Here is a 97,161-nt window from a genome sequence, read left to right as displayed (position 1 = left end):
TGCGGCACTAGCTCAGTTGGTAGAGCGCAACCTTGCCAAGGTTGAGGTCACGAGTTCGAGCCTCGTGTGCCGCTCCAATTTCTCACCAAAAGAAATTGGCTTAAGTTTCAAGGGGAAAGTAACTAACTTGAAGCTTGTAACTTAAAACTAGTAACTTATTGTGCGGCACTAGCTCAGTTGGTAGAGCGCAACCTTGCCAAGGTTGAGGTCACGAGTTCGAGCCTCGTGTGCCGCTCCAATCTCTAAAAAATCCCAAAATACTTTCTTAAATAAAGCTGTTAAAACCAAACTTTGTCTATAGCTAGTTTTTAGATCTGACCTTGAATCGTCGCGACAATGCGTCTAGCACCACCATGGTCTCGGTGTTCACCTAAATAAATACCTTGCCATGTGCCTAGCATTAAGCGGCCTTGATTAATTGGTATGGTGAGTTCAGCACCTAATGTACTGCTTTTTATATGGGCTGGCATATCGTCATCACCTTCATAATCATGACGATAATAACTTTGTCGTTCTGGCACAAAGTGATTGAAGTGACTTTCCATATCCATTCGCACAGTCGGATCTGCATTTTCGTTAATGGTTAAGCTTGCAGAAGTGTGCTGAATGAAAAGGTGTAATAAACCGACTTTGTACTGTGTTATTTCGGGGAGTTGACGAAGTATTTCGTCATCAATAATGTGAAAGCCTCGCGAGCGAGGCTTTAATTGAATTGTTTTTTGCTGCCAACTCATAGTTTATCAAAGCTTACTTCGATATTGGCGTTACCGTCAGCTGACGTGAATGGAATTAACACCTTGGCACCTTCGCATTTGTGAGCAATTGTATGTCCTTTGCCAGACACTACAACTGGCGTTGCCATATCAAACTCATAGCCTTTTTCGCCAAGTAAGGTTTTAGCACCACCTGTCACCATGTTAGTGATTTCACCGACCATATCGGTAACTTCTTCATCGATAGTTTCTGGTCGTTCTCCGAGCATTCTTTCCATAATGGTTAATGCTAGGCTTTCATCAAATGAGATTGAAAGTGAGCCTTTTGTTTGTGGTCCAACCATACCTATTAAACCGGAAACATCACCACGGGCTACTTCATCTTTTTTTAAACTAGGTTTACCCGGTTTCAATTCTGTTTGAGCCATGGTGCTCAATACATTTAATAATGATGATAAAAATGGGTTGATGAACTCCACATTCATTATTTAATTTCCCTCAGGTTACGCAGCCAAGCTGCAATTATAACTTAAGTGTAGTGGCTGTTCTGAACAGTGCACTTAATCTTTGCAATTTTCACACTTTCCATGTGCTTCGATAGTTTGTCCAGAGACAATAAATCCACTTTCTGCGGCGAGATTATTCAGTTCGTGAGAAATCACTGTTGAATGTAACTCTTTAACAAAACCACAGCTGTCGCAAATTAATAGTTGTACAGGGTGAATATGATCGAAATGATGGCACAACATAAAAGAGTTAGTACTTTCGATTTTATGAATAAAGCCAAGTTCAGACAAAAAATCTAACGCGCGATAAATAGTGGCAGGTTTTGCACCAGACTCAGTTAATTTAAGTTGTTCTAATAAGTCATAAGCACCTACACCACCTTGCGCACTAGCTAAAAGGCGAAATACTTTTTCACGGATAGGCGTGAAACGTGCACCACGATTGTCGCAGACTTGTTTTGCTTTACTAACGAGTGATTCTATATTCATCTTCTCTTATCCTTACGCTACCGTGATATACTAACATACTGTATTGTAGTTGCAGTGTTTTTATTCGCTATCTCGTTTTCAAGGAAGTTTGTTAATGACTGAGTTGCTCGCCGCGTTCATTTTCTTTTTTGCTGTGATTGATCCAATCGGTACGGTGCCTGTCTTTATTGCTGTAACCCGTTGGGATGATGCCAAGTTTAAACGCAAAGTTGCACTTAAAGCGGTAGGAGTGTCGGCATTAGTTTTACTTTTCTTTGTTATTGCTGGGGAGTTGCTGTTAAACGCAATTAAAATTCCTTTATCGGCATTTCAGATTGCTGGCGGCATTGTTCTATTACTTTTTGCGCTGTCTATGATCTTTGGCGAGAGTAAGCCTGAAAGCGAAATTAAAAGTGTCCGTGATAGTACCGAAACGGCTATCTTTCCGCTGGCAATTCCATCTATTGCAAGCCCAGGGGCAATGCTCGGTGCAGTGTTGATGACACGCAATAATGAATACACATGGTTAGAGCAACTAGTTACCTCTGCGATAATGTTATCGGTGCTCATTATCGTCTTAGTGTTACTTTTATTGGCTACTCAAGTTCACAAATTAATTGGTGATAGTGGTGCCAGTATAATCAGCCGAGTGATGGGACTAATTTTATCTTCAGTGGCTGTGACAAACATTCTTGGCGGCATAGCTCACTACTTTGGTTTGAGTGTCGTTGGATAAGATGAATTAAAGTGCATTTTCAGTAATTTAAACTTTGAATATTTGTCTTCTTTTATCTAAGTTAAGAAGTAGGCAATAAAAATTTAAGGAATAGAGAATGCTACTCAAAAATGTTGTTTTATCAGTTTTTCTGATTTTTAGTTTAGGTGCTTGCATGGAGCCAACCTATGACAGTGGTAAGTTAAAAGTTATTGAAGTAACTGATCATGATTTTAAAATTAATGGTGAAAGCGCAGTAACAGTGATCATTGGTCATGCAAATGTTGCTGAGTACAGCTTTTCACTTCGTAAAAGTGATTTAAAGAAAGGTACACTTTTACAATCAGTGTCTGACAGCAACCCGAATGTTCGCGCTGATGGTACATTTTTTAGTGAATACTATGTGCAGTCAAAAGATCATGATACTCATGCATCAATTGAAATTGTTGAAATCGACCCTGTTGAAAAAGTAGCGCGTATTGCAGTGGGTGCCAAACTAGTTAACCTTAAGAACGAAGATTATAAAGAGTTAGAAATCACCATATTTGAACTTACAGGCAAAAACTTAGAACACCTCCTTAATGAAGTTAAAAGTTAATTTATCCACCATTTTGTAAGAAGTGAGTGTGTAGTCCACTTCTTTTATTCTTTTCTTCCCCATCTTTGATTATGTCATGTTGCGATTGAGCATTAGTGATATAATATCGAAAATTTTGTCAGGGCATGATGTATCTCTTAAAATTGCGTCATCGCTGTACTGAGCGTTAATCGTATTAGGTAATCAAGTTGCAAGTAAACGTATTGATCTTTAAAGGGGCCATGTTATGAGCACAACGACATTAAACCGCCGTTTTTCCGTGGCACCCATGTTAGATTGGACAGATCGTCACTGTCGAACTTTTCACCGTAAAATGACTAAGCATGCTGTGCTTTACACTGAAATGGTGACAACAGGGGCTATTTTATTTGGTAAAGGCGACTACCTTCATTTTAACCAGCATGAAGGGCCTGTGGCATTGCAGCTTGGTGGCTCAGATCCAGAAGCGTTGGCTAAGTGTGCAAAGTTAGCGGCAGAGCGTGGCTATGATGAGGTTAACCTTAATGTTGGTTGTCCTTCTGACCGTGTGAAAAATGGTCGTTTTGGTGCTTGTTTAATGGCAGAGCCGAAGCTGGTTGCTGACTGTGTTGCAGCAATGAAGGCCGAAGTGACTATTCCTGTTACAGTTAAAACGCGCATTGGCATTGATGAGCAAGACTCGTATGAGTTTTTATGTGCCTTAATTGAAGCAAGTCATGATGTTGGTTGTGATGACTTTATTATTCATGCCCGTAAAGCATGGTTAAATGGTTTAAGCCCAAAAGAAAATCGTGAGATCCCACCACTTGATTACCCGCGTGTTTATCAGCTGAAAAAAGATTATCCGCAACTTCACTTAAGTTTAAATGGTGGCGTGAAAACCATTGCTGATAGTGTGGCTCACCTTGAGTATGTTGATGGCATTATGATTGGTCGTGAAGCGTATAGTAATCCGTTTATTTTGTCTGAGGTTGATGAAAACATTTATGGTGATGAAGCCTTTACGCTTACTCGTCATCAGGTTGTTCGCTCTATGTATGACTATATCGAAGATGAAATGAGCAACGGTGCTAACTTTTGGCATATTGCTCGCCACATGTTGGGGATTTTCCAAGGCCAACCTGGCGCGCGTGGTTTCAGACGTCACCTTTCAGAAAAGGGTCATGGTAAAGCGGCTGATTTATCTGTTATGGATAAAGCCTTAAGTTTTGTCCCAGAAGCCTAATCATATCCCTCATTAAAAAAGCCACATTTTGTGGCTTTTTTTGATCCTAAAATTTGGTGAAAAAGTTAATTTTTTAGTCAAATTAGTTATTTTTCATTCAGTCACCAGTCAGTCTAATTCTTGATTTTTAAATCTCAACTTATTGTATTTAAATAGTTATTTTTATTTTTGTGGTAGTTGGCACAAGAATTGGAATCTCCTTGATGTATTAACCCAATAATCAACAGGAGAGTCACATGGGTGTTTTAAATCGCGTAAATGACATTATTCAGGCAAACCTTTCAGCTGCATTAGACAAAGCAGAAGATCCTGAAAAGCTACTGAACTTACTTGTGCAAGAAATGCAGGATGCATTGAGTGAGTGTCGTGCAACTGCAGCCACGTTTCTAACGCAAGAAAAGCAAATGAAGCGTGAAATTGCCGCTAAACAAGCAAGAGTAGCTGACTGGCAAGCGAAGGCAGAAAAAGCACTGAGTAAAGATCGTGACGATCTTGCCAAAGCTGCATTAGTTGAAAAACAGCGTTTAACTACAGAAATCGAAGCGCAACAAGCTGAAATGAATAAAGTGGCTGAGTCACTAGCAAAGCTCACTGAAGATTGTCAGCGTTTACAAAATAAGCTTGCAGATGCAAAAGCAAAGCAACTGACTTATATGCAAAAAGAGCGCGTTGTTACAGCACGTTTAAAAGTAAAAGAGCAGCTGCATAGCAGTAAAGTTGAAGATGCATTAGCGCGTTTTGACTACTTAGAGCAACGCGTTGAAAATATTGAATCGCAGGTTGAAGCGTATGAACTTACGCAAAGTGATGCGGCAAATTCAACAGCAGCACAAATTGCAGCGCTTGAGAAAAATGACGCGATTGATAAAGAACTTGCTGATTTAAAAGCAAGTATGAAGCAATCTGCTTAGGAGTTTAGTGATGAATACATATCATACATCAACACGTTGGTACCGAGATCTAAGTAACAAGAGGATCTCTGGTGTGTGTAGTGGCTTAGCTGCACGATTAGGCTTTCCGGTATGGTCTACACGTTTAGTCATGATCATACTACTTATTCAAATGCCGTTGTTAATAGGCTTGGGTTATTTAGTGGCTCATTGCACTTTACCAGTTAAAGGTTATTAGGAGTCTTTTATGAAAACGTTAGCTATCATCATCTTAGCAATGTTATTACTGTGCACAGATACAATTTCGTTTGTATCGTTTGATACATGGCAGTTGCCTTTGTCGATTGCAGATATGAGCTGGGCTGGGCTTGAAGTGCTTGGTGCTATCATCGCAGTAATTGCCGTTGTGGCTGGGGTTGCTTTATTTACTATTGGCTTAATTGGCGCAGGTGTTGTTGCTGTGATTGGCGTAGTGCTTGCGTTTTTATTTGGCTCAGTTGTAATTGCATGGCCGTTATTGTTAATCGCCGCGTTGTGTTGGCTGGTTGCCGATAACAAAAAATCAGTGGCTTAAGCTGTGAATAAACTGCCTTAATAGCCAAAGTATGCTAAATTTAGCGGGTAAGTAGATGTCTTAACAAGGATTAAAACATAATGAAGTTGTTACCCGCACTGTCTTTTTTTACTGCAAGTTTATTATTTAGTACGTTTACATCTGCCCATAGCGGTCATGAGCACAGCGAGGTTGCAGAAGTTACCGTGAGTGACGCCCAAGTTCGAGAATTCTTACCCGCTAGTAAAGCGACAGTTGCTTATCTTACTATTACCAATCCAAGCGATCACGCCACAGTGCTTACCAAAGCCGAACTGGATGGTTTAGGCCGCGTTGAAATTCATCAGCATACGCATGTTGATGGCATGATGAAAATGCAACAGGTTCTTTCACTGGAAATTAGCGCTCATAGTCAGGTGGAATTTAAACCTGGCGGTTATCATTTAATGGTTTTTGAACCAGAGGATGAACTAAAAGCAGGGCAAGAGCGTAAACTCACGCTATATTTTAAAAACGGCAACCGAGTTTTTGCTCAAGCTAAGGTTGTGTCTTTACAAGAAATGTCTGAACAGGCTGCAAATAAGAGTGAACAACACTCACACCACTAGGAGGTACCATGTCTGAGCATAAAGGAAAAATAGCCAGCGCATTACTTATCATTTTAATTATTTTCTATGCAATTGCGGTTTACTGGAGTAGTGAGCCAGATCGCATGGATGTTGTAAACAAGGCAAAACAAGAAGCCCAACAACGGGGTGAAAAGTTTGTCACCGGTTACACAACCACGTCAACACTCATTAATGTTGCAAGTACATTGTTAAACAAACCGGGTGGCTATTTATCAAATGATATTATGCCACCAAGTGTGATGATGGATAATATGCCGGCATGGGAATACGGGGCGCTTGAGATGACTCGAGACCTGGTATTGTCGATGCGTAAAGACTTTAGTCGTTCACAATCACAGTCGACCGAACATGAGGCTCTGAAAAAAGCGCAGCCGCAATTTAATATAAGTTCAGTAGCATGGGCATGGCCAAGTGCTGAGGCTGAATATCAAAAAGGCATTGATTTACTGATTGTATATCGAACTCAAATTGCGGATCAAAATGACCGCGATAGCCAGTTTTATGCCCGTGCAGATAATCTACGTGGTTGGTTAAAAGAAGCTGAAAAACGCCTAGGCAGTTTAAGCCAACGCTTAAGTGCCAGTGTCGGCCAAGAACGCTTAAACACAGATCTAGCCGGTGATACCGCAGCCCATCAAGCAACCTATACGCCTTTACAGAATCAGGTAAAAACATCATGGTGGCAAATTGATGATGTGTTTTATGAGTCTCGTGGTGCAACATGGGCGTTGCTGCATTTTTTACAGGCAGTTGAATATGATTTTGCCGATGTCTTAGAAAAGAAAAATGCGCGTGTTAGCCTGCAACAGATTATTCGTGAATTAGAGGCCACACAAGAAACCGTGTGGAGTCCAATGATATTAAATGGTAGTGGTTTTGGCTTTGTAGCCAATCATTCATTAGTAATGGCGAATTATATTTCTCGAGCCAATGCGGCTCTAATTGAACTTAGCGAACTTTTAGCGCAAGGATAAAATGATGAAAAAGTACTGTTTAGCGGCCGCTTTATCGATGGCCTGTTTAGCTCCGACAGCGCAAGCTGACACATTATTAGGTTTATATCTTGGTGTTGATGGCTGGCAATCTGATAACAGCGGTAGTTTTGCCCAAGACGGTAATCTACAAAGCTTCAAATTTGATGATGAGACGTTTACGAGCTACTACGCAGCACTAGAGCACCCAGTACCACTTGTACCAAATATTAAACTTAAGTACACAGAGCTTGAATTAAACGGTTCAACCATGCTTGATGAAAGCTTTAGCTTTGGCGATTCTAACTACGTGGTAGGTACAACCGTTGGTACGGTAAGTGATTTGTCACATGTTGATTATATTCTTTACTATGAGATTTTTGATAACGATTTAGTGTCTATCGATTTAGGTGTCAATGCTAAACAGTTTGATGGTGAGATTACGGTAACGGGTACATCGCAAAACGGTGGACCAAGCACTACTGAGCGTGTTGATTTTTCAGGCTTTGTACCATTAGTGTATGGCCGTGCTGAAGTTGGCTTACCATTAACTGGCTTGAGTGTTTTCTTTGAAGGTAGCTTACTGGCTATTGATGATAGTAAGGTTCAAGATTATCAAGCCGGTATTGCTTATGCGTTACTTGATAACCTTGCTATTGATATGGATATTAAAGCGGGCTATCGTTCAATGACGCTAGAGCTTGATGATATCGATGATATCTACACAGATATTGATGCTTCTGGGCCATTTGCAGGTATTCAAATTCACTTCTAAATAGATGGTGAATCTATTATTAGCTGGCAGGCTATTTTAAAGCATGCCAGCTAACGTCAAACTCATCTTCTAAGGATGTTGATAAAATATTTTTATAAGCTTTATTTATCGGTGTACTAATGAGTTTTTTAAGCTCATCACCAGTTTGAGTAAACTTATAGTAACTAAGCACCAAATCATTACTTTTAGCTTTTAATACAAGGCGCTGATTCATAAAACTAAGGGCTAACTCTTGACCCGCTTTTAAAACTGCTGATTCAATTTCTTTTCGATACAACAAGTTAATATCCATTAAAGTCAAAATGTCAGGAAAACTAACCGGGGTTTTGCCCAAGTTAAATGACACTTTGTTGCCTTTTCTTAACAAATCAAAAAGCGACGGCTTTTTGTAAAAGCCCAAGAGAATTAAGTGACTGTGGTCTTTTTCGTTAAATCCACACAGCGAGGTGCAGCGCTGTAATGCATCGGCTTCACGCTGAGTCATAAATTTAAGCGTTTGTAAGCTTTTGATTGAAAATGTACCTGGAGCAACAGTTTCACCTGCCAATATTTTTGCCCACAGTTTTTGCATTGCAGCATTTGCAGTATCTTCGCATAAGCTAATAAAGCGCTCTATCCAATCGAAATCTGGTCGTTGTTGACCAGTTACATCGGGGCAAAACGCCATCGCCATTGCCATAATGGTTTCGATATTTTCTTGGCGCTTTATTAATTGGATTTCTTGGCGTGTATGGGCTCTGTCGAGTAATGTTGCTTCAGCTTTTACTTGATAGGGTAGCTGTTGTTGTCCTTGCGGCGAGTATTGCTCATCGTTTGTTTGATTGATTTTTACAGACGATGTTTTATGGATAGGGTATCCAAGCTGGTTTTCGATTATGTTAGCAAGATTAATTCTCGCTTGAGCCGCTTTGACTGTCATCGGTAGCAATTGCCTTTTCTGTTGTTGCTAACTGCGCATAGGTTTTTATATTGTTCAAAGCCAACTTAACCGAGTTACTAAGTATATATTGGCTTAATAAAGCGAGGTAGCCGCCAATAATAGGAGTGTTGACTTCACCTTGTAATGTGCATCTAACCTCAACGCCATCAGCGGCATTTGAAAAACGTATCTCGCCTTTTGCAATGTGCTCTTGGTTAAACAAAATATTAAACATCATTGCATTTTTATTTAGTTGGGTAATGGTCATCTCGCCTTTGCCAAAGCGACTTTGCCAAAACTGATGAGCGCCAACGCCTTGGCTTGGCTCTGCAATTATAAATTCAATACTTGGGTCAACTGCTTGCCAAGGTTGCCACTCAGGCCATTGGTTAAAATCACTAACCAAGCCTGCGATTTCTTCGGCGCTTGCTGATATTCTTATCGACTTATCAACAGTGTATTGTTGAGAAAGCATTAAACCCACCACAAGCGCGATGAGTGTCATAACAAATAATGCTTTTAAACTCACAAAGAATAATTTAATAATCTCACCTCAGGCAATAGTTTTATATCTTTCATAACATTATACGTATCTTAGGCTATAATCTTTTTGATACGACTGTATATGTTATCACTAATGTACCACAGTCGAATAAGTGATAGAATTTTTATGCATCGTTGTAAAGTGGAGAGTCACCATCGATACAGTTTTACGGTGTTCACTTTAAGGAATTATTAATGACATCAGACAGTAATGACTTTTTATTTAACGACCAAGATGATGAGCAGCTTCTCGAAGAAACTGTATCTGATTTTTGGGATGTATTAATAGTCGATGATGATCCTGAAATACATTCTGTCACTAAGCTAGCTTTATCTGGGGTTGAGTTTTGGGATAAAGGCTTGCGATTCCATCATGCCTACTCTGGTGCAGAAGCGCTCGAATTACTTAAAAAAGACCATTCTATTTCCGTTATTTTACTTGATGTTGTGATGGAGTCAGATGATGCTGGCTTACAAGTTGTGAAGCAGGTCAGAGAATGCCTAAAAAATCATAATATTCGTATTATTCTTCGTACTGGTCAGCCAGGGTATGCCCCTGAAGAAAAAGTAATCCGCGAGTACGATATTAATGATTACAAAACTAAAACTGAGCTGACTCGTAGTAAATTGATTACTTCACTGGTAACAGCTATCCGTTCTTATGAACAAGTTTGCCAGCTCGAATTTCAAAGCCGCGCATTAAACAATATTCTACTCGCCTCGAAGGCTATTTTAGGCTTTACCGATATCAAAGCTTTTACCATGGCTGTATTAAAGCAGCTTTCGTTTATTTTAGATTGTGAGCCTCACGGCTTACTGTGTGGTTCGATTGAAGATGACGATCGGGTTTTTGTTTTGGGCGGTGGCGCTGAATACAATGATGTAATTGGTCAGCGAATTGAGCAGCTTGATAATGGTCGTATCATTTTACAAGTGAAAAACTGCCTAGCACAAGGTGAGCATCAACATACTGAGCTTGACAGTACCTATCTACTAAAAAGTAAAAATCGCCAAGCCGCGATTTACTTAGAAACTAATCAAACGCCAAGCCCGTCGCAGTTACAATTTGCCGAGATCTTTTTAACCAATGTAAGCGTTGGTCTTGATAATGTGCGCTTGTTTAACCGTTTATGTGATGCAGCGTATAAAGATATTTTAACAGGTCTTCCTAATCGTAATGATTTTATCAACAAAGTAGAGCGTTTTTATCAGCCCGGTAAAACAGACTATGTTTTTTTATTGATTGATGTTGCCCATTTCTCTGATATCAATAATGGTTTAGGACAAGAAATTGGTAATTTGCTATTAAATGCCATTGTTGAAAGACTGCAACAAGAGTATCCAGATGCCGAGCTACTTTCTCGAATAGGTGCTGATGTGTTTGGTTTGATATTACCAAAACAGCGTTATGACCTTGAGCAGTTACGCGAACATCTTAGTTTACCTTTTACTGCTGGCGAACATATTTTACCTATTAACTTTAAGATTGGCTTGTGCCTTCAAGGTGACTTTCAGAAAGCGGGTATTGAAACACTAAAATTGGCATATATAGCTTTGAACCAAGCTAAAAAGAATTCCTCTGAAATGGTCGTCACGTATACTCCAGAAATGGAAGAGCAGATGGCATGGCGCTTAGGGATTATAAGGCAGCTTCGTCAAGACTTTGAACAACGTAAACTTGAAGTGTGGTTCCAACCGCAACTAGATTTGAATACATTAGAGATCATCGGCTGTGAAGCATTGCTACGTTGGCCGTCAGGAAATGGCCAATATATTTCCCCGGCTATATTTGTTCCCTTGGCTGAAGATGCAGGTTTAATTGTTGAAATAGGGCAGTGGGTACTAGAACAAGCATGTTTACAACAAAAGCGTCTTGAACAGCTTGGCTTTAACATTAGTGTTGCTGTAAACGTTTCAGTGCCACAGTTTAAAGTGAAAGGTTATGCGCAGCAGGTTAAAGACACTCTAATAAAATATGAAGTTAAGCCACAGTTTATAGAGCTTGAAGTAACCGAAAGTGTGGTAATGGACGAGCTGAGCAATGTTATTACCACTCTTGAGGAGTTAAAAGCATTTGGCATTGAAATTGCGATTGATGACTTTGGTACAGGCTTCTCATCGTTGAGTTATTTGCAAAAACTGCCGTTAGATAGACTCAAAATCGACAGAGCATTTATAAAAGACCTACCAGGTAAGGGGTGTGAGGCTATCGCTGCGTTAATTATTTCTTTGGGTGCAAGATTAGGTCTAAAAACAATTGCAGAGGGTGTTGAAACACAAGCACAAGCCGATTATTTGCTTGAGCTTGGTTGTGATGAAGTACAAGGATTTATGTACGCTAAGCCTATGCCTGAGAACGAGTTAATCACATATTTACAAGCCAAACATTAATTAGCTTAGCTCTTGACCCTAGTTACTTGCAGCGCCCTTCAATGTGAAGGGCGTTTTGTTTTCTATAATAATCCATAAGAGTGGGGTATAATTCGCCCCTTTTGTTAGCAGAGTACACTTTATGAGCGCATTAAAAGCCGAGCGAGGCCTGTTTTCTTACCCTAAGTATTGGGCTGAATGCTATGGCACGGCGCCATTTTTACCAACCACCCGTGCAGAAATGGATGCATTAGGCTGGGATAGTTGCGATGTGATTATCGTCAGTGGCGATGCCTATGTTGATCACCCAAGTTTTGGTATGGCTGTAATTGGCCGAATGCTTGAGTCGCAGGGGTTTCGCGTTGGTATTATTGCTCAGCCTGATTGGAACTCAAAAGATGCTTTTATGGCGTTAGGTAAGCCTAACTTATTTTTTGGTGTGACTGCGGGCAATATGGACTCGATGATCAACCGCTATACTGCTGAAAAGCGTATGCGCCATGATGATGCATACACGCCGGGTAACATAGGTGGTAAACGTCCTGATCGTGCTGTGGTTGTGTATAGTCAACGCTGTCGTGAAGCTTATAAAGATGTGCCGTTAATTATTGGTGGTATTGAGGCGAGTTTACGTCGTATTGCGCACTATGATTACTGGCAAGAAAAAGTACGCCGAAGTGTTTTGTTTGATGCCAAAGCTGACATTTTAATTTACGGTAATGCCGAGCGTCCGCTTGTTGAAGTTGCGCACCGAATTGCTGGTGGTGAGTCGGTTGATACCATTCAAGATATTCGTGGTACTGCGGTTATTCGAAAAGAGCCTTTGCCGGGCTGGCGTGGCAGTGACTCTACGGCTATCGATAAAATCGGTAAGATTGATCCAATTCCAAACCCGTATGGTGCAGATGATGTCGGTTGTAGTAAGTCTGAGTTTAAACAAGCGGGTATTGATTTAAGCGTTGAGGCTGCCAAACCAATCACTATTCAGCCTGCGCGTCCTAAGCCATGGGAAAAGACCTACGTTAAGTTACCAGCGTATGAGCAAGTGAGTGTAAATAAACCGCTTTATGCCCATGCGTCGCGTATTTTGCACCAAGAAACAAACCCAGGTTGTGCACGTGCCTTGTTTCAACGCCATGGCGACCGTTCGATTTGGGTGAATCCGCCAGCATTTCCGCTTGAAACTGAAGAAATGGATGGCGTATTTGGTTTGCCATATCAGCGTATTCCGCACCCAAGCTATGGCGATGAAAAAATTCCTGCCTATGAAATGATTAAAACCTCGGTGAACATTATGCGAGGGTGCTTTGGTGGTTGTTCTTTCTGTTCGATTACAGAACATGAAGGACGCATTATTCAAAGCCGTTCAGAGCAATCAATTATTGATGAAATTGAGCAAATTCGTGACAAAGTACCGGGCTTCACAGGGGTAATTTCTGACTTAGGTGGCCCAACAGCGAATATGTATAAATTGCGCTGTAAGAGCAAAAAGGCCGAGAGCACGTGCCGACGTTTATCATGTGTTTATCCTGATATCTGTAAGCATATGGACACCGATCACACCCCAACGATTGAGCTTTATAAAAAAGCCCGTGATGTGAAAGGCGTGAAGAAAATCTTGATTGCGTCAGGCGTACGCTATGACTTAGCAGTGGAAGATCCACGCTATGTAAAAGAGCTGGTTACTCATCACGTAGGCGGCTACTTAAAAATTGCCCCTGAGCATACTGAGGATGGCCCATTATCTAAGATGATGAAGCCGGGTATGGGTGCTTACGATAAGTTTAAAGAGCTATTTGATAAATACTCAAAAGAAGCCGGTAAGAAACAGTATTTGATCCCGTATTTTATTTCTGCACATCCAGGAACGAAAGACGAAGACATGGTTAACATGGCGTTATGGTTAAAAGCAAATGACTTTAAGCTTGATCAGGTACAAAATTTTTACCCGTCGCCAATGGCCAATGCAACGACAATTTATCATACCGAGATGAACTCGTTACGTAATATTAAAAACAATACTGAACAAGTGCCTGTGCCAAAAGGGGCACGTCAGCGTCGTTTGCATAAAGCTATTTTACGCTATCATGATCCTGCCGGCTGGCCGATGATCCGCGAAGCTCTCAGAAAAATGGGCAAAGCGAATCTAATCGGGAAAGGGCCAAACTGTTTGGTGCCTGAAGAGAGTCGCAACGAAAAAGCGGCAAATAGTAAAGGTGGTAAAGGCCGTGCAGCACTTACACGTCACACTGGTTTTAGCCAATTCAAAAAGGCCAATACCAAACCTAGAGTAGGTAAAAATAAGCAGCGCGCAAAGTAAAGGATATAAATGGCCCTTAAAGGGCCGTTTTTATATTAGATCAATAACCAGGTTGCAGTGCCTAAAAAAGCAAAAATACCAACAATATCGGTGACGGTTGTCAGTACCACACTGCCGGCGAGGGCTGGGTCAATTTTCATTTTCTTAAGAATTAACGGAATACTCGCACCCGCGATACCAGCGGCAACAAGATTCATAAACATCGCAAACGCTAAGACCGCACCGAGCTTAAAGTCCCATTGCCATAGGGCAACCACACCAGCAATCAATATCGACCAAATAACGCCATTCAGTGCGCCTATCGCCAGTTCCTTAAGTAATAAGAAGCGTTGGTTTGTTTGGTTGATATGGCCAACCGCTATACCACGAATAACCAGTGTTAATGTTTGGCTACCTGCAACACCACCCATTGAAGGTACGATACCATTTAGTACCGCCAAAATAGGCAAGATTGCTAAGGTGTTTTCAAAAAAGCTTGCCACAATTGCTGCTAGCAATGCGGTTAATAAGTTAACTCCCAGCCAAATAGAGCGACGCTGCGAACTTTTGAGTACTGGCGCAAAGGTATCTTCTTCGTCGTCAAGACCAGCAAGGCTTAACATGCTATGTTCAGCATCTTCACGGATTACGTCAACGATATCATCGATGGTAATACGACCAAGCAAGTGAGCGTTATCATCAACAACAGGGGCTGAAATCCAGTTATGACGCTCGAACAATTGCGCTACATCACTTTCATCCATTGAGATTAGGATTGACTCACACTCTTCATCCATTAAATCACGAACAATTTTATCCGATGAGTTGGTCAGTAATGTGGTTAACGAAAGCGCGCCTAAAAAGCAGTTATGTTTATCAACAACGTATAAGTCATCTGTACCCTCTGGTAGTTCACCACGCAAGCGTAAATAGCGCAGGACTACATCTAAGGTAACATCTGGACGAATTGTTACCGTATCGCTGTTCATCAGGGCACCGGCTGAACGCTCTTGGTACGACAGTGCCTGAGTTGCCCTTTCTCTATCTTGCGAGTCCATTGCACTGACTACGTCTTGATAAACGGTGTCAGGAAGGCTACGAAGAACTTCACCTAAGTCATCGTCGTCCATGTCTTCGGTTGCAGCAGCAATGTGCTCAGGCTCCATCTGAGCAATAATACCTAAACGTACGTCTTCAGAGAGTTCTTCTAAAACATCACCACGCACATCTGGGTCTACCAACTGCCATAGCATGCGACGAATTTTATGGGGAGATGACTCTAATAATAAAGCGGTATCACACGGAGCTGTTTTAGCGAGCATGCCTCGCACCTGAACAAATTGTCCACTATTGAGTGACTTGGTCACTTGTTTAAGTTGTTGTAGTGGGTAGTCTTGTTCAAAGGCTTCTGGCATTGGCGTCCTTACAACTGAAAATAGATTAATAAAGATTCTGCAAATACAGCATAGTTGCTAAGTGGTGTATTTGCAGGATATCTTCACACTGCGATAAAATTATTAAGTGCTTTGTATTTTTAAGGTGTGAACGATATAAAAGTAGGATATTTAAAGAGAATTATAAATACCTGAACTAAGTTTAACTTAAACGGTTAAGCCTTAGCAAACGCTATTCTTGTTCATGAAAGCGTTGTGCAATTAATTCTCCAATTGCGTTCAGTGCAGCCTCTGCATCTGGGCCTTCACATACCACACGCACTTCTTTACCTTGGCTACTTTCAAGTAGCATTAAGGCTAAAACACTATCACCTTCAGCTTCTTTATCGTCTTGATAAAGCATAATTTTAGCATCAAATTGCAAAGCAAGTTGTGCTAAAACAGTGGCTGCTCGTGCGTGCAAGCCAAGCTTATTTTGAATTAAAAACGTGTCTTCTGCGTGCATCTGGCATCCAATTAAATATCTTGCTCGCGATGGCGGATTTTTACGTTTGCATGCGTTTTTGAAAAGCTATCACCAATGGTCTGCGCTAAATATACCGAGCGATGTTGCCCGCCAGTACAGCCAATTGCGATGGTAAGATAGCTGCGATTGTTACGCTCAAGGTGAGGCAACCATGTTTGCACAAATGTTTGAATTTGCCATGTAAATTTTTGCACTATGCTATGACTTGCAAGGTAATCTTTTACTGGTTGATCTAAGCCTGTGAGTGGCTTTAGGTCTGGCTCCCAGTGTGGATTTGGTAAAAAACGTGCATCAAATACGTAATCGGCTTCTTTTGGAATACCATGTTTAAAGCCAAACGACATAAAGGTGATAATCAGCTTTTTATCTTTTTTACCTAAGATCTTTTCACGAATTGATTCAGCTAACTGATGAACACTCAGGTCGGTGGTATCAATCATAAAATCAGCGCGCGTGATCAGTACATCCAGTAATACTCTTTCTTGCTTAATTGCTAAATCGAGTGGCAGCGAGTCAATCGATAGAGGATGTAAGCGTCGCGTTTCAGAAAAGCGTTTGATCAGAGTTTGGTCATCACTGTCTAAATAGAACAGTGTTGGGTTTGCGAAACCTGGCAGGTATTCAAGAATATCATTAAACTCTTGCTGCTCTTTCGGTAAGTTACGCACATCTATGCTGACTGCTATTTTGTCATAGTTGTCTGAAACGCTACGAACAAGCGAAGGTAATAAGTTGACTGGGATATTATCAACACAGTAGTAACCCAAGTCTTCAAGTACACGTAAAGCGACCGATTTACCTGAGCCTGAGCGACCGCTGATGATAATTAATTCCATTTATGCCTCTGCTGATATGACCTGAAACAGTTCGTGGTCTGTTTTAGCGCTACGTAACTGTTTACAAAACTCTTTATCTTTTAGTCTATCAGCAATTGTCGATAATGTCTTTAGGTGAAGTTGGCTGTCTCCATCTGGTACGATGAGTGCAACGAAAATATCCACAGGTCGGTTATCAATTGCGTCAAAATTGATTGGGGATTCACTCACTATGACAAATGCCTGTGGTTGCTCTGCACCACTCATGCGGCCATGTGGAATAGCAATGCCACGACCAATACCTGTACTGCCTAATTTTTCTCTATTGAGTAAGGCATCAAGGACGTCTTGTTGAGATAAATGAGGAAGCTGCTGGTGAGCCAGCTCGCTGATATATTCAAGGATTCTTTTTTTGCTATTAAAAAGGACCGCAGCTTTGCTGCAGTCCTGGTTAGTAAGTGAACTAAGTTTCATAATTTAGTGTCGAGCTAATTTCTCTTTGTGTTTAATGACTTGACGATCTAGTTTGTCGATTAGCGAGTCAATGGCTGCATACATATCTTGGTGTGCAGTTGAGGCAAAGAGCTCGCCTCCATTTACATGTAAAGTTGCTTCTGCTTTTTGGCTTAATTTTTCTACATCTAGAATGACATGTACATTATTAATGTGGTCAAAATGCCTTTCTAGTTTTGCAAACTTGCTGTTTACATAGTCTCTTAATGAATCAGTGATTTCTACATGACGACCAGTTAAATTTAGTTGCATAAGCATTTTCCTTCTATGTAAAACGTCTAAATCAAACTCTTACGCTGATTAGACGGAGGTATCGCTAGAGACTCTCGATATTTTGCAATTGTGCGTCTAGCTACTTTAATTCCTTGCTCAGCCAATATATCTGCAATTTTACTATCACTCAATGGTTTAGCTGAGTTTTCTGCAGCGATAAGCTTTTTGATCAAAGCGCGAATTGCTGTTGATGAACACTCACCACCGTTTTCTGTGCTGACATGGCTTGAGAAGAAATATTTCAACTCAAAAATCCCGCGAGGGGTGTGCATGTATTTTTGTGTTGTAACACGTGAAATTGTCGATTCATGCATTTCGACCATTTCTGCGACATCGTTCAGCACCATTGGTTTCATGGCTTCTGGGCCATGTTCAAAAAATGCTTGTTGTTGCTGTACGATACAATTGGTCACTTTTAAAAGTGTATCGTTACGGCTCTCTAAGCTTTTAATAAACCATTTAGCTTCTTGTAAATGAGAGCGAATAAACTGGCTATCGCTGCTCGATTTTACTGAGCGTGACATAGCTGCATATTGGCTATTCACTCTAATTTTTGGCATACAATCTGGGTTTAGTTCAACGACCCAACGACCTTTAACTTTTTTAACCGATACATCGGGTATAACGTACTCAGACTCTTCGCGAACTATGCTGTCTGCTGGCTTAGGGTTTAAGCTGTGGATCAGCGTCATTACTTCTTTTAGTTCGCTTTCTTTAAGCTTAGTCTTTTTCATCAAAGTGCGATAGTCGCGACTTGCTAATAATTCAATATGCTCAGATAAAACCATTTTAGTTTCAGCTAAATACGGCGTACTCGCATCGAATTGGCGAAGCTGGATACATAAGCACTCTTGTAAGCTACGGGCACCAATCCCTACTGGATCAAACAACTGTATTCTCTTTAAGACCGCTTCGACTTCATCTAGTTCGATTTCTTCTTCATCATTATTTTGATTAAAACTTTCGACTATGTCTTCGCAGCTAACAGTTAAAATACCTGAGTCATCAATTGCCTCTACGATGGCGACAGCGATCGCTTCGTCAGTTGGGCTAAATGGTGTGAGTTGTAATTGCCACATAAGGTATTCATGGAGGGTTTCAGTCGATGCACCTTGATAAATTGACTCATCTTCTGGCATTGGACCTGATGATGTTGATGGGGCAGCACTCATGTACTCATCCCATGTCACATCCATGGCTAAATCGTCACTTACGGTGTCTTTGTTAAGGGCATCGCTGCTTTCTTGTTCGTACTCACTCGGCGCTTCTTCGGCCGATGCACTTAGCTGAGTATCATCAGATTCAGCTTTTTGCTCGTTCTTACCAATGTTTTCATCGTTGTAATCTGCTTCTTCCACTTCAAGCAGAGGGTTACTATCAAGTGCTTCTTGAATTTCTTGCTGGAGATCCAATGTACTAAGCTGCAGCAAGCGAATTGCTTGTTGCAGTTGTGGAGTCATTGTAAGTTGCTGGCCCATGCGCAGCTGTAATGATTGCCTCATGTATCCCTAACAATCCTTTTATGTGTTATCGACACCTGTGCAGTCACAGGTAAATTTATATCGATTTATTGTCATTGTTATTTAGTTTAGCAGATGCGCTAGATGGTGGCTTATTGGTTATAGCCTGAATTGCTCACCTAGATACACATCGCGTACGGTTTGGTCAGCTAAAACATGCTCAGGTGTTCCTGATGCAATTAGCTCCCCATGAGAAACAATGTAGGCTTTTTCACAAACATCAAGGGTTTCTCTAACATTATGGTCAGTGATTAATACACCAATACCACGATTTTTTAAGTGTTCAATAATTTTCTTTATATCTAACACTGAAATAGGATCAACACCAGCAAAAGGCTCATCTAACAAGATAAATTTAGGGTTTGCTGCTAATGCCCGAGCAATTTCTACGCGACGACGCTCGCCCCCAGATAAGGCCATGCCTTGACTATCACGAATATGCTGAATACTAAATTCATCAAGTAAGTTGTTGAGTGTTTCTTCTCGGCCTTGTTTATTTAAATCTTTACGCGTTTCTAAAATAGCCATTAGGTTTTGATAAACCGTTAACTTTCTAAAAATAGATGACTCTTGTGGTAGGTAACCAATCCCTAAACGTGCTCGGCTATGCATTGGCAAAAGTGTAATATCGTTATCATCAATGCTGATCTTGCCTTTATCGCTAGGTACTAAGCCAACAATCATATAGAAAGTGGTGGTTTTGCCTGCGCCATTTGGGCCAAGCAAACCAACGATACTGCCCGCTTCAACTTCAAGACCCACATTTTTGACAACTTGGCGGCCTTTATAGCTTTTTGCTAAAAGCTCTGCTTTTAATGTGCTCATGGTTGGCCTTTATCGTCTTGTTTGTTGTCTACAGGCACTAAGATTGTGTGTACACGGTCTGTTGAGTTTTCATCTTTTTCTGCGCTAATTAGTTGTTGTGCCATATCATAGGTAATGCTTTTCGCTGTTACTTTTTGGCCTGCTTGAGTCACTTCGGCTTCGCCATTTAAAGTTAAGAAGCGCTTGGCTACGTCGTAGCGAACTTCTTCTGCACTGGCGCTCATTACCGTGCCATCTGCTTGCTTTTCTTCAAAATAAGCAGGCTTACCTGTGGCGATAATTAACTCAACAGTACCTTCTGTATCACCACCATGGGCTTCAAGGCGTTCGGCTGTGATCCGGCGGTTACCATGTATAATTTCGACATTGCCTTCAAATATACCAACGCCATCTTTTAGCTTACCAGTTTGGCGATCTGAGCTTATGCTAATTTGTGCGCCTGTCTGCTCGGCAGCTACGCCTGAAAAGGCAATCAATAAGCTTGGGATCAGGAGTAATTTCTTCAGTTTATTGGTCATAGTATATGGTTCGTGTATGGTTAGTTAACTCTACAATCTCGGTTTTTAAATTAGCTTTTAGGCCTTTACCGGTAATTTTTAAATTTGGTCCTGTTAGCGTCACAGGTTGCTTCGAAAACATGGTCATTTGTTCTATATCAACGTTAATGTTTTCAGCTTTAATATCTTCGATCATGCCATTATGGGTTAAGTTTTTAGCAACAACATCGCCTTCAAAAATAAGCTGATCGTTTTCATATAAGGTGGCTTCTTTAGCTTTTACTTGCCAAATTTGCTGGTCGCCATAAAGTGTAAAAATAGGTTGCTCAAAAAAGGTAAACCCAAGTTGCTGATACAGCTCCATTTTTGCAGCAGCCACTTTATGGCTAATCTTGCCTTGCTCATCATAAGCGGTTTGCTTTAGTGCAACGGCCGTATAATCGGGAGTTGCAATAATCTCGTCTTCACTATTTATTGTGTTTGTTGTTTGGTTAAAGTACGGATACCACAACCACACCATGCAACAAACAAAAACAATACTCAGTAAAATACGGGCTATATTCATGTGCTGGTTCCATCGCTAGTTAACGGCTTACCGTTTTCTAACATCAGTAAATCTGTTAATTCACGTACAGCGCCAAAGCCACCCGGTAGCATGGTCGTATAGTGAGCCAGTTTTTTTATCAATGGGTGCGCATCATTGACTGCTACCGCAAAGCCTACTTTTTCCATTACAGGCAAATCAGGGCCATCGTCACCAATGTACGCTATTTGCTCATCTTCTAGGCCAAGTTTATCTTTTAACTCTTGGTATGCAATCAGCTTTGTTTCTTGGCCTTGATAAATATGCTGTACGGTTAGGCTAGTCATTCGCTGCTGAACTATTTGTGAATGGCGCCCGGTAATAACGGCAACTTCAAAGCCACTATTAATGAGTGCTTTGATGCCAAAGCCATCTTTGGTATTAAATGCTTTAAGCTCTTCGCCCTGATTTCCAAGATAAATTCTGCCATCAGAAAAAACGCCATCAATATCACATATTAGTAACTTAACTTTTTGAGCACGCTGACTTACATCAGGACTAAGGGGCTGGTATAGCTCGGCGAATGTCATTACTTACAGAACTCCTGCTTTTAATAGGTCTTGCATATTAAGCGCGCCAATCGGTGTGTTATTTTTATCGATTACAATCAAGCCGTTGATACGTTTGCGTTCCATAATATTTAACGCCTCAGCAGCCAGCATCTCTGCACTGGCTGTAGTACATGAGCGCGTCATGACCTGGCTAATGGCGGTACTATGAATATCAATACGTTGCTCTAAAATACGACGTAAATCACCATCCGTAAATAAGCCGCAGAGTTTTTGGTCTTCCGCGACCACGGCTGTCATACCTAACCCCTTCGCAGACATTTCAATAAGCGCATCTTTAATGCTTTGCGACTCGTGCACTATTGGTGTTGCATCACCACTGTGCATTACATCGTTTAATGTAAGCAACAAGCGTTTACCTAGGCTACCTCCGGGATGAGATAATGCAAAGTCATCGGCTGTAAAGCCACGTGTTTCGAGTAAAGCAACAGCCATTGCATCACCCATAACCAAGGTTGCTGTAGTGCTTGCCGTTGGCGCAAGACCCAGTGGGCATGCTTCTTGGCTAACTTTAATGCAAACATGCACATTAGAGAGCTTTGCCATTGTTGAGTCAGGGTTACCTGTTAGCGAAATCATTTTTGCGCCAATTCGTTTAATAACAGGAATAATGCTTAACACTTCACTGGTTTCACCCGAATTCGAAATGCACATTACTACATCATCTCGAGTGATCATCCCTAGGTCGCCATGGCTTGCTTCGCCAGGATGAACGAAAAATGCCGGTGTACCAGTGCTTGCTAATGTGGCAGCTATTTTATTGCCAATGTGGCCAGACTTACCCATGCCTATAACGATGATACGGCCTGTGCATTGGTACATTAGCTGACAAGCTTGCTCGAAATGTTCATCGATGTACTGATCTATTTCGTGTAAAGCTTGCGCTTCAATTTCAAGAACGCGCTTACCTTGCGCAATAAAATTTAGCTGGGTCATTGATTATCCTATTTGGCTAAAAATATAGCCTTGATATGCAATAAATGCGACTAACAAAAAGCCACCTTCTACTCTATTGATGCGGCGAGCACCTTTAAAGTTCAATGACATGGCAATCAGCACTAAAGTAGCTGCAATCATGATAAGGGCATCGCGGTTCGCTGCAGATGGGTCGATAATCGATGGGTTGATGATCCCAGCCAGTGGTAAAACAGCGAGTAGGTTGAAAATGTTCGAGCCTACAATATTACCCAATGCTAAATCATCTTCGTTTTTCAATACCCCAGCAATACATGCAGCCAGTTCAGGTAGACTGGTACCAATAGCGATAATTGTTAAACCAATTACAAGGTCTGAAAGGCCAAAGTATTTAGCAATATCAACGGCTGATTCGACTAAAAAATGTGAGCTGATAGGTAAAAGTATCATACCGATAACAAGCCATAGGATAGCTGATTTAGTACTGACATTATCGGGAACATCTTCACATGCCTCGCTCACGAAAGGGTCATCGTCTTGATTTTTAGCGCGTAAAGAAACAATCACTAAGCCTGCGATGAAGACAACAAAGGCAAGAGCTAATGCGATACCTTCGGCAAACGAAAAGTAGTTATCTGAAAACACGTACCATGCCGCAATTGAGACAAGCAGTACTAAAGGCATTTCTCGTTTTAAGGTCATTGACGAGACAGAAAGAGGGCGAAGTAGTGCTGTTACACCCAGTACAAGTAAGATATTGGTGATATTTGAGCCAACAGCATTACCCACTGCTGTATCAGTTTTACCGGCAAGCGCGGCAGAAGCAGATACCATCATTTCAGGGGCTGAAGAACCCATAGCAACAACCGTTAAACCTATGATTAGGGTCGGGATCCCCATATTTTTTGCGAGTGCAGCCGCACCATAAACAAACCGATCGGCACTCCAAACAAGTGCTGCAAAACCAATAATTAAAATGACAAAAGAAGTCACCATTGTGATACGCCAACATTACTGAAACAGATGGCTGCAAATAGTAACAAAAGCGAGCAGGAAAGTATAAGTAAAAGAATAGGCTGGCAGGCACAAAGCGCGGTTTTTTAGGAATGAGATTTCAGGTGTGGTTAAGGAGCAACTGCGTAGAGTTTAATTTGGCGAATAGAAAATATTACAAAATTTTACGAATTGTTTTTTCCATCTTGACTAAAAAAACTTTAAAATGGCAAAACGAGTGAAAAACGTTATGGAGAGCGACTTGTCGCAATCAATAGTAGAAATCAAGGATGTAACCTTTTCACGGGGCGATAGAATCATATATAAAAATATGAGTTTTAACATTCCGAAAGGCAAGATCACCGCTATCATGGGACCGAGCGGCATAGGTAAAACCACCATGTTACGCTTGATAGGTGGTCAACTTAAGCCTGATTCTGGTGATATTTTGTTCGAAGGCAATAGTATTCCTAGCATGTCTCGCAAGGAGCTTTACGCTGCCCGCACTAAAATGAGTATGCTTTTTCAAAGTGGTGCTTTATTCACTGATATGTCTGTGTTTGACAATATCGCTTTCCCCTTACGCGAACACACTCAACTTAGTGAAGATTTAATTCGGCTTGTAGTCCTTATGAAGTTACAAGCTGTAGGTCTTCGTGGTGCACAAGATTTAATGCCGTCTGAATTATCAGGTGGTATGGCACGCCGTGCAGCTTTGGCTCGCTCGATAGCCCTTGACCCCGAACTGATTATGTATGATGAGCCTTTTGCCGGCCAAGACCCTATTTCGATGGGGGTACTTGTTAAGCTGATCAAATCACTGAATGAGGTGTTAGGTTTATCGTCGCTTATTGTAACGCACGATGTAACCGAAGTGCTTAGTATTGCAGATCACGTGATCATTATTGCTGATCAAGGTGTGATTGGTGAAGGCTCACCTGAGCAAATGCAAAATCATCAATCAGAGCTTGTTCAGCAGTTCTTAAAAGGATTATCGGATGGTCCTGTACCATTCCATTATCCTGCTCCTGCTTATGATGATGAATTATTGGGAGTACCGAATGCTTGATCTGTTTCAAAAGCTAGGTCACAAAACGTTAGGCCGTTTTGCTGCGCTTGGTCGCTCTACGCAAATGTTGTTTGGCGCATTAGTAAATATGCCAAACTTCAAAAAAGGTACGCCGTTACTGATCCGTCAGTTGTATATGGTCGGCTCACAATCGCTTTTAATCATTATGGTGTCGGGCCTGTTTATCGGCATGGTGCTCGCTTTACAAGGCTATACCGTATTAGTCGGTTATGGTGCTGAAGATAGCTTAGGGCCATTGGTGGCACTAAGTTTGTTACGCGAATTAGGGCCTGTGGTCACGGCGTTATTATTTGCTGGTCGCGCGGGCAGTGCACTAACAGCTGAAATCGGCTTGATGAAAGCCACTGAGCAATTATCTAGCTTAGAGATGATGGCAATTGACCCACTTAAACGCATTATTGCCCCGCGCTTTTGGGCTGGCTTTATTAGTATGCCATTGCTTGCATTAATATTTTCTGCTGTTGCTATTATCGGCGCTCACTTAGTTGGCGTTGATTGGCTTGGTGTTGATTCAGGTAGTTTTTGGTCAATCATGCAAGCGCAAGTGTCGTTTCAGCAAGATATTGTCAATGGCATGATTAAAAGCTTTGTATTTGCCTTGATTGTAACGTGGATTGCGCTTTACAAAGGGTATGACTGTATCCCTACTTCTGAAGGGATAAGTAAAGCGACAACAGAAACCGTTGTACACTCATCACTGGCAGTTTTAGGTTTTGACTTTATTTTAACAGCGGTAATGTTTACCAGCTAATTAGGGTATAAAGATGAATTCACGGAAATTAGAAATTTTAGTTGGCTTTTTTGTAGCCCTAGGTATTGCGGCTTTTGCATTGCTTGCATTCAAAGTAGCAAATGCCGGCATTAGTGGTAGCGGTGAAACGTACCAACTAAATGCCAAGTTTGAAAACATTGGTTCGTTAAAAGCCCGCGCGCCAATTAAGGTCGGCGGAGTTGTTGTGGGGCGTGTTGAGTCAATTTCAATTGATCCAAAAGAGTTTGTGCCAGTGGTTAACATGGCGATTGACGCAAACTATTTGTGTAAGTTTTCAGATACAACCTCTATCTCTATTTTAACATCAGGTATTTTAGGGGAGCAGTACTTGGGTATTAACCCGGTTATTGCTGCCGATTCTGCAGAGCAACGCTGCATGGGTGAAAAAGTGACAGCCGCTCAAGATGATGCTGCTTTAGATGATTTGTTTGGTGTTGAAAGTAAAGCGCTTGCTGATGGTGATTACATCACCGATACCAAGTCAGCATTAGTATTAGAAGAGCTGATAGGTCAGTTCTTGTTCAACCAAGGAAGTGAATAATGATGTTTAAAAAATTTCTAATCGCTTTAAGCGTGGTGTTTACGGTAGGTGTACACGCTGCAGAGCCTGAGGTCGATTTAAAAGACCCATACAAAATGGTGCGCAAAGTATCAGATAATACCTTTGCACGTATTACTAAAGATCAGCCTTTAATCGCCAAAGATAAAGAGTATCTACGAGTGATCGTAGAAGAAGAGTTAATGCCTTACATTGACTACAAGTACGCTGCACTTCGTGTGTTAGGTAACCATGTATCAAAAGTACGTGCAATCGAAGATAAAGAAGAAAAGGCAAAAGCAATCAAAGATTTGCAACACTTCATTGATGTGTTTCAAAAATACCTAATTGCTACATACGCTGGTGTGTTTACGCAGTATACAAACCAAAGTGTTGAGTTTGGCCCAGCCCAGCCTTTTAAAGGTCAAGATGTGGTACTAGTCAAAACGAAAATTGTGGAACCAGGTAAGCCTGATATTAAAATTGACTTTAAAGTGCGTGAAGACCGAGATGGTGATTGGCGTGCATACGACATGATTGCCGAGGGTATAAGCCTGCTTGACGCTAAACAAAGTGAATTACAAGGCATTTTGCGTCAACAAGGTATCGAACACGTGAGTGACTTACTTGAGCAAAAGAGCCAACTACCAGTGCAGTTTAGAGGTGAAGGTGGCGATGAGTAACGTTGATATTACTCAACTCGAGGATAATCAGTTTCGGGTCAGTGGTGAACTGACCCGAAACTCTATCGCCAATGAACGCCTTCTGAACACCAAGTCACAATCTACACACAAAACGTGGTATTTTGACCTTTCTGGTGTATCTAGGGTTGACACGGCGGGCTTAGCTTGGTTAATTCACTCTTTCGCAGAATTAAAGCAGCAAGGTATTCGCCTTGAATTGCAAAATATTCCTGAGCAACTGCAAAACTTGATGCAGTTGGGACAGGTCACAACCTTATTTGAGTGAGATTTATGGAAACAAGCCAAGTCGAAACGTTATTACGCGACGAATTAAAGCTAGACGAAGTGATTGTTAAAGCAAACGGTAGCCACTACGAAGTGATTGCTGTTGGTGAGTGTTTTGACGGTTTAACGCGCGTTAAGAAACAACAATTGGTCTATGCTCCGTTAATGTCAACAATCTCAGACGGTACAATCCACGCTGTATCAATCAAAGCGTTCACGCCGACTGAATGGAAACGCGAACAAAAATTTATTTTACCTCAATAGTTTCAGGGCCTCCTCATGGATCAATTTGTTATTCAAGGTGGCACCTCGCTGGCAGGTGAAGTCACTATTTCTGGCGCTAAAAACGCCGCACTTCCTATTTTGTTTGCAGCACTGCTTGGGCAAGGTAAAAGTACCTTTAGTAACGTACCTCGCTTACGTGATATCGGCACCACCGAAGCTTTACTTAAAACGCTTGGTGCAACGGTAGAATGGCAGCAAGATACGCTGATCATCGATGGCGCGACGGTTGATAAAACTTTAGCTCCGTATGAGCTGGTAAAACAAATGCGTGCCTCTGTGCTTGCTCTGGGGCCTTTAGTGGCACGTTTCGGTGAAGCAAAAGTTTCACTGCCTGGTGGTTGTGCCATTGGTGCCCGCCCGGTTGATATTCATATTCAAGGACTTGAGCGCATGGGCGCAGTGATCAAGGTTGAAAATGGTTATATCAATGCCAAAGTTGATGGTCGTTTAAAAGGCGCCGAAATCTTCATGGAAATGGTGAGTGTTGGCGCAACAGAAAACTTACTCATGGCCGCAACGCTGGCTGATGGTAAAACAGTTCTTGAAAACGCTGCACGCGAACCTGAGATCACTGATCTTGCGAATTGCTTAATTGCGATGGGCGCTAAAATCAGCGGTGCAGGTACAAGCCGCATCGAAATTGAAGGTGTTGAGTCGTTATCTGGTTGTGAGTACAGTATTCTTCCAGACCGCATTGAAACAGGTACTTTCTTGGTCGCTGCGGCAATGGCTGGCGGCGAAGTATTGTGTAAAAACACAGATCACCATAGCCTAGATCCCGTGATTGAAAAGTTACGCGCCACGAATGCTTTGGTTGAAGTGACTGATAACAGTATTTACCTTGATATGCGTGGTCGTGAATTAAAAGCGGTTAACATTAAGACCATGCCACACCCGGGCTTTCCAACCGACATGCAAGCGCAATTTACCGCTTTAAATGTGGTAGCGAAGGGCAGTGCTACCATCACTGAAACGATTTTTGAAAATCGTTTTATGCATGTACCTGAACTACAGCGTATGGGCGCAAATATTCGCTTAGAAGGTAATACAGCAATTTGTGGTGATACAGAAAGGTTATCGGGCGCGCAAGTGATGGCGACAGATTTACGTGCGTCAGCAAGCCTTATTTTAACTGGTATTGTGGCGCAAGGTGAGACAGTTGTTGATCGCATTTACCACGTTGACCGTGGTTATCAGCGTATTGAAGACAAACTAAGTGCGCTGGGTGCTAATATTAAGCGTCGTTCAAGCTAATAACTTAATACTTATAAAAAAGCCTAACGTTTGTTAGGCTTTTTTTTGGTTAAGATTTTGACTCTAGTTCGCCAACAGTAACCATAATCTTTAATATCTCACCATCACGATAGACTTCAAATTCTAGCTTATTGCCCGGTTCAGTTTTTGCTAGTTTGTCTAAAACTAGTTGTGGGTTAGCAACCGAAATACCGCCGATTTTAATTACGATATCGGTTTCTCTGATCCCCGCTTGCCACGCTGGTCCAAACGGGTCTAGCTCGGTAATACGCATTCCTGCTACAGGCGTAAAGTTATCACTAACATCTTTGCCTGTGCTATCTATGCCGGTGCCTCTAAAACCTAAATAACCTCGTACAACACGGCCATGTTTGATTAATATATCCATGATGTCTTTAGCGATTGAGTAGGGCACTGCAAAGAAAATACCTTGGATATCCAAATCTGCATGGGTTTTGAATTGCGCCGACGTGATACCTACTAAGTCACCACGTGAATTAACTAATGCACCACCTGAGTTTCCTACATTTATCGCGGCATCCATTTGTAATAGGCTGCTGTATGGGCTGTCGATTAAGTTTTGCTTACCTGTAGCGCTAATAATCCCTTGGGTAATGGTTTGACCTAAATTAAGTGGGTTACCAATGGCTAAAACAACATCGCCTACACGTGGTTTAAAATTGTCATTAACAGGAATGACAGGTAAGTGTTCAGCGTTTATTTTTAATAAAGCTAAATCTGTTTCACTATCAAAGCCAATCACTTGAACATCATAAAAACGACGACCGTCTGCCAGGGTAATAATGATCAAGTCGGCATTTTTAATAACGTGATAATTAGTCAGAATGTAACCGTCTTGCGACATAATGACGCCTGAACCAAGTGCCTGAACAGTGTTTTGACGTTTGTAGCGTGGTTGGTTAGAAATACTTTCGGAAAAAATAGTTACCACAGAAGGGGCTGCACGTTGCACTGCATCGGCAAAGCTCATGTGCTGCGAGCTGATCGCAACGGGTAAATTCATGTTGGGTAATAAAGCGCTACGTAAACTCGGGCTAAAAAGCACGACCAAGAAGGCGATACCTAAACCAGTAAAAAGCGGCGGTAGGATAAATTTCAAAAGTTTTAGCACAATATTCTTATTATCAATGAGCAATTATTTAATGATGGCACAAAAAAAATAACAGCGGCAAGCACCACTGTTATTTTTTCATGAAAAATCAAATAAAATTATTGAATTAATACAAAAATAAGTTCTCGACCTCGTTTTACTCCTAGGACGATATTACCTTTAGTGTTTTCGATAATCTTATTCATGTCGCGGATTGTTTCAACACGTTGACGGTTTACTTGCATAATCACGTCACCTTCTTCAAGGCCTACCCGCGCAGCTGGAGAGCGTGCTGCCACACTGGTTATTTCAACTCCTTTACCATCACTCTTCTGAGTGTTCTCTAGTGTTGCACCTTGGAAAGCTGGGTGAGTTTCTTCGCCAGCTGCTGTTAGTGAAGCTGCGCCATCGAGGGTTACATTTACTATTTTAACTTTACCATCTCGATAAATACCTAGTTTTACGCGTTTGCCTTCACCAAGCGTAGCAATTTTGCTGCGTAGTTCATGGAACCCGCTGATCTCAGTGCCATCGACGCTGATGATCACGTCACCGGCTTTGATACCCGCTTTGCTTGCTGCGGTGTCATCCATCACCTGCATAACGTAGGCACCCTGTTTTACATCAAGTTTTTGTGCTTTAGCAAGGCCAGCGTCAAGCGGGCGACCTGAAATGCCCAGTGAACCGCGACGAACTTCGCCATGCTCAATAATTTGATCAACGAGGTTTTTCATCATGGTTGATGGGATAGCAAAGCCAATACCTACGTTTCCACCTGATGCGCCTAAAATTGCGGTGTTAATACCAATCAGCTCACCATTTAGGTTTACTAATGCACCACCAGAGTTACCTTGGTTAATAGCCGCGTCGGTTTGAATAAAGTCTTCATAACCTTCTATGTTTAAACCACTGCGACCAAGCGCACTCACAATACCTGAGGTTACTGTGTGACTTAAACCAAATGGGTTACCGATTGCTACCGCAAAATCACCCACGCGCAGTTTATCTGAGTCGGCAATTTTTAGCTCAGTTAAGTCATCAGCATCAATTTGCAGCAATGCAATATCTGATTCTTTATCACTGCCAATTCTGGTTGCCTCGTACTCACGACCATCCTCAAGGGTGACAATCATTTTTTCTGCATCTTCGACAACGTGGTTATTGGTAACAATATACCCTTCGTCTGCATTAATTATGACGCCAGAACCAAGGCCGCTAAATTCACGTTTTTGACTACCGCCGCGTGGTACGCCAAAAAAGTCATCAAACGGTGTTGGACGACGACGAACTTCTTTTGAGCCTGAAACTTGAATACTCACCACGCCAGGGGTGATTTGTTCTAACATTGGTGCAAGGGTTGGTAACTGTTGACCATTTACCGCCACTGGCAATTTAGCCATTGAAACTGCAGGCGCTAACAATAAGCTTGAAGATAAAATAGCAGCACTAATAACAGATAATTTCATTTTCATAGTCAGGGTTTACTCCACATCAGAGATAAAGCAAAAACTAAAAAGGGCTGCATAAGCAGCCCTTTTCTTGGTTTAGATATAAAGCTGTTATATCTAAAGACTATGGGGTCAAAAAAAAGTTCATCAAGAGGCTTTAGAATGTTCTGAAACTTTATTTGAACCAGTAAATAACCCTGTTTCACCGACCACATAGTCTGCAGGTTGTGCTTCTGCACTTGAGCGATCGCCACGACGGTCTTGTAATGAGCTTTGCAATTGCTCGGTAGTTTCTTTTGAAAAGAACGGCTCGTTAGGGTGTTGCTTTTTATCTGCTAATAATAGTTTGTTCGTTTCTTCAACATGGTTGAGAAGCTGGTCATAGTTATCTTTCATCTTTGAGACAAGTTTCCCTGTGCTTGCCAAGTGATCGGCAACATCTTGGCGGTATTGCTCAAGTGCATTATTAGCTTGCTCTACTTGTTGTTCTAACTCATCTTGCTTAAATTGTTTCTTTGTTACAAACGCACCAATGAAAAATGCCGAAATTGCAACGATGATAAGAATACCTACCCAGGTAATTGTGCCCATAAATCTACCCCTTTGGGAAAAAATAACAAAAACAAATGCTGTAAAAGCACTTATAGTCCAATCATTATTAAAATATGCTTAATTTGATTGTGAAATCATACTGCGGGTTAATATACCCTGAGATACGATGCGTGTTAATATACTCTGCAAATTTAACTGTGTTTTATTGTAACGACCTATGACTCCTTGGCAGAAGTACCAACAAGATTTACAACGTGAAGACTTTGTACATGATGCAGCGCAAGAAAATGCTGTGCGTCATTTGCAAAGGCTCTATGATGACCTAACGGCAGAGAAACCAGCCGCTAAGGGGTGGTTTGCCAAACTCTTCTCTAAAGATAGCACGCCAGCCATAAAAGGGCTCTATTTTTGGGGGGGAGTAGGTAGAGGTAAGACCTATTTAGTCGATACTTTCTACGAAGCTTTACCTACTGAACGTAAGATGCGTGTGCACTTTCACCGTTTTATGCATCGTGTTCATGATGAGCTCAAAAAGTTAAAAAATACCAGTAATCCATTAAATGTGGTTGCAGATATCTTTAAAGCAGAAACAGATATTATTTGTTTTGACGAGTTTTTTGTTCAAGATATCACTGATGCCATGCTGCTAGGTGGCCTGATGGAAGCGTTATTTGAGCGCGGTATCGTATTAGTGGCAACTTCAAACATTGTACCTGACGAGCTATACCGAAACGGTTTGCAACGCGCGCGTTTTTTACCAGCTATTGAACTAGTAAAAGCTAACACCGAGATTGTTAATGTGGACTCGGGTGTTGATTACCGCTTACGTACCCTTGAGCAAGCCGAAATTTTTCATAGCCCACTTGATCAGCAAGCGGATGATAATTTATTTGAATACTTTGATAAGTTGTCGCCAGAGCCTGGCGTGCTCGATAAAGCGATTGAAATCGAAGGCCGAATGATAAAAACGCGAAAGGTAGCTGATTGTATCGTTATGTTCGACTTTAGTGAGTTGTGCGAAACAGCGAGAAGCCAAGTCGACTACATGGAAATCAGCCGACTTTATAACACTGTTATTTTATCGAATGTTAAAGCGCTCGGCCAAGCTAATGATGATGCAGCTCGCCGTTTTATTGCGTTAGTTGATGAGTTTTATGAGCGTAATGTGACGTTAATTATTTCTGCTGAAAAGCCCATAACTGAGCTGTATAGCGAAGGTAACTTAAATTTTGAATTTAAGCGCTGCATCAGTCGATTGCAAGAAATGCAATCGCTAGAGTATTTAGCAAAAGAGCATCTAGCGTAGTAGAGCTGTCAGCCGTCAGCTTTCAGTTTTTAGCTGATCGAGATAGTGGTTTAGTTATTTGTGTTAATGAACTGAAGTAGCTTTACATTCATTTTTCGATTTTTAAGCTTTTGATAGCTGATAGCTGATAGCTGATAGCTGATAGCTGATAGCTGATAGCTGATAGCTGATAGCTGATAGCTGATAGCTGAATTTCTCGAATAAAAAACAACCATCATATAGCAATGTGGTTTAAGTGCTGGTATACTCCCGCGTCTGCCACGTTGCGTTCTATTGCCAGATATTAGTTTAGCCTCTAATTGATGGCTCAAAGTCTTAAACTCGAAGGGGTTAAAGCATTCAACTTAGAGCGGTAATTAATAATAATTACCTGTGGTTTTAAATTAAAAAACATTGGATTTTAATAAATGAAAACGTTTGTTGCTAAGCCAGAAACAGTAAAACGTGACTGGTACGTAGTTGACGCTGAAGGTAAAACTTTAGGTCGCATCGCTACTGAAATCGCTCGTCGCCTACGCGGTAAGCATAAAGCTGAGTACACTCCTCACGTAGATACTGGTGATTACATCATCGTTATCAATGCAGAGAAAGTTACTGTTACTGGTAATAAAGCAAAAGACAAAATGTACCACGCACACACTGGTTTCCCAGGTGGTCTTAAGTCTACTACTTTCGACAAGCTTCAAGCTGCAAAGCCTGAAATGATTATCGAAAAAGCTGTTAAAGGCATGTTGCCACGTGGTCCTTTAGGCCGCGAAATGTACCGTAAACTTAAAGTTTACGCAGGTACTGAGCACAACCATGCTGCACAACAGCCTCAGGTTCTAGACATTTAAGGAGCACTATCATGGCAAATCAATACTACGGTACAGGTCGTCGTAAAAGTTCAAGTGCTCGCGTATTCTTACGCCCAGGCACTGGTAACATCGTAATCAACAAGCGCTCTCTAGAAGAGTACTTCGGTCGTGAGACTGCTCGCATGGTTGTTCGTCAAGCATTAGAGCACGTTGAAATGACTGAAAAGTTTGACCTACACATCACTGTTTCAGGTGGTGGTACTACTGGTCAAGCTGGTGCTATCCGTCACGGTATCACTCGTGCACTTATGGAGTTTGACGAGTCTCTACGTCCTACACTTCGTAAAGCAGGTTTCGTTACACGTGATGCACGTAAAGTTGAGCGTAAGAAAGTGGGTCTTAAGAAAGCACGTAAGCGTCCACAATTCTCAAAACGTTAATATTTACGTTTATCAGAATACCAAAAACCCAGCTCCGGCTGGGTTTTTTGTTTCTTGGAGCCTTCAGCTTTCAAACATCAGTTTTTAGCAGATCGAGAGGGGGCTCAGTTTTTGATGTTTTACATCCATTTCTTAGGTTATATCGGGGTCAGATCACAGATCAGAACGCTGACGACTGATAGCTGATAGTAAAAACCCTACCTTTTTTCGTTCGATATTTAACCGCTGATAGTAATTACTGCGTATTACAGTAAAAAAACTTCACGATTTAGCGAAATTAGCTTAAATCCATCAGTTAATTGATGAATTTTTTTGCTACAATTGGGGGGCAAGTAATGTGAGTGAGTTCAACAACAGCTAATACAGAATTCTGTTTCCTCTTAGTGAGGTTGATCTTGGTCAGTATATTGTTTTTTTATATGCGTTATCATAACCAGCGGCTTCATGCTCGAGCTGGCCCTAATTAATCAACTATTAAAATGGGTTTATTCGAGCATGGGACTGTGAATAACCTTGTTTTAATCAAGGCTTTTAATTATGATCGCGTCTATTTTAAAATTTCTAAAAATTAACCTGCTGTAACTGATGTTCTCAATATGGCAAGTGTTGGGAATCATAGTGGAGATAAGTGGATGAGCAATGCGCCTGTAGACAATGGCCGACGTCGCTTTTTAACCATAGCTACCTCTGTTGTTGGTGGTGTTGGTGCGGCTGGGGCTGCTGTTCCTTTTATTGCGTCTTGGAATCCAAGTGAGCGAGCTAAATCTGCGGGTGCGCCTGTAGAAGTAGATATCAGCAAGCTTGAGCCAGGACAATTAATACGTGTTGAGTGGCGAGGAAAACCTGTTTGGGTTATTAATCGTACACCAAGAATGCTTGAACAGATGAAAGAACATGAAGGTCAACTTCGTGATCCTGCATCTGAAGAGCCTCAACAACCTGAATCATCAACAAACGAATACCGTTCTCAACGTCCTGAGATCTTCGTTGCTGTTGGTATTTGTACGCACTTAGGTTGTTCTCCTAGCTTCCTACAAGGTGGCTTTGGTGAAAAAGTAGAGGGCACAGACGACGGTTTCTTCTGTCCGTGTCACGGTTCTAAATTTGATATGGCGGGTCGTGTATTCCAATCTGTACCTGCACCATTAAATCTAGAAATCCCTCCGTATACCTTCCTTGATGACACGACTATTTTAGTCGGTGAAGAAAAAGGAGTGGCGTAATGTTTGGTAAAATTATTGGTTGGATCGACGATCGTATTCCAATGACACGTGTTTGGAACATGCACATTGCACAGTATCCAGCACCAAAAAACTTTAACTTCTGGTACTTCTTTGGCTCTCTAGCCATGTTAGTACTTGTTAACCAAATCGTAACTGGTATCTGGTTAACAATGAACTTCGTACCGTCTGCTGAAGGTGCTTTCGCATCGGTAGAATACATCATGCGTGATGTTGAATACGGTTGGTTACTACGTTACCTTCACTCAACAGGTGCATCAGCGTTCTTTATCGTTGTATATCTGCACATGTTCCGTGGCATGATCTACGGTTCTTACCAAAAACCACGTGAACTTCTGTGGTTATTCGGTATGTTCATCTTCTTAGCGCTTATGGCTGAAGCTTTCATGGGTTACTTATTGCCTTGGGGACAAATGTCTTTCTGGGGTGCACAGGTAATCATTTCACTATTCGGTGCGATTCCGGTAATTGGTGATGACTTAACGCTTTGGATCCGTGGTGACTACGTAATTTCAGGTGCAACGCTTAACCGCTTCTTTGCACTACACGTAATTGCACTACCTTTAGTTATCGTTATCTTAGTATTCTTACACATTGTTGCACTACACGAAGTGGGTTCAAACAACCCAGACGGTGTTGAAATCAAACGTAAGAAAGGCACTGTAGCTGAAGAAGACAAGCCTAAATTTAAATTCCACGAGTATTACACCAACAAGAAAGACATTGTTGATGCAATCCCGTTCCACCCTTACTACACAGTGAAAGATATTGTGGGTGTGGTTGGTTTCTTAATATTATTCTGTTGGGTTGTATTCTTTATGCCTGCGATGAATGGTTTCTTCTTAGAAGCGCCAAACTTCGAAGCAGCTAACCCACTGAAAACACCTGAGCACATTTTCCCTGTTTGGTACTTCACGCCATTCTATGCGATTCTGCGCGCTATCCCAGATAAACTAATCGGTGTTATCGCGATGGGTGCATCTATCGTAGTGCTTGCGTTACTACCTTGGATTGACCGTGGTTCGGTTCGTTCTATTCGTTATCGTTGTGGCTTACACAAGTTAAACATTGCTCAATTCGTGGTAACGTTCGTTATCTTAGGTTGGGTTGGTGCAACTCCACAAACTGATTTCAAAACGCTGTTATCACAAATCACGACTGTGACATACTTCATGTTCTTCGTATTGTTATTTGTTTACAGTAAGAATGAGAAAACTAAGCCATTACCAACGAGGTTGACGAAATGATGAAAAAGCTAATTATCGGTTTATTCGCATTGTTGCCATCGTTGACAATGGCAGCGGGTCCTTCGGTTCCTTTAATGGATGCCAACATTGACCTTAAAGACAATGCGTCTTTACAGCGCGGTGCTAAATTGTTCATGAACTACTGTCTTGGTTGTCACCAAATGCAGTATCAACGTTATGAGCGTACGTTCCGCGACATCGGTATTCCTACTGAGATTGGTCAAGAGCAACTGATTTTTGATGGCTCAAAAGTAGGTAGCCACATCAAAAACGCGATTGATAAAGATGACGCAGCTAAATGGTTTGGCGCAGCGCCACCAGATCTTACGCTTGTAGCGCGAGTTCGTGGTACTGACTGGATCTACACTTACCTGAAGTCATTCTACAAAGATGAATCTCGTCCGTTTGGCGTAAACAACGTTGTTTTCCCATCGGTAGGTATGCCGCACGTTCTTCAAGAACTACAAGGCTTACCAACACCAATCACTGAAGAAGTGGAAGAACACGGTCACACTGTGACTAAAGTTGTTGGCACTGAAACAGATGGTTCAGGTGAAATGAGTGTTGACGAGTATGACCAAGCTGCTCGTGATTTAACTAACTTCTTAGCTTACGTTGGCGAGCCGTCACGTTTAGAGTCAGAAGCGTTAGGTCTTAAGGTAATTGGTTTCTTAGTGATTCTATTTATCTTGGCATTCATGCTGAAGAAAGAATACTGGAGAGATGTTCACTAATTCTGGACGTTTTGAAAGGTAATTTTGTGATAGGGGCTTAAGCCCCTATTGCTGTTTTTGTAATATAATGGAGGTAGGCATGGCCGTAGCTGCCAATAAGCGCCCTGTAATGACCCTGTTTTCTGGTGCTAACTGTATGTATAGCCACCAAGTACGTATTGTACTTGCTGAAAAAGGTGTAAGTGTTGACATTCACCTGGCTGAAAAGGATAACCTGCCAGAGGCACTTCATGAAATTAACCCTTACGGTACAGTACCAACACTGATCGATCGTGAGCTTGGTTTATATCAGGCAAACATCATCATGGAATACCTTGATGAACGTTTTCCTCATCCTCCACTAATGCCAGTATATCCGGTTATGCGTGGCCGTAGTCGTCTGATGATGCACCGTATTGATACGGATTGGTATAGTCTAGCGAATAAGATCACTAGCGGTAGCAGCGAAGCAGCACAAGCACGCAAAGAGCTTACTGAAGCGTTACTTGCAATCGCACCTATCTTCTCTGAAGCTCCTTACTTTATGAGCGAAGAGTTCAGCTTAGTTGATTGTTACTTAGCGCCGTTATTATGGCGTTTACCTGAGCTTGGCATTGAACTTAATGGTGCTGGTGCTAAAGAGCTTAAAGAATACATGCTGCGTTTATTTGAGCGTGAATCATTCCAAGCTTCATTAACTGAAGCAGAGCGTGAGATCCGTTTATAATGACGCCTAATCGTCCTTATTTACTACGCGCTTTCTTTGATTGGATTGTTGATAATCAATGTACACCACACTTAGTGGTGAATGCTGATTTTCCTGCTGTACAAGTACCAACACAGTTTGTTCAAGACGGCCAGATCGTTTTAAACATCAGCCCATCAGCGGTCACGCAATTTGCTATGGATAACCAGCAACTGAGCTTTAATGCTCGGTTTGGTGGTCAACCTATGCAAGTGTATGTACCTATGGGTGCTGTGCTCGCAATTTATGCACGTGAGAATGGTGAAGGGACTGTATTTACTGCAGAAGAATTCATCGAGGACGAAGACGATTTTGCTCCGGTATTAGAAAGTGTAGACACGCCTGACGATGTAACGCCAGATGATGAACCACCAACTAAACCAGAGAAGAAAAAAGGTGCTCACTTACGAGTGATCAAATAGCCTTATTAAAATCGAAAAACCCGCTTATAAAGCGGGTTTTTTATTATCAACTTACAGTTCGTATTATAGATATTCAAACACTTTAATTACACGCTCAACACCTGATACGTTTCGTGCCACATCAACCGCTAAGTTGGCTTCTGTATCACTCACTAAGCCCATTAAGAACACCTCTCCATTCTCTGTTATGACTTTAATGTTGTTACTGCTGATATTCTCAGTGGTGAGTAATTGGGTTTTCACTTTTGAGGTTAACCATGAATCGTGTGTTTGTGTGCTCATGCCAATATTAGAGCTGATGCGAATTTGGTTATGAATTTTACGAATACCATCAACGCCTTCAATTGCACGTTGTGCTTGCTCTTTCATTTCTTGGTTAGGCACTTGACCAATCATTAATACAATACCGTTAACGCTAATAACGTTCACATTAGCAAATTTGTGTAAACGTTCAATTTCACTGATAGCGATTGAACTTTTAATTTCGATGTTGTTATCGTCAATTTGTGAGCCAATTGTGCGACGATCATTTGCTGCTGTGACTGCGCCTGCAGTGCCTGCAACAACTGCTGCAGCACACCCTTGTAGTAATAATACGGTACTAATTACAAGTAGAGACTGTTTTAACATTAATTTTCTTCCTGTGGGAATAAGGTTAAATCAATAAGCTCACTTAAACAGTGTAAGTTCACTAAATGTGATTCAACAATACGACTAGGGCGCTTTGATGGCACGCGAATTTCAACATCATTGGGGCCCAATAATCCAACTAATTCACCGCCGTCATCACCGACTAATACTATGACTTTCATATCGCGAGTAAGTGCCGCCTCAACCGCAGAAATAATGTGTTTTTCATTGCCATTAATCGCGATAGCTAAAAGCAGGTCACCTTGCTGGGCAAACGCACGAATTTGCCTTGCAAAGGTTTCGTGCTCATCTGTTTGGTTTGTCGAGCCTAAATTAACCTGCTCTTGCGCGAGCGCAACAGCTGGTAGGCATGGACGCTCAGTTTCATAAAAGTTAATTAATAGCCCAGCCATATGTTGAGCCAGCATGTGGCAGCTTGGCGTGCCGCAACAAAGCAATTTATTACCATTAATTAGACTTTGCGCAATGGTAAATGCGGCTGATTCGAGGGCGCTTGGCAGTACTTCACCTGCGGCAATTTGAACTTGAATATTTTCGGTAAAGATCTTTTTTATTGTTTCTTGCATAACCTACCAATTAAGCTGACGCCATAAGCGTTAGTAAACATTTTTAAACCAGTTAATTGCACTGTTAGTCTCGCCGGTAATGGCCAGATAATCTAATCGCATAGCCTGGTTTGATATTTTTTTCTCTGCAAGATAATGGGCAATTGTTCGCCTTAATCGTTGCTGCTTTTGTTTGCTGAGTGCAACGTTAGCACCCCCTCGAAGGGTGTTTTTTCTAAACTTCACTTCAACAAACACTAAAGTTTGTCCATCACGCATAATGAGATCAAGCTCACCATACTTACACAGATAGTTACGCTCAATAGCAACTAATCCATGCTGTATTAAATACTGTTCGGCCTGCTTTTCATAATACAGGCCTTTTTCGCGGCTATTTTGCCACAATTGCTTAAACCACGACATAGCTTCATCCTTGAGCATGCGTTAATTTAATCAGCTGAGTTATACCTCGATGCTGATTGCATAAATAAAGGAATAGGTTGTTCTGTTGGTAAATCAACAGCGATTATTTGCTTATTTTTGTATTGAGCCCAGTCTAGGCTGCGGGTTACATAGCCATTACTGGCAATGCTAAGGTCACCGCTGATTCCTGTAAAGCGTTTGCCTTGTACCATACTAAGTTGTTTTACTTCACCAAGCATACTGGTTGCATCGAACGCCATAGCAAAAAGGCGTTGGTTGATGTCAGCATGTTCAGGCCACAAGCTATCATATTGTTGGCGCAAGTTATGTTGTTGAATTTGACCTTCGAGCATCCAAGGAAGCTCAGTAAAATAAAGGCCATCTAAATCGCCTTTATCGGTTCTATCAATTTGTTTACTGTGACTTTTTGAGCTGGCGTAAAGCGGAATGCGGTCAGCAAAAGTACTTACGTTAACGTCTAAATAGGGTTTAATTAAACGTGTTTCGGTGGCATCACCTAAAATGTAAATTACATCTATATCGCTACGAGAACGGGTTTCACTTTCAACTTCTTGCTTAAATAACGATTTAACAACATTAATGCGCTCTTTACTTTGGTCTACCTCAAGCAAGCCGGTAATTGTTTTAGGCATATCTGCTTTATCAGAGTAAAAGCCAATTTGCGGTTTTACTTCGCTGTAACGCTGCCATTGAGTGTTAAAGTATTCAACCAAGCGCTGACCATTATTATTATTAGGTGCAAGTAACATGGGCTTTTGGTAGCCCGCAGTTAAAAAGCGTTCTAAAGCTTGTTGAACTTCATGTTCAGGGTTAAGAGCAAAGAAAAAGTGCTGCTGTGAGATCCGTTCGCCATCAAAGCTGTTTAAGTGCATCACCGGGTAATCAACCAGCGTTTGTGACGTATTCAATTTTTCAATATTACTTTTAAGCAATGGGCCAATAACAAAGTCAGCTTTAAACTCGCTTAACTTAAGTGCTATCTCTTCTGCCGGTAATGATTCATCAATAAATAGGGTTTCTGTTATTGCTCTGTTATCAAGTGCCGCAAGTACGCCTGCTTTTAAGGCGTCGCCCAAACGTTCATTGGCACCCGATTGCGGAATAAGTACCACTAAACGATTTACTTCTAATGGTTCGATTTGCACAAGCTCAGTGACCTTTTTTGGCAAAACTTCTGCCGCAGGGTGGCCAGGGTAACGACGTAACCAGTTATTCATTGCTTGATGAAGTTCTACCGGTGCACCTAAATAAACTTGATGATAAAGCGCTAAGTTAACCCAGCCTTGTTGTACAACAGAACCTCGGTTAAAGCGCTCAAGAGCATAGGATGAAAGCTGGGTAAGGCTTTGCCACAAATCTTTATTTAAATTAGCGACAGTAAAATTGTTTTCACTGCTTAATGTTGATGCTGCAAAGTAAAATGGCATAGCTAGTTTAGGCATACCTTGAGAAGCATATACCCGTGCTGTTAAGTATTTGTGCCATGCTTGATGCTCAGGCTGCGTTAACTGAGGCTCAAGCTGTTGTAGTTGTGCTAGCGCTAAGTCGCTCTTACCTTGTTGCTCTAGGGCAAGGGCGATATAAAGTTTGTTTTGAATTTGATCGACACTTGGCGTGCTTTCAAGTTCAAGGCAGATCTTTTCTAGCAGTTCCCAGCGCTCTTCGTTAATTGCAGCATCGCGAGCAGTATAAAGAAGTTGGATTTTATCGGCACCTTGGCGGAGCAGTGCCGTTTGATACATTGATTGTGCGTCGGTTAGTTGTGATAGTCCAAGCTCAGCTTGGCCTGACTGATTTTCTGAAGTATTTAGTTGTTTTTCGGTTGTGCTACAAGCCGATAACCCCGACAATACAATTAATAGACTAACAAGTTTAAGTCGCACAATGATTTCCCAATACGTTAACGCGATTTGCTTATATTACTGACTGACGCAGGAGACCTCAATGTTAAATGAGGACAATTCAGATAAAATCGGCACTCTTTACATTGTTGCCACGCCTATTGGTAACTTTGATGACATCAGCCAGCGTGCCATCCAAACCCTATCTGAGGTTGACTTAATAGCCGCTGAAGATACTCGTCACACAGGAAAGTTGTTAAGCCACTTTAATATCAAAGCAAAAACCTTTGCTTTACATGACCACAACGAGAAACAAAAAGCGCAACAAATTGTCGACTGGCTAGAGCAAGGAATGAACATTGCGCTGGTATCTGACGCCGGCACGCCACTTATTAGCGATCCAGGTTATGCGGTGGTCAATTTATGCCGTGAACAAGGCGCGCATGTTACGCCAGTACCGGGAGCATGTGCTGCAATTACCGCTGTATGTTGTTCTGGTTTACCGACAGATCGTTTTCAGTTTATTGGTTTTACACCTGCAAAGAGTAAAGCAAGGCAGACCTTTTTTATCGAAGCGGTTAACTCAGGTATTACTAGCATCATGTATGAAAGTACCCACCGCATTATGGCGAGCCTTGATGATTTAGAAGCAGCGCTCGGTGCAGAGCAGCCAGTGGTATTTGCTAAAGAACTGACCAAAACCTTCGAAACTTTTTTCAATGGCACGGTTGCCGAGTTAAAACAGTTTTTAACGGATGATCCAACTAAGCAACGCGGTGAAATCGTATTGATGTTACCGGGCAAGGCAAAGCAAAGTGACGATATTCCAGAAGATGCGCGCCGCATGCTCGGTTTACTCGAAGCCGAAATGCCACTGAAAAAAGCCTGTGGTGTTGTGGCTGAGTATTTTGGTTTGAAGAAAAACGCACTTTATAAAGCAATTATTGACGAAAAAGACTAATTCTTTACTGCATAGACGTGCGCGCTCAGGTATACTGCGCGCCGAGTCAGCCGAGATAATCGCTGCCTGCAACGAAAATGCGCAGGGGGAGGAAAGTCCGGGCTCCACAGGGCAGGGTGCCAGCTAACGGCTGGGGGGCGCGAGCCTACGACAAGTGCAGCAGAGAGGAGACCGCCAACTTCGGTTGGTAAGGGTGAAAGGGTGCGGTAAGAGCGCACCGGGCCACTGGTAACAGTTGGTTGCAAGGTAAACTCCACCCGGAGCAAGACCAAATAGGGTTCCTTATGGCGTGGCCCACGTTGGAACCGGGTAGGTTGCTTGAGCCATAGAGCGATTTATGGCCTAGACGAATGATTATCCACGACAGAACCCGGCTTATTGGCTGACTCACCAAATCATATTAAAGCCCGTAGTGAATGCTACGGGCTTTTTGCTTTTTAGAGCCTAGTTTTTAGCTGATTGCTATTGTGGCCTAACCATTATGCTAAATAGTGAAATTTATCATTATTGTTAAACCACCACATTCACCATTTTTAAACTGAGTTTTACCTTTGAGTACTGAGACACGCTCGACGATCCCTAATATACCAAACCCGCCTTTAGAATTTTAGTTTTTATGTTCAGGCAGGCCTATGCCGTTATCACAAATAATTATCTCAAGTTCATTTTCTTGGTAAGTAATATCGATTGAAAACTCAGTGGCTAGAGAGTGTTTAACAGCATTGGTTGATGCCTCTTGGCAAATGCGAAAGATGGCGATTTTAAAATCATCATTTAAGCTATCTATCGGTCCACTTATTTTGCATTGATAAGCTATTCCAGCTTCATTTAGGTGCTCAGAGAATAACTCGCTTTTTAATGCTGCTTCTAAACCTAATTCGTCTAATAGACGAGGTCTCAGCCAGTGCATTAACCTGTATACCGAGTCATACATATGGCTTGAAACGTTTTGGAGTCTTGTAATTGTCGATGCTAACTCGTTATGGTTGGCTGTTTTCTTTTCTAATATTGCAATATTTGTTTTTAAAGCTGTCAGGTTTTGACCTATATCATCATGTAATTCTTGTGAAAGCTGGCTTCGCTCAGATTCTTGAACATTAACAACTTTAGTTGCTAAGTTTTGAGTTAACGTACTAAGTTCAATTAATTCTTTATTTTGCTCTAATAATGCGGATTTAGACTTATTTAATTCAGTAACAAATGCACTGAGCAAAAGAGCCAGAACGCTGTAACTTATTATGTAAAGTTGCGTAGTCAGGAGTAATTCGGTCTCATTCACACCATAGACGTTAATGAGTAAGGATATAACAGTTACACTTGCATAGCTCAGAGCCCCTAAGGCCCCGTATCGATAGCTAAACCATATCAACGGAAATATAGCTAGCATTCGCAAGAGGTAGAGTGATTTAGGTTCAAACAGGTAAACCCCAATGAAAACAGTGAGGCAAAGACACAGCTGCACTAAAAGCGTACTAACCTCTTTAGTTATGAGTTTACTTAATTGCTGGTAAATTGTTTTAGCATGAAACGCGAAAAGCAACATGATAAGTGTCGTTATGATACCGCCAAGTTGATGGGCTAACATCATTTCAAAACGATCTTCATCAGCAATAAGCCGGTACTTATTTTGGCTATCACTCGGTAAGATAATGAGCATTGATCGTATAAAGCGATATGAAATTGCAATAAATAATACTGTAACAGCACTTTTAACAGTTTGAATATCTAATCGAACTTTGAAAAGCTTTGCCAGCACAAGAGGAGTAAGAATCAAAAACTCTCGGCATGCAGAGCTAACAAGTCTATAGGGGATATCATCAAGAGGAACATCATAAAAATACCAAACATAACTGATTTGTCCTAATGTAAAACCTACTGCTAATGCAGGCCAATAACGTAAAGGAAAAAACAGATAACAAACTACTCTGAAGCCAACCGGAAAGTACCAACTAACAAAGTCCTCGTACACAACATAGTTAAAGGAAAATAAATAAAGACTATTTTCGATAACTGGCGCAATTAAAACTATTAAGCACGAAAACAATACAAACTTTACTATGTCACTGCGCTGGGTGCTCTTCAACTTGAGGGCTAGCGGAACAAAGTAACTTTTGTTGAAAACTCTATCCATGAGTAAGTATAACCTTTTTATAATATGTAAACTTGCGTCGTATCAAACTGTTGTTTGGCGCTAGGGTTACACAAAGTATAACGTTGTGTTACTTGAATTTCAGCTTTATTTCCAATAAGTTGTAATAAATGCCCTTTAGCAATATCTGACATATTACGCTTATGCTTTACAATCACTTCACGACCTAAAGCTCCTTGCAAGCGTGGTTTAGGGAAAGCTGTTTTGGTTACCGGCTTGATATGCTCGCACTGAGTAAAATAATCTAAACATTGCTGTTTTGCTTTATTGATGGTCTCATCGTTGCTTTTAATTATGTCTACATTTTTAATGAAATGAACAAACGCGGCATTTCGTGAAGTAAAGTTAGCCGTAACATTAGCTAAGGCTTTTGATTCTGGCCATTTACGCATGACTACATATTTATTTTTACCTGTTTTGACTAGGTTAGTAGACCCTTTTGTCATTTTACTTGTCCACTCAATACGATAATTTGACTCACCAATGTAATGTAGTAATACGGTGATGTTGTGAAAGTGGCTTGTTTCCCCTGCGATCTTTTTCATGGCTATTTCCTTGTCATTTTGGGTAAGCTTACAAGGAGATAAACAATAAAATTATTTCCACTTTTCTTAGGCTTATAAGAATTTTTCTTACCTGAGTGCGTTTTTACCGCGTTATAATGGGGATTAATCAATACATGGAGTTGTTATGAAATTTGCACTTATTGACGATCATCAAATGGTAAGAGAGGGTTTTAGGGCTCTCATCGAAGAGGAAGATCCTGATTGGCAAGTTAGCTTTGAAGCAAGTAGCTACAATGAGTGTCTACAAAACTTAGGTGATATTGATATAGATTGCTGCGTCATTGATATTTCGCTGCCAGATAGAAATGGGTTAGAAGTAGCTGAGTTAATAGGCGAGAAGCTACCAAGTGCTAGGCGTATAATTTTGAGTATGTACGAGGAAAAATCTTACATTCAAAGAGCGTTAGACATAGGTGTTGATGCTTATCTATCGAAACGAGATGCAGCTGAAGAGTTAATAACAGCAATACATTCTATCTTTAAAAAACCAACTATTTTAAGCCCTTCAATTAACACGCATTTCTTAAAACCTCAAAAAACTGACAGTGTATTAAACAAATTAACGCCAAGAGAATTAGAAGTTTTTAAGCTACTTGCACAGGGCTTTAATGCGAAACAAGTTTCACAACTGATTGATATAATGCCTAAAACGGCTCATGTTCATCGTGCCAGCATTATGAGTAAACTGAACTTAACTTCGCAAATTCAAATTACTAAACTAGCTCTTGAAAAAGGGGGTAATTCTTATTGATGAAATAGGCTAGTTTTAAGACGCTATTAAATCTCAAAAACCATACTGCTTTTAACTAGTTAGTCATATATACCAAGCTTGAACTCATTCCAAAGCAATAGAGCAATGACACATTAGCCTTACAGTTGAGCTCGAAGGACTGTCATATCAGTGCATAGAGCTGCACTTGCCAGAGTCTTTTTAAATAGAAATTTTCTGCTGAACAATCCGCTTAAATACTACGACAAAGTCTTCACATTAAATTTGATAACTTCACTGTATATCTATAAAACAGGTTATTTCATGAAGACGTTAATATTACTTATTTTGACATTAATTTTTCTTAGTGGCTGTAAACAAAGTCATTTAGATATTTTCCCTGAGCTCTCAGATGAGCGGTTGCTGTTGCAAGAGCTTTCGGTCGCACAAATGAAGGCTGATATAGATGCTTTGTTAGAGGGGGTTATCCAGCGCCATCCTGACATAGAGGAATATGCAAACCTAGCTGTGCTAAGAGCCAAAGCTGAACAGCTTAAAGCAAGCCTAAACAAGCCACTTAATCGCGTGGAGTTTTATCGAGTGGTCGGTAGCTTAACGTCCTATTTTCAAGATGGACATTCATTTCTCATATGGCCTTATCAAGAATTAAATAAGCTGCGTGAAGCAGGGCATAATACGTTTCCACTTGCTGTAAGTGTTAATGAGAAAGGCAAGCTGCAGCTTAAACACGCGTATAGCTTAGGTGAACAGCGTATTCCTATCCTGTCAGAAATAATCTCAATTAATGGTGTAAATGCAGACCTTCTTTTATCACAGCTGGCGCTCTATGCTGGTGGCGAAACCGCTTTATTGCGTGAGCACGCTGTGGCGATGAGGTTTGGAATCGCTTTATGGGCGCGCTACGGTTGGTTAGATAACTTTGAGGTTCAAGTTTCCACCCCTGAGGGGATTAAAGCCTTTCACTTTGAATCTCAAAAAAAGTGGCCTAAAGTAGATGAAAAAGCACAAGGCTTTGTTGCCAGTTACTCAGATAAAGCACATTATTACAAGCAGTTGTCTAATGATTTTGGGTTTATTTATTTAGGCCATTTCGATATCGAGCCACGTGAGTTTAAGCGCTTTATTGATCAAACATTTAGTAAGATTAAACAGCAAAACGTGAAGCAACTGATTATCGATATTCGCGATAATCCCGGGGGCAATACAGATACTGTTACTTATTTATCACGGTATTTAGCTGACAAACCTTTTAGGTTAATTTCAAAGCTTAAAGAAAAGTTAAATGAAGAGAATAGAGGTTGGTTCAACAACAAAGGAGAAGTTGGTGATATTGTGGTAACTGATTGGGATGATTGGGAATCACCAATAAATAAAGCGCAGCGCTTTGATGGCGACACATTTTTATTAATTGGGCCTGTGACTTATTCAGCATCAATTGTGCTAGCCACCACTTTAAAAGACAATGGATTTGCAACTTTGGTAGGTGAGACAACCGGCGGGTATGCTAATCAGTCTGCTCAAGGGAATCTTTTTAACTTACCTAACTCAGAGTTACGTGCTTATGTAACGACAAGAATGCTAGTTAGACCTAATGGCGAATTGGCACGTCGTGGTGTTACACCACATTACAGTTTAAGCGACTACAATTTAAATGCCTGCAAACATGTGCAAGCAGATAATGCCTATGCATTTACTAACGCTAATCAACAAGATAAAGCACTTAGATTAATCGGCTTGCTACTAAGCGGAGAGCTTCAACAATGCGAATAAGAAGTTGAGTAACACGATGACACATCGCACTAGTTCAGTATTAGTCGTAGAAGATACACATGATATCGCTATTCAGCTTTGTGACTTTTTAGAGCAAAAAGGTTTTTTGGTTGATTATGCCGCAACAGGAAAGCATGCCATTAGGCTTGCAGCAGAACATAATTATGATGTGATTGTGCTAGATTTAATGTTGCCAGATATGGATGGTATACAGGTTTGCAAAGAAATTAAGCAAACCTGCGATACTCTAGTGCCTATTTTGATGTTAACTGCTCGAGACAGTATAGAGCATAAAATTGAAGGGTTCGGGTCGGGAGCTGATGACTACTTAACAAAGCCTTATGTTCTTGAAGAGGTTTTTTTACATTGCCTCGCTCTTACCCGTCGCAATAAGCTTCATCAAACAAAAGTGATGGAAATAGGTGAGTTAAAAATAAATATCAGTACCAAAGAGGTTGAACGTCAGGGGCAGGAAATCAAACTATCAAGTAAAGACTTTGAAATATTATGTCTTATTGCTGAAGCCTATCCTAATGCGGTGAGTAAACGCCATATCGTTGAAAAAGTGTGGGGTTCTGATGCACCAGAAACGGATGCGGTTAGAAGCCATATGTATACCTTAAGAAACGCCATAGATAAGCCATTTGATACCCCGATAATAAAGACAGTCCATGGTATTGGCTTCAGACTTATCGCTAAATAACCAAAAGAAATGCAATGAAGCACAAAGCAAACACTCATATTTCTAATGCAATTACTAAACTGGTGTTTGCGATCACGCTGACATTAACACTCCTTTACAGCATCTTCGTACTAGGTTACTCCTGGGTGATTGAAGATAATATCTTCAATCGTCTTGTCGCGCAGCAGGCCAGTAGCATTAAGCACAATTATCACATGACTGGAAAAATCGATGTATCAGATAAACAAATATATCAATTGTTTAAAGGTTGGCAGCAAGTACCCACAGAGATAAGAGAAATAGTGAAGAGTGAGCCAAATCGTGTTGAGTATCGTCTTGCTGATGGAAAAACTTACCACCTGACACGATTTTATTTAGGTGACAATGAGTATGTGCTGCTTGCTGATGTAGCAAGGTTTGAAGTAAGCCGAGATTATTTTAAAGGCGTGCTTGTGTGGTTGGTTGGGTTTAGTGTTATTGCTTGTTGTTTGGTTGCCTTGCTAGGCTGGCGAATGGGACGGAAAATAGCAAAGCCGCTCGAATTGTTAGCGTACACAGTGAAAAAATTAGAAAAAGGAGGTGAAGCAGCGTTTCAGCAGTCTATTAAGCATATGCCAAATAATGAAGTTGGCCAGTTGGCTGATGCGATTGAACATAGCTTTAAGCAACTTAATGATGCACTCGCCAGAGAGCGCGACTTTACTAAAGATATAAGTCATGAAATTAGGACACCAATCAGTGTGTTGCAAAATACCCTTAGTTTAGGCTCTGATAGTGCCACACTAGCAGAGCAGCAAAGCGATGAAATATACTTTTCTGAGCAGGCTGTAAAACAAATGCGCAGTGCAACCCAAAAGCTAACCCAAACAACAGATGTGTTGTTAGCGCTTGCACGAAATGAATCTTCTATCGCGCAATCAGTGTCACTCAACCGGCTTATCGAAGACTGCGTACTGAATCATTTTGCATTGAACCATTCGCAAAAGGGTCTATCGCTTGAGCTTGAAATTGATATGCCTAATGACGAGGTGATGATTATTGCCAACCGTAATTTGCTTGAAATATTAGTGAACAATTTGCTGTCGAATGTCGTTGCTCATGCAAGTGAAAAAGATGTTCAACTGCGCATTAGCAAATCAAGTATTCGAATGACCAATTACTTTGCACACCCCTTACCACTAAACCTTACATCAAGTGGCAGTAAAGCCGCTAATAGTACAGGTATTGGCCAAGGTTTAAGTTTGATTGAGCGTATTTGCACAGCATGCGGATGGACTATGTATGTTGAAATAGACACTGAGCAGCAACGTTTTTCGGTAGTTATCAATCTTAAATAGTAAAAAATAAATCAACTTTCTTCACAAAAGCGCGACACACCAGAACGTAAAATTTATCTCATCAACTAGGAGATATATTATGAAAAACGTTCTGATAATCATAGCTTGCAGCATCATCATGCTTACGAGTGTGTTGTTACCTCCTCAGTCAAAAGCAGCCACATCAGTTGAGGTGCAAAAGCCAAGTAAAAAAATAGCGATGTTAATTTCTGGCCACGGACATAGTGACCCTGCTTTATCTTACGACCTAGAGGAGTTGGTGCAAAGTTATCTTATTTTTCACCGCAATAATGTCGAAATAGACATTGTTTCACCTAAGGGCGGTGCAGTTTTGGTCAAAAATAATAAGGATAAGCTTACTCATGTTAGCGAGTTCAAAACCAAAACGTCAGGACTTGATAAGTTAGCTAATACCTTATCTGCAGAGCGTGCAAGTGACAATGACTACGATGCGCTGTTTATTGTTGGTGGGGATGGCGCTGTATTTGACTTGCCTTTCGATGTAAATACTCAACGCTTGATCACCAAGTTCGCTAAGACTAATACGCCGATTGCCGCTGTATGCCATGGTCCAGCTGCACTCGTAAATATACAACTGGATGATGGTCGGTATTTTGTTGCTGATAAATACGTAAATAGCTTTACATATTTAGAAGATCACGCCTTTAAAAAAGAGAACATAGATAAGTACCCAATGATCGTTCAAACCGAGCTTGAAGCGCGTGGTGCTCACTTTATTGCAAATAGCCCAATGCTGCCTTTTGTATCGCGTGACGGCAATTTGATTACAGCGCAAAACCCAACCTCAGTGGCGAAAGCGGCGGAAGCGCTTTTAATTACCATAGGTATCACCCCCGTTGCTCGTGAAGCGTTTAAAGATGAAGCGACCATGGAGTTAATCGCAATGGCGCGTAGCATGGGGGGGTCGCAATTAGATATCGCGATGAGTAAAAAACCCGATAGTTACGACACCATGTATTTAGCGCTATATGGATTATATGGGTATAAGTTGGCACAAACGGCTCAAGATAAAGCACTTGAACTACAGTTAATGGAAAAGATTGCCGAGTATTTTAAACATCCACAGTATGCAACTCACATGATCAGTACCTATCTAGAAATAGGGAATAAACAGCAAGCAAAACGACACTTTAACATTGCTAAACAACAATTTACTGACTTTGAGTTGCCTGTAAGTTTAGCCGATAAGTTAGACTGATAGCGCAAAGACTCAAAGTTATGAGTATAAAAATCGAGTAAATAATATAAAACTTCTCGAATGAACGAAGCCAAAATTAGTCTACGGCTAGGTTGAGTAGAGATCTCTTAAACCAGCTTGAGTATTCAAAAGAGCGTTATTAATGTTAAGAATAGGCTTAAAGGCCTATTCTTGCCTTACATACGGCTACGATAGTCGAGTTGGCAAACACAAACATACTGGCAAAAATCCTTTTGTATTCAGTATTCTTTATGAAAAATATGACTATTTAAGTAGAGCAAACTCTGATTTCTATCCCACTATTGCGTTTAAAAACAGCATAATTTATCACCCACTGAATTAAGTTAATGCTTTGTTACATATTTTTGATTTTGTACTAAGCTTAATCCCACAACTTAATTTAGTATTTTATTCTTAATATGATGGCAATTTATTAGTGGCTGCACAGTTCTTATTACTGTAGGTGCATGCTGCAACAGTGTTTAAGTCTGTAAAAAACTACCTAATGCCCACCTGTGAAGTGTTGGTTCTGTCTGAAGATTATTGACTGAGTAATTTGTCGCTATTGCGGCGCGAACAATAGAAATATGTATTTACCTGTAAAGTCTTATTATAGGGGTTAAGATTATGATTCAGTCCATGCTAGGAACCATAAAAGGTAGGCTAAGCGTAGGCTTATCATTGATGTGTATGCTGATCGTGTTATCAGGAATACTCTCTTTGTATTACGTTAACCAGCTTGAAAATCAGCTTAATCAACTCAGTGATGAAGTTGTGCCAGTGATGGAAACTACGGATGATTTGATTGCAAATTTGTGGGAGTCCGCAAAAGTCGCTAACGAGATCTTAGCAAGTGAAGAAATCCCCGAATTAAAAGCCCGAACCGCTGAAATTAAAGAGCTAGCAAAGCTATTTGATGACACAGAGCAAGAGCTACTCACTTTAATTAGTAAACCTGAGCGAGTAGCGTTAATAAAAAAAGCGTCTACCGAGCAAGATGAGTTTTTATCTCATGCTCTAAAAATGTCTGAACAGAAGCTAATTGAACTTGAAAAAGAAATCATCTCTGAGAAATTACTCGATGAGTTTGATAGTTCAGGTGCAAAGCTGATCAGTATGCTCGATGAATTTGCAGTTGAAAATGAAGAAGAAATGCAAAAAGCAGAAGATGAAGGCGATGCGCTTGTCGCTCGAGGCGGCTCTGCGAGTGCCGTGAATGATGTGCTTGGTTCTCTATTTGAAAGTGACTACCCAGTTGTTGAAGCCGCTTTAAAGTTACAGCGTTTGGTTATTGAAATGCAGGATACCTCGGGTGAGTACTTAGCTGAGGAAGACCCTGCTAACCTTCCTAATATTCAAAAAGAATTTGAAGCCCTAGCTAAACAAGCTGATGAATATTTTACTGTGCTTACTAATTTAGCTGAGTCAGACGAAGATAAGGAAGATGCAAAAGTACTGATCGCTTCATTTAATAATTGGGTAACTAGCGCAAATAATGAAGATGCTTTATTTGATTCTTATCGAGATCAGTTATCAGCAGAAGCGCTTGCCGATCAATTAACAGAAGAATTAGAAGTTGATGTTGATAATGCCGATGCTTATTTTGAAGAGATAGCCGAAGAGGCTGATGCTTTTTCAGACAACGCAGATGAAAAAGCGGCAGAAGTTCTTAATCAAGCTTTTTTTGGCATTCTGTCTTTAACAGCCATTGCTATTGTCATCGGTGCTCTTGTCTTGATCGTTTCTTATAAAACGGTATTAGCACCAATAGACACTTTATTAAATAGCATGGAGAGTATCGCTGAAGGGGAAGGAGATTTAACTCAGCGAGTTGACGCATCATCGCAAGATGAACTCGGGCAGTTAGCTAGAGCATTTAATCAGTTTGTTTATAAGGTGCAAGTTCTGGTACAAGAAATTTCGACTGCTACCAACGAAATTGTTGATTCAACAGATAGGCAAAGAGATATAAGTATCCGTTCAAAAGAGGCGATATTACAACAAGGTACAGAGACTGATTCAGTTGCTACGGCAATGAATGAAATTACAGTGACTGCGCAAGAAGTTGCGCGTAGTGCAGCAAATGCGGCGCAGTCAACCGATGAAGCAAGTAATGAAACGAAAGCGGCTAAAAGTGTGGTACAGCAATCTATTTCTTCTGTTCAACAGCTAGCCAGTGAAGTAGAGAAATCTTCTCAAGTAATTGGGGCGTTAGCCACTGATGTGGTTGAAATTAGTAAGGTACTCGATGTAATAGGCGGCATTGCGGAGCAAACAAATTTACTTGCGCTAAATGCGGCAATTGAGGCTGCTCGAGCAGGAGAGCAAGGCCGGGGATTTGCCGTTGTAGCAGATGAGGTTCGCTCGCTTGCAGCGCGAACACAGCAAAGCACAGCAGAAATAAACGCGATGATTGAGCGTTTACAAAAAGGCTCTCAAGGAGCAGTAGACGCAATGAAACAAAGCAAAGAATTTGGTAACTCCTCAGTAGCAAGTTCACAAGAAGCTGGTCAGTCGCTTGATGTTGTTTTTTCGTCAATGGATACGATTAACGATATGAATACGCAAATTGCGACAGCTGCTGAAGAGCAAACCACAACCATGGAAGATATCAATAGAAACATCAATTCTATTGTGCAAATTTCCCAGCAAACAATGGAAGCATCTGAAGAAAGTATGGAAGTGAGTCAAAGTCTCGCTCGATTAGGAGAGCAATTAAGAAGCTTGGTTAATCAATTTAAGTTTTAGCGAAGTTAATACGAGAAATCAGCCTTGCTAAAGGTAAATGTTTAGGCCGTTTTTCTGAATTGATTGCATTATTGATCTTGAACAAGGTTGCTGCATTGACTCTATTTTAGGCCGTGATACAGTGAAGTTGAACCTTATTTTTAGTCAAAGGAGTTGCCCATGCTAGGTGAAAAACACTCGTTGTTAAATGAGTTTCCAGAGTTTAATGAATTAATCCACAGTCTTGTGAAAACTGACGCTCATTTTAAAAAAACGATGCAGCGTTACGATGATATGGATAAAGAAATCCGTGAGCTTGAATTGCAAAACTCACCCATTGAAGATGCTGACATGCATGAAAAGAAGCATCAACGTGCCGTGCTAAAAGATGAGCTTTATGACTTTTTAAAAGCAAATGCTTAATAAATCATATTAATAATGATACCCCTTGCACTCAGACTCTCAGCAAGGGGTATTTCTTGATGTTTAAAACCCTATAAATACCGAAATCTGCAAAAGCACCACAGCCAGAACAATATATGTTAGCCACAACGGAAAAATAAATTTAGCCCACTCACCCCAACCAACGCGAGCTGTTGCTAGGTAGGCTAGCAGTGTGCCCGAAGTGGGTGTGAGAATATTCGTGATGCCATTACCAAATAAAAACGCCACTATCGTGGTTTGCTCAGAGACTCCCGCTAAACTACCCACAGGGCCTAAAATAGGCATACTAACTGCAGCTTGGCCTGACGTTGAGGGGATCAAAAAGTCCAACAACAATTGTGATACAAACATACCTGTAGCAGCAACATAGGCATTGCCTTCGCCAATAAATGACATTAAAAAGTGCACAATAGAATCAAGTATCATACCTTGCTTTAAAACGACGGCTACAGCAGTTGCTACGCCAATCAGTATGCTTGCAAGCAGTACTTTTTTCATGCCATCTACAAATGCTTGGGCGGCTTGATTTGCGCTAAGCCCAGAAATACAAGCAAGTATCATACTAAGGGCAATGTAATAAGCACTTAAGGCATGATGTTTCCAATGCCAATAGGTTGATGCATAAACTAATAATGCAATGCCCCCAGCTAGTGTGAGAAGCATAGAAACGTGGCGTGTTGATAATTTTTCGGCATGAAAGTGAACTTGCTCGTTATTAAAGCCATGCCGTTTAATCATTATCATTACAAAGCCTATTCCAACAACTAAAAATGCTAGGTAAAAAAAGAATCGCACACTTGCACCACTAAATATTTGTAAGCCAAGTAGTGGTTGCGCAATAGTGAGCGGCAACGGGTTAGTTACTGATGATAAATAACCGGCTTTCACGGCAACACAGACAATCGCAAAACCAATGATATTCGGCAGCCCTAAGCGATTGGCCATGCCAACCATTAAAGGGATAATCAAAAGGTACTCAGAGGCTAAGCCCAAAAAGGTGCTACCGGCTGAAAAGGCGATCATAAGAATAATCACCAGAACATAAATATTGCCTTGCACTAAGCTCAATAGCCGCTCAAGGCCAGCATCTACAGTGCCTGCCTTAGTTAATATGCCAAACATACCACCAATGATTAGCACCATAAAAATAAGACCAGCACCTTGCTCTAACCCAGTAGGGATCGCTAAAAATGTTCCTATGAGGCTCACTGGCTCAGCTTTTATTTGATCAGCCTGTTGGTAGTTAAATAAATTGCTAAAAGAGCTATCTTTCTCAATTACTTGGTAGCTATTAGGAACAACGATATTACCATCTCTTTGATACGAACCTGAATCAACGAAATAGGTAAGTAGCATGGCTAGGAACAAAATACTTAGTAGTATGATGATCGGATTCATACCCTTTTTACTATTATTCGGTGGGGGCATATTCATTGTTACCTTCCTATCTGCATCGACACATAACTCGCTAATTGTTGAGCTACATAGGCAGTATCACTCTTAAAATGTTGATAATTATCGTTCATTTCAAATCGTTGTTCATGCATGTATAAAGCGCGATTAATCTCTATTTGCACAGAGTGGCGGTTAGCAGCTATATCAGCATAATGACTAACTAAGTAACCACCTTTATAAGGCTTGTTTTTAACTACTTTATAACCTTTATCGGCAAAGGCTTTAGCAATAACGTCTACAAACTCACCGCTTGCTGAGGTTCCATCAAGATCACCTAGAATAATATCAGGACGACTTATCCCTGCATCTATATTCATCCCATTTCCAATCGACTTCATCGAATGACAGTCAATATGCCAAACACCTTTAAACTGACTATGCAAGGCATCCAACAGTGTCTGTAGTTGTTGATGATAGGGCGTGTAATAGTGATGAATGCGGTGTAATACTTCTGCTTGTGTTAGCTTGCGGTCATACATTGGCTTATTGGGTAACGCAAAACGGCGAATTAAGCCCATACCACGCTCACTGTACTTTGTTGGCTGACAAATTTCCCAAGGCTTATCTAGTAGCTCGGGATCAATATCAGTTGGTGCGCGGTTGGGATCAATATACATACGCGAGAAGTGTGCATGTAATAAGTACCCACCTTGCTCTACAACGGGTTGCCAAATATCATCGATAAATGCATCCCAACCGGTTTTTATAAATTCAACAGGCACTTGGGTATTAAAGTCCGCAGGACAATGAATACCGCTGTGTGGTGAATCAAACACTAACGGTAAGACTGCTGTTTGGCTTGGGGTTAATAAACTGAAAGCCGGCTCCATAGATTCTTCTCCTAACTACTTCATAAAGTTGCCTGCCACTTTGGCAGGCATCGCGACTTTCATTACAGTGAGTAAGTCAGCTGTAAATACATATAACGCCCCGTTGGGTTATAAGTGTTTTGATCAAAGTTAATGTTTAAATTAGTCAATGAGGCTGGTGGCTGTTTATCGGCTAAATTATTAATCCCTAATTTCACCGCTAAGTTATTTTCAAACTGATAGCCAGCAGAAATATTGTGATAGGTGACAGAGCCAATATCGCATGGTTCACCAGATACTTGCTCGGTCGTCGAACCGATATAACGCAAGTTATAGTTGGCTGACCATGCATCATGTTTCCAAGTGCTAGAAAAGGTGCTGCGCCACTCAGGATAAGATTCCCTTGAAGCAGCTGTACCTGCTAAATCTTCACGTTCAACAGAGCCATCAGACAAGGTCGTGTATTCGGTTAATTCATTTAGCTTAGAAACATTGGCGTTAAACGACCAATCACCATAATCTGTTTGTAAGCTGTAGTAAGTTACAAAGTCGACTCCAGAAACGCGGGTTGCGTTTAGGTTTACTGGGCCGTCTAAAATATCAAGGATTTCACCACTGCTGTCACGGGTAATGGTGTCGCAGTTTTTATTTTGGTAGGCACATAAATCAAGGTTGTTTTGTGCACCAAACTCACTAATGGTGTCGTTTATTTTTATTTCGTACCAATCTAAGCTAAAGCTAAGGTTTTCGATTAAATTAGATTCGTAAACCAAACCAACGGTTTTATTTATAGAGGTTTCAGGCACTAACTGACGGTTGCCGCCCGTGGTTACTTGAACGTTAGTAAACTGTTGAGTATAGCCACTGGGTACACCACTACAGCCGGGTAAGCTGGCATCTGTTGAACACGGGTCCGATACAGCACTGTAAGTCAAACGCTCACCTTCAAACAGCTCTAAAATAGATGGTGCTCTAAAGCCTTCAGCCCAGTTTGCCCGTAGTGTCAGCTGCTCAAATGGGGTGTACAGTAAGCCCACTTTGCTATTGGTTGTTGAGCCAAAGGTGCTGTAATCAGAGTAACGTGCCGCTAAACTCAGTTCTAGGTAGTCTGCAAGTGGGAGATCAGCGAGCAATGGGATACTAAATTCAGCGTAGGCTTCTTTTAAATCGTACTCACCAATAGTCCCTTCACGTGGCGAAGAGGTGGTTGTTCTGTAGGTATTAATACGAGGATCAGCGTTGATAGTGCTATCTGGCGTGTCTTTACCTTTTTCTTTTCGGTATTCAATACCAAATGCTGCACCAATATAACCCGCTGGTAGCTCGTAAAGGGCGCCGGTAATGTTGGCCGTAAAGTCGACTTGGCTTGCTTCGTTTTTGTCGTAACCGGTAAAGTTTACGTAATCGACCATCTCGTCGGTCAGTGGGTTAAAAACATTTACTGGCACACAACCCACTGCAATATCAGACACATCACCAGCAATTCCGCTGGTATCGCAGGCACGTAAACCTAGCGCTAGTTTGTCTAAATCCATTTGATTATTAGAGGTAAATTCGCCTTTATTTTTCGCCCAAGATACAAATGTATCCCAGCTCCAATCATCAAATACTTCGCCTTCAAGTCCCATTGCAAAGCGTGTCGTTTCGACCTTTTGGTCATTAACGCGATAGCCATTATTCATAAAAAACGAGCTGTGCTTAAAATCTTTGCCTGAGAATTCAACGCCAAATGGATTAACACGCGGATCATCTGCGATTGTAAAACCGCGGCTGCCACGAATAGATGAAAGAGCAGGCGAAAATTGCTGATCTGACTCACGTAAGTTATAAAGTGCTTCAGCTTTAAAATTCACAGAGCCAAACGGCATTACAAGCTGCGTATATAAAGATGAGCGCTCACTCGGACCCGTGACATAGTTATTGTAATAGCGGTTAAAGGTGTCATCGCTGTTGACTGCTCGCCAGCTATCTATACTACTGCCATCACTATTTGGATCGCGGGTGATGCCTGCCGATGGAATTGTAAAATCAACAACATCGGCTAAGTTATCTTCAGCAAAATAACCTTCAGGTGTCGATGCCGTTAAGCCATTAAGTGGCACTGCAGTTAACTTACGGTCTTGGGTATAAATTGGTTTTTGATCAACATAGCTTGCGGCAAACATCAGGTTGGCTTCGCCAATATTAGTGCCTGACAACAAATCAAGGCTAAAGGTTTCTTTATCACCTTCAGATGTTTCACCGTAGCTGGTTTTGACCTCTAGGCCTTCGTAATCGTTATAGGTATATAAGTTCACAACCCCAGCAATCGCATCAGCGCCATAAATCGCAGTTGCGCCGTCTTGTAAAACTTCAACACGTTTAACAATGTTTTGAGGAATGGTATTCATGTCAACAAAATCACGGAAACCACGGGTACCAGCGCCATTCACCCAGCGATGGCCATTCACTAACACTAATGAGCGATTAGCCCCTAAGTTTCTTAGATTTAAGCTTGATGCGCCGTGACTTGTTCCGGCTGACCCATTGCCATTTAGGCTTGAGCCTACCGAAGGAAGCTCTTGTAATGCCTCTCCGAGTGATAATGAGCCATTTGCCTGCAGGGCTTCTAAATCAATGTTTTGTACTGGGCTCGCTGTTGCTTCTTGGCGTTTAATACGAGAGCCAGTAACCGCAATTACTTCGACGTTTTTTTCTGCTGATGTTTCTTCTGCGAGTACGTATTGTGATGTGCTCATACAAGCTGTAGCAACAGCAAGCGATATCACTGAATGCTTAAATCTTGAATATTCCATTTGTTACACTCCGAGAGGTTATAGTTATTTTGTTGTTGTCAGCTAAGCACTTTACTCACTCCTAAAAGCTATGCAATATTATGAGATATCATCATCAAGCTATAACAAATTGTTATGAATGTATCGACGCAAAACACCCAAAAAATAACCTTAAACAGTATGGAAGCCTTTGATGCAGTTATGAAAACTGGCTCAGCAACGGGGGCTGCAAAACAGCTCGGACTCACGCAACCCGGAGTTAGCCGTTTGATTGCTCAGCTTGAAAATAACGTTGGCTTTTCATTGTTTTACAGAGAAAAAGCGCGATTATTTCCGACCGATGAAGCAATTGCATTACATAAACAAATCGAAATTTCGTTAGCCAGTGTGTATCGTGTTGAGCAACTTGCTAAGAACATTCATCAATCACATGTTGGTGAACTTAATATCGTTGCCCCGAGTAGCTTTGTAGCAGGCCCGTTAGCAGAGGCGGTGGCGTCATTTGTTAAATTACATCCGAATGTAAAAATTAGTTTAGATAGCCATAGCCCTGCTAGAGCATGTGAGCTTGTAGCAAATAAAGCCTTCGATTGTGGCTTTATACAGTTTCCTGAAAATCACGAGGGATTGTGGTGTGAACCCATTGTCACCAGCCATTTAGTGTGTGCGGTATCAAGCAGTCATCCATTTGCAGATGCAAAGCAGCTAACAGCGCAAGATTTGCGTGATGAGAGCTTAGTGTTATTAGGTCGAGGCCGTCATTCGCGTAAGCAAATAGAGCATGCTTTTTTACAAAATAATATCCGCGTTAATGTACGTGTTGAAACGCATACCGTGACAACAGCCTGCACCTTGGTAAAGCACAATGTGGGTATATCGATAGTGAATGAGTTGCTTGCTAAGCAGTACCAAGATGACGCGCTGAAATTAGTGCCATTTATACCAAAAATAGAATTAACCTATGGGTTTATTACGTCGGCATCAACCCCCATGAATAGGTTAACCAACGCGTTTTACAATCATTGCAAAGCACATTTCGATGAATTCGCGGCTACTAACTAAGCTGTTGTTAATCGCAATATCCCTTTACTCAATCAAGGTTATGGTAGTCTTAGCGCGATTTTTTAAGGCAACAATGGAATAGTGCTTTGCACTGACTGGGATTAACATGATTAAAAAAAATATTATTACTACTTCATTAGCACTTATGGGTGTTGTCGCTGTAGGTAGCGCACACGCTGATGAAGGGCAGTGGCAACCGCATCAATTAAAACAATTACAAAGCGAGTTTGACCGCGTTGGTATTGAGTTACCGGCTTCACAAGTGGCAGATCTTAACCAATATCCACTCAATGCAGTGGTTGGTTTAGGCTATTGCTCTGCGTCATTTGTGTCACCAAAAGGCTTAGCGGTAACTAATCATCACTGTGCTTATGGCGCGATTCAAAATAACAGCACACCAGAAAATAACTTAATTGAAAAAGGCTTTTTAGCAGCTGACTTGTCAAAAGAATTACCAGCAGGCCCGCAAGAGCGTTTGTACGTAACTGAACAAGTGGATGATGTAACAGATCGCGTACTGGGTAACTTACCAGCGGATCTACACGGCAAAGACCGTTATGAGGCGATTCAAGCAAACCGCAAAGCCTTGATCAGTGAGTGTGAGTCAGATCCTAACTACCGTTGTACGGTACGTGATTTCCATCATGGGCTAGAGTACTTCATGATCAAGCAACTCATGATCAAAGATGTGCGCTTAGTGTATGCCCCGGCAGAAGCGCTGGGTAACTTTGGTGGTGACATCGATAACTTTGAATACCCACGTCATACGGCCGATTTTACCTTTGTACGTGGTTATGTTGGTAAAGATGGAAAACCTGCTGATTACAGCGAAGATAACGTACCTTATGAGCCAAAATCTTTCTTAAAAGTGAATACCAGCGGCGTAAGTTTAGGTGATGGCGTGCTGGTGGCAGGTTATCCGGGGCGTACTAGCCGCTATAAGCTTGCAGACGAAGTAAACTATTCAGCGAGTTGGTATTACCCAACATTGCTTAATACTTACAACATGACCCTTGATGTGATTGCCAAGCAAAGCAAAGGCGATGAGCAAGCACAGGTAAAATACGCCTCTCGTGTAAAAAGCACTAACAACCGTTTAAAGAAACTGGAAGGCTTACAAGATGGCTTTAAAGTAACGGATATTCCGGGTATTAAAGCCGCACAAGAGCAAGAGTACCTAGCTTGGTTTGCACAAAGTGCTGAACGTAAAGCTTACGCAGATTCATATCACGCATTAAAGTCATTATTAGTAGAAGCGCACGCACAGCAACAAAGTCACTTTTACTTTGATTATGCAAAACGCGCAGACTTACTAAGCACGGCGATTCGTTTATACCGCTTAGCAAAAGAGAGCGAAAAGCCTAATGCAGAGCGCGAAATGGGTTACCAAGAGCGCGACCTTCCTATGCTTAAAGCCCGTTTAGAGCGCTTGCAAAAGCAATTTACGCCTGAGGTCGATAAAGCCTTATGGTTAAGCTACTTAGGTAACTATTTAGCGCAAGATAAAGCAGCCCAAGTTGCGGCATTAAACGACGGCTTAGGTATCACAGATACCACTACCCAAGCCGAGCTTGAAGCGATTATTGCTTCTTTTTATGCTAATACAGAGCTTACAGATGTAGCAGCACGCGTTAACTGGATTGGTAAATCTGTCGCAGAGTTTGAAGCATCAAACGACCCATTCATAAAGCTTGCTGTTGCCCTATACGATACCAACATGGCACAAGAAGCTGATGAAAAAGAAATGGCCGGTCGTTTAGCTGAAATTCGTCCGCAATATATGCAAGCAGTGATCGCTTTCAACAACGCTAAAGGTAAGCCAGTTTACCCAGATGCAAATGGCACTTTACGCGTAAGCTATGCACAAGTTGATGGTTACCCAGCAGCAGATGCTGTGTATAAAACACCTTTTACATCACTACGTGGTTTAGTAGCTAAACACACAGGTGAAAAACCATTTGTTGTTACAGATAAAGTACTTAAAGCATATAAAAAGCAAGCGTTTGGTGCGTACTACCGCGGTGACTTAGGTTTACCAGGTGTCAGCTGTAGTTTATTCAGCTTTGGTTGTGAGCCACAAGCGGCTAAACCACTTGAGGTAAACTCAGTTCCTGTAAACTTTTTAAGTAACGCTGATACCACTGGGGGTAACTCAGGTTCGCCAGTAATGAATGGTAAAGGTGAATTAGTGGGCCTTAATTTTGACTCGACTTATGAATCAATCACCAAAGATTGGTACTTTAACGCCAAGATCACCCGTGCAATTCACGTTGATATTCGATACATGCTTTGGTTAATGGAAGAAGTTGATAACGCAGGTTACCTACTAGATGAAATGACCTTAGTTAAATAACTAAGCTATGTGAATAATAACCGCAGTAATCGCTGCGGTTTTTTTATGTCTCTATTTTATGCCAGTCTAACGTTTTTAATTTGTTTATTTTCAATACTTTTGTAATGTACAAAGCAGATACTTTTACTTGGGAAAAATAATGAGCGCCAAACAAATAATAAACGCCATTTCAGTCAGTGTTGTGGCAATAACGGCAAGCTTTAATGCCAGTGCAACGAATACCGAAGCAATGTGGCCGGGCACCGCTTACAATCAGCAAATTCCAACATTTAAACAAGTGCTTGGGTACGATGTAGGTGAGCGCATTACCAATTATAGCGATATGCGTCGTTATCTTAGCGCCCTAGAACAAGCGGCGCCTGATCGTATTAAAGTGTTTAAGTACGCAAACAGCTGGGAAGGCCGTGAACTGGTTTATGCAGTGGTTGGCACTGCGGATCATATTCGCTCATTAGAAACCCTCGCCAATAACACCCAAGCCTTGGCTGATCCGCGTATTACCTCTGAAAAAGAAGCTAAGTCACTAATTAAAAATTTACCGACGTCTGTGTGGCTTCAGTATGCCGTGCACGGTAATGAAATTAGCTCAACCGATGCTGCATTATTTACTGCATATCACTTACTCGCAGCCCCGAATGATGCTGTTAACAGCAAAATTTTAGATAACACTGTGGTGTTTATCGACCCATTACAAAACCCTGATGGCCGTGAGCGCTTTGTTACTCGTTATTATGCAACTGTGGGTCTTGAGCACAGCGCAGACAGGTTAAGTGCAGAGCATAATGAGCCATGGCCAAGAGGCCGAACAAACCATTATTTGTTTGATATGAACCGTGATTGGTTAGCGCTTACTCAGCCTGAAAGTAAAGGCAGAGTGGCCGCAATCAATAAGTATAAACCGCAAGTGGTGGTTGATATTCATGAAATGGGCGGCGACCAATCTTACTACTTTGCACCGGCTGCTCAGCCATTTAATCCGCATATGACGAAAACTCAAATCGCTAACATGGATGCGATTGGGCAAAATCACGCGAAGTATTTTGATGAGTTTGGCTTTGATTATTTTACCCGTGAAATTTTTGATGCCTTTTACCCAGGTTACGGTGATAGCTGGCCTGTTTTTTATGGTGCGTCTGCATCAACTTATGAAGTAGGCTCAGCTCGTGGTCATGTATTTGAGAAAAATACCGGCGAGCTACTCACTTATTTTAATACTGTTAAACGTCAGTTTGTGGCCTCAATTTCGACTGCCGAAGGGGCTGCCAATCAGCGTGAAAAATTACTGGGTGATTTTTACCAATATCAAGTCGATGCGATCGATTCGGGTAAAGATAGCAAAGAGCGTGTTTATATCTTACCTAAGCAAAGTAACCGTGAAGGCGCTCATAGACTCGCAACCTTAATGGCTGAGCATGGTGTTGAAGTTAAGCAAGCAACCGAAGACTTCAAAGCCTGTGGCGTTAAGTATGAAGCGGGTAGCTATTTTATTGATACCGCGCAGCCGCGTGGGGTATTTGTGCGTACCACCTTTACCGACCAAGTTGATATGGCTGAGGCATTTGTCAAAGAGCAAGAAAGACGTCGCGCTCGTAACCTAGGTGATGAAATTTACGATGTAACAGGTTGGTCACTGCCAATGATGTTTAATGTTGATAGCGATAGCTGTGGTCGTGCTGTAAGCGCAGACAGTAAAGCGGTTAAGGCCGACTACACATTGCTTGGCAAAGTGAATAACCCAGAAGCCTCAGTGGCTTATATTGTTGCTTGGGGTGATACGGCCGCAGCACGCTTTTTAACCTCAGCACTGCAAGCTGGCATTAAACTGAAAAGTGCTGACCAAGCATTTGTATTAGGTGATAAAACTAACTACCCAGCGGGTAGCTTAGTAATCGAAAAGCGCCTAAACGATAAAGACCTACTCACCAAGGTTAGCCAAATTGCTGAGCAAACAGGTGCAATAGTAAATGGTGTTGACTCAAGCTGGGTGATTGAAGGCCCAAGCTTTGGTAGTAACAAAACAGTGCCAATGGTCGCACCAAAAGTGGCGATTGCATGGGATGCACCGACCAGTGAGCTAAGCGCCGGTAATACCCGTTTTGTTATTGAAAGACAGCTTGGTTACCCCGTCACAGCGATTCGTACGCCAATGCTTGCATGGGCTGATTTAAGTGATTACCAAGTGCTTATTTTACCAGAAGGTAATTACGAGCAAGCACTCGGTAAATCGGGCGCGGCTAATTTAAAAAGCTGGGTTGATGCAGGCGGCGTGTTGATTGCCCTCGGTAATGCTAACCGTTTTACCACCAACGCTGATTACGGTTTATTGGATGTTAAGCGCGAGCAAGCTTACCGAGAAGATAAAGCCGACAGCAGCGATGATAAAAGCAGCAAAGTGGCAGGGCAGTTATTCACTTCTCGCGATGATTTAAAAGCAGCGAGCATTGAGCCACATACATCGCCAGACTATGTAGCCGGTGTACTTGCGAATGTTGAAGTAGACCAAGAGCATTGGTTAACCGCTGGGGTCGATAAAAGCTTAGTTGCAGTGGCTTACGGTAATGATATTTACACGCCAATAAAACTTAACTCAGGTAAAAACCTAGCCTGGTTTACAGGTAAAGATGATGTGCTAGCAAGTGGTTATCTGTGGCAGCAAAATAAAGCACAGCTTGCGTATAAGCCATTGCTTGTTCATCAACCGCAAGGCAAAGGTATGGTGATTGGTTTTACACAATCACCAACTTACCGTGCTTACCTTGAAGGTATGAATGTAATGTTAGCTAACACGATTTTCCGTGCTGCAGCACATGCTCAGTAATTACTAAGCACAATAAAAATGGCACCTATTTAGGTGCCTTTTTTATTAAGGGCGACATGCTTTTGCTGGTTTGTTTGCATTTAAGTTTAGATCAATCATCAAGCAGCGATCGTTTTCACCATCTGCTAGCTTTTCAAAAATTATAAGCGCTTTGCTAAGACCTATCTGTAGCGTACAAACATCAACGGTTTGTGCTATTTCCCCCACATCTTTGGGTATACATTGCCCCATTGTATTTATTTGCTGGGCCATGACTTTGTATGCTTTTAGGTGTGTTGTAGGAATGTCTTCAAATGCCAAAGTCCCTGCATTTCTGAGTAAATAAAAATCGCGTATAAACTCAAATAGAGTGACTCCTTTCAGCGCGCGCTCAGAGTGTTGTGTTAAAGGCTTATTTATTGGACTGTCGTATAATCCTAATAGCTCGTGGAAACTGAATGAGAGTAACACGCTTCTAAAACTTTCCGGCCATTCCCTTGGTATAAAACGCCAACGCGTAAGGCCTGCGAGATGCCGCAAAGTAAACTGGTGATAGTCTTCACTATCTAGGATATCCGCAAGCCATTTTTCATCTGGATTATGCTCTGCTAAGTAACTGTATTCTTTTTCATAGGCAGGAAATAGCGTGTCAAAGCCAGCAATAGAATCAAGAAGTACGGTATCAACTTTGGCTTTACTGCCTATGATGCTGACCAATTTGTACGCCGGACGGTATGCACTTATTGAAGGAGCTTGAATGTTATAAAGGGTATTTTTTGCAGTTTTAATCAAGCTGGTGTCATTCATATGCATATGGCCGCCTATATGCAAACGTAGTCCAGTTTCCGCTAAGGTCGCTTGTGTATTGCTAGTTGGCTCTCTAGTGAGCTGAAAAGCATCGCTGCCATACAGCTCTTTAATCGATGCACTTTGTTGATCGTAAAACTCACCCATCGGAAAATGGCTAAATGCAATAAGCGTTTTATTTTGCTTTTTTGCTGCACTCACAATTTGCTTTATCCAAGTTATTAAATATGGTTTTTCAGTAAGTACTTTATTGTATCCAGCATTTCCAGAGCCTTTGAATGTTAGTTGGTTGTTTTTAAACTCAGGTAAATACACATTGGCATCTATGGCTAAAAGCCATAATCCAGCAACGGGTTCCACTAGATAACTGGTGTCGGGGAGCATTACGCAGTGTTGTTTATCCTCGCTACACTGTTGAAATTGGCGTTCTGACAAGGCTGCATGATCACTTGCAAAAGGTGTTTGCCAAAGCAAATCTTGGCTACTAGGCATTAAACCAAAATCAGCCATAGCAGAGACAATCTCTTGATAGCCTCCATGAGCAATGCCATCATCGCAAAACAAAGTGTCGGTCTGTGACGCTTTACAGTTTTTATGATCTCGGCTAAAGATAGCAACTTCGCGTCCTTCATCGTTCAAAAAGTCAGACTTACCTGCCGCGGTTTTTATAGGTTTAACAGGATCATGGTTTCCTGGAATAGCAAAAAAACGCATGTCGTAGCGTTTTGTGTAATCATTTAATAATGCTTTTAGCCCCTTTAGGTGAGCGGGCTGTCCATCGTCAGTAAAATCTCCGGGCAAAGCGACTAATTTCACACCGCGTTCGGCAATATCATTTAAAGCCGCTATCAGAGCAAAGTAGTTTTCATTAAAAAGTCGCGTTGAGTGAAGCTGTGCTTTCATGCTGCGAATTGCAACGGGTTTGGTTTGGCTATCTAGTTTTACCCCTTTAAAGCCGCTTTGGATAAAGTCAGCATAGATATCGTGAAAATGAACATCGGGAATAAATGCAATTTGTGTGTTTAGCTCTTTGCCATAGGTTTGAAGCGCCACAAAAAGCAGTGAAAATAGCGTTAATAATCGCATTTAAGTTGCCTTGCTGAAAAAAATTGGGGCGCAAAGGCCCCAATAATGTATTTAGAAATTGCCGCGTAAGCCTAATGAGAAGCGACGACCTGAGAACTCATACATAGTTGGGAAAGCCGGAGCAATAGTGTAGCCCGTTGTTTCTTCATCTGTGATATTGATCCCCTCAAGAGTGACTTTAAACATGTCGTTTATTTGATAGCCTAACGAGATATCTGTTTGACCGTAGGCATCGCGGTAAACAGGGTACATATCGCGTTCAATATACTCTACATACTTGTCTTTATAGTTGTATGAGATACGCGCATCAAAGCTGTCATTTTCGTAGTAGAAAGTAATATTGTAGGTTTCGTCAGCTAAGCCTTCTGGTGGTGTTGGAATCGCTAAATCAGAGGCACCTGTAAGTGAGTTATCAAGCGTCGTATAGTTAGCGTTAATACCGAACCCCTGTAACATTGGGTGAAAACGTGCAAATGGAATTTGTGCAATGAACTCGATACCACTTACATCGTACGAACCATCTGCATTTACTTTTTGATAAACATCAAAGTCGTAAACGCCATCCACAGTACCATTGTCATTATATTTAGTTACATCATTAACAACACCTGTTAGAGATTCACGCACTACGCCTTCAATTTCTTTTTCGAAATATGAAACAGCAAGTAAACCACCTTCTTCTAAATACCACTCTAGGCCGGTTTCCCATTGATCTGCATAAGTTGGTTTTAAATCAGGGTTACCATCGCGGTATTTAAATTCACTTAAACTCACAGTACGTTTATAAGCAATATCCGTTAATGCTGGGCGGATAAAGGTTTCTGATGCTGCCGCGCGGAATAGTAAGTTGTCAGTAAGCTCTAAGCTAAAGTTAATGCTAGGTAGAGTTTCTTTATAGTTACCTTCTTTTGAGATAGGTGCTGGCGTATAGTTTGTACTGCCATCATTAGCTTGCACTTGGTGATATCCTGAAGAATCTACATTGGTATCAATGTAACGAACACCGGTATTTAAAGTGGCAGGTAAGGTGCCAATTTCAAATGCAAAATCAGCCATCGCATAAATGGCGGTGGTTTTTTCTGACACTTCGTAGAATTGATCTGGTGCGTAGTCAACGCCGAAACCATCGTAACGTAATTCATTACGCGCATAGCTATTTGAAATTTGACTCCAGTCTTGTTTAGACGATACGTCAGATAAATACTCACCACCTGACACTAAATCTGAAATAGTATGTATTTCGCTATCAGCTAAGGTACGTGTGCCTACCCACGATGAATCACCTGCGCTAGGGCCTGTGATTCGGTTGCTACCATAATTACGTTGTTTTGATTTATCAGTATAACGCGCACCAAACTGAACTTTTGATAATGCAGGGAAGAAATCTAGTTGAAAATGGCGGCTAAAATCGAGTTGAGCTGCATATTTGTCATCAGAGATATCTTCAAGATTTACTTCATAGTAATCAAATGTATAAGCTTCAGGAGAATTATACATATCGAATGTGTCGGGGTTATCGCTGGCAATGGTTTCACCGCCTGTTGATGTGTAACGAGTGCGAGTTGGGCCATAAGCAGTGTGCTTTAAATTAGTTGTCTCAGCTAATTTATCTGCACCACTGTAGCCAACGACACCGTAAACTTCCCAGTCACCTATCATCCAATCAAGGGTTAAGCTAAATTGCTGGTAGTCTGTATCGCTACTATTTTCTTTGCTTAAAAACTCATGCTGCGTTGCGGCATAGTTAACATCAGTTAAAACGGTAATACCATAATCTGCAAGGGTGGTGTTATCGTAACTGTTTATTTTTTCTAATGCACTGATACTTGAAGCTGAATAGGCTGCGGCATCATACTGGTCTTCATGATTATCAAAGTTACCCAGTAGCGCATCAAAAGTGAGGCTAAATTCACTGCTCGGTTTGTATTGTAGTGATAAAGTTGCGCCCCATTTTTCTTGTTCAGTTAAGTAAGCTCTGTCGCCGACTTTATTTATAAACACAACGCGGCTGGTTTCATCTTTGTCGAAGCGATCATTGATAGTGATCCCCGTATCGCGCTCTAAAACGTCAACAGTTTGGTCTGATTGCCATTGTGATGAACCTGATTTTTCTGTCCAACGTGACAGAGGACGAAAATCAATACCAGAGTTACTATCTGTTCTATTTGTACGCTCTGAATAAGCGAATGAAGCAAGCGCGCCCCAATCACCAAAGGTATTACTCGCTAAAAACGCAAACTTAGGATCGCTTTGTTCAGAGATATCGTTATATGCGCCTTCAACCGATGCCACTATTTGACGACCATCATAGTCAAATGGGCGAGCAGTCGTAATTGCAACAGAGCCTGCAATGCCGCCTTCTTCATCTACGGCTGTTGGCGATTTTTTAACGGTGACACTTTGAATAATTTCTGACGCAAACATATCAAATTCAACATCACGGCCACCACTGCCTGAGGCTGTCGCAAGGTTGTTAATAGAAACAAAGGTAAATTCAGACGGTAAGCTACGTACATTTACTTTTTGACCTAGGCCTTTATTACGCTCAATCGTAACACCCGGCATACGCTGTAAAGCTTCTGCTAAGTTTTGTTCTGGGAAATCTGCGATATCAGACGCGACAATTGAATCTGAGAAGCCAATATTAGTGCGTTTTAAATCAATCGCTTTTTCTAAGCTTTTTATGTAGCTGCCAGTGACAACAATTTCTTCCATTGGCTCTGGGTTTTCTTCTGCGTAAGTGGGAGCAATTAATAATGAGCCAACAGCAAGCGCTAAAGGTGATAATGAAAATGCACGGTAAGTCATGAGGGTTAATTCCTGTTAAATGCAATATTTGGTTTAAATTCGCCTCTAAAGACGCTGCATTAACAAAGAAGGGGACCTATTTTTTAATGAAGCTTTCATGACACTTTTAAGTCGATAGTTACTTAAAACTGTCACCAAATGATCATCAAACTGCTGTCCCCTTTAGGCTAGCATTTACGTCATACTCAGATAAATAAGCTAGCCTTTAACTTAAATATGTCTTTACCTTCAATGACTAACGGCTTTGATAATAAGATCACAGAGCAAAGCAGAACACTTTTACAATGCTTCATAGCAAATCAAGACGCTTTAAAAGGCTTTTTTTGCAAAGCAGTGGCAGAGCGTGCTGATGCGGATGATTTATTTCAGAAGCTACTTCTCAAGGCACTTAGATCAGAACACCTAGATGTGATAGATAATCCGCTCGCATATGGTTATCGGATGGCTCAGCACTTGATAATAGATCACCACCGTGAGCAGAAAAAAACACCAGAAAGTTTAGAGCATGAGCCTCATAGTGAGGCGTTATCGCTTGAGTCCGCACTTGAATATGAGCAACGTATTGAACTTTATCAGCGCGTTTTGTCGCAAATGCCGGCATTGCGCAGAGATGTGTTTATTCGCCGCCGTATTAAAGGCCAAACACGAGCTGAGATTGCAAGTAGTTTGGGGATCTCAGAAGAAGCAGTTAAAAAACATATTTCACGGGCAATGGATATGCTGAAAAATGCCATGGCTGAGTATTTTTTAGTACATGAATGTCCCCGTCATGACAGTTAATCCGTCATATTAGTATTACCAGCAATTGAGACAACGATGAATTCTTCACACCAACATGATTATGAATCTGATAATGCGCTAGAAAAGGCTATTTGGGACGACCCTGCATTATTAGCCGCGCTTGAGCTGGTGGATGCACAACAGAATGAACAACTCGAACAGGCTAAAAAACGCCGTCGTTTAGCGCAGTATTCTTGGGGAGGCGGTGCTGTAGCAGCATGCTTTGCTATTTTCATGTGGACTTTAATGCCAGTGAATGAACAGCCGTCCATTTCGTCCTCTGATCTTGTAGCTGTTCAACAATTTACTAGTGGTAAAGCACAACAAGTGAATTTGTCTGATGGTACACAGGTCGCAATGAACGTGAATACGCAACTTGAATTCAGTGAGAATAACCATGCTCGAAAAGCAACCTTAGCAAATGGCGAAGCATATTTTTCTGTACATCGTGATGAATCGCGCCCTTTCACAATTGATACGGGCAATGCCACGATCGAAGTTCTTGGTACTGCTTTTAATGTGGACAAAACATTGCGAGAAACATTAGTTGATGTTTTTCATGGTAAAGTTTCAGTAACCAGTTTAGATGGAACGCAGCACGTTGAATTAGTGAAAGGGCAGCGTGCCCGAGTAAGTGATTCTACAATACAGGTCTTGCAATTTAATGCCTCACAACCTGATTGGCAGCAAGGATGGTTGGACTTAGATAACGTGTCTATCAATGATGCATTATTTCAGTTAAATCGTTATAGCGAAAAACCTGTGGTATTAAGTAATGTACCAAGTGATATACATGTAAGTGGTCGCTTTGCTGTTGACGACATTCTTGGTGCTGCAAAGCTCATCGCTCAGCTAAATGCACTTGATGTAAACCAATACCCCGATAGCATTGAGCTAAGTAAAAAGGCTGAAAACTGACATGATGTTGTCATAAACCTTTCATTGAAAATAGGCACAATATTTTCCTCTAGCAATGAGGATGTAAGTTAATGTGGCGTATTTTCTGCTGTGTTTTGATGCTGTTTGGTTTGTATGCCAAGCAGCTGTTTGCTGCACAAAGCACTCTAAAAACAGCGCTTAATGATCTGGCTGAACAGTACCAAGTTGCAATTATTTATCCAGACAACCTAGTAAGCTCAGTTATCTTACACTCAGCTACGTTACCTAGAACAGTTAGTCTAGAGGCAAGCCTTGATGCCCTGTTGCTAAAACATGGCTTTATTTGGCAACAAACATCATCGGGCATTATTATTTCTAAACCAAGCCAGACACAACATCACTCACTGTCACAGCCCTATATAGAGGAGGTGACAGTGAAAGGTGATAAAAACAATCAGGCTTCTTCTATGGTTTATGCCCGCGATTATCAACAAAGTGCCGATTACGCGCAGCAGCAAAAACAAAACTACATTGGCGAGGCTGACTTTGCTAGCGGCACAATGCTTTCTCTTCTACCTGCTGAAAATTTGGCTGAAGCACTACAAGCAATTCCTGGGGTAAGTATTTCAAGAGACCGCGGAGAAGCACTTAATATTAATGCGATGGGACTAGGCCCTGAGTATCAATTAACCTTGTTAAATGGGCACAGATTAGCAAATACTGAAAACGTTCGTAACTCGAATCAATATGGTCAGCAGTATCGTTTTGATACATTCAGCGCCGAGCTTTTTTCCAATATTGCCGTATATAAACTCGCTGATGCAAGGTTACCTAGCGGAGCAGCTGGAGCGACAGTCAACTTGATCAGTGATGATCCGCTTTCATTTGATGATGATCACCTAAAAGTAGCCTTAACCAGTGCAGCCCTTGCAGGTGAGCGTAACTTTCAACCAAGCTTTGGTTTAGTTGCCAATACTATTTCAGCTGACAATAAGTTAGCTGCTGTCGTTAAGTTTAATTACGAAAACCGCTTACAAAGGCAATTTCAATTTGAAACGTGGCATTGGGGAAATAATGGTGGAGCACCTGCAGCATATCAGTGGCAAGGGCTTGAAAATAATAGCTTAGTTCCCACCGATACGTTAGCACTTACTATCGAACATGAAGATAGAACTCGTGCAAGCTATTACACAAATATTGCTTGGCAGCCTAATCAGCGATTTGAATTAAATACACTTTGGCTTCGTTCAGACACCGATTTTACCTACGATGAGCACCGGCTCTCAATTAATCCATCAAGTGATGATGCAACAGCCATATTAGGTGAGCATCAAAACAGTATTCAAACTGTGCAATTTAATGCGGCAAAAAGTAAATCTTCACGCGAAGAATCAGGCCTTTACTACCATACGCAAACCTTACAAATATTACCTACATGGTACGCAAAAGATGGCAGCCACTGGCAAATAAGTCCATTTTACAGCCACAGTGAATCGTTGAGTGAAACGCAAACTCCAATCACCCGAACTCATGTTGAATTAAAAGCTGTACCTGCAGAGATTTCTATTTCAGGAAAACAGCTGGCCTACTATGAATTGGACAGTAATTTAGCGCTTGTTGATAGTTACTCACAGTTATCACAATTAAGCCGCCGCCAGATTGAAGTAAACGATGAAGTAACAGAATGGGGGATAGATGGCACTTGGCAAATATCATCTATTTGGGGATTGTCGAGTTTACAGTTTGGCGCGGTAAAGTCTACGCACTCTCATCAGTATCTCCGTCAAGATGTAAGTTTATCGCAAACACAGTTAACTGATTTACCAGCCCTTGATGGCCGTTGGTTAGAGCCATTAAATACGGCATTTGAAGCCGATTTTCTGTCACACCCTACACAAGCTTGGCTGATCCCAAAACGTGACCTTTTACAGTTGTATGATATTGATTTACCATTTGCCGAGCGGCAAGCCAATGATTACTTAAATAGTTATGAAACCGAATTTACTGCCTATGAAAGTTATATCCACAGTGTATGGCAAATACCAGAACTTAAAAGCTTAACGACGGCTTTTGGACTCAGACACAGCCATGTAAAAAGTAAAACATTAGGGCATCAGCTTAATGAGAATAGCCAATTAGAAAAGCTTTCTGAGCAGGTTAATATTTCTACTTGGTTACCTTCTTTGAATTTCAAATGGCAGTTGTCTGAGCAATGGCTTGCTCGCTTAGGCTATAGCCGTGCAGTGAATCGGCCTAACTATTCTGATTTAAACCCTAAACTACATGTTAACTCTGGCGGTTTACCCTATGCCGAATTAGGAAACCCAGCTTTAGAGCCTGTAGTAGCCAACACCACAAGCCTATCTTTCAGTTGGTCAGGGGAAGAGAGTAGTTTGCAATTAATGGCCTTTAATCATCAGCTCGATAACTTTATTGTTGAACAAATCAAAAACGTAACCTATCAACAGCAGCAATACCCTGCTTTACAGGCCAATAATGATGGGCAAGCAGCAATTAGTGGGCTGCAATTTAGTACTGACTTGAAACTACCCGTGTTATCAAATGCTCTACTGCAAAGTCGAATGATATCGAGTGTTAGTCAGTTATTGGACGCCAAATTAACGGCGGAGCAAATCGACAACACAGATATCGAAGGGGTATCTGAATTAACTGCAAATCTGCGTTTACTGTTTAATGCAAAGAAATGGCAAAGTGCAGTAAACCTTAATTACCGGAGTGATTTTTTAGAGCAACGAGACTTATCGAATAATGCAGATGTTTATGTCGGTGATTTTACAAGTGTAGACCTAAGTTACAGTTGGTTTTTCTCTGATTTAGTTGCATTGCGGTTTGATATTTTTAATGCCACAGATAAGAGCCTAGTTAGAGAGGTGCAAACAAACGACGCCTCATCACTTATGAAAGTCGAGCAATTTGGTCGCCGCTTTGTACTGAGTCTTTCATTAACCCTATAAATGAACATCAAAGCATTATATGGATGAATAACGTTGTTTATTAATAAAAAGCCCGCAGGGCAAAGTGCAGGCTTTTGAGTTATCCAAAAAAGAAAGTGTTAAGACACAATCCCTAATGGCTTACCTGTTTGCCAAGCGCCACGGGTAAAGTCTGGAATCGTTTTGCTGTTACTTCTATCTGCAACCGATGCCATGCTTTGCGGGAAGATGGATGACCATGCTGCGGCATCGTATACATCTTGATCGAGTGGCTCATTATTGCGTAAGCAGTAGATCATGCGCCACAGCATAATGAAGTCCATACCGCCGTGGCCGCCGTTCTTAACCGCTTCTTCACCCATGCGTCTCCACAGAGGATGATCAAATTCGGCACGCCATTTTTCCATATCTTGATCCCAGCTATGGAAGTTTTGCATATATGGCTTACGGCCTTGCGAACCCGCTTTTTCCCATGCAGCTAACTCAGCTTCATATTGTTTTTGATACACTTTTGCAATCGCTGGTGGTACATCCTCAAGGGCAATACGATTCGGGAAACCAGCAAAAGTACCATTAGTCCCTTGAATTAGATTATGACGGCTGTAAGGGCGAGGGCTGGTGGTATCGTGCTGTACCATAATGCTACGACCTTTCACTGTTTTAATAATACTGGTGTTCATATCGCCAGCAACAAACTTAAGCGAACGTCGTTCGTGGCCTGCTGGAAATTCACGTTCAGCATAGGCTGCGCGGCCAAGTGCAGGTGAACTCACTGATGTAACAAAGTCAAAACGGTCACCACGGTTGATGTTCATATACTGGGCAACCGGGCCCAAACCATGGGTTGGGTATAAGTTACCGTTTACTTTGGTATGCCAATAAGTACGCCATGAGCCGGTGCTACGGTCAATCTCTTTCATTTGCCAGCGTAGATCATGAATATAAGCCGCTTCACCATGCAGTAATTCACCAAATATACCTTTGCGAACCATGTTTAAAACCATTAACTCATCGCGACCATAGTTAACGTTTTCCATCATCATGCAGTTTTTTTGAGTGCGCTCTGCGGTATTAACTAACTGCCAGCACTCTTCCATGGTGGTTGCTGCAGGTACTTCTACAAAGGCATGTTTACCGCTTTCCATGGTTTCAACACTCATCGGTGTATGCCATTGCCACGGTGTTGAAATGATCACAATATCAATATCTTGTCGAGCCAGCATGTCTAAATAAGCTTTATCAGAACCAGTATAAGCCGTTGGTTTAGGCAAGCCTTTTTCAACAACATAGTTAACTGACTTATCTAACATCACCTGATCAGTGTCACAAATAGCTTTAATTTCAACACCGTCTATATGGCAAAGGTGTTTAACATGGCCGCTACCACGTTGACCAACACCAATAAAACCAACACGTACTACATCCATCGCTGGCACAGCTAAGCCCATTACGCTTTTACCTTGTGCGGCCAGCGTCGGTTGTTGATTGTCACCTTGTTGGCTTTTCGCACAGCCAGTCACGACTGTCGCAGCAGTGATTGCTGCGGCAGATTTTAAGAAACTACGTCTATCAATTGTCATAACGATACCTAATTCACTGAGATTATTTTTTAATATGGGTTTCAGTTCTTTCTGTTATATCTCAACTTAAAGCTAATTACAATGAGTTAGGTTTCACAAACTTTCGATTTTAATCTTTTTAGCGAATTTATCAGGGTTTTATTGATTTTTACCCATCCATAACGTTTGCTTTTTATCTTTCGTTGCCTTTCGTTTTATTGCGAAGTGTTTCGCTGTGTGATACCGTAATTTCAAATCACGTATTTAACATTAGTGCAAGCTGCTTGGAGAAAACACCATGAATGCATTGAAAACAATTATTAACAATAACCGAGCAGGTCAAGCGCAGGGGATTTATTCTGTGTGCTGTGCGCACCCGCTCGTAATTGAAGCTGCGATGCTGCAAGCAATAGAAGATGATTCTGAGTTATTGATTGAAGCAACTGCGAATCAGGTTAATCAATTTGGTGGCTACACGGGCATGCAGCCAAAAGACTTTGTTGAATTTGTTCATGAAATTGCAGACAAAGTAGGACTTGATAAACACCGTATTATTTTGGGTGGTGACCATCTTGGGCCTGTTTGCTGGGTTAATGAGCCTGCAGAACAAGCGATGCAAAAAGCCGTTGATTTAGTTAAAGCTTACGCAAGTGCGGGTTTTAAGAAGATTCATCTTGATGCCAGTATGCCATGTAGCGATGATGAAGTGTGTTTAGCCGATGCTGAAATCGCTAAGCGTGCAGCACTAATGTGCCAAGCAGCTGAGTCTGTATGCCAAGAGCAAGATATTTTATATGTGGTGGGAACTGAAGTTCCTCCACCCGGTGGTGCAAAAGAAGATCTTGAAGTGATCGAAGTAACGCATGTTGAGGGTGTACAACAAACGATAAAGTTACATCAAGATGCTTTTAATGAATTAAATATTGCTGATGTTTGGTCTCGCGTAATTGCGGTTGTTGTTCAACCGGGTGTTGAATTTGATAATCATCAGGTTTTTGATTACCAACGAAGTGAAGCACAACAACTGAAAGAGTTTATCACCCGTGTTGATAATCTTGTTTATGAAGCTCACTCGACAGATTATCAACCAGATCATTGTTACCACGAGTTGGTTCAAGATCATTTCGCTATTTTGAAAGTAGGGCCACAGCTAACCTACGCATTACGTGAAGGGTTATTCGCATTATCGTACATTGAAGATCAACTTATTGAACCATCGCGCCGTTCTAATATTCGCGCAGTTTGCGAGCGAGTTATGCTCGAAAAGCCAGGTTATTGGAATAAGTTTTATCCGACTGACGAGCCAGAAGCGGCAATTTATCGTGCATATAGCTATAGTGATCGTATTCGTTATTACTGGCCTGAAGATGAAATTAAGTACGCTGTAGAAACCTTATTTGCGAACCTAGAAGCGCAGATCATTCCACAAACGTTACTCAGTCAATTTATGCCAATGCAATATAAAGCATTAATCAAAAGAGAAATTACCTCGTTACCGCGAGAGTTAGTGATCAATAAAATAATGGAAGTAACGAATACTTATTCGCTTGCTTGTAATCAATAAGTTATGTGAGAGAGAATGAATGATGACGCAATTTTTATCATTAGATGTAGCCGATCTTAAGCAACAAAATGCTTATTGGACAGCAAAAGAAATAAGCCAGCAACCAGAATCATGGTGTAATACAGCTGCTATTGTTGAAAACCACCGTACAGAAATTAAAAACTTTTTAGCCCCAATCCTTGCACTAAAGAAACTACAAATTGTATTAACAGGTGCAGGAACATCGGCGTATGTGGGTGAAGCGCTTGCTCCTCACTTAACTGCAAAAACAGACCTTGATGTACGTGCAATAAGTACCACTGATATTGTTTCTAATCCATTGGGTTATTTGCAAAAAACCACGCCTACTTTGTTGGTATCTTATGCGCGCTCGGGTAATAGCCCTGAAAGTGTCGCTGCGGTTGATTTGGCCGATGAAGTGCTTGATCAATGTTATCACTTAGTGATTACCTGTAATGAACAAGGGGAGCTGGCAAAACGAGCTAATAATCAAGAGAATAGTTTTTGCCTATTAATGCCTAAAGAAACGCTTGATGAAAGCTTTGCAATGACTAGCAGCTTCTCTTCAATGCTAATTTCTACCTTGTGTATTTTTACACCCGATGTGAATCAATTGGCGCATTTAGCAACACAAACTGAGCAGCTTATTGAAACGCAATTGCAGAGTATAAAAGCATTTGCAGATTCAGATATGGAACGACTGGTTATTTTAGGGGCTGGCTCGTTATTAGGCTATGCAAAAGAAGCTGCATTGAAATGTTTAGAGCTAACTAATGGCGACTTAATCAGCTATTTTGAAACACCACTTGGTTTTCGTCATGGCCCTAAAACAATTATTAATGACAAAACAGCTGTGTTGTTAATGTCATCAAGTGATAAGTACAGCAGCCTTTATGATACGGACCTATACAATGAGCTAGTCAATGACCAGCAATGTTCAGCGGTAAAAAAATTAACAGTCGATAGTGAACTGGTCGAGCTAGATGATGTTTGGCAAGGCTTGTATTATATTGTCTATTGTCAGATTTTTGCATTTTTCAAATCAATTTCACTCGGTTTAACACCTGACAACCCTTGTCCTACGGGCGAAGTTAACCGTGTTGTAAAAGGGGTAACTATTTACCCATTAACTTCTCGCTAAGCGACGTTGGGTAGAATATGGCTGTTTATGGACTCGATATTGGCGGAACGAAGATAGAAACCGCTATTTTTAATGATATTTTAGAGCAACAGCAGAGTTGGCGAATTTCGACGCCAACTCAAAATTATCAGGAGTTTTTAGAAGCAATTCATCAGCAAGTGTTAAAGGCTGATCAACTCAGTGGTTGCAAAGGGGCAGTTGGCATTGGTATGCCAGGAATCGTAAATGATGATGGTAAAGTTTTATCGGCAAACGTGCCTTGTGCATCTGGTCGAGTTATTGCCAATGACTTGCAAGCATTGTTACAACGACCTGTCGCCATACTGAATGACACCCGCTGTTTTGCTTTATCTGAAGCCAATGGCGGAGCCGGCGAAGGGTATAGCCGTGTTTTTGGTGCTATTGTTGGCACTGGCGCTGCAGGTGGCATGTGTATTAATGGCGAGCTGTTCAATCAAGGGCTAGGTATGTCGGGCGAATATGGTCATTTACCACTTTCTGCCTATCTACAACAAAAATACCAACTGCCGGTATTAAAATGTGGCTGTGGTTTGAATGGCTGTGTTGAGAGTTATATCGCAGGGCCGGGTGTGCAGACGCTTTATAAGCATATTACTCAATCTCCTAAGTCAGCGATTGAGTGGGCTAACGATATTAAGCATGGCGATGAGCAAGCACTGGCCGTGCTCGGGTGTTATTTAGATATTCTTGGCGAGACTTTTGCGGCCGTCAGTAAAAGTCTTCATCCCGAAGTTATAGTATTAGGGGGTGGCTTGTCTTTAATTGACGCTATCGTTGAAAAACTCCCTGATGCGATTCAGTCGCACCTGTTTTCTGGTTTTACAGTTCCAGAGGTAAAACGGGCAAAATTTGGTGATTCTAGCGGCGTAAGAGGCGCTGCAATAATAGGAAGTGTTCATGCTATTTCCTCAACATCTTGATTGTTATTACTTAAAAGCTGCTAAGGTGATCACAGCCGAGGCAGTGTTAAATCATCATGCTGTGCTTGTAAAACACGGTAAAATTATGGCTATTACTGAAGATTGCGAGCCAGGTATTGAGGTTATTGATTTAGGGGATCAGAGTATATTTCCGGGCTTTATCGATTTGCATATTCATGGCCGGGAAGGCTGCGATATTATGGACGGCACCCCAGAATCTCTAGAGACTATTTCTCGCTCTTTAGCTAAGCACGGTGTTACCGGTTTTGTCGGCACAACAGTGACCGCAGATTGGGACGTATCAATACAAGCTTATAAAAATATGGCGAGTGCCTACCAAAAAGGCCTGACTGGTGCACAGCTACTTGGTGCTTATAACGAAGGATTATTCTTCGCTGAAGCGCATAAGGGAGCACACAATGAGTCATTCTTTTTAGAGCTTACAAAGCAGCGCTTCGATGAGATTTATGCTGCTTGCGATGGCTGTTTAACCTCTTTTGCATTGGCGCCAGAGTTACTTGAATCGCCCGACATGATCCGCTATATCACCGACAAGGGAGTGCGGGTAATGCTAGGCCATACTGATGCCAGTTTTGATCAAACGACACAAGCACTAGAGCATGGTGCATGTGGCGGGGTACATATTTTTAATGGTATGCGCGGTATTCATCATCGTGATCCCGGTTGTACCGGTGCACTGTTGATGGACAACGATGCAATGGTTGAGCTTATTCCGGATGGAATTCATTTGCATCCGAGCATAATGAACATGGTTTATCGTTTAAAAGGGGCAGATAAAATAGCCCTTATTACAGACTGTGTCAGCGCGGGTGGCTTACAAGATGGTCGTTATCGATTAGGTGAGCTTCCTATTTGGGTTGAGCAAGGTGTTGCGCGAACTGAAAGTGGCTCTTTAGCAGGCAGTACATTAACGATGGAAGTGGGCGTTGAACGTTTTTATAACTTAACCGACGCAAGCTTAGTTGAAGCGACTAATATGGCCAGTTTAGTCCCGGCTGAATTTTTAAATAAAGCCGACTCTATCGGAAGTATTGCTGTAGGAAAAGTGGCAAATTTTGCTGTGCTCGACAACAGCTTTACTGTTCGTGCAACCATCTGTGCTGGTAAGCAAATATACGAGAACTAACATACACGAATGCAGGAAAAAGTGTTTGATGCCATTGTTATTGGCAGTGGTATTACTGGCGGCTGGGCTGCTAAAGAACTGACCGAAAAAGGCCTTAACGTGCTGTTACTTGAGCGTGGCAGGCAGGTTGTGCATGGAAGCGATTATATAACGGCTTTTAAAGAAGACTGGCAACTGCCATTTCGTGACAGACCCAGCCTGCTAGAAAAGCGGAATCAAGCTAAACAAGCGCGCACTGGCTATGCTACTAAGCAATCAATAAAACATTGGTTTGTAAATGATTTGCAGCATCCTTACCGAGAAACGCAGCGATTTGATTGGATCAGAGGCTATCATTTAGGCGGGCGTTCATTAACTTGGGGACGTCAGTGTTTACGCCTCAGCGATCTTGATTTTGCTGCTAACAAACAAGATGGCCACGGCGTTGATTGGCCTGTTCGCTACCAAGATATTGCGCCTTGGTACGATAAAGTCGAAGCCTACATCGGGGTTATTGGTGAAGCACTTAATTTACCGCAATTACCCGATGGCCCCTTTTTACCGCCTTTCCAACTCAATGCCGTAGAGCAGCATCTAAAACGCAGTTTATTAAATCATTATAAAAACCGTCATGTAACGATAGGGCGTGTCGCCCATTTAACACAGGCAAAACCTGAGCAAGGTCGTGCCCCATGCACCAAGCGCAACCGCTGTATGCGAGGTTGCCCAACCGGTAGTTACTTTAGTAGTTTAGCCTCGACCTTGCCTGCTGCAATGCGTACTGGGCGACTGACCATTCAGGCTCACTCCATTGCCAAAGAGATTATTTACAACCCAGAAACTAGGCAAGCCACAGGTGTAAAAGTGATTGATGCTGAATCCAAAAAAGAGCGTATCGAACGGGCGAATATTATTTTTTGCTGTGCATCAACTGTGGCAACAACAGCCTTGTTATTAAATTCAACTTCTGCACGTTTTCCTAATGGCTTAGGGAATGATAGTGGAGAGCTTGGTCATAACCTAATGGATCATCATTTTCGGGTTGGCGCCATGGGTGAGCCGAAAGGCTTTGCTGATGATTATAATGATGGCGATAGACCCGTTGGCTTTCATATCCCACGTTTTCGAAACCTTGATGATAAAGAGCAACATAACTTTATTCGTGGCTATGGTTATCAAGGGTACGCGACACGTAAAGACTGGCGACGCGGTTTTAAAGAGCTCAGTTTTGGCAAAGCTTTTCGTGAAGAGCTTGCCAAACCAGGGCCTTGGCAAGTTGCTTTGATAGGTTTTGGGGAATGTCTGCCTTATCATCACAATAAAATGAGCTTAGACCCAGTATTAAAAGATGAGTGGGGGCTGCCATTAGTTAATTTTGATTGTCAGTTTAGTGAAAACGAGCTGCGTATGCGAGAAGATATGAAAGCACAGGCAGTTGAGATGCTAACAAAGGCCGGTTACCAGAACGTGCAACCCTATGATAAGGGATCTGCACCGGGACAAGCGATCCATGAAATGGGCACTGCCCGTATGGGGCAAGATGCTAAAACCTCTGTTCTTAATCGCTATAACCAAATTCATAGTGTGCGTAATGTTTATGTTACTGATGGCTCATTTATGTGCTCATTAGCTTATCAAAACCCTTCTCTAACCTATATGGCATTTACTGCTAGAGCGGCGGATCATGCCGTTAAGCATTATCACAATGGAGTGTTTAATGGCTGATCTACAAAGGCGACAGGCTATTAAATATTTATCGGCATTATTAGGTGTTGCTATTACGCCAGTGGCCGCTACTCAGTTGTTTGATAAAATGGATGACAGCCATTTTGAGGTGCTAAAAGAAGCGGCGCATCGGGATGTCGTCAGGCAGATGCAAGCGGTTATTTTAGAGTTAGACCCCGCCGAACAGCTATATTTTGATTTAGTGGCTTTTACAGATTTGATGTTGGCTAACACTGTCACGGCTACTGAACGGATACAGTGTTTACAAGGCGCTGAATTAATTGCGCAGGGTAATTCCTGTGCACCACAGCTGGCTAACAAATTAAAACGCTTGTTCACTATCAGTGAACAGCAGTATCAGCAAGTAATTGAGCTGCAAGGGGTACCGATTTCACAGGTAACTCCAGCTAAGCATGAAGAATACTTAATGTATAAGTGTATCTTCACCGTACGCGAGTTTTTATTATTAGGGTATTTTACATCAGAGAAAATAGCAGGCTCTGCTTAGTGGCATCGCCTGCGAACGATTTATTTACGCCAACTTGTTAGCTTGTGACCAATCAATGCGTAATAAAGAATAAATCCATAACAAGGTAATAATAATAAGTATGCTTGCTGGGCATTCCCTGTAAATTCTGCAAACACACCATATACAAGCGGCAGTAATGCTCCACCAGAAATCCCCATGATTAACAGTGCGGCACCCGTTTGGGTTTTACTACCCAAGTTTGCCAGCGCCATAGGCCAAATAGTGGGCCAAACCAGCGCATTTGATAAGCCAAGCAGGGCTACAAATAATACCGTATCAGGGAAACTGTTATCAGCGAGCCAAAATAGTAAAATATTGGAGAGTGCTGTTTGTTGCGTGTCTACAAAAATAATACCGAGTGAAAATACGCAGCCACTCAATGCTGAGAATAGCAGGGCTTGTTGCTGAGTAAAAAAGCGCGGAATAAGCACAATCCCTAATACATAGCCTAGCACCATAAAACCCATGGTGTATGAGGTGAGTTCAGCAAACTGTAGTATGCCTTGCTCCTACCATATAGACCTATGGTATCACCGGCGATAACTTCTGCACCGATATAAAAGAATAAAGCAATCACACCTAAAATTAAGTTTGGAAATTGCAAAATAGATTGCTCTTCGCTGCTACTAATTGCTTGAGGTTGTTCAATATCAGGTAATGGAGCAAACATAATTAACGCAGCTAAAATTGCCAGTGAAATCGCCATAGCCATGTAAGGGCTAATTAAGCGGTTTGCTAATTCTTGTAATTGAAGTTGTTTTTGAAGGTCACTGAGTTGTGCCAAGGCTTCAGGGCTAAAGTTGGCAATATCACTGAACACGATGGCAGAGAAAAGTAATGGAGCAACTACACCTGCACTTTTGTTCAAAATACCCATGATACTAATGCGCACCGCCGCTGTATCTTTTGACCCTAGCAACACAATATACGGGTTAGCAGCTGTTTGTAGTAAGGTCAGACCGCTCCCTAATGTAAACAAGGCGACTAAAAATAACCAATAGGCTTGTGTTTGTGCTGCCGGTATAAATAATAAGGCGCCCAAAGCCATGATGGCCAAGCCAAATGACATACCATGCTTATAGCTGAATGCCTGTAAAATTTTCGCGCTGGGTAATGCCATTACCGTATAGGCAATATAAAATACCAGTCTGACCATATAGGCTTCGATGTGATTGAGATCACAGACCATTTGCAAAAATGGGATCAAAGAGCCATTAAGCCAAGTAATAAAGCCGAATAAAAAGAACAGTCCGCCAATAATCACCATTGGAAGAAGCTGGCTGCGAGCGATATATTGTGGCTGAGCTATGAGTGAACTTTTTGTTGTCATTTTTTTCACCAAGGTGGTTTTTTTTATTCACTATAAAACAAAATTCGTAAGTTTTGAAAGTTTTATTTTATTTCGAAACTAATTTTAGCTTTACAACCGTAAAGTGTGTAGTATTGATGTATTACTTTGAAAGCAGTTTTAAACCAACAGGGCAGTTATGCTAACCACAATCGAAAGAAGACAAAAAATCGTCCTTATGACTGAAGAAAAGGGCAAAGTTAGTGTGAAAGATCTGGCTAAAACCTTTGATATTTCAGAGGTTAGTATACGCCATGATCTTAATGAACTAGGTAAGCGCGGCTTAGTCGTGCGTTCTCGTGGTGGGGCAATCGCTTGCGATAAGCTTGCCAAAGAGCTTTCGGTAAAAGATAAACATAACGAAAACTACGCAATTAAAGTTCAGCTGGCGAAAGCTGTTGCAAATTTAGTTGAAGATGGCGATTCATTAATTATTGACTCAGGTACCACCACTGAAGAAGTTGCCAAAGCACTCACAAGCAAAAAAGCGCTAACGGTGATGACTAATGGTTTGAATATTGCGCACGTATTAGCCGATATCGACGATGCAAATGTATTTATGCTGGGTGGCCAATTACGCAAGAAATCCTTGTCTTTCTACTCCAATGAGGTTGAGCAAGCACTGAGTAAATATAACTTCAAAAAGGTTATTTTAGGTGTTGATGGCATCGATTCTGAAGCGGGGATCACCACTCATTACGAGCCTGAGGCAATGTTAAATAGAACCATGTGTACTCGCGCAGACAAAGTCATTGCAGTGACTGATTCGAGTAAATTTGGTAAACGTGCCTTGTATAATGTCCTACCGCTTAAATCAATAGATGTTCTGGTTACTGACAAAAATATGCCAACTGAATTTGTTGAATCTTTAACAAACCTAGGCATAGAAGTGATCATCGTTTAATACAAAACAATAGAATACTGTAAACATATTTCTAAAAGGCAACCTTAGGTTGCCTTTTTTGTTGCCTAGTTAATACGATTTTCTTGTTCCTTTCAAAATAATTAAAAAAAATCCTTCCTGTAGCTTTCGAAATTAAACGTACGCCATTAAAGGCTTTTGAAGCGATTGATGACTATTTTAACGCTTTTTTCGTAACTATCGAAAGTTTCACTAGGTAATTATTTGTTGATAGGTTGTTTCATTTTGTTATAAATTAAGTGTGAGGCCTTACTTAAGTACTATTTTTTATAGTCAACAAATCAGAATATTAAAAAACAGGAAATCACCATGGCAACAACAGCTAGAAAAACATACCTGAGCGTATTGATAAGCTCGATACTGGCTTCGTCAGTCAGTTTCGCAGCCTCTGCACAACAGCAAGACAATAATAACAATAACCAAGTCGAAGAGGATGTTGAGGTTATTGAGGTTACAGGGATACGTAGCAGCATTAAAGAATCAAACTTTCGTAAAAGAGAAGCAACAACGGTTGTTGATGTTGTAGTTGCGGACGACATTGGTAAGTTTCCCGATGAAAACTTAGCTGAAGCATTACAGCGTATTCCTGGTATCACCATTACCCGTAATGGCGGTGAGGGGCAAAATATTTTAGTACGTGGTTTAGGTGGTGGCTACAACATTACCACCTTGAATGGCCGTAAACTGGCGTCTGAAAATTCAGGCCGCGACTTTAACTTTGATACCATTGCCTCAGAGTTAGTCGGAGCACTGCAAGTTTATAAATCACCAGAAGCACGCTTAATTGAAGGGGGGATTGGTGCGGTTGTTGATATCGAAACTCGCAAACCACTTGATCAAGACGGTTTCACTTTAAGTGCTTCAGCAAAGGGGATTTATGAATCGCGCACGGGAGATGTACACCCGCATGCTTCATTCATCATAGGTGACAACTTTAATGATGATACCTTTGGTGTGCTTTTCTCTGGGGCCTATTCAAAGAAAACCTTACGTGCAGACACATACTCTGCAAGCGGCTTCTTTGATGAAGAAGAGGGCTGGGGAGCAGACAGTGCCGGTGTGCCAGTCGATATGAATGGCAACGGAGAAATTGACGGGCAAAGCGAAATATTTGCCTCAAAAATTCCGAGTTACATGTATTTTGCCAACGCGCAAGATGTGCGTGAACGCGTCGGTGCGACGCTAGCAATGCAATGGCGCCCAACAGATACCCTAGATATTAACTTTGATGCCTTATATTCGCGTTACAACACCGATGGTCACCGTTATCAAATCGGTTTTGTTAACTACGACGAAAGCTGGACGCCAGGCACGCCCGTTTTTACCGATGCACAATTTGATGACTCAGGCCGAGTGGTATCAATGACGCAAACCGGTAATACTATGGTGGAGTTATTAAACTTAACCAATCCTCGAAAAACAGATACGTATCAGTTTGCCCTTAATGCCAAATGGTATCCAATGGATGGCCTAACACTGGCTGTGGATGTTGCGCATTCAAAAGCGAAAAATGAAAATGGTGGTGATAATCGCTTTATTGTTGCCCGTGGTTTTATTGACTCGATTGGCATTGATTACACCACTGGTAATATGCTGCCAGATGTTACTTTATCGCCGGGCTTAACAGCGGATCAATCATACGGTGCGCACTATAGCCGTAATACAGGTACCGGGGTTGAAGACACTATCAATGACTTTAAGTTTACCGGTACATTTTTGCCTGAAAGTGATTTAGTTACCCGTATCGATTTTGGCTTAACATACCTTGAGCAAACCAAGAGCCAACTGGAATATGCTTCAAAAAATGCCAGCCAATTTAGTAATGGTGGCCAATACTTAGATCGTGACGGTTATGAATTTGATGACAGCACGGTAGTAAATGTAGGTGACTTTAACCTGTTTGAAATCCCAAGTGACGTGTTTGTTGAGGCGAATTTCGATAACTTCTTAGAAGGTGAAAGTAGCATTACACCTGAGCCATGGCCAAGTTTCGATTACGATAAGTTACTTGCTTATTATCGTTCAATTAATGCTGAAGCTACAGACAAGAGCATTGTTGCCTCGCTTAATTCATCGGGTACTTATGAGGTAACAGAAGAAGTTCTTACCGCGTATGCGCAAGTGACGCTTGAAAGCACTCTTGCAAAAATGCCGTATATGCTAAATGTCGGTATTCGTGGTTCACAAACAGAAGTGAGCTCTAAAGGGTCGGTGTATGATTTATCGTTAATTGACTTACAAGAAGATGGTAAACCACTTGAAAATGGTTGGCGCGAAACCATTCAGCAATCATTTGAAGGGGATTACAGCAATATTTTACCAAGCATGAACTTTAAGCTTAGCATTACTGATGATTTGATTTACCGCTTCTCTGCGGCACAAGTTATTAGTCGTCCATCATTAGCCTATTTGCGTCCATGGCTTGCGCCAAACTTTGATACTTATCGTGAAGGCTTACCACAACTTTCTATGGGTGATTTATCGTTAACACCTGAAGAAGCTAATCAAGCAGACATGACCTTAGAATGGTACTTTGAAGACAGCAGCTCGTTAAGTGGTGGGGTGTTTGTAAAAGACCTGAAATCATTTATCGATTATGTAGAAAGCCCAGTTGAAATCGAAGGCGTGCGTTATTTTGCCTCTTACCCGGGCAAGAGTGAGTATGGTGCCACTATTAAAGGCGCTGAGTTTGCTTATCAGCAATCGCTCGAAAACTTACTACCAGAGCCCTTTAATGGTTTAGGTTTTCAACTTAACTATACCTATGTAGACAGTAACTACGATGAGCCAGAGCTAAAAGAGTCAGGCTTGCCATTTAGAGGTATGTCGAAAAACTCATATAACGCGGTGGTTTACTATGAGCAATATGGTTTCCAAGCGCGTTTAGCCTATAACTGGCGTAGTAAATTCTTATCGGATCCAGATGCGTGGGGTGGCCCTTATTGGATCTCTGATTATGGTCAGTTAGATGCCAGCATGAGCTATAACATCAGTGATCAATTCACTGTGTTTGCTGAAGCAACTAACTTAACGAATGAGCGTTATTGGGGTTACACCAAGCGCACTGACCAAGTGAGTTACCTTGAGCGCTTTGGTACTCAGGTCGCATTAGGTGTACGTGCTAGCTTTTAATCTTTGTATTCCCAGTTGTTAGTGTTGTTCAAGCGCCTGCAAAGGCGCTTTTATTTTTAAAAAGTGAGGTTGTTATGGCAGGAATTAGTGTTTGGCAATTAGTCATTATTGCCGCAATTGTGGTGCTGTTATTTGGCACAAAAAAGCTCTCTCGGATAGGTGGTGATTTAGGGACGTCAGTTAAAGGGTTTAAACGCGCTATGCACGATAAACCCAATGATGAAACTTAGTTAGCAATAAATTTTAGATAATATTACTGCCTTGTTCGGGGTCGCGAGATTGATCAGCTTGTTCGCGTATATCATCGGCATCGCTGCTGACATCATCTAAGCTATGATCGGTGAGTGTTTTTGATGTTTGGGGAGGCGTGCTCGAATTACTATTTATTTGCTCTGTTTCGGTATTTAAAATGATTCGCTCGCGGGCATCATCAGGCATACTGACTTGCTCTGATAAGTAGGTATTGACCAACTCTCGCATCAATTGAGATGCCACTTTAACTGTGCTGTGCTCATTGCTATTTACCCAAAAATAAATAGTTAGATTTAGTGTTGCTGAGCCTAATGAATCAATTAACACTTGGCTTGGCGGATCACTAATGACAGCCGGGTTTTGCTTAACCACTTTCATTGCTAATTGCTGGGCATAGCGAATGTCATTATCGTAACCAATGCCAACGTTAAAGTGACCTCGCATTTTAGGATTTGCGGTGAGGTTTTTTATGACATTTTTATACACAGTCGCATTCGGTATTTGAATGTGATTACCATCAAAATCAACTAAAGTTGTGGCGCGAGCCGTCACTTTTTTAACCACCCCTAAACGACCATCTACTTCTATCACATCGTCAATACGAAAAGGGCGCTGGACACTGAGCAGCATGCTTGAGATAAAGTTTTCGGCAATATCTCGAAAAGCAAAACCTAAAATAAGACCCACTAATCCAGTACCACTCATAATAGCTACAGCAAAATCGGTAAGTCCTGCAAGGCGCAAAAATAAGTACACCCCAAACAAAATGATAATGATGCTAAAAAATCGTCGTGTTACAACATGTAATAGCTTGCTTTCACTTACAAAACCAAGCGGTTTTATCAAGATATATGACAAAGGGCGTGCTAATAAATAGCAAATAATAACAGCTACGAGGCCTAACGTAAGGGCTGGTAACATTTGCCAAGTAGTGTGTAAAAACTGCGTAACTTGTAGGTTTAAGTCTTGCCAAGCAATGCTGTCGGTGGGTTTCTGTGTGGTAACAAATAATTTAGGTGAAACCAAACTAGCTAATTGATTTTTATATAATAAATAGAGGCTCATTGCACCACTCCATGGATGGTTGTTTTGTTACAGTAAGCTTAGCTTAGTGCAATTCAAGCGCCATAATTAATGGCAAGCTGTTTGCAGCTTTAAAATTAATAAAGCAATGTATTAGGTCAGATATGGCTCAAGATAAGCGCGGATTTCAGGCACATTCACCGTTGGAGATCCCAGTTAGAGGCTGGTGGGATATTATCAAACGCGTGTATCACAATTTATCACAAGACAATTTATCGTTTGTGGCGGCTGGGGTGGCATTTTATGCTTTGCTTGCGATCTTTCCTGCATTAGCCGCGACAGTCTCTGTTTACGCTTATTTTGCGTCCCCAACCGATATCCATGAGCAACTTGATAAAGTCACTGCTATTTTACCAACAAGTAGTCGAGACATTATTTTGCTGCAGGTTGCAGAGGTGACTCAGCAATCGCAAAAGGTGTTAAGTGTTAGTGCCATAGGGACTTTATTGTTAACGATTTGGAGTAGCAGCAAGGGCTGTCAGGCGCTAATAACAGCCTGTAATATCACTTATCATCAGCATAACAAACGACAATTTTTTATGGCGTTACTGGTGCGTTTTTTATTTTCGCTAGGTGCCATTGTTGTTGCGCTGGTGGCCTTATTGATCATCGGTATTTTACCGATTGTACTTAACCTAGTTGGTTTAACAGAGCTGATTGATTTGTTGATCAAGCTCATTACTTGGCCACTGCTTGCGATTATTTTTAATTGCGCGTTGGCATTCTTATATCGCTATGCGCCACATCGAACAGCAGCAAAATGGCGCTGGATCACACCAGGTTCAATACTGGCTACTTTGCTATGGATTATCGCATCAATTGGTTTTTCATATTATGTCTCACAATTTGCAAGTTATAACGAAACGTATGGCTCATTAGGTGGTGTAGTGATTATGTTGATGTGGCTCTATATCAGCGCATACATCATTATTTTTGGTGCTGCGATTAATGCCAGCATAGAACAACAAACTTTAGTCGATAGTACTGTGGGCCCCGTGAAAGACGTTGGAGAGCGAGGAGCAACAGTGGCTGATAGATTAACCGAAAAACAGCAACAGCAGAAAAAGTAACTTAAGCATGCCATCATTGCGCTTGTTGAGTGCCAATAAATTTTAGGCAAACGTAAGTCATAAATTGACTTTATTAGGATTGACTTCTAATTAGTCAGTTAATCCTAAAGTTTTACTTTTTGTTTGCCGTGGTTAGCGATGTGATTCTTATGCATCTATAAATCAGAAAGTTAAATTTTTTGAACAAAGCTAATAATCATAATTTCTAGGTTTTAGAATGCAAAAAGAGCTCCAGTCAAATATCAAAAGTTTGTCATTACTCAATTTGGTCGCTGTAATATTAGCAGGATTAACTGCTTTATCGGTTTACTTCATGTACGACAGTTTAAAAACCATAGAGTCTGAAACTAAAATGAGGTATCGATCTTATATTTTGGCGGAGCAAGTAAGGCAAAGTTCAGATCAATTAAGTTTAATGGCACGAGCATATACGGTAACGGGTAATTCAAAATTCTTAGATTTTTTTAATCAAATTCTAGCTATTCGAAACGGCGAAGCTCCTCGGCCAGAAAATTATCACCGTGTTTATTGGGATATGCTAATGCCACAAAGTGGTAAGGCTCCATTTCCGGATGGTGAAAAAAAAGCACTCAAAGACATGTTGAGCTCAATAGGTATCACTCATGAAGAAATGCAACAAATTAAGCTTGCTGAAAAAGCATCAAATGATTTAACAAAAATTGAATATGCAGCTTTTCAAGCCGTTGAAAATGAAGCTGACCTTTCTCTAACGAATGAGCGGGTAGCAGCGATATTAAGTTTATACAGTGACGAATATTTTACGGCTAAATCAGAAATTATGAGTCACATAAATAACTTTTTATTTATGCTAGATTATCGAACAGAGCAGCGCCTTAATTCAGTGACCCGCGAGCATTATTTAATATCGCTGTTTTCTTTTTGCTGCTTTATCACAATCTTAATAGTGCTGTTTTTTATCAGCCGACTTCGAAAATCACTTAATTATTTATATGTCTCCTCACTTGAAGCTGAAGTAGCAGAAAAAACAGCTTCCTTAACAGAGAAAAATCTACAGCTCGAAGAATCCATGGATTTGATGGCAAAAACTCAGAAGTACTTGATGGAAGCTGAAAAAACAGCCGCTTTAGGTCGACTTGTTGTTGGGGTCGCACATGAGGTAAATACACCAGTCGGAATTTGTATTACCGCTGTTAGTTACCTTGAAGATGAAAATAAGAGAATGGGAAAAGTGTTAGCTGACAAACGGGTAAGTAAGGGGTCGCTCGAAAAATACGTACATACCTCTGAAGAAATTAGCTTATTACTTCATTCAAACTTAGATCGTTTAGCTGAGTTGATCACAAGCTTTAAACAAATAGCCGCCGATCAGCATTGTGATGAACTAAGAGTTATTAAATTAGATGACCATTTAAATGATATTGTTAAGTCATTAAAGAGCGAGTCTAAACACAAAAACATAGAGGTGGTTTCTGCTATTCCTGAAGGCCTGCAAGTACAGAGCTTTCCGGGGACGCTTTGCCAAGTCATGACTAATTTATTATCAAATGCAATTTTTCATGCCTTTGATGGAGACTTTGACGAGCCTCGAATAGAGATCTCAGCTAAAAGCGAAGGATCAGTAGTGCTTATTACTGTAAAAGATAATGGCAGTGGCATTGCTGAAGATATTCAAGATAAAATTTTTGACCCTTTCTTTACGACTAAACGCGTGCAAAAAAATACTGGTTTAGGTCTTTACGCAGTCATGAACCTAGTGACCCAAAAGCTAAAAGGAACAATTACTTTCGAATCCAGTGAACAGCTAGGTACTACTTTTTATTTAACTTTGCCTAATCTAAATGATGAGCAAGTTTAATAACGTGATAATAGAAACGAACAGCTAAACATTCTTTTTTATAGAACGATTGACGCTAATTTTACTCATGGTTGTTAGTTAAATTAGCGCCTACAATCATTTCATACAATTTACGGGAGTAAAGTTATGAAAGTGATTCAACAATTAAATAGCCATGCTACACAAGATGGTGATGGTGTAAACATCAGCCGCATTCCCGGCTTTGACGGTAAGTATTTAGACCCTTTTTTAATGATCGACGAGCTTAAATCAGATGATCACAGTGATTTTATGGGCGGTTTTCCTGCGCATCCTCACCGTGGTATCGAAACCTTTACGTATATTATTAAAGGTGGCTTTGAGCACCAAGATCAAATGGGCAACAAAAAAGCGATTCGTGCTGGTGACGTGCAGTGGATGAGTACCGGCTTTGGTGTGATCCATAGTGAAATGCCATTAGCAGATGCGAAAGAAGGCATGCATGGTTTTCAGATTTGGCTAAATATGCCCAGTGCTGAGAAGCTCAGAGCTCCACGTTACCAAGATACCACTGAAGCGCCTGCGCCGACGACACGAAATGAACAGGGTGTTGAGCTTAAAGCATTAGCTGGAAGCTGGCAGTTTGCCGGTGAAGAGCAGGTATCAAGCCTTCAAGATCTTGCTGCTAATGGCATGCTGGCTGATGTGACCTTACCTGCAGGAACTGTATTTAACCATGCGCCTTTAGCGCAAACCAAAGTGATGCTTTATGTTCATACTGGTGAAATACACACAGAGCAAGGTGGTCCTGTAAAAGCGGGAAGCTTACTCATTCTTGAGCCTGGTAGTGACATTGAATTTAACTCACAAACAGGGGCTGGAGTTTTAATCCTTGCTGGAGAACCACTCAATCAGCCAATCGCGCACATGGGTCCGTTTGTGATGACTACCCAAGCTGAGTTACAGCAAGCGGTTCGAGATTATCAGTTAGGAAAATTTGGCACACTATAGGAGGTTATTGTGGGATTACTTGTAAACGGTCAATGGCAAGATAAATGGTACGACACCGATAACAACCAAGGTGAATTTAAACGTGAGGCGGCCCAGTTACGAAACTGGGTTACCGCTGATGGTAGCGCTGGTCCAAGTGGTGATGCAGGCTTTAAAGCTGAAAAAGATCGCTACCACCTTTATGTATCTTTAGCCTGTCCTTGGGCTCATCGCACCTTGATATTTCGCCACTTAAAGGGGTTAGAAGATTATATCAGCGTGTCGGTTGTAAGCCCTGACATGCTAGAGCATGGTTGGACGTTTGATAAAGATAATCACAGCACCGGTGATGCTCTTTTCAATAGCGACTTTATGCATCAAATTTATACGCGTAATAAAGCTGATTATTCAGGCCGTGTTACGGTGCCTGTGCTTTGGGATAAAAAAACGCAGCGTATTGTTAGCAATGAATCTGCTGAAATTATCAGAATGTTCAATAGCGCGTTTAATGCACTCACAGGTAATGAGCGCGACTTTTATCCTACAGCATTACATGCTGAAATTGACGAAATTAATGAGTTTGTTTATCACAACATCAACAACGGTGTATACCGTGCTGGCTTTGCGACAACGCAAGAAGCTTATACAGAAGCCTTTGATGATCTATTTGCAGCGCTTGATAAAATTGAACAACGTTTAACAGAAAACCGTTATTTAGTAGGCGATACACTTACAGAAGCTGATTGGCGTTTATTTACTACTTTAATCCGCTTTGATAGCGTTTATGTTGGTCATTTTAAGTGTAACTTACGTACTATCGAGAGTTATCCGGCAATCAGTAACTATCTGCGTGAGTTGTATCAAGTTGAAGAGGTAAGTAAGACGGTTGATTTTTACCATATTAAACGTCATTACTATTTCAGTCATACTATGATCAATCCAACTCAAGTCGTGCCAAAAGGGCCTGATATAGACTACGCTCGACCACATAACCGTGGTTAATAGACATTGATAACTAACAGTTTAATGACTTGATTAAACTGTTAGTTATAACTATCCATCACCTTGCGGATGGTGTCGATGCCAAACATTACCTTCTGAATAAATGATTCTGAGCTTTTCACTAAATTAAAATTAGGGTGTTGAGACCAAACAGCTTGTAGTTTGTCATCAAGTAATATGGCTTGTTGGTCAGACTCATTTCTTACTGGGTTATTAGAATGAATACTTTGTCCAGATTTAGCTGCAGTTTCAAAAAAGATCACTGCATCATATTGGTTAAGTTCGGTTTGTAGGTTGGTATTCAAGCATTGAAAAAATTCATCTTGCTCACCAGGCCAATAGGCTAGTCCATCTAAGCTACCACGATCGCAAAGCATTAAACGATCTGGGTGCATGGTTCGCTGAATATGCTCTAAGTGTTTTTGTAGGTTATAAATAGCCTGTTGGTGAGCCTTGATAAGGTGGGGGTCGGTGCTACGTTCAATTCCTCCGCCAAATAACATGGTGGCAGATTCAGGAACGACAACAATTTGTTTTGAAAACTCGCGTCTTAGTAAATCGATGGCTGTAGTTTTACCACCTCCGGGGCCGCCAGTTAATACTATCCGTTTTTTCACTAATAATTCCCGAAGTTAATTTCTGATACTTTAAGGTAGTGAAATTGCGACTTAATGAGAAGTAAAAACTCTGATTTTACTGATAAAGATCATAATAATCTAAGAAGCCAACTAAACTGACTAACTTGTTTTAATTTGCTTTTAGATTGGTCATTGCTTTGTAAAGCTTGATAACCCATCCCTGCGGTGAAGGCGCTAGCAAGGCCGACTTTAGTGACGGCGAATCGTTTTAAACGATAGTTGAATGCTTGGTGATGCTGACGTTTAAGTTCATCTTGCATGTCCATACTATGACTAAGATCAGTGACTTTTTTCAGTGGTTCGCGAATAAAGTAGTTAATTAACATTATTTTTCCTTATCAATGTTGAATAATTGGCGGGCACTTTTAACCGTTCGATTAAAACCAATTTTACTACTGATATAGCCAATATTTTTCCAAAGCCAAAACAAACAAAGCAGTTGCAAAACGATCAGCGATAAAGCGCAAAGAGCGACTGATCCACTTAAACTGAATATGGCAATACCTATTGTGGCTAACAAACCAGCCCAAAGTAAAACTAAACCACCTGCAAAGCAGACCAGCATGATGATAGTTAATGCCAAAGAGCGTGTCGATAATCGCCACTCAGCTGCAGCTACCTGTTTACACAACCCAGCTTGGGTACGGTAGTCTACGTAAAGTTGTTCAGCATATTGCGACAACTTGGCAAGGTGATCTTGCCACTGATCAGCATGCAAAGGCTGATCAGTGGCTGCTTGCGACTTCTCTTGTGAATGTTGAGAGTGCGGCATGTTATTTACGGCGAATAAGTGCGCTAACTAACATACCTGCGGCAAACGCAATACCTGCTGTTGCAAGCGGATTCTCAGAGGCAAGCTGACGTGTTTTGCTACTGTACTCACCTAGTTTTTCGCGAGCTTGGGCTTGTTTCTCTGAAATAGTTTGTGCTGAATTTGATGCGCCTTCACGAACTGAATGCTCAGCTGATGCAGCACGAGTTGACAGCGCGTCAACTGCATGATGAGCTGCCTCAGTTGCTTTTTCCGTAAATGGCGCCTCTACTTCAGTTGGTTTCGGATTTGTTTTGCTGTTTGCAGTACTTGAATTCGATTTCGACGTTGCTGTAGCCATGATCATTCCTTAAAAATTGCCATTATTGGTATTCAATAGCTCGCAACCTTTATACCAATTATTAAATCTTTTAATTTCAGGGTGTTATATTTTTAGA

89 protein-coding genes, 2 tRNA genes, 1 other RNA gene and 2 pseudogenes are annotated in these 97,161 nt (G+C 41.3%); 56 read left to right on the top strand and 38 right to left on the bottom strand.

Going from position 1 to position 97,161, the window contains the following annotated elements; translation table 11 throughout:
• Position 1: 1 nt before the first annotated feature.
• A tRNA-Gly gene (locus QL229_RS11475) sits at positions 2 to 77 on the top strand.
• Between the two features lie 85 nt (positions 78 to 162).
• Positions 163 to 238: transfer RNA gene (locus tag QL229_RS11470), tRNA-Gly, on the top strand.
• Between the two features lie 70 nt (positions 239 to 308).
• Here the strand turns inward: QL229_RS11470 and QL229_RS11465 are convergent.
• The 3 genes from QL229_RS11465 to QL229_RS11455 form a co-directional block, all read right to left on the bottom strand.
• Positions 309 to 734 carry a secondary thiamine-phosphate synthase enzyme YjbQ gene (locus QL229_RS11465; protein ID WP_130166180.1) on the bottom strand — a complete coding sequence of 142 codons (426 nt, stop codon included), beginning with the start codon at positions 732 to 734 and terminating at the stop codon, positions 309 to 311.
• A complete protein-coding gene (locus QL229_RS11460; protein WP_281546914.1) occupies positions 731 to 1,198 on the bottom strand; it encodes a chemotaxis protein CheX in 468 nt (155 codons plus the stop codon). The genes QL229_RS11465 and QL229_RS11460 overlap by 4 nt, the downstream gene beginning before the upstream one ends.
• Positions 1,199 to 1,273: 75 nt before the next feature.
• Positions 1,274 to 1,708 carry a transcriptional repressor gene (locus QL229_RS11455; RefSeq protein WP_138558083.1) on the bottom strand — a complete coding sequence of 145 codons (435 nt, stop codon included), beginning with the start codon at positions 1,706 to 1,708 and terminating at the stop codon, positions 1,274 to 1,276.
• 94 nt (positions 1,709 to 1,802) lie between these two features.
• On the opposite strand from QL229_RS11455, the gene QL229_RS11450 reads away from it, so the two are divergent.
• The 9 genes from QL229_RS11450 (at position 1,803) to QL229_RS11410 (ending at position 8,022) form a co-directional block, all read left to right on the top strand.
• Positions 1,803 to 2,423, top strand: a complete 621-nt coding sequence (locus tag QL229_RS11450; protein WP_135923414.1) for a MarC family protein — start codon at positions 1,803 to 1,805, stop codon at positions 2,421 to 2,423.
• Positions 2,424 to 2,520: 97 nt separating this feature from the next.
• Positions 2,521 to 3,000, top strand: a complete 480-nt coding sequence (locus QL229_RS11445; protein ID WP_135923415.1) for a hypothetical protein — start codon at positions 2,521 to 2,523, stop codon at positions 2,998 to 3,000.
• 226 nt (positions 3,001 to 3,226) lie between these two features.
• Positions 3,227 to 4,204, top strand: coding sequence for a tRNA dihydrouridine(20/20a) synthase DusA (dusA, locus tag QL229_RS11440; protein ID WP_281546913.1), 978 nt, complete (start codon positions 3,227 to 3,229; stop codon positions 4,202 to 4,204).
• Between the two features lie 236 nt (positions 4,205 to 4,440).
• Positions 4,441 to 5,115 (top strand): PspA/IM30 family protein, encoded by a 675-nt coding sequence (locus QL229_RS11435; protein ID WP_281546912.1) that lies wholly within the window; start codon positions 4,441 to 4,443, stop codon positions 5,113 to 5,115.
• A 10-nt stretch (positions 5,116 to 5,125) separates the two neighbouring features.
• Positions 5,126 to 5,332, top strand: a complete 207-nt coding sequence (locus QL229_RS11430; RefSeq protein ID WP_281546911.1) for a PspC domain-containing protein — start codon at positions 5,126 to 5,128, stop codon at positions 5,330 to 5,332.
• Between the two features lie 9 nt (positions 5,333 to 5,341).
• Complete coding sequence (locus tag QL229_RS11425) at positions 5,342 to 5,668, top strand: hypothetical protein (protein WP_135923419.1); 327 nt, start codon at positions 5,342 to 5,344, stop codon at positions 5,666 to 5,668.
• A gap of 80 nt (positions 5,669 to 5,748) precedes the next feature.
• Positions 5,749 to 6,255, top strand: coding sequence for a copper chaperone PCu(A)C (locus tag QL229_RS11420; protein WP_281546910.1), 507 nt, complete (start codon positions 5,749 to 5,751; stop codon positions 6,253 to 6,255).
• Positions 6,256 to 6,263: 8 nt separating this feature from the next.
• Positions 6,264 to 7,250, top strand: coding sequence for a DUF2333 family protein (locus tag QL229_RS11415; RefSeq protein ID WP_135923421.1), 987 nt, complete (start codon positions 6,264 to 6,266; stop codon positions 7,248 to 7,250).
• A gap of 4 nt (positions 7,251 to 7,254) precedes the next feature.
• The gene (locus QL229_RS11410) at positions 7,255 to 8,022 is read left to right on the top strand and encodes a TIGR04219 family outer membrane beta-barrel protein (RefSeq protein ID WP_135926227.1); all 768 of its coding nucleotides are present in this window, start codon (positions 7,255 to 7,257) and stop codon (positions 8,020 to 8,022) included.
• A gap of 31 nt (positions 8,023 to 8,053) precedes the next feature.
• On the opposite strand, the gene QL229_RS11405 is transcribed toward QL229_RS11410, so the two are convergent.
• Positions 8,054 to 8,941, bottom strand: a complete 888-nt coding sequence (locus tag QL229_RS11405) for a TIGR03899 family protein (protein ID WP_281546909.1) — start codon at positions 8,939 to 8,941, stop codon at positions 8,054 to 8,056.
• Positions 8,910 to 9,446, bottom strand: a complete 537-nt coding sequence (locus QL229_RS11400; RefSeq protein ID WP_281546908.1) for an SRPBCC family protein — start codon at positions 9,444 to 9,446, stop codon at positions 8,910 to 8,912. The genes QL229_RS11405 and QL229_RS11400 overlap by 32 nt, the downstream gene beginning before the upstream one ends.
• Positions 9,447 to 9,679: 233 nt before the next feature.
• Between QL229_RS11400 and QL229_RS11395 the strand changes: the two genes are divergently transcribed.
• Both QL229_RS11395 and QL229_RS11390 read left to right on the top strand, forming a co-directional pair.
• Positions 9,680 to 11,875, top strand: a complete 2,196-nt coding sequence (locus QL229_RS11395) for an EAL domain-containing protein (RefSeq protein ID WP_235403631.1) — start codon at positions 9,680 to 9,682, stop codon at positions 11,873 to 11,875.
• Positions 11,876 to 11,996: 121 nt separating this feature from the next.
• Positions 11,997 to 14,174, top strand: a complete 2,178-nt coding sequence (locus QL229_RS11390) for a YgiQ family radical SAM protein (protein WP_281546907.1) — start codon at positions 11,997 to 11,999, stop codon at positions 14,172 to 14,174.
• 35 nt (positions 14,175 to 14,209) lie between these two features.
• Here the strand turns inward: QL229_RS11390 and mgtE are convergent, their stop codons facing one another.
• The 12 genes from mgtE to QL229_RS11330 form a co-directional block, all read right to left on the bottom strand.
• Positions 14,210 to 15,568: a magnesium transporter gene (gene mgtE / locus QL229_RS11385; protein ID WP_135923426.1), complete on the bottom strand. Its 1,359-nt coding sequence runs from the start codon at positions 15,566 to 15,568 to the stop codon at positions 14,210 to 14,212.
• A 211-nt stretch (positions 15,569 to 15,779) separates the two neighbouring features.
• Complete coding sequence (locus tag QL229_RS11380) at positions 15,780 to 16,052, bottom strand: HPr family phosphocarrier protein (protein WP_135923427.1); 273 nt, start codon at positions 16,050 to 16,052, stop codon at positions 15,780 to 15,782.
• Positions 16,053 to 16,063: 11 nt separating this feature from the next.
• Positions 16,064 to 16,909, bottom strand: coding sequence for an RNase adapter RapZ (rapZ, locus tag QL229_RS11375; protein WP_135923428.1), 846 nt, complete (start codon positions 16,907 to 16,909; stop codon positions 16,064 to 16,066).
• Entirely contained in the window at positions 16,910 to 17,362 is a 453-nt protein-coding gene (ptsN, locus tag QL229_RS11370) for a PTS IIA-like nitrogen regulatory protein PtsN (protein ID WP_135923429.1), read from the bottom strand.
• 3 nt (positions 17,363 to 17,365) lie between these two features.
• Complete coding sequence (gene hpf, locus QL229_RS11365; protein WP_135923430.1) at positions 17,366 to 17,653, bottom strand: ribosome hibernation promoting factor; 288 nt, start codon at positions 17,651 to 17,653, stop codon at positions 17,366 to 17,368.
• A 26-nt stretch (positions 17,654 to 17,679) separates the two neighbouring features.
• On the bottom strand, positions 17,680 to 19,176 hold the full coding sequence (locus QL229_RS11360) for an RNA polymerase factor sigma-54 (RefSeq protein WP_135923431.1): 1,497 nt from the start codon (positions 19,174 to 19,176) through the stop codon (positions 17,680 to 17,682).
• A gap of 117 nt (positions 19,177 to 19,293) precedes the next feature.
• Positions 19,294 to 20,019 carry an LPS export ABC transporter ATP-binding protein gene (gene lptB, locus QL229_RS11355; RefSeq protein WP_135923432.1) on the bottom strand — a complete coding sequence of 242 codons (726 nt, stop codon included), beginning with the start codon at positions 20,017 to 20,019 and terminating at the stop codon, positions 19,294 to 19,296.
• Complete coding sequence (gene lptA / locus QL229_RS11350) at positions 20,016 to 20,537, bottom strand: lipopolysaccharide transport periplasmic protein LptA (protein ID WP_135923433.1); 522 nt, start codon at positions 20,535 to 20,537, stop codon at positions 20,016 to 20,018. The genes lptB and lptA overlap by 4 nt, the downstream gene beginning before the upstream one ends.
• Positions 20,527 to 21,081 carry an LPS export ABC transporter periplasmic protein LptC gene (gene lptC, locus QL229_RS11345; RefSeq protein ID WP_135923434.1) on the bottom strand — a complete coding sequence of 185 codons (555 nt, stop codon included), beginning with the start codon at positions 21,079 to 21,081 and terminating at the stop codon, positions 20,527 to 20,529. Before lptC ends, lptA begins: the two co-directional genes overlap by 11 nt.
• The gene (gene kdsC / locus QL229_RS11340; RefSeq protein ID WP_281546906.1) at positions 21,078 to 21,629 is read right to left on the bottom strand and encodes a 3-deoxy-manno-octulosonate-8-phosphatase KdsC; all 552 of its coding nucleotides are present in this window, start codon (positions 21,627 to 21,629) and stop codon (positions 21,078 to 21,080) included. The genes lptC and kdsC overlap by 4 nt, the downstream gene beginning before the upstream one ends.
• Positions 21,630 to 21,632: 3 nt before the next feature.
• Positions 21,633 to 22,604 (bottom strand): KpsF/GutQ family sugar-phosphate isomerase, encoded by a 972-nt coding sequence (locus tag QL229_RS11335; protein ID WP_138558036.1) that lies wholly within the window; start codon positions 22,602 to 22,604, stop codon positions 21,633 to 21,635.
• A gap of 3 nt (positions 22,605 to 22,607) precedes the next feature.
• Complete coding sequence (locus QL229_RS11330) at positions 22,608 to 23,579, bottom strand: calcium/sodium antiporter (RefSeq protein WP_138558035.1); 972 nt, start codon at positions 23,577 to 23,579, stop codon at positions 22,608 to 22,610.
• A gap of 247 nt (positions 23,580 to 23,826) precedes the next feature.
• On the opposite strand from QL229_RS11330, the gene mlaF reads away from it, so the two are divergent.
• From mlaF to murA, 7 genes are read left to right on the top strand one after another with little or no spacing between them, the layout of a single operon-like run.
• Positions 23,827 to 24,645: a phospholipid ABC transporter ATP-binding protein MlaF gene (gene mlaF / locus QL229_RS11325; protein WP_135926228.1), complete on the top strand. Its 819-nt coding sequence runs from the start codon at positions 23,827 to 23,829 to the stop codon at positions 24,643 to 24,645.
• A complete protein-coding gene (gene mlaE / locus QL229_RS11320) occupies positions 24,638 to 25,417 on the top strand; it encodes a lipid asymmetry maintenance ABC transporter permease subunit MlaE (RefSeq protein ID WP_135923438.1) in 780 nt (259 codons plus the stop codon). Before mlaF ends, mlaE begins: the two co-directional genes overlap by 8 nt.
• 13 nt (positions 25,418 to 25,430) lie before the next feature.
• Positions 25,431 to 25,979 (top strand): outer membrane lipid asymmetry maintenance protein MlaD, encoded by a 549-nt coding sequence (mlaD, locus tag QL229_RS11315; RefSeq protein WP_135923439.1) that lies wholly within the window; start codon positions 25,431 to 25,433, stop codon positions 25,977 to 25,979.
• Between the two features lie 2 nt (positions 25,980 to 25,981).
• The gene (locus QL229_RS11310) at positions 25,982 to 26,659 is read left to right on the top strand and encodes an ABC transporter substrate-binding protein (RefSeq protein WP_135926229.1); all 678 of its coding nucleotides are present in this window, start codon (positions 25,982 to 25,984) and stop codon (positions 26,657 to 26,659) included.
• On the top strand, positions 26,652 to 26,945 hold the full coding sequence (locus tag QL229_RS11305) for an STAS domain-containing protein (RefSeq protein WP_135923440.1): 294 nt from the start codon (positions 26,652 to 26,654) through the stop codon (positions 26,943 to 26,945). Before QL229_RS11310 ends, QL229_RS11305 begins: the two co-directional genes overlap by 8 nt.
• A gap of 5 nt (positions 26,946 to 26,950) precedes the next feature.
• Complete coding sequence (locus tag QL229_RS11300; protein WP_065978178.1) at positions 26,951 to 27,208, top strand: BolA family protein; 258 nt, start codon at positions 26,951 to 26,953, stop codon at positions 27,206 to 27,208.
• Positions 27,209 to 27,223: 15 nt separating this feature from the next.
• Complete coding sequence (murA, locus tag QL229_RS11295) at positions 27,224 to 28,483, top strand: UDP-N-acetylglucosamine 1-carboxyvinyltransferase (protein WP_281546905.1); 1,260 nt, start codon at positions 27,224 to 27,226, stop codon at positions 28,481 to 28,483.
• A gap of 49 nt (positions 28,484 to 28,532) precedes the next feature.
• Here the strand turns inward: murA and QL229_RS11290 are convergent, their stop codons facing one another.
• The 3 genes from QL229_RS11290 to QL229_RS11280 all read right to left on the bottom strand — a co-directional run bounded on the left by QL229_RS11290 (position 28,533) and on the right by QL229_RS11280 (position 31,633).
• Positions 28,533 to 29,615: a trypsin-like peptidase domain-containing protein gene (locus tag QL229_RS11290; protein WP_135923442.1), complete on the bottom strand. Its 1,083-nt coding sequence runs from the start codon at positions 29,613 to 29,615 to the stop codon at positions 28,533 to 28,535.
• Between the two features lie 98 nt (positions 29,616 to 29,713).
• Complete coding sequence (locus QL229_RS11285; protein ID WP_135923443.1) at positions 29,714 to 31,066, bottom strand: Do family serine endopeptidase; 1,353 nt, start codon at positions 31,064 to 31,066, stop codon at positions 29,714 to 29,716.
• A 123-nt stretch (positions 31,067 to 31,189) separates the two neighbouring features.
• Positions 31,190 to 31,633 (bottom strand): YhcB family protein, encoded by a 444-nt coding sequence (locus QL229_RS11280; protein WP_135923444.1) that lies wholly within the window; start codon positions 31,631 to 31,633, stop codon positions 31,190 to 31,192.
• 178 nt (positions 31,634 to 31,811) lie between these two features.
• Between QL229_RS11280 and zapE the strand changes: the two genes are divergently transcribed.
• The 8 genes from zapE (at position 31,812) to QL229_RS11240 (ending at position 38,505) form a co-directional block, all read left to right on the top strand.
• Positions 31,812 to 32,900 carry a cell division protein ZapE gene (zapE, locus tag QL229_RS11275; RefSeq protein WP_281546904.1) on the top strand — a complete coding sequence of 363 codons (1,089 nt, stop codon included), beginning with the start codon at positions 31,812 to 31,814 and terminating at the stop codon, positions 32,898 to 32,900.
• A 407-nt stretch (positions 32,901 to 33,307) separates the two neighbouring features.
• Positions 33,308 to 33,736: a 50S ribosomal protein L13 gene (rplM, locus tag QL229_RS11270; protein ID WP_135923446.1), complete on the top strand. Its 429-nt coding sequence runs from the start codon at positions 33,308 to 33,310 to the stop codon at positions 33,734 to 33,736.
• An 8-nt stretch (positions 33,737 to 33,744) separates the two neighbouring features.
• Positions 33,745 to 34,137 carry a 30S ribosomal protein S9 gene (gene rpsI, locus QL229_RS11265; RefSeq protein ID WP_095209788.1) on the top strand — a complete coding sequence of 131 codons (393 nt, stop codon included), beginning with the start codon at positions 33,745 to 33,747 and terminating at the stop codon, positions 34,135 to 34,137.
• A gap of 632 nt (positions 34,138 to 34,769) precedes the next feature.
• Positions 34,770 to 35,360 carry a ubiquinol-cytochrome c reductase iron-sulfur subunit gene (gene petA, locus QL229_RS11260; RefSeq protein WP_054554178.1) on the top strand — a complete coding sequence of 197 codons (591 nt, stop codon included), beginning with the start codon at positions 34,770 to 34,772 and terminating at the stop codon, positions 35,358 to 35,360.
• Positions 35,360 to 36,625 carry a cytochrome b N-terminal domain-containing protein gene (locus QL229_RS11255; RefSeq protein ID WP_135923447.1) on the top strand — a complete coding sequence of 422 codons (1,266 nt, stop codon included), beginning with the start codon at positions 35,360 to 35,362 and terminating at the stop codon, positions 36,623 to 36,625. The genes petA and QL229_RS11255 overlap by 1 nt, the downstream gene beginning before the upstream one ends.
• Positions 36,622 to 37,359: a cytochrome c1 gene (locus tag QL229_RS11250; protein WP_135923448.1), complete on the top strand. Its 738-nt coding sequence runs from the start codon at positions 36,622 to 36,624 to the stop codon at positions 37,357 to 37,359. Before QL229_RS11255 ends, QL229_RS11250 begins: the two co-directional genes overlap by 4 nt.
• A gap of 79 nt (positions 37,360 to 37,438) precedes the next feature.
• Positions 37,439 to 38,065, top strand: a complete 627-nt coding sequence (sspA, locus tag QL229_RS11245; protein WP_054554181.1) for a stringent starvation protein SspA — start codon at positions 37,439 to 37,441, stop codon at positions 38,063 to 38,065.
• Complete coding sequence (locus QL229_RS11240) at positions 38,065 to 38,505, top strand: ClpXP protease specificity-enhancing factor (RefSeq protein WP_135923449.1); 441 nt, start codon at positions 38,065 to 38,067, stop codon at positions 38,503 to 38,505. The genes sspA and QL229_RS11240 overlap by 1 nt, the downstream gene beginning before the upstream one ends.
• A 63-nt stretch (positions 38,506 to 38,568) precedes the next feature.
• Here QL229_RS11240 and dolP read toward each other — a convergent pair whose 3' ends face one another.
• Genes dolP through QL229_RS11220 form a run of 4 tightly spaced genes read right to left on the bottom strand, consistent with a single transcriptional unit; the run spans position 38,569 to position 42,028 of the window.
• Complete coding sequence (gene dolP / locus QL229_RS11235; RefSeq protein WP_135923450.1) at positions 38,569 to 39,135, bottom strand: division/outer membrane stress-associated lipid-binding lipoprotein; 567 nt, start codon at positions 39,133 to 39,135, stop codon at positions 38,569 to 38,571.
• Positions 39,135 to 39,722: an SIS domain-containing protein gene (locus tag QL229_RS11230; protein WP_135923451.1), complete on the bottom strand. Its 588-nt coding sequence runs from the start codon at positions 39,720 to 39,722 to the stop codon at positions 39,135 to 39,137. The genes dolP and QL229_RS11230 overlap by 1 nt, the downstream gene beginning before the upstream one ends.
• Positions 39,723 to 39,752: 30 nt before the next feature.
• Positions 39,753 to 40,124: a YraN family protein gene (locus QL229_RS11225; protein WP_135923452.1), complete on the bottom strand. Its 372-nt coding sequence runs from the start codon at positions 40,122 to 40,124 to the stop codon at positions 39,753 to 39,755.
• Positions 40,125 to 40,150: 26 nt separating this feature from the next.
• Positions 40,151 to 42,028 carry a penicillin-binding protein activator gene (locus QL229_RS11220; RefSeq protein WP_281546903.1) on the bottom strand — a complete coding sequence of 626 codons (1,878 nt, stop codon included), beginning with the start codon at positions 42,026 to 42,028 and terminating at the stop codon, positions 40,151 to 40,153.
• Positions 42,029 to 42,089: 61 nt separating this feature from the next.
• On the opposite strand from QL229_RS11220, the gene rsmI reads away from it, so the two are divergent.
• Both rsmI and rnpB read left to right on the top strand, forming a co-directional pair.
• Complete coding sequence (gene rsmI / locus QL229_RS11215) at positions 42,090 to 42,947, top strand: 16S rRNA (cytidine(1402)-2'-O)-methyltransferase (RefSeq protein ID WP_135923454.1); 858 nt, start codon at positions 42,090 to 42,092, stop codon at positions 42,945 to 42,947.
• A gap of 42 nt (positions 42,948 to 42,989) precedes the next feature.
• An RNA gene (rnpB, locus tag QL229_RS11210) (RNase P RNA component class A) lies at positions 42,990 to 43,341 on the top strand.
• A gap of 213 nt (positions 43,342 to 43,554) precedes the next feature.
• On the opposite strand, the gene QL229_RS11205 is transcribed toward rnpB, so the two are convergent.
• Both QL229_RS11205 and QL229_RS11200 read right to left on the bottom strand, forming a co-directional pair.
• Positions 43,555 to 45,078, bottom strand: a complete 1,524-nt coding sequence (locus QL229_RS11205; protein ID WP_281546902.1) for an MASE1 domain-containing protein — start codon at positions 45,076 to 45,078, stop codon at positions 43,555 to 43,557.
• A 17-nt stretch (positions 45,079 to 45,095) separates the two neighbouring features.
• On the bottom strand, positions 45,096 to 45,641 hold the full coding sequence (locus QL229_RS11200; protein ID WP_135923456.1) for a hypothetical protein: 546 nt from the start codon (positions 45,639 to 45,641) through the stop codon (positions 45,096 to 45,098).
• A gap of 145 nt (positions 45,642 to 45,786) precedes the next feature.
• On the opposite strand from QL229_RS11200, the gene QL229_RS11195 reads away from it, so the two are divergent.
• From QL229_RS11195 to QL229_RS11165, 7 genes are all read left to right on the top strand, one after another.
• Positions 45,787 to 46,413, top strand: coding sequence for a response regulator transcription factor (locus tag QL229_RS11195; protein WP_281546901.1), 627 nt, complete (start codon positions 45,787 to 45,789; stop codon positions 46,411 to 46,413).
• Between the two features lie 282 nt (positions 46,414 to 46,695).
• Positions 46,696 to 48,162, top strand: coding sequence for a S41 family peptidase (locus QL229_RS11190; RefSeq protein WP_281546900.1), 1,467 nt, complete (start codon positions 46,696 to 46,698; stop codon positions 48,160 to 48,162).
• A 16-nt stretch (positions 48,163 to 48,178) separates the two neighbouring features.
• Entirely contained in the window at positions 48,179 to 48,865 is a 687-nt protein-coding gene (locus QL229_RS11185) for a response regulator transcription factor (RefSeq protein ID WP_253039725.1), read from the top strand.
• 14 nt (positions 48,866 to 48,879) lie between these two features.
• A complete protein-coding gene (locus QL229_RS11180) occupies positions 48,880 to 50,181 on the top strand; it encodes a histidine kinase dimerization/phospho-acceptor domain-containing protein (protein WP_281546899.1) in 1,302 nt (433 codons plus the stop codon).
• Positions 50,182 to 50,260: 79 nt separating this feature from the next.
• Positions 50,261 to 51,400, top strand: coding sequence for a type 1 glutamine amidotransferase domain-containing protein (locus QL229_RS11175; RefSeq protein WP_281546898.1), 1,140 nt, complete (start codon positions 50,261 to 50,263; stop codon positions 51,398 to 51,400).
• Positions 51,401 to 52,027: 627 nt separating this feature from the next.
• Complete coding sequence (locus tag QL229_RS11170; RefSeq protein WP_281546897.1) at positions 52,028 to 54,148, top strand: methyl-accepting chemotaxis protein; 2,121 nt, start codon at positions 52,028 to 52,030, stop codon at positions 54,146 to 54,148.
• Between the two features lie 159 nt (positions 54,149 to 54,307).
• Positions 54,308 to 54,550, top strand: a complete 243-nt coding sequence (locus QL229_RS11165; protein ID WP_135923463.1) for a DUF465 domain-containing protein — start codon at positions 54,308 to 54,310, stop codon at positions 54,548 to 54,550.
• Between the two features lie 63 nt (positions 54,551 to 54,613).
• On the opposite strand, the gene QL229_RS11160 is transcribed toward QL229_RS11165, so the two are convergent.
• The 3 genes from QL229_RS11160 to QL229_RS11150 all read right to left on the bottom strand — a co-directional run bounded on the left by QL229_RS11160 (position 54,614) and on the right by QL229_RS11150 (position 59,630).
• A complete protein-coding gene (locus QL229_RS11160; RefSeq protein ID WP_281546896.1) occupies positions 54,614 to 56,005 on the bottom strand; it encodes a YfcC family protein in 1,392 nt (463 codons plus the stop codon).
• 2 nt (positions 56,006 to 56,007) lie between these two features.
• Positions 56,008 to 56,856 (bottom strand): N-formylglutamate amidohydrolase, encoded by an 849-nt coding sequence (locus QL229_RS11155; protein ID WP_281546895.1) that lies wholly within the window; start codon positions 56,854 to 56,856, stop codon positions 56,008 to 56,010.
• A gap of 62 nt (positions 56,857 to 56,918) precedes the next feature.
• Positions 56,919 to 59,630 carry a TonB-dependent receptor gene (locus tag QL229_RS11150; RefSeq protein ID WP_281546894.1) on the bottom strand — a complete coding sequence of 904 codons (2,712 nt, stop codon included), beginning with the start codon at positions 59,628 to 59,630 and terminating at the stop codon, positions 56,919 to 56,921.
• Between the two features lie 114 nt (positions 59,631 to 59,744).
• Here QL229_RS11150 and QL229_RS11145 point away from each other — a divergent pair, with 114 nt between their 5' ends.
• From QL229_RS11145 to QL229_RS11135, 3 genes are all read left to right on the top strand, one after another.
• Positions 59,745 to 60,671 (top strand): LysR family transcriptional regulator, encoded by a 927-nt coding sequence (locus QL229_RS11145; protein ID WP_281546893.1) that lies wholly within the window; start codon positions 59,745 to 59,747, stop codon positions 60,669 to 60,671.
• Positions 60,672 to 60,777: 106 nt separating this feature from the next.
• Positions 60,778 to 63,024 carry a S46 family peptidase gene (locus QL229_RS11140; RefSeq protein ID WP_281546892.1) on the top strand — a complete coding sequence of 749 codons (2,247 nt, stop codon included), beginning with the start codon at positions 60,778 to 60,780 and terminating at the stop codon, positions 63,022 to 63,024.
• 139 nt (positions 63,025 to 63,163) lie between these two features.
• Complete coding sequence (locus QL229_RS11135; protein ID WP_281546891.1) at positions 63,164 to 65,842, top strand: M14 family metallopeptidase; 2,679 nt, start codon at positions 63,164 to 63,166, stop codon at positions 65,840 to 65,842.
• 45 nt (positions 65,843 to 65,887) lie between these two features.
• Here the strand turns inward: QL229_RS11135 and QL229_RS11130 are convergent, their stop codons facing one another.
• Together QL229_RS11130 and QL229_RS11125 are read right to left on the bottom strand one after the other, a co-directional pair.
• Positions 65,888 to 67,714, bottom strand: a complete 1,827-nt coding sequence (locus QL229_RS11130; RefSeq protein WP_281546890.1) for a metallophosphoesterase — start codon at positions 67,712 to 67,714, stop codon at positions 65,888 to 65,890.
• 51 nt (positions 67,715 to 67,765) lie between these two features.
• On the bottom strand, positions 67,766 to 70,522 hold the full coding sequence (locus QL229_RS11125) for a TonB-dependent receptor (RefSeq protein ID WP_281546889.1): 2,757 nt from the start codon (positions 70,520 to 70,522) through the stop codon (positions 67,766 to 67,768).
• Positions 70,523 to 70,738: 216 nt separating this feature from the next.
• Between QL229_RS11125 and QL229_RS11120 the strand changes: the two genes are divergently transcribed.
• From QL229_RS11120 to QL229_RS11110, 3 genes are all read left to right on the top strand, one after another.
• The gene (locus QL229_RS11120; protein ID WP_281546888.1) at positions 70,739 to 71,302 is read left to right on the top strand and encodes a sigma-70 family RNA polymerase sigma factor; all 564 of its coding nucleotides are present in this window, start codon (positions 70,739 to 70,741) and stop codon (positions 71,300 to 71,302) included.
• Positions 71,303 to 71,338: 36 nt separating this feature from the next.
• Positions 71,339 to 72,220 (top strand): FecR domain-containing protein, encoded by an 882-nt coding sequence (locus QL229_RS11115; RefSeq protein ID WP_281546887.1) that lies wholly within the window; start codon positions 71,339 to 71,341, stop codon positions 72,218 to 72,220.
• A 71-nt stretch (positions 72,221 to 72,291) separates the two neighbouring features.
• Positions 72,292 to 75,156, top strand: a complete 2,865-nt coding sequence (locus tag QL229_RS11110; RefSeq protein ID WP_281546886.1) for a TonB-dependent receptor — start codon at positions 72,292 to 72,294, stop codon at positions 75,154 to 75,156.
• Positions 75,157 to 75,254: 98 nt separating this feature from the next.
• Here QL229_RS11110 and QL229_RS11105 read toward each other — a convergent pair whose 3' ends face one another.
• Positions 75,255 to 76,715, bottom strand: a complete 1,461-nt coding sequence (locus QL229_RS11105) for a Gfo/Idh/MocA family oxidoreductase (protein ID WP_199526650.1) — start codon at positions 76,713 to 76,715, stop codon at positions 75,255 to 75,257.
• 277 nt (positions 76,716 to 76,992) lie between these two features.
• Here QL229_RS11105 and QL229_RS11100 point away from each other — a divergent pair, with 277 nt between their 5' ends.
• The 6 genes from QL229_RS11100 to QL229_RS11075 are packed head-to-tail and all read left to right on the top strand — an operon-like array spanning position 76,993 to position 83,699.
• Positions 76,993 to 78,258, top strand: coding sequence for a D-tagatose-bisphosphate aldolase, class II, non-catalytic subunit (locus QL229_RS11100; RefSeq protein ID WP_281546885.1), 1,266 nt, complete (start codon positions 76,993 to 76,995; stop codon positions 78,256 to 78,258).
• 19 nt (positions 78,259 to 78,277) lie between these two features.
• Positions 78,278 to 79,399, top strand: coding sequence for an SIS domain-containing protein (locus tag QL229_RS11095; protein WP_235403649.1), 1,122 nt, complete (start codon positions 78,278 to 78,280; stop codon positions 79,397 to 79,399).
• A 17-nt stretch (positions 79,400 to 79,416) separates the two neighbouring features.
• Entirely contained in the window at positions 79,417 to 80,340 is a 924-nt protein-coding gene (locus QL229_RS11090; RefSeq protein ID WP_135923470.1) for an ROK family protein, read from the top strand.
• On the top strand, positions 80,318 to 81,487 hold the full coding sequence (gene nagA / locus QL229_RS11085; RefSeq protein ID WP_281546884.1) for an N-acetylglucosamine-6-phosphate deacetylase: 1,170 nt from the start codon (positions 80,318 to 80,320) through the stop codon (positions 81,485 to 81,487). Before QL229_RS11090 ends, nagA begins: the two co-directional genes overlap by 23 nt.
• A 9-nt stretch (positions 81,488 to 81,496) precedes the next feature.
• Entirely contained in the window at positions 81,497 to 83,191 is a 1,695-nt protein-coding gene (locus tag QL229_RS11080; protein WP_281546883.1) for a GMC family oxidoreductase, read from the top strand.
• A complete protein-coding gene (locus QL229_RS11075) occupies positions 83,184 to 83,699 on the top strand; it encodes a hypothetical protein (protein ID WP_281546882.1) in 516 nt (171 codons plus the stop codon). Before QL229_RS11080 ends, QL229_RS11075 begins: the two co-directional genes overlap by 8 nt.
• Before the next feature lie 20 nt (positions 83,700 to 83,719).
• Here the strand turns inward: QL229_RS11075 and QL229_RS11070 are convergent.
• Positions 83,720 to 84,987: pseudogene (locus tag QL229_RS11070) on the bottom strand (sugar MFS transporter).
• A 220-nt stretch (positions 84,988 to 85,207) separates the two neighbouring features.
• Here QL229_RS11070 and agaR point away from each other — a divergent pair.
• From agaR to tatA, 3 genes and pseudogenes are all read left to right on the top strand, one after another.
• Entirely contained in the window at positions 85,208 to 85,972 is a 765-nt protein-coding gene (gene agaR / locus QL229_RS11065) for a transcriptional repressor AgaR (RefSeq protein ID WP_135923474.1), read from the top strand.
• Between the two features lie 327 nt (positions 85,973 to 86,299).
• Positions 86,300 to 89,122, top strand: coding sequence for a TonB-dependent receptor (locus QL229_RS11060; RefSeq protein ID WP_281546881.1), 2,823 nt, complete (start codon positions 86,300 to 86,302; stop codon positions 89,120 to 89,122).
• A 74-nt stretch (positions 89,123 to 89,196) separates the two neighbouring features.
• A pseudogene (gene tatA / locus QL229_RS11055) lies at positions 89,197 to 89,346 on the top strand (twin-arginine translocase TatA/TatE family subunit); the annotation flags it as partial.
• Positions 89,347 to 89,365: 19 nt separating this feature from the next.
• On the opposite strand, the gene QL229_RS11050 reads toward tatA, so the two are convergent.
• Entirely contained in the window at positions 89,366 to 90,439 is a 1,074-nt protein-coding gene (locus tag QL229_RS11050; RefSeq protein WP_281546880.1) for a mechanosensitive ion channel domain-containing protein, read from the bottom strand.
• Between the two features lie 122 nt (positions 90,440 to 90,561).
• Here QL229_RS11050 and QL229_RS11045 point away from each other — a divergent pair, with 122 nt between their 5' ends.
• The 4 genes from QL229_RS11045 to QL229_RS11030 all read left to right on the top strand — a co-directional run bounded on the left by QL229_RS11045 (position 90,562) and on the right by QL229_RS11030 (position 95,314).
• Positions 90,562 to 91,527, top strand: coding sequence for a YihY/virulence factor BrkB family protein (locus tag QL229_RS11045; protein WP_138556747.1), 966 nt, complete (start codon positions 90,562 to 90,564; stop codon positions 91,525 to 91,527).
• Between the two features lie 217 nt (positions 91,528 to 91,744).
• Positions 91,745 to 93,364 (top strand): HAMP domain-containing sensor histidine kinase, encoded by a 1,620-nt coding sequence (locus tag QL229_RS11040; RefSeq protein WP_281546879.1) that lies wholly within the window; start codon positions 91,745 to 91,747, stop codon positions 93,362 to 93,364.
• Between the two features lie 126 nt (positions 93,365 to 93,490).
• Positions 93,491 to 94,333, top strand: coding sequence for a pirin family protein (locus QL229_RS11035; RefSeq protein WP_235382439.1), 843 nt, complete (start codon positions 93,491 to 93,493; stop codon positions 94,331 to 94,333).
• 9 nt (positions 94,334 to 94,342) lie between these two features.
• Positions 94,343 to 95,314: a glutathione S-transferase family protein gene (locus QL229_RS11030; RefSeq protein WP_135923481.1), complete on the top strand. Its 972-nt coding sequence runs from the start codon at positions 94,343 to 94,345 to the stop codon at positions 95,312 to 95,314.
• A 41-nt stretch (positions 95,315 to 95,355) separates the two neighbouring features.
• On the opposite strand, the gene QL229_RS11025 is transcribed toward QL229_RS11030, so the two are convergent.
• The 4 genes from QL229_RS11025 to QL229_RS11010 form a co-directional block, all read right to left on the bottom strand.
• Positions 95,356 to 95,931 (bottom strand): AAA family ATPase, encoded by a 576-nt coding sequence (locus tag QL229_RS11025; RefSeq protein ID WP_281546878.1) that lies wholly within the window; start codon positions 95,929 to 95,931, stop codon positions 95,356 to 95,358.
• Between the two features lie 89 nt (positions 95,932 to 96,020).
• A complete protein-coding gene (locus QL229_RS11020) occupies positions 96,021 to 96,278 on the bottom strand; it encodes a hypothetical protein (RefSeq protein WP_138556744.1) in 258 nt (85 codons plus the stop codon).
• Positions 96,278 to 96,724: a hypothetical protein gene (locus QL229_RS11015; protein WP_281546877.1), complete on the bottom strand. Its 447-nt coding sequence runs from the start codon at positions 96,722 to 96,724 to the stop codon at positions 96,278 to 96,280. Before QL229_RS11015 ends, QL229_RS11020 begins: the two co-directional genes overlap by 1 nt.
• A gap of 1 nt (position 96,725) precedes the next feature.
• Entirely contained in the window at positions 96,726 to 97,064 is a 339-nt protein-coding gene (locus QL229_RS11010) for a DUF883 C-terminal domain-containing protein (protein WP_135923485.1), read from the bottom strand.
• Positions 97,065 to 97,161: the final 97 nt, after the last annotated feature.

This window comes from Pseudoalteromonas sp. PAR1 (genome assembly GCF_947311895.1).
GTDB classification, from domain to species: Bacteria; Pseudomonadota; Gammaproteobacteria; order Enterobacterales; family Alteromonadaceae; genus Pseudoalteromonas; species Pseudoalteromonas lipolytica_C.
The sequence above is the reverse complement of the archived record's forward strand: the minus strand, read 5'-3'. Positions and strand labels throughout refer to the sequence as shown.

What these genes read in the sequence shown, in the direction of transcription:
- ptsN (WP_135923429.1), bottom strand. Translation starts at nt 17,362, where the DNA reads ATGAAACTTAGTTCACTTACTAACCAGGACTGCAGCAAAGCTGCGGTC.
- QL229_RS11100 (WP_281546885.1), top strand. Translation starts at nt 76,993, where the DNA reads ATGAATGCATTGAAAACAATTATTAACAATAACCGAGCAGGTCAAGCG.
- QL229_RS11010 (WP_135923485.1), bottom strand. Translation starts at nt 97,064, where the DNA reads ATGGCTACAGCAACGTCGAAATCGAATTCAAGTACTGCAAACAGCAAA.
- mgtE (WP_135923426.1), bottom strand. Translation starts at nt 15,568, where the DNA reads ATGCCAGAAGCCTTTGAACAAGACTACCCACTACAACAACTTAAACAA.
- rsmI (WP_135923454.1), top strand. Translation starts at nt 42,090, where the DNA reads ATGTTAAATGAGGACAATTCAGATAAAATCGGCACTCTTTACATTGTT.
- QL229_RS11160 (WP_281546896.1), bottom strand. Translation starts at nt 56,005, where the DNA reads ATGAATATGCCCCCACCGAATAATAGTAAAAAGGGTATGAATCCGATC.
- QL229_RS11040 (WP_281546879.1), top strand. Translation starts at nt 91,745, where the DNA reads ATGCAAAAAGAGCTCCAGTCAAATATCAAAAGTTTGTCATTACTCAAT.
- mlaF (WP_135926228.1), top strand. Translation starts at nt 23,827, where the DNA reads ATGGAGAGCGACTTGTCGCAATCAATAGTAGAAATCAAGGATGTAACC.
- QL229_RS11200 (WP_135923456.1), bottom strand. Translation starts at nt 45,641, where the DNA reads ATGAAAAAGATCGCAGGGGAAACAAGCCACTTTCACAACATCACCGTA.
- QL229_RS11390 (WP_281546907.1), top strand. Translation starts at nt 11,997, where the DNA reads ATGAGCGCATTAAAAGCCGAGCGAGGCCTGTTTTCTTACCCTAAGTAT.
- lptB (WP_135923432.1), bottom strand. Translation starts at nt 20,019, where the DNA reads ATGAGCACATTAAAAGCAGAGCTTTTAGCAAAAAGCTATAAAGGCCGC.
- QL229_RS11280 (WP_135923444.1), bottom strand. Translation starts at nt 31,633, where the DNA reads ATGGGCACAATTACCTGGGTAGGTATTCTTATCATCGTTGCAATTTCG.
- QL229_RS11405 (WP_281546909.1), bottom strand. Translation starts at nt 8,941, where the DNA reads ATGACAGTCAAAGCGGCTCAAGCGAGAATTAATCTTGCTAACATAATC.
- murA (WP_281546905.1), top strand. Translation starts at nt 27,224, where the DNA reads ATGGATCAATTTGTTATTCAAGGTGGCACCTCGCTGGCAGGTGAAGTC.
- QL229_RS11360 (WP_135923431.1), bottom strand. Translation starts at nt 19,176, where the DNA reads ATGAGGCAATCATTACAGCTGCGCATGGGCCAGCAACTTACAATGACT.
- QL229_RS11095 (WP_235403649.1), top strand. Translation starts at nt 78,278, where the DNA reads ATGATGACGCAATTTTTATCATTAGATGTAGCCGATCTTAAGCAACAA.
- QL229_RS11310 (WP_135926229.1), top strand. Translation starts at nt 25,982, where the DNA reads ATGTTTAAAAAATTTCTAATCGCTTTAAGCGTGGTGTTTACGGTAGGT.
- QL229_RS11120 (WP_281546888.1), top strand. Translation starts at nt 70,739, where the DNA reads ATGTCTTTACCTTCAATGACTAACGGCTTTGATAATAAGATCACAGAG.
- dolP (WP_135923450.1), bottom strand. Translation starts at nt 39,135, where the DNA reads ATGTTAAAACAGTCTCTACTTGTAATTAGTACCGTATTATTACTACAA.
- petA (WP_054554178.1), top strand. Translation starts at nt 34,770, where the DNA reads ATGAGCAATGCGCCTGTAGACAATGGCCGACGTCGCTTTTTAACCATA.
- QL229_RS11420 (WP_281546910.1), top strand. Translation starts at nt 5,749, where the DNA reads ATGAAGTTGTTACCCGCACTGTCTTTTTTTACTGCAAGTTTATTATTT.
- mlaE (WP_135923438.1), top strand. Translation starts at nt 24,638, where the DNA reads ATGCTTGATCTGTTTCAAAAGCTAGGTCACAAAACGTTAGGCCGTTTT.
- QL229_RS11425 (WP_135923419.1), top strand. Translation starts at nt 5,342, where the DNA reads ATGAAAACGTTAGCTATCATCATCTTAGCAATGTTATTACTGTGCACA.
- QL229_RS11380 (WP_135923427.1), bottom strand. Translation starts at nt 16,052, where the DNA reads ATGCACGCAGAAGACACGTTTTTAATTCAAAATAAGCTTGGCTTGCAC.
- mlaD (WP_135923439.1), top strand. Translation starts at nt 25,431, where the DNA reads ATGAATTCACGGAAATTAGAAATTTTAGTTGGCTTTTTTGTAGCCCTA.
- QL229_RS11230 (WP_135923451.1), bottom strand. Translation starts at nt 39,722, where the DNA reads ATGCAAGAAACAATAAAAAAGATCTTTACCGAAAATATTCAAGTTCAA.
- QL229_RS11445 (WP_135923415.1), top strand. Translation starts at nt 2,521, where the DNA reads ATGCTACTCAAAAATGTTGTTTTATCAGTTTTTCTGATTTTTAGTTTA.
- QL229_RS11185 (WP_253039725.1), top strand. Translation starts at nt 48,179, where the DNA reads ATGACACATCGCACTAGTTCAGTATTAGTCGTAGAAGATACACATGAT.
- QL229_RS11180 (WP_281546899.1), top strand. Translation starts at nt 48,880, where the DNA reads ATGAAGCACAAAGCAAACACTCATATTTCTAATGCAATTACTAAACTG.
- QL229_RS11075 (WP_281546882.1), top strand. Translation starts at nt 83,184, where the DNA reads ATGGCTGATCTACAAAGGCGACAGGCTATTAAATATTTATCGGCATTA.
- QL229_RS11450 (WP_135923414.1), top strand. Translation starts at nt 1,803, where the DNA reads ATGACTGAGTTGCTCGCCGCGTTCATTTTCTTTTTTGCTGTGATTGAT.
- QL229_RS11330 (WP_138558035.1), bottom strand. Translation starts at nt 23,579, where the DNA reads ATGGTGACTTCTTTTGTCATTTTAATTATTGGTTTTGCAGCACTTGTT.
- rapZ (WP_135923428.1), bottom strand. Translation starts at nt 16,909, where the DNA reads ATGGAATTAATTATCATCAGCGGTCGCTCAGGCTCAGGTAAATCGGTC.
- QL229_RS11145 (WP_281546893.1), top strand. Translation starts at nt 59,745, where the DNA reads ATGAATGTATCGACGCAAAACACCCAAAAAATAACCTTAAACAGTATG.
- QL229_RS11410 (WP_135926227.1), top strand. Translation starts at nt 7,255, where the DNA reads ATGAAAAAGTACTGTTTAGCGGCCGCTTTATCGATGGCCTGTTTAGCT.
- QL229_RS11170 (WP_281546897.1), top strand. Translation starts at nt 52,028, where the DNA reads ATGATTCAGTCCATGCTAGGAACCATAAAAGGTAGGCTAAGCGTAGGC.
- QL229_RS11305 (WP_135923440.1), top strand. Translation starts at nt 26,652, where the DNA reads ATGAGTAACGTTGATATTACTCAACTCGAGGATAATCAGTTTCGGGTC.
- QL229_RS11395 (WP_235403631.1), top strand. Translation starts at nt 9,680, where the DNA reads ATGACATCAGACAGTAATGACTTTTTATTTAACGACCAAGATGATGAG.
- QL229_RS11035 (WP_235382439.1), top strand. Translation starts at nt 93,491, where the DNA reads ATGAAAGTGATTCAACAATTAAATAGCCATGCTACACAAGATGGTGAT.
- QL229_RS11335 (WP_138558036.1), bottom strand. Translation starts at nt 22,604, where the DNA reads ATGACCCAGCTAAATTTTATTGCGCAAGGTAAGCGCGTTCTTGAAATT.
- QL229_RS11050 (WP_281546880.1), bottom strand. Translation starts at nt 90,439, where the DNA reads ATGAGCCTCTATTTATTATATAAAAATCAATTAGCTAGTTTGGTTTCA.
- lptA (WP_135923433.1), bottom strand. Translation starts at nt 20,537, where the DNA reads ATGACCAATAAACTGAAGAAATTACTCCTGATCCCAAGCTTATTGATT.
- QL229_RS11300 (WP_065978178.1), top strand. Translation starts at nt 26,951, where the DNA reads ATGGAAACAAGCCAAGTCGAAACGTTATTACGCGACGAATTAAAGCTA.
- QL229_RS11045 (WP_138556747.1), top strand. Translation starts at nt 90,562, where the DNA reads ATGGCTCAAGATAAGCGCGGATTTCAGGCACATTCACCGTTGGAGATC.
- rplM (WP_135923446.1), top strand. Translation starts at nt 33,308, where the DNA reads ATGAAAACGTTTGTTGCTAAGCCAGAAACAGTAAAACGTGACTGGTAC.
- hpf (WP_135923430.1), bottom strand. Translation starts at nt 17,653, where the DNA reads ATGCAACTAAATTTAACTGGTCGTCATGTAGAAATCACTGATTCATTA.
- QL229_RS11135 (WP_281546891.1), top strand. Translation starts at nt 63,164, where the DNA reads ATGAGCGCCAAACAAATAATAAACGCCATTTCAGTCAGTGTTGTGGCA.
- QL229_RS11090 (WP_135923470.1), top strand. Translation starts at nt 79,417, where the DNA reads ATGGCTGTTTATGGACTCGATATTGGCGGAACGAAGATAGAAACCGCT.
- nagA (WP_281546884.1), top strand. Translation starts at nt 80,318, where the DNA reads ATGCTATTTCCTCAACATCTTGATTGTTATTACTTAAAAGCTGCTAAG.
- QL229_RS11105 (WP_199526650.1), bottom strand. Translation starts at nt 76,715, where the DNA reads ATGACAATTGATAGACGTAGTTTCTTAAAATCTGCCGCAGCAATCACT.
- QL229_RS11060 (WP_281546881.1), top strand. Translation starts at nt 86,300, where the DNA reads ATGGCAACAACAGCTAGAAAAACATACCTGAGCGTATTGATAAGCTCG.
- QL229_RS11205 (WP_281546902.1), bottom strand. Translation starts at nt 45,078, where the DNA reads ATGGATAGAGTTTTCAACAAAAGTTACTTTGTTCCGCTAGCCCTCAAG.
- QL229_RS11415 (WP_135923421.1), top strand. Translation starts at nt 6,264, where the DNA reads ATGTCTGAGCATAAAGGAAAAATAGCCAGCGCATTACTTATCATTTTA.
- QL229_RS11430 (WP_281546911.1), top strand. Translation starts at nt 5,126, where the DNA reads ATGAATACATATCATACATCAACACGTTGGTACCGAGATCTAAGTAAC.
- QL229_RS11020 (WP_138556744.1), bottom strand. Translation starts at nt 96,278, where the DNA reads ATGTTAATTAACTACTTTATTCGCGAACCACTGAAAAAAGTCACTGAT.
- zapE (WP_281546904.1), top strand. Translation starts at nt 31,812, where the DNA reads ATGACTCCTTGGCAGAAGTACCAACAAGATTTACAACGTGAAGACTTT.
- QL229_RS11125 (WP_281546889.1), bottom strand. Translation starts at nt 70,522, where the DNA reads ATGACTTACCGTGCATTTTCATTATCACCTTTAGCGCTTGCTGTTGGC.
- QL229_RS11130 (WP_281546890.1), bottom strand. Translation starts at nt 67,714, where the DNA reads ATGCGATTATTAACGCTATTTTCACTGCTTTTTGTGGCGCTTCAAACC.
- QL229_RS11155 (WP_281546895.1), bottom strand. Translation starts at nt 56,856, where the DNA reads ATGGAGCCGGCTTTCAGTTTATTAACCCCAAGCCAAACAGCAGTCTTA.
- QL229_RS11110 (WP_281546886.1), top strand. Translation starts at nt 72,292, where the DNA reads ATGTGGCGTATTTTCTGCTGTGTTTTGATGCTGTTTGGTTTGTATGCC.
- kdsC (WP_281546906.1), bottom strand. Translation starts at nt 21,629, where the DNA reads ATGACATTCGCCGAGCTATACCAGCCCCTTAGTCCTGATGTAAGTCAG.
- agaR (WP_135923474.1), top strand. Translation starts at nt 85,208, where the DNA reads ATGCTAACCACAATCGAAAGAAGACAAAAAATCGTCCTTATGACTGAA.
- QL229_RS11195 (WP_281546901.1), top strand. Translation starts at nt 45,787, where the DNA reads ATGAAATTTGCACTTATTGACGATCATCAAATGGTAAGAGAGGGTTTT.
- dusA (WP_281546913.1), top strand. Translation starts at nt 3,227, where the DNA reads ATGAGCACAACGACATTAAACCGCCGTTTTTCCGTGGCACCCATGTTA.
- QL229_RS11400 (WP_281546908.1), bottom strand. Translation starts at nt 9,446, where the DNA reads ATGACACTCATCGCGCTTGTGGTGGGTTTAATGCTTTCTCAACAATAC.
- QL229_RS11250 (WP_135923448.1), top strand. Translation starts at nt 36,622, where the DNA reads ATGATGAAAAAGCTAATTATCGGTTTATTCGCATTGTTGCCATCGTTG.
- QL229_RS11190 (WP_281546900.1), top strand. Translation starts at nt 46,696, where the DNA reads ATGAAGACGTTAATATTACTTATTTTGACATTAATTTTTCTTAGTGGC.
- QL229_RS11435 (WP_281546912.1), top strand. Translation starts at nt 4,441, where the DNA reads ATGGGTGTTTTAAATCGCGTAAATGACATTATTCAGGCAAACCTTTCA.
- sspA (WP_054554181.1), top strand. Translation starts at nt 37,439, where the DNA reads ATGGCCGTAGCTGCCAATAAGCGCCCTGTAATGACCCTGTTTTCTGGT.
- QL229_RS11140 (WP_281546892.1), top strand. Translation starts at nt 60,778, where the DNA reads ATGATTAAAAAAAATATTATTACTACTTCATTAGCACTTATGGGTGTT.
- QL229_RS11455 (WP_138558083.1), bottom strand. Translation starts at nt 1,708, where the DNA reads ATGAATATAGAATCACTCGTTAGTAAAGCAAAACAAGTCTGCGACAAT.
- QL229_RS11080 (WP_281546883.1), top strand. Translation starts at nt 81,497, where the DNA reads ATGCAGGAAAAAGTGTTTGATGCCATTGTTATTGGCAGTGGTATTACT.
- QL229_RS11225 (WP_135923452.1), bottom strand. Translation starts at nt 40,124, where the DNA reads ATGTCGTGGTTTAAGCAATTGTGGCAAAATAGCCGCGAAAAAGGCCTG.
- QL229_RS11015 (WP_281546877.1), bottom strand. Translation starts at nt 96,724, where the DNA reads ATGCCGCACTCTCAACATTCACAAGAGAAGTCGCAAGCAGCCACTGAT.
- QL229_RS11115 (WP_281546887.1), top strand. Translation starts at nt 71,339, where the DNA reads ATGAATTCTTCACACCAACATGATTATGAATCTGATAATGCGCTAGAA.
- QL229_RS11175 (WP_281546898.1), top strand. Translation starts at nt 50,261, where the DNA reads ATGAAAAACGTTCTGATAATCATAGCTTGCAGCATCATCATGCTTACG.
- lptC (WP_135923434.1), bottom strand. Translation starts at nt 21,081, where the DNA reads ATGAATATAGCCCGTATTTTACTGAGTATTGTTTTTGTTTGTTGCATG.
- QL229_RS11460 (WP_281546914.1), bottom strand. Translation starts at nt 1,198, where the DNA reads ATGAATGTGGAGTTCATCAACCCATTTTTATCATCATTATTAAATGTA.
- QL229_RS11465 (WP_130166180.1), bottom strand. Translation starts at nt 734, where the DNA reads ATGAGTTGGCAGCAAAAAACAATTCAATTAAAGCCTCGCTCGCGAGGC.
- QL229_RS11285 (WP_135923443.1), bottom strand. Translation starts at nt 31,066, where the DNA reads ATGAAAATGAAATTATCTGTTATTAGTGCTGCTATTTTATCTTCAAGC.
- QL229_RS11240 (WP_135923449.1), top strand. Translation starts at nt 38,065, where the DNA reads ATGACGCCTAATCGTCCTTATTTACTACGCGCTTTCTTTGATTGGATT.
- QL229_RS11150 (WP_281546894.1), bottom strand. Translation starts at nt 59,630, where the DNA reads ATGGAATATTCAAGATTTAAGCATTCAGTGATATCGCTTGCTGTTGCT.
- QL229_RS11255 (WP_135923447.1), top strand. Translation starts at nt 35,360, where the DNA reads ATGTTTGGTAAAATTATTGGTTGGATCGACGATCGTATTCCAATGACA.
- QL229_RS11165 (WP_135923463.1), top strand. Translation starts at nt 54,308, where the DNA reads ATGCTAGGTGAAAAACACTCGTTGTTAAATGAGTTTCCAGAGTTTAAT.